Here is a 110309-nt window from a genome sequence, read left to right as displayed (position 1 = left end):
GCTGAGCAACGGCACATCGACCATGCCACCAAGGCGCTCCAACTGTTGGCGCACGAACGCAGCGCCCATCAAACCGTTGTACAGCGCCGGAATCCGCGCCATGTACGGAATGCTGTACTCCAGCGAAGCAATCAGATAATCCCGCGCCGGGCGCAGATAACGGCTGTGATACAGCTCCAGAAACCGCGAACGGAATTCCGGCACATTGACCTTGACCGGGCACTGCCCCGCGCAGGATTTGCACGCCAGGCAGCCGGCCATGGCGTCATACACTTCATGGGAAAAGTCTGCACTCTGCCCACGGCTGTTGCGCCAACGGGTCCACAGGTTGCGGAAAAATGCCGGACGACGGATCGCCTCCGACAGCACATCCACCCCTGCCTCGCCCTGCAAACGCAGCCATTCGCGGATCAGCGATGCGCGGCCCTTGGGCGATTGCGCACGCTCGCGGGTGGCTTTCCACGATGGGCACATGGCGTCGTCGGGATCGAAGTTGTAGCAGGCGCCATTGCCGTTGCAATGCAGGGCCGCGCCGTAGCTTTGCCAGACCTTTTCGTCGATCTGCCGGTCGAGTTCGCCGCGCAGGGTCACTTCGTCGATCTTCAACAGCTGCGCGTGCGTGTTGGCCGGCGTGGCGATCTTGCCCGGGTTGAACTGATTGAACGGGTCGAACGCGGCTTTGAGTGCCTGCAACGCCGGGTACAGCTCACCGAAAAATGCCGGCGCGTATTCCGAGCGCAGACCTTTGCCGTGTTCACCCCACAACAGGCCGCCGTAGCGCTGGGTCAGCGCCGCGACACCGTCGGACACCGGACGCACCAACGCCGCTTGCTGCGGATCCTTCATGTCGAGAATCGGCCGCACATGCAGCACGCCGGCATCGACATGGCCGAACATGCCGTACTGCAAACCGTGGCTGTCGAGCAGTTCGCGCAGTTCAGCGATGTATTCGGCCAAGTGCTGCGGTGGCACTGCGGTGTCTTCGACAAACGGCTGCGGCCGCGCTTCGCCGGCAACGTTGCCGAGCAGGCCGACGGCACGCTTGCGCATGCCATAGACCTTGTTCAACGCCGCCTGGCCGACCGCCAGGGTATGGCCGAGGCGTTCGACGGTGGTGTCGCTGCTCAAGTGTTCGAGGAAGGCTTCGACCCGGCGTTGCAGATCTTCAGGATCGTCGCCGCAGAACTCCACCAGGTTGATCCCGAGTGTCGGCCGCTCGGCGCTTTCCGGGAAATATTCGGCGACGCCGTGCCAGACGATGTCCTGCATCGCCAGCAGCAATACCTTGGAATCCACGGTTTCAATCGACAGCGGCTTGAGCGCCATCAGCGCCCGAGCATCGCGCAACGCATCCATGAAGCCGGCGTAGCGAATGTTCACCAGCATCGTGTGTTTGGGGATCGGCAGAACGTTGAGCTTCGCCTCGACCACAAACCCCAGCGAGCCTTCGGCGCCGCACAGCACGCTGTTGAGGTTGAAACGATTGTCGGCCTCACGCAGGTGCGCCAAGTCGTAGCCGGTCAGGCAGCGGTTGAGATCAGGGAAGCGTTGCTTGATCAGCTCGCCCTGCTCATCAATGATCTGCCGCGCACAGCGATAGACTTCACCGACCCGGTCTTCACGGGCACACAACGCTGTCAGGTCGTCCTCCGCCAGCGCTGCACCGTGCAGGCGTTCACCGCCGCGCAGAATCATGTCGAGTTCCAGCACGTGGTCGCGGGTCTTGCCGTAGGTGCAACTGCCCTGGCCGCTAGCGTCGGTGTTGATCATGCCGCCGACGGTGGCGCGGTTGGAGGTCGACAGCTCCGGGGCGAAAAACAGCCCGGCGGATTTCAGTGCGGCGTTGAGCTGATCCTTGACCACCCCGGCCTGCACCCGTACCCAGCGCTGCTCGACGTTGATTTCCAAGATGCGGTTCATGTGCCGCGACAGGTCGACGACGATGCCATCGGTCAGCGACTGACCGTTGGTGCCCGTGCCACCGCCGCGCGGAGTGATCACCACTTGCTGATAAGCCGGTTCGGCGATCAGCCGAGCGACCCGCATCACATCCTCGGCATCCATCGGAAACACCGCCGCTTGCGGCAGGCGCTGATAGATCGAATTGTCGGTGGCGAGCACTACTCGGCTGGCGTAATCGGCACTGATCTCACCACGAAAGCCACTGGCTTTCAGGGCTTTGAGGAACTGTTGGTAATCAGTGGTCAATGCGGTGGCGGGCGACAGCTGGGCAATCATGGGTCGGGAAATCTCGGTCAATATCGGGCCGTGTGGCGGTGAACAGTTGTGCGCAATGAATGATTGCGTCACGCTCCCGCCATCTCATGGTGCTTATGTTCATTGCTTGGTGCTATCGGGACAAACGTAAAATCGACCCGCAATCCATGACTAAAACGAATGAATCCGCGAACCCTCACCCCTTCCATGTCGTTATTGCTGGCCTTCGAGGCCGCTGCACGCCATGAAAGCTACACCCGCGCCGCCCACGAACTGTCGCTGACGCAAAGCGCGGTCAGCCGTCAGGTGCAGATTCTGGAAAAGATGCTCGGCATGCGCCTGTTCAGCCGCGAAGGCCGACAAGTGGTTTTGACCGATGTCGGGCGCATGTATCAGCGCGAACTGGCCGAAGCCCTCGGGCAGATCCGCAGCGCGACGTTGCAGGCCATGGCGTTCGGTTCGGGCATTCACAGTTTGCGTCTGGCGACGCTGCCGACCTTCGGCTCGAAATGGCTGCTGCCACGGCTCAAGGACTTCTACACCGCGCACCCGGGCATGACCGTGCACTTGCATTCGCGCATTGAAGCAATCGACTTCGACACCAGCGAAATCGACGCCGCGATCTGTGTCGGCGGCGGTGAATGGCCCGGCCTCAGCGCCCTGCCACTGCACACTGAGGAACTGGTGGTGATCGCCAGCGCGCAGTTGTCGACGGCCGAACGCGACGACGCCGAACAGCACATCGCCGGGCAGTTGCTGCTCAATGTCAGCAGCAATGCCCAGGCGTGGGCGGAATGGTTCACCCATCATGGTTTGCCACACCGCAGCATGCGCATCGGCCCGAGCTTTGAAATGACCTCGCACCTGATTCAGGCGGTGCGGGCGAATATTGGCGTCGGGCTGGTGCCGCGGATTCTGGTGGAGGATGAATTGCTCAACGGCGAACTGCTGCAATTGGGGGAGCCGATCACCAGCCGGCGCAGCTATTACCTGGTGTATCCGCCGCGCAATGAGGCGTTACCGTCATTGAAAGCGTTCAGGGACTGGTTGGTGGATACGCTGTGAACAGCAGCAGTGCTTTTTTAAAGGTGGAGGCGCACTCGGCCCCTTCAACAGTGGACTATCCAACGGTTTTCCGTCTGGCCCAAAGAACAGGTGTTCATATTTCTTTGGCATTGGTTGTGGTGCTCGGGCGCTCATAATCAATCCTCTGATGCCGGGCTGAATTCAACCCATTTAACCTTCGCGGAATCTATCAACAAATATTCGGCGCCAAAAGGCGCCACATTGCCATCTTCATGCAGCCAACGCGGCTTATGGATCACGAACTGACCGTTGGCTGATTCCGGCGGCCACTCGGCCGGCCAACCAAGTACGCGCCTTTCGTCATGCAAATGCAGGGTAATGAGTCGATCAAGTTGGGCGAATGCGCAGAACCATTCGCTTGGGTAAGAAGATTGTTTCGTTACGTTTCTGCTACGCAACCAACCATGTAGCTTGTCATTGGTCGCCAGACAACAGGACAGCAATCCAAGTACCAGCGAACAAAAGAATGCCCAAGACGTCTGCGCCTTGCCATCCCATATTCCTACGGAAACCCCCTTCATCCCCACCCACAAAAGGATCTCGCCAATACTTGTTACCACCCCATGAATCACAAACGTAAAAATCAACGCCTGCACAATCTGCCCAAACGTATCAGGTCGCTTGAATGAAGTGAGCGTGTAGAAAATCCAGGTCGAGACAAATCCGGGAATCAGATACTGCAACAACGGAATAACTTCTTTGACCAGATCATCCATGATCCGTGGCTCCTTTAAAGGCATGCCCCACTGGTTACCGGGCAGCACTCAAAAGCCTAGCGCACACTGGAAAACGCCTCGTGCCGATCTGTCACAACGCATTTCGCAAATTCACAAAGCAAAAAAGCAGAAACCATTGCTCCGGTTTCTGCTTTTCTGGCGGCGGGTTCTGCAGCTGAGGCTGTGCTTTACAGGCAGTCACGCACCGATTTGCGCAACGACCCGGACTTGGCCCATGGCGGTCCCTGATACAGGGAAACCCGGCTGCCGTCCTTGTACTTGATGATGTCAAGAATCTCGTCGGCGGTAACAATGCTCGGTGCCGTGATCCGGTAACCATTGGAAATCGCGGTCTGCGTGGTCTTCGGAATGTCCTGCTGCCACAACGGCAACAAGCACGCGGCATAGTCTTTAGGCGCCTTGGTGGTGGTCTTGCTGAGATTCGGCTCGCCCGGAACCAGCGATGCTGGCAATGAGCAACCCGCCAGCAATGCCAACGCCAAACTCCCGATCCATATCCGCATGGTGTTTCCCTGTTTTGAAAAAAAGCGAATGTAACGTGTAACCGGATGTACATCCAGCGCGACGCCTCTCCCACAAGGGGGATTGGACAAATATTTACATGCATCCAGCCCGGTGGCAGACGAGCTGCGCATCATCGCTGAAAAATGCGGCTACTCTGTTTTACCGAGAATGTTCCGGAGGTGATCATGCGGCTCAATGAATACGAACACGAACTTCAACGCGACCTGCAAGCCGTTGCATCGGATCTGAGATGGTCGGCGGTCGACCTCAAGCGCATTGCCGAACAGCTGCGCAAGAGCGGCAATGAAGCCGATGCCCAAGCGGTTCTGAGGTCTTGTGAGGTGCTGCAAAGTGATGAAGAACGCTTGCAGTCCTATGCCAAGGAAGTGAAGACGCGCTCCATCAGCCGGATCAAGGTTCACTGATCCCCCTGCCCTCGACAAAAGCCCCGGTCATCACCGGGGCTCTTTCGTTACATCTGCTTCAATTTGCAGTGTGACTTCGCGCTCGCGCCGAGCGTTGTCTGTAACCCGGCAACGCAGCGGCGTAGGCCAGCGCTTCCTCTCTGCTACCAAACGATGCCAGCCGGTCGCCTTGGGTACAAACCCGCCAAGGGCCGTTATTCACGCTGAGTACGTCGTAGCCGTTCATGTGCATTTTGTTCAGAACAAGAATGCTCATGGGTACCTCCTTTTTGCTGACGGTGGTTTCAGCTGAGCTTTTTTACCTTACACCCTGTTGTCGCAGATGTGCCGACCGGGTGTCGCGACAGTCATGTGCCAAAGGTCTGGCACTTTCCGCCTCGCCACCCGCTCAAACCTTGACGGAACCTTTGAATCCGGGCCCGGCTCGAATATTGCAGTTTTATTTCATTTATGTGACACGCAACAAACAGGTAACAGATGAAAGTACGCGCAACCGTCATCTGCGAGCAGGATCGACACGTTCTCCTGGTCCGCAAACCCCGCTGTCGCTGGACATTGCCCGGCGGCAAGGTCGAGCCTGGGGAAACCAGAGCCGGGGCGGCGACGCGCGAGCTGCAGGAGGAAACCGCACTGGATGCCGAGCAAATGTTGTATCTGATGGAACTGCACAGCGGCAGCACCCAGCATCATGTCTACGAGGCTTCGGTGCTCGACCTTGAGCAGTTGCGCCCGCAAAACGAGATCATCGAATGCATCTGGCATCCGCTGGACGCGGTGCAGAATCTGCCCACCAGCGACGCGACCTTGCGCATCGTGCAGGCATTTCAACGACGCTTGTGAGGTTTCAACCGGCAAACGCCCGGCGCCCGGCGCTGATTTCCGTGCGCAATTCGCCGATGAAGTTGGAAAGATCGCGGATCGTCACCAGATGCTCCGGCGAAACCCCATTGAGCAACAACTCGACTCGCCCGGAGTCAGGCTCATAAACCTTGATCCGCAGCAGTCCCTGCTCCACTTGTGTGCATTCGCATTCAAGCGACGGAAAGCCGGACTCGACAATCCGGCAGATGTCGGCAATGGCTAACATGGGTACACGCCTCGCAGGCGTTGAGTCGGTCGACCCGTTGAGCATAGATGAGCCATCAGCAACCTGCCGCCCTGGCAATTGCCAACCCGCTCACATATTTGACCCCGTCTCAGTGCGCGTCGTGATCCCAGATCCAGTTCCAGATGCCCGGCAACTGCACCGGCTGCGAACTCTGCTGAACGGTGCGCGCCAGCGCCGCTTTCTGTAGCGCCGCGTGATCATCGTAGAACGGTTTGTCCGCCAGTTTCACGCCCGTGGCGGCGGCGCTGTCGAGCAGGATTTGCAGGTATTCACCGGTATGCCGCGCGGTGTAGCGGTTGAGGTCATGAAAGGTCACCACCACCGGAATGACGCCGTCCACGGTTGGTAATTCACCGCGGGCAATGCGCGCGCGGACTTCCGATAGCTGGCGCAGCATATTCGCCCGACGTCGGGGGCTGGCGTTGAAGCCCCAGATCTTGCCGTCATTGGCGCTCAAATCGGTCAGCAACACATGCAGACCGTGTTGCTGATAGGCGGCGAAGGTGCGCTTGTCGTAATTCCAGAAGGGCGGACGCAGCAGGATCGGTGCTGCTCCGGTGATCGCGGCGATATCCGCCGTGCCGTTGCTCAACGACTGCTCCAGTTCTTGCGGATCGAGCGAGCGATGATTGGTGTGCCAATGGGTCGCGGTATGGAATCCGAGGATGTGCCCTTCGGCGTGCTCGCGCCGCATGATGCCGCGACCAATGTCACTGTTACCGGCGCGAGGTGCGCGGGTCTGGACGAAGAACACCGCTTTGATGTCCGGTTGCACCGGGTTGACCTTGAGGCTATCGAGCACGGTCGCCGACGGGTTCCACAAGCTCGAAGCGCTGGGGCCGTCATCGAACGTCAGCAGAAACCGTACCGGCGCCTGGGCCTTGAGCCGGGTTTCGGTCTGCGCGGTCATTTCGATCGGCGCGGCAATGCAGCCGGCCAGCCCGAACGCGATGGCCGCTGCACAGAGAAGATTGAACGCGTATTTCATGTTTTGCCTTGCGCCTGACCGTTGCGGTCCTGTTGTCGTCCGGCAAAACTCCCTCGCCCTGATCCATCCCTGCGCCCGGCTATTCGAGCCAGCGTTGGATAGGGTACACAGGCTTTGGTTCCAGCGCTCGCTCAGTCCGCCAATGCCTGTTGAAACGAGGTGTCGATGATCCCGGCAGTGGCCAGCGGCGCCGGCAAGGCCTTGACCTTGAACAGGAAGTCGGCGGTGCCTTGCAGGTCGACCGCCGCCTGCTGATCCACCGGCCCGACAGTCATGTGCGCCTGACGCAACCAGTGCCGCGACACCTGCTGATCGAGATTGGCCTTCTTCGCCCACAGATCCGCATATTCATCGGTGTGGCTGTCGACCCACGCCCGCGCCCGTTTCAAACGCCCAAGAAAATCGGCAATCGCCGCACGCTTGCTGTCGATCGACGGCGCCGACGCGGCAATCGCGCTGAGGCCCGGCATCAGGTTTTTCGCCGTGAGAATCGGCCGCGCACCGGAGAACACGATTTGCTGGGAGATGTACGGTTCCCACACCGGGAAAGCGTCGATGCTGCCCTGTGGCAATGCCGCCGCGGCGTCAATCGGCATCAGCTTGACGAAGTCGACGTAGTTTTCCGGCAGACCGCCCTGCTCCAGGGCGCGCAAGGTCAGCTGCTGGCTCCACGCGCCAGGCCAGTAGGCGACTTTTTTACCCTTCAGATCAGCAATGGTTTTCACCGGAGAATCCTTCGGCACCAGCAAGGCGATGGTGTCCGGGTTCTGCCGCGATACCCCGATCAGCTTCACCGGCGCCTGTTTGGCGGCGAGAAACAGAAAACCCGAATCACCGAGAAAGCCCAAATCCAGCGAGCCGGCCTGCAACGCCTCGGCCAGTGGTGCAGCGGCCTGGAAATGTTTCCAGTCGACGCTGTAAGGCGCGTCTTTCAACACGCCGGAGGCTTCGACCGAGGCACGGATGTTGTAGTAGTTCTGATCACCGACGTGCAGGACCAACGACTCTGCGGCGTAGGAAAGCGGTGCGCTGAACAGTCCAGCAATCAGTGTGATTCGCAAGAATTTGGAGAGCTTCATGGCGGGTCCTGCAATGGGATTTGCATAGACGATAACGCTCTTGATTGGCGCTTTTTAAATTCGATTAATGCATAAGCTCAGCACACCGAATGCTCACTGTTCGCTGCGCAACAATGCGATACCAGCGTGTTGCCCCAACAACAGTTGAAAGCCGTCAAACCCGGCGAAAACCCCGTAAACATTGGCTGATACACACATGGCACAGAGCCTGCAATATTCCATTCATGCAGGAAGCAGCCATTTAAAAGATATTTTTGGACATAAAAAACAGTGCCTTTGCCGGAGCGCCGCCATGACATCCCTCTCACCTTTTTTCCGCCTCAAAACGCTGCTGGTTGCCAGCGCCATGGCGCTAAGCCTGCAACCGCTGGCTCACGCCACCGAAACGGCACCCGCCGAAGTTCATCTGGACTACGCCTACTACTCACCGGTCAGCCTGGTGCTCAAGCATTTCGGCTTCCTCGAAAAAGCCCTGCCGCAGACCAAAGTCAGTTGGGTGATCAGCCAGGGCAGTAACCGTTCGCTGGAATATCTGAACAGCGGCGGCGTCGATTTCGCCTCCAGCGCCAGCCTTGCTGCAGTGCTGAGCCGCGCCAACGGCAGCCCGATCAAATCGGTCTATGTTTACAGCCGCGCCGAATGGACTGCGCTGGTGGTGCGCAAGGATTCGCCGTACCAGAGCGTCGCCGACCTCAAAGGCAAGAAAATCGCCGCCACCAAAGGCACCGATCCCTACCTGTTCACCCTGCGCAGCCTGCAACAGGCCGGGCTGAAGAAAGACGACGTGGAACTGGTGCACCTGCAACACCCGGACGGCCGCACCGCGCTGGAAAAAGGTGATGTGGACGCCTGGGCCGGACTCGATCCGCACATGGCCGCCAGTCAGGTGCAGGCCGGTTCGCGTCTGCTGTACCGCAACCCGGCGTTCAACAGTTACGGCGTGGTCAGCGTCACCGAGCAGTACGCCAAGGAGCATCCGCATACCATCGACACGGTGATCAAAGCCTACGAGCAGGCGCGACAATGGGCGCTGCAAAATCCCGACGAGTTCGCCGCCCTGCTCGCCAAGGAATCCGGCCTGCCGCTGTACGTGGCCAAACTGCAGTTGTCGCGCACCGACTTGAGCAGCCCGCAACTGACCGCCAACGACGTGCAGGCGTCCAAGGCGGCGGCACCGATTCTGGTGTCCGAGGAATTGGTGCGGCGCGGGGTCAACGTCGATCAAGTCATCGATCAGTTGCTCGACAGTGGTGTGCAGCAAGCCGTCGCCCGCCAATAACCGACCAGACTCACAGCCCATCCGCGTCCGCTGCGGATTCGCTGTGAGCGGAGCTCATGTATGACCACTCGCAGTAACGAACTGCCCGCCCCTCCTCGGCGCTTGTCGAGGCCGCGAGCGTCATCCCTCAACCCGACATGGCGACGGCACTTCAAAGGTCTGGCCCTGCCGCTGCTGATCGTAGTCGTCCTGGAGTTCATCGTGCGTCTCGGCTGGCTGCCGTCCTACCAAATGCCGGCCCCCAGCGAGATCGCCCTGACCCTCACCGACCTCGCCGAAGGCGCGCTGTGGAAACACATCGGCGCCAGCCTGATCCGCGTGTTGCTCGGGTTTGCAATTGGCGCCAGCCTGGCGCTGGTGTTCGCCGCCTGGGTCGGCCTCAGTCGTGAGGCCGAGGCGTATCTGGAACCGATGTTCGCCGCGCTGCGTTCGATTCCGAGTCTGGCCTGGGTGCCGCTGTTGCTGCTGTGGCTGGGCATCGATGAAACCTCGAAAATCGTATTGATCGCCATCGGCGCGTTCTTTCCGGTGTACGTCAACGTGGTCGCGGCGATTCGCAACATCGATCGGAAACTGGTCGAGGTCGGGCGCATTTATGGCTTCAGCCGCCTGCAACTGGTACGGCGGATTCTGTTGCCGGCCGCCCTGCCCGGCCTGTTCACCGGGCTGCGCAGCGGCATGAGTCTGGCGTGGATGTTTCTAGTGGCCGCCGAGCTGATCGCCGCGACCAAAGGCCTGGGCTATCTGCTCAGCGACGGCCGCGAAACCTCGCGACCGGACATCGTGCTGGCAGCGATCATCGTGCTCGCCGTGCTCGGCAAACTCAGCGATGGCGTGCTCGCGCTGCTGGAGCGCCGCTGGCTGGTCTGGCGCGACACGTTCACCGGTCAGGCGGCACAGGACTGATTGGCCAGAGCCAACTAAGCTGAAAGCGTGCAACCGGAGATTCAGCGCATGTGCGGAAGACTCTCGCAGTACCGTGGCATTCACGACTTTGTCGCGGTGCTGAGCATTCCCGATGCGCTGATCAATCACGTCGGCGACGCCGCGCTGGAACACTACAACGCGGCGCCGACCACGTCACTCGCCATTCTTCATCAATATGATCAACGCCTGTATGCCGACAACCTGCGCTGGGGCTGGCGTCCGCACTGGGCCAAAGACCGCGCGGCGCCGATCAACGCCCGTGTGGAAAAAGTCGCCCATGGCCCCTTCTTCCGGGCGATCTGGCGTCATCGGTTGATCGTGCCGGTCGACAATTGGTTCGAATGGGTCGACGGCCCGGATAACACCCGACAGCCGTGGCTGATCCGGCGTGCCGATCACGGGCCGGTGTTCTGTGCGGCCATCGGCCAGTTTCCGACACCCGGCAACGACGCCCGGGACGACGATGGTTTCGTGATCATCACCGCCGACAGCGTCGGCGGCCTGCTCGATATCCATGATCGCCGCCCGGTGGTGTTCCGCCCGGAGCTGGCTGCCGAGTGGCTGGACCCGGCAACACCGACCGAACGTGCCGAACAGATGTTGCTGTTCGAAGGTGAAGCCAGCGAGGCATTTGCCTGGCACAAGGTTGGCAAAGCCGTCGGCAATTCGCGCAATCAGGGCGCCAACCTCATTGAAGAAGTGGCTTAAAGATCCGTGATCTCACGCGTTTAACCTGTAGGAGCTGCCGCAGGCTGCGATCTTTTGATTTTTAATTTTTTAAAAGCAAGATCAAAAGATCGGAGCCTGCGGCAGCTCCTACAGGTGATTACAGGTGATACTCGATCTTTACAGCTGGTGTTTCATCGCTGAAACAGCCTCAAAAAAACAGTCGTTTGAGCGATTTAACCGCTTGTCTGACATTTCAACCGTCATACATACATTTAGATGCACTACGGATAGCATGCGCGCCGCATTTCCAATTGGCATACCAGTTGACCAAAGAGTCAACAAACCAGGAATCCCCTACAACTTTTACCAAGCCTTGCAGAGAACTAAGTTGCGCGACGATTTTGCAATCAAACAGGCCAACGGCCTGGAGTGTATTTATCTGTCCATGACAGAACGCTTTCAACTCGACTGTTTTATCGGCCACTACATCAAGACCCGAAACCTGCGTTCAGTGCCGGACATCGAACGTATTCTGCGCACCACGCTCGAGGGCTATCCCGGCCACCCACCGGTGATGGTCAATGAGCTCAATGCGTGGATCGACAAGACGCTGGGCTATCGGGCGTCACATCCGGACTTCCCGCACCTGGAAGACCTGTGAAACAACAAAAAGCCCCGCTGCTGCGGGGCTTTTTGCATGGGGCTGTCAGAATTTCACGTCGGGCCCGGTGAGTTCCTTGTCATCGTCGTGCTTCCACGTCTGTTCCTTGCGTTTCTCGCGCTCGATTTCCTCTTCGCTCGGTTCGTCCACTTCGTCGTCTACTGCCTGGTTTTCATCCGGACGCTTCTGCTCGGTCGTCATGTGAACTTCGCCTCGTCGACAATAATCATCCAATAAGCGTAGAACAGTTTTTCCCCGTCAAGTTACAACCACCAGCGCAACAAAAAGAAAAACGCCATGCTTAAAAGCATGCTGAGTAACGTATTGCGGGTGTACAGCACCAAGCCGATCGCAACCAGCGAACTCAGCAAATACGGATTATCCCACTGCACATTCAACTGTTTGTCCGGCATGAACACGATTGGCCCGCAGATCGCCGTCAACATTCCCGGTACGGCAAACCCGAGAAACTGCCGCGCGTTGCTGCTCAAACGCAGCGGCAGGCGCGGTTCGAGAAACACGTAGCGGTTGAGGAACACCAGAATCCCCATGCCGAAAATCACTGCCCAGACCATCATGTGCGCCCCCGATACAGCTTGTTGCAGACAAATCCTGCGGTCATCCCCGCCAGGCCCGACAACACCAGTGCCGAGCCCCACTGCCAATAACTGAACAGCACCGAGCAGAACAGCGACACCGCCACGCAAACCACGGTCGGCACGTTACGCACCACCGGGGTGATCAATGCGATGAAAGTGGCGGCAATCGAGAAGTCCAGGCCCAGATGCTCAAGCCCCGGAATACTGCTGCCCAGGACGATGCCGGCCAGGGTGAACAGGTTCCACGCGATGTAGAACGTCAGACCGACGCCCAAGGCATACCAGCGATTGAACTGCTGACGGTCATGCTGGCTGGTCAGGGCAAACAGTTCATCGGTGAGCAAAAAGCCCAGACCGATGCGCCAGCGCCCGGGCAGCGGCGAGATCACCGAGCGCATGCTCATTCCGTACAACAGGTGCTGCGAGGTCAGCAGCAGTGTGGTCAGCAGAATCGAGAAAATCCCGGCACCGCCCTTGAGCATGCCGATCGCCACCAGTTGCGCGGCGCCCGCGAACACAATGCTCGACAGGCCCTGCCCCTGCAGCGGTGTGAGATTGGCTTCGATCGCCATGGAGCCGGCCAGCAGCCCCCACGGCGCCGTCGCCAACGATAACGGCATGATCGCCGCAGCGCCGCGAAGAAACGCACGGCGCGGCATAAGTGAGTCAGACATAACGCTCTTCAACCGAGGAAACGGTCGCAGACTCTGCCAGCAAATGCCCCTTCGTGGCTTGAACAATCTTGCGCACTTACGCTGAATCGTCGCGCCCCGGCGTCGCTGTCGGCGTACCATGGAGCCCTTCACAACCGTGTCAGGGAGACGACATGCTGTACCGAATCGCAGCCGACGGGCTGGTGCTGTTCCATCTGTCATTCATTCTGTTCGTGCTGTTCGGCGGGCTGCTGGTGCTCAAGTGGCCACGCCTGATGTGGCTGCATCTGCCGGCGGCTGCATGGGGCGTGGCGGTCGAGGTGTTGCACCTGACTTGTCCGCTGACCTACTGGGAAAACCTGATGCGCCACGCCGCCGGGCAGACCGAATACGCCGGCGGCTTCATCGAGCACTACATCTGGCCGATCATCTACCCCGCAGGTCTGACGCCACAGATCCAGTTGGCACTGGGCAGCGTGGTGCTGGTGGTCAATTTGCTGGTCTACGGGCGTCTGGCCCGTGCGTGGAAACTGCGCCGCGCCAGCCGTATTCCGTTTTAACGAGCGGCGGGTTTCAAGGCTTGCAGCCAGGCCGGATCCAGGCGCTTCTGGTCGATCTCCAGACCCAGCGCCTGCATCCGCTCCTGGTGCGCTGCGACCTCCCGCTGCAACTGCGCGTGATCGCTGGAGTTACCGTCCAGTTCGTGCATCTGGGTCAAACCCAGATGATAGAAACGCAGCACCTTCATTGCCGTCGGATCGTTTTGTTCAACGGCCGCTGTCACCTGATGCATCACGTTGGTCACACTCATCAGGCTGCGCTTGAGCCGCCAGCTATACACCGCTGGGGCCATCCACGGCTGCTGCCAGAACTGCCCGCGCATCAGCGCCGCCGTCAGCAGAAACGCGACGAACACTCCGCCGACATTGAAACGCAGATTATCGCCGCCGGGTTCACCGAACAGTGCCACCGCCGCCGTCGAAAGCGCCATCGCCAACACCAGGAACAGCACGGCAATGATCAGCGTGCTGCGACGGGTCTGCTGGCGAAACGTTGCTGGGTCCATCGGCTGGATCTCGAACATCAGGCATGACTTCCTTGAACGATAAAAAGGGCAACGGAAAAAACTCGTTGCGCATTATCGCCTCTGTGCACGATTTAGCTATGCTGGGGGCCCTTTTCATCTTTTCAGCGTCCAACGGGGACATGGCGGTACAGCGCAGATCGTGCCATCTTCATTCATGGATACACACTATTCGGATGCCATTTGCCTGCCATTGGAATGACATCGTTTTAAGGATCATTGCATGACCCAACGACACGTAATCAACGCCTCGGTCAGCCCGAAAGGCAGCCTGGAAACCCTTTCTCAACGTGAAGTGCAGCAACTGAGCGAAGCCGGATCCGGCAGCACCTACACCCTCTTCCGCCAGTGCGCCCTGGCCATCCTCAACACCGGCGCGCATGTCGACAACGCCAAGACTATCCTCGAAGCCTACAAGGACTTCGAAATCCGCATTCACCAGCAGGATCGCGGCGTGCGCCTCGAACTGCTGAACGCCCCGGCAGACGCGTTCGTCGACGGCGAAATGATTGCCAGCACCCGCGAGATGCTGTTCAGCGCCCTGCGTGACATCGTCTACACCGAAAACGAACTCGACAGCCAACGCATCGACCTCAGCACCTCGCAAGGCATCAGCGACTACGTGTTCCACCTGCTGCGCAACGCGCGCACCTTGCGCCCGGGTGTCGAGCCGAAAATCGTCGTGTGCTGGGGCGGTCACTCGATCAACACCGAAGAATACAAATACACCAAGAAAGTCGGCCACGAACTGGGCCTGCGCAGCCTCGACATCTGCACCGGTTGCGGCCCCGGTGTAATGAAAGGCCCGATGAAGGGCGCGACCATCGCCCACGCCAAGCAGCGCATTCACGGTGGGCGCTACCTCGGCCTGACCGAACCGGGGATCATCGCCGCTGAAGCGCCGAACCCGATCGTCAATGAGCTGGTGATCCTGCCGGACATCGAAAAACGTCTGGAAGCGTTCGTGCGTGTCGGCCACGGCATCATCATCTTCCCGGGCGGCGCCGGCACCGCCGAAGAGTTCCTGTACCTGCTGGGTATCCTGATGCATCCGGACAATCAGGGCCTGCCGTTCCCGGTGATTCTGACCGGGCCGAAACATGCCGCGCCGTATCTGGAGCAACTCGATGCGTTCGTCACCGCCACCCTCGGCGATGCGGCGAAGCAGCACTACGAGATCATCATCGACGACCCGGCCGAAGTCGCGCGGCAGATGACTGCCGGCCTCAAAGCGGTGAAGCAGTTCCGCCGCGAGCGCAACGACGCGTTCCACTTCAACTGGCTGCTGAAGATCGACGAAAGCTTCCAGCGTCCGTTCGATCCGACCCACGAGAACATGGCCAACCTCAAGCTGCACCGCGACCAGCCGCCCCACGAACTGGCCGCCAACCTGCGCCGCGCGTTCTCCGGGATCGTCGCCGGCAACGTCAAGGACAAGGGCATCCGCTTGATCGAGGAACACGGGCCGTACCAGATCCGTGGTGACGCAGCGATCATGCAACCGCTTGATGCGCTGCTCAAAGCCTTCGTCGCCCAGCACCGGATGAAACTGCCGGGCGGCGCGGCGTATGTGCCGTGCTATCGCGTGGTGGCGTAACTCTTCCGGCCGCCCAATGTGGGAGCGGGCTTGCCCGCGAAAGCGGTGTGTCAGGCAACATTGATGTTGACTGGCACGGCCTCTTCGCGAGCAAGCTCGCTCCCACAGGATCTGTTGCGTGGCGCACAGGTTATTTACAAGCAGAGTCACTTGTGGGAGCGAGCTTGCTCGCGAAAGACCAGCATCACGTTATCCCGCCAATCGCGCCGCCAACGCCCTGGCCTGCAACGCCACATCCGTCACTGCCGTACTTTCCCACCACATTCCGCGTAGAGGTGGGCCCATGGCGAACAAACGGCTGGCGACTTGCCCTTCAGCGTCCAGCACCGCGCCGTCCACCGCTGCGGTAATCCCCAACGCCAACGGTCCCGGACGCACCAGCCCACGCGCCAGCAACTGCTGCGGCAACGGTCGCGCCACCCGCCGCCAGTCATACTCGATGCCACTGGAATTGATCAGCGCTGCGCCGTGTACCACGCGAGTCTCAGACTCACCGCGTGGCCGAATGCGAATGCTGACACCATTCTGCGTACTCGGCTCAAGCCCCTTGAACGACGCTGCCTGAATCCGCAACCGTCCCTCGTTGTGTAAGCGCTCAACCAACGCCGCACTCAACGGTGGCGAACGGTGATGATGACTCTCCCACCATGGCCGCACATGGCGTACGAATTGTCTTCGCTGCACGTCAGTCGCCTGACTCCACAGCCGGCCGATATTCGCTCGCACGGTGTCCAGCGGCGCCTGCCAGTCGATGCCTTGGGCAATGGCGTCACGGCAATGCCTGCGCAGTTCGTGCAGCAACTGTCGCGGCGTGCGAATGCCCGGATCTTGCGCAAGGAAATCCACCCACGCCGGCGGTTGTCGACGTACATGGGGCAACAGTCCATGGCGGGAAAACACTTCGATCGGCCCGCGATGCCCGGCCTGCTCCAGCGAAACCACGGCATCGACCATGGTCAGCCCGGAGCCGATGATCAGCACGGTTGACTGCGGATCGAGCTGGCGCATGGCCGCGACGTCCCACGGATCAAGCGCAGCGGCATTCAGGCCGCTGGAATCCTTCTGTGGCGTGCGCGCGGCGGGGAACATGCCCGTGGCGAGCACGGCACAGGCGCCGTTCAGGTGCTGCCCATCGTTCAAGGTCAGTTGCACCGAATCAGCATCGGTTTGCAGATCGACGACTTCGGCGCGAACGTGCTCGACGGTCGAACCGTGTCGCGCACCAACGACTCGCGCCTCGGCCAGGCGCTGCTGCACATACACGCCAAACAGCCCGCGCGGCGGGAACAGTTCACTGATCGGCACGTTCTGCTCGGCAGACTCCGGCCAGCCGCCAGCGGCAATGTGCGCAGTCAGCCATTGGGTCAAGTCATCAGGGTTGTCCGGGTCGACACTCATGCGCGCCGCATTGCCGTTGAGCGTGTGGCCCAGTTCGACGGCGCTGTAGGCTTCGCCACGGCCGAGTTCGGCGCGCGGTTCGATGATCAGGATCCGCCGCTGGCCGGGCAGTCGCAGCAATTGCACGGCCAACATCGTGCCGCTGAGGCCACCGCCGATGATCAGGATGTCTGCGCTCCGGGCCATTCAAATCACCACATTGCGCACAAAGCGCACCGCCACCGGCCCGTCATTGCGATAGCCGTGCGGCTGGTTGCTGGCAAACATGAAAAACTCGCCAGTCGCAATGGTATTGGTTACTTCACCCACCGTTAACGTCAGGCAACCTTCGAACACATAGATCTGCTCACTCCAGCCATCGGCGTCGGGTTGCGACGGGTAGACCTCGCCCGGTTGCAGGCACCATTCCCACTGTTCGACTTCACGGGTGGCGGTGGCCTTGGACAGCAGCACCGCTTTGCTCCCGGGAATCACCCCGGCCCACGCCACTTCGTTGATGCGACTGGTATCGCGCGCGTCGGGGGCCTGGATCAGGTCGCTGAAGGCTACATCGAGCGCTTCGGCGACGCGGTCGAGGGTGGTCAGGCTGACATTCTTTTCCCCGGCCTCGATCGCCACCAGCATGCGCCGACTGACGCCGGACTTTTCGGCCAGCGCGGTCTGGCTCATGTCAGCAGCGTGGCGCAGGCGCCGAACATTGTGGCTGACGTGTTGCAGGACGGACGCCCGTTGGCTGGAATCTTTGTGCACTATATTGCTCACTCGGTGGGGTTGGGCAGTATACTGCGCAACGTTGGGCGCATTGTGCGTCCTGCCTTTTATAGTGCGCAAGGTCATGACGTCAGTGAACAGCTCCCCCACCCCTCTTCGCTTCTCCCGCTTCAGCAAGGCCGAGTGCGTGCTGGTGCTGATCACCATGGTCTGGGGCGGTACGTTCCTGCTGGTGCAACACGCCATGACCGTCAGCGGCCCGATGTTCTTCGTCGGCCTGCGCTTTGCCGCTGCGGCCGCCATTGTCGCGCTGTTTTCCTGGCGCCACTTGCGCAACCTGACCCTGTTCGAACTCAAAGCCGGCACCTTCATCGGCGTGGCGATCATGCTCGGTTACGGCCTGCAAACCGTTGGCCTGCAAACGATCCCGAGCAGCCAGTCGGCATTCATCACCGCGTTGTACGTGCCCTTCGTGCCGTTGCTGCAATGGCTGGTGCTGGGCCGTCGGCCGGGGCTGATGCCGAGCATTGGCATCATGCTGGCATTTACCGGGTTGATGTTGTTGTCCGGGCCGTCCGGGGCTGCGCTGAATTTCAGCCCCGGCGAAATCGCCACGCTGATCAGCGCCATCGCGATTGCCGCCGAGATCATTCTGATCAGCACCTATGCCGGCCAGGTCGATGTACGCCGGGTGACCGTGGTGCAACTGGCAGCGACCTCGGTGCTGTCATTCCTGCTGGTGGTGCCGACCGGTGAGGCACTTCCGGATTTTTCCTGGACGCTGCTGGTGACCGCACTAGGACTCGGCGCGGCGAGTGCGGCGATTCAGGTGGCGATGAACTGGGCGCAGAAAAGCGTTTCGCCGACCCGGGCAACGTTGATCTATGCCGGTGAGCCGGTGTGGGCCGGGATCGTCGGGCGGATCGCCGGGGAGCGCTTGCCGGCGATTGCCTTGGTGGGTGCAGGGTTGATTGTCGCGGCGGTGATTGTCAGTGAGTTGAAGACCAAGGGTAAGGTTGACGAAGCAGTTGAAGGTGCCTTGGAGAACGACAGCGGTAATTGAAAGCGAAGATCAAAAGATCGCAGCCTGCGGCAGCTCCTACACGGAATGCATATCCCTGTAGGAGCTGCCGCAGGCTGCGATCTTTTTCCCCTTGAAACACAGCCAAAGCCCATTTTTCAGACTACTTTGTAGGATTCTGAGACATCCTCGGGTTTGGTAATCAGGGAGCTGGCACGTATGATGCTTCACAAACTTCCGCAGATTAGAAGCCTATGTCCCTGATAGTTCTACTGCTTCTGCCATTCATTGGCAGCTGTCTGGCAGCGGTGCTGCCACACAATGCGCGTAATACCGAATCCCTGTTGGCAGGTCTGGTCGCTCTGATCGGCACCGTGCAGGTCGCGCTGTTGTACCCGCAAATCGCCCACGGCGGCGTGATCCGCGAAGAATTCATGTGGCTGCCCAGCCTCGGTTTGAACTTCGTCCTGCGCATGGACGGTTTCGCCTGGCTGTTCTCGCTGCTGGTGCTGGGCATCGGCGCCCTCGTCTCTTTATATGCGCGTTATTACATGTCGCCGGACGACCCGGTGCCACGTTTCTTCGCCTTCTTCCTGGCGTTCATGGGCGCCATGCTCGGCCTGGTGATCTCCGGCAACCTGATCCAGATCGTGTTCTTCTGGGAGCTGACCAGCCTCTTCTCGTTCCTGCTGATCGGCTACTGGCACCACCGCTCCGATGCCCGGCGTGGCGCCTATATGGCGCTGATGGTCACCGGCGCCGGGGGACTATGCCTGCTGGCGGGGGTCATGATTCTCGGCCATGTCGTCGGCAGCTATGACCTGGACAAGGTCCTGGCCGCCGGCGATCAGATTCGCGCACATGCCCTCTACCCCATCCTGCTTCCCCTCATCCTCATCGGCGCCCTCAGCAAAAGCGCTCAGTTCCCTTTCCACTTCTGGCTGCCGCACGCCATGGCGGCGCCCACCCCGGTTTCGGCTTATCTGCACTCGGCGACCATGGTCAAGGCCGGGGTGTTCCTGCTCGCACGCCTGTGGCCGTCGCTGTCCGGCAGTGAAGAATGGTTCTACATCGTCAGCGGCGCCGGCGCGTGTACGCTGTTGCTCGGCGCCTACTGCGCGATGTTCCAGAACGACCTCAAGGGTCTGCTGGCCTATTCGACCATCAGCCATCTGGGCCTGATCACCTTGCTGCTGGGCCTGAACAGCCCGCTGGCGGCAGTCGCGGCGGTGTTCCACATTCTCAACCACGCGACCTTCAAGGCCTCGCTGTTCATGGCCGCCGGGATCATCGACCACGAGAGCGGCACCCGAGACATCCGCAAGCTCAGCGGCCTGATCAAACTGATTCCGTTCACCGCGACCCTGGCGATGGTTGCCAGCGCGTCGATGGCCGGCGTACCGCTGCTCAACGGCTTCCTGTCGAAAGAAATGTTCTTCGCCGAAACCGTGTTCATCAACGCCACCGCATGGGTTGAAGCGACACTGCCGATTGTCGCAACCATCGCCGGCACCTTCAGCGTCGCCTACTCGCTGCGCTTTACCGTCGACGTGTTCTTCGGCCCGACCGCCACCGACCTGCCGCACACCCCGCACGAACCGCCGCGCTGGATGCGTGCACCGGTCGAGTTGCTGGTGTTCACCTGCCTGATCGTCGGGATTTTCCCGGCGCAAGTGGTCGGTCCGCTGCTCGCGGCCGCCGCTCTGCCGGTAGTGGGTGGAACGCTGCCCGAGTACAGCCTGGCCATCTGGCACGGTCTGAATGCGCCGATGATCATGAGTCTGATCGCCATGTCCGGCGGCATCGTGGTTTATCTGTTGCTGCGCAATCAGCTCAAGCGTGGCCGCTTCAAATACCCGCCGCTGGTAGGTCGCTTCAACGGCAAGCGGCTGTTCGAGCGCAGTCTGGTGCTGATGATGCGCATGGCCCGCCGGGTAGAACGTCGACTCGGCACCCGCCGCCTGCAGATGCAACTGTTCCTGATGGTATTGGCGGCAGTGCTCGCCGGCCTGATCCCGATGCTGCACAGCCAGCTGAGCTGGGGCGACCGGCCGAAGATTCCGGGCTCCATCGTGTTCGTGACTCTGTGGCTGCTGGCAATCGCCTGCGCCCTCGGCGCCGCATGGCAAGCCAAGTATCACCGTCTCGCCGCCCTGACCATGGTCAGCGTCTGCGGGTTGATGACCTGTGTGACCTTCGTCTGGTTCTCGGCGCCGGATCTGGCCCTGACACAACTGGCGGTGGAAGTGGTGACCACGGTGCTGATCCTGCTCGGCCTGCGCTGGTTGCCGCGACGCATCGAAGAAGTCTCGCCACTGCCGTCGAGCCTGCGCAAGGCCCGGGTGCGGCGCCTGCGCGACTTGCTGTTGTCGATTGCGGTCGGCGCCGGCATGGCGTTGCTGTCCTACGCGATGCTGACGCGGCAGACGCCCAACGACATTTCCTCGTTCTACCTCAGCCGGGCCATGCCCGAGGGCGGTGGCAGCAACGTGGTCAACGTGATGCTGGTGGACTTCCGTGGCTTCGATACCCTGGGTGAAATCACCGTGCTGGTGGCCGTGGCGCTGACCGTGTTCGCCCTGCTCCGGCGTTTCCGCCCGCCGAAAGAAAGCCTGCAACTGCCGGCCCAGCAACGCCTGCTCGCGCCCGACGTGGTCACCGATCTGGTCAACCCGCGCAGCGCCAGCGATACCGCGCTCGGCTTCATGATGGTGCCGGCGGTGCTGGTGCGCCTGTTGCTGCCGATTGCGCTGGTGGTGTCGTGCTATCTGTTCATGCGCGGTCACAACCAGCCGGGCGGCGGTTTCGTCGCCGGACTGGTGATGTCGGTGGCGTTCATCCTGCAATACATGGTCGCCGGGACGCAGTGGGTCGAGGCGCAAATGAGCCTGCGACCGCTGCGCTGGATGGGCACCGGGCTGCTGTTCGCCACCGCCACCGGTCTCGGGGCGATGGCGGTCGGTTACCCGTTCCTGACCACCCACACCTGGCATTTCGCCTTGCCGCTGCTGGGCGACATCCATATCGCCAGCGCGCTGTTCTTTGACATCGGCGTGTACGCCGTGGTCGTGGGCTCGACGCTGCTGATCCTCACCGCTCTCGCCCACCAATCGGTGCGTGGTCACAAGACCGCGTCGCTGCCCAAGTCCGTCGCCAGCAAAGGAGCCGTCTGATGGAAGAAGTCATCGCAATCGCCATCGGCGTCCTCGCCGCCTCCGGCGTGTGGCTGGTGCTACGGCCACGGACGTTCCAGGTGGTCATGGGCCTGTGCCTGTTGTCCTACGCGGTCAACCTGTTCATCTTCAGCATGGGCAGCCTGTTCATCGGTAAAGAGCCGGTGATCAAGGACGGCGTGACCCAGGACCTGCTGCACTACACCGATCCGCTGCCACAGGCACTGGTGCTGACCGCAATCGTCATCAGCTTTGCCATGACCGCCCTGTTCCTGGTAGTGCTGCTGGCGTCGCGGGGCCTGACCGGCACCGACCACGTCGACGGCCGGGAGCCCAAGGAATGATGGCGATGGCTCACCTGATCGCCGCACCGATCCTGCTGCCGCTGCTGACCGCCGCCATCATGTTGATGCTCGGCGAGAAGCATCGGCCGCTGAAGGCGAAAATCAATCTGTTCTCCAGCCTCGTCGGCCTGTTCATTTCGGTGATGCTGCTGCAATGGACGCAAACCACCGGCGTGCCCGGTTCCATCGGCGTGTACCTGCCGGGCAACTGGCAGGCGCCGTTCGGCATCGTGCTGGTGGTCGATCGCCTGTCGGCATTGATGCTGGTGCTGACCGGGATCATCGGCGTCAGCGCCCTGCTGTTCGCCATGGCGCGCTGGGATGGCGCGGGCTCGAGCTTCCACGCGTTGTTCCAGATTCAGCTGATGGGCCTGTACGGCGCGTTCCTCACCGCCGACCTGTTCAACCTGTTCGTGTTCTTCGAAGTGCTGCTCGCGGCCTCTTATGGCCTGTTGCTGCACGGCTCGGGCCGGGCGCGGGTATCGTCGGGCCTGCATTACATCTCGATCAACCTGCTGGCCTCGTCGCTGTTCCTGATTGGCGCGGCGCTGATCTACGGCGTCACCGGCACCCTGAACATGGCCGATCTGGCGCTGAAGATCCCGCTGGTGCCGGAAGCCGACCGTGGCTTGCTGCATGCTGGCGCGGGGATTCTTGCGGTGGCGTTTCTGGCCAAGGCCGGCATGTGGCCGCTGAACTTCTGGCTGGTGCCGGCCTACTCCTCGGCCAGCGCACCGGTCGCGGCGATGTTCGCGATCATGACCAAGGTCGGCGTCTACACCCTGCTGCGCCTGTGGACGCTGCTGTTCTCCGGCCAGGCCGGGGCATCGGCGTTCTTCGGTGGTGACTGGCTGATCTATGGTGGCATGGCGACCATCGCCTGCGCCGCGCTGGCGATTCTGGCTGCGCAACGCCTGGAGCGCATGGCCAGCCTGAGCATTCTGGTGTCGGCGGGGATTCTGCTGTCGGCGGTGGGTTTCGCCCAGCCGAACCTGATCGGCGCGGCGCTGTTCTATCTGGTCAGCTCGACGCTGGCCCTGAGTGCGCTGTTCCTGCTGGCGGAGTTGATCGAGCGGTCGCGTTCGGCCAACGAAATCCCGCTGGAGGATGAAAGCGAACTGCTGCCGCGTCCGCAGGAATCCCTGCAACCGCCCAAGGGCATCAACCTCGATGACGAGCAGAAAGCCGTGGTCGGCCAGGTCATTCCGTGGACCATGGCGTTTCTCGGCCTGAGCTTCATTGCCTGCGCACTACTGATCATCGGCATGCCGCCGCTGTCCGGGTTCATCGGCAAACTCAGTCTGATCGGTGCGCTGCTCAATCCACTGGGGCTGGGCGATGAAGCGCCGATTTCCAACGCGTCCTGGGCGTTGCTGGCGCTGCTGATCCTCTCCGGGCTGGCCTCTCTGATGGCGTTCGCGCGCATGGGTGTCCAGCGTTTCTGGACGCCGGAAGAGCGCCCTTCACCGCTGCTGCGCAAACTCGAATGTGCGCCGGTTTTCCTGTTGCTGGGGCTGAGCATCGCCCTGACCTTCAAGGCCGAACCGCTGCTGCGCTATACCCAGGCCACCGCCGAAGCGCTGAACAACCCGCAGCAATACGTGATGGCCGTGCTCGGCACCCGCGCCGTACCAAGTCCGGAAGCCAAAGCCGCGATGCTGGAGGTGCAGCCATGAAGCGCGTGTTCCCGGCTCCGCTGCTGTCACTGGCTTTATGGGTTTTGTGGCTGACACTCAACCTCTCCGTCAGCCCGGGCAACCTGCTGCTCGGCGCGATACTCGGGTTCGCCGCACCGTTGATGATGCGCAAGCTACGCCCGAAACAGGTGCGTATTCGCCGCCCGCTGACAATTCTGCGCCTGTTCGTGATGGTCGGCCGTGACGTGATCCTCTCCAACCTGATCGTCGCCTGGGGCGTGCTCAACGCCGGTCGCCGACCGCCACGCTCGCGCTTCGTCAAAGTGCCGCTGGACCTGCGCGACGCCAACGGTCTGGCCGCGCTGGCGATGATCTGCACCGTGGTGCCCGGCACCGTGTGGTCGGAGCTGGCGCTGGATCGCAGCATTCTGCTGCTGCACGTCTGGGATCTGGATGACGAATCGCACTTCATCCACCACTTCAAGACTGCCTACGAGCAGCCGTTGATGGAGATTTTCGAATGAGCCCGTTGCTGTCGAACGCGATTCTGCTGACGCTGTTCCTGTTCTCGCTGGCGATGGTCCTGACCCTGATCCGCCTGTTCAAGGGGCCGTCGGCGCAGGATCGAGTCCTGGCACTGGATTATCTGTACATCGTCGCCATGCTGATGATGCTGACGCTGGGCATTCGTTATTCCAGTGACACTTACTTCGAGGCAGCACTGCTGATCGCGCTGTTCGGCTTCGTCGGTTCATTTGCCCTGGCGAAATTCCTGCTGCGTGGCGAGGTGATCGAATGACTGCGCAATTGTCGTTGTGGGTCGAGATTCCGGTGGCCATTCTACTGGTGCTCAGCGGAGTGTTTGCGCTGCTTGGCGCGGCCGGCTTACTGCGTATGAAGGATTACTTCCAGCGCATGCATCCACCGGCGCTGGCCTCTACGCTGGGCGCATGGTGCGTGGCGCTGGCGTCGATCATCTGCTTTTCGGCACTCAAGTCCGGGCCGGTGATGCATGCCTGGCTGATCCCGATTCTGCTGGCGATTACTGTGCCGGTGACCACGTTGCTGCTGGCGCGGGCGGCGTTGTTCCGCAAGCGCATGGCCGGGGATGATGTGCCGGCTGAGGTGAGCAGCCGCAGGACCGAGAGTGGGAGTTAATTCGGCGGTGTCTGGACAGGCCTCTTCGCGGGCAAGCCCGCTCCCACAGGGTTTTGGATGGAGTCCGTTACTTGTGAACACCCACAATCACTGTGGGAGCGGGCTTGCCCGCGAAGAGGCCGGTACTGCCAACACATGAACCGGGTCAGACCCAAGCCACCGCCAGCAACCCCGCCCCCAACAACAGGCACAGCGGCGAATACACCCAGGTATCCAGCCGCGCAAACCGCGACCCCTTCACTTCCTTGAAAAATCCCACCAGATGCGAATCGCCTATCGCCCGGGCAAACATCAGTAACGCAATCGCACTGATCACCCACTGCAGCGCCTTGTGATGCACCGGTGGCATGCCCCAGCCGACCCGCATGCACACCAGCGCGGCGATCACCAATAACGCTGCCGCCACCAATAGCGTGATCCAGCCAGACGGTTTGAATGCCGGTCGCACCGTCGCCACCAGTCCTTGCACCGGCACTTGCGGTACCGCCGCCACCGCCGCCCATTGCCCACCCAGCGCCCAGTACACGTGTACCAGGGCGATTGCCGCAAATATCGTCACCAGCCATTGAGCCAACACAAAGGTCATGGTCGAGAATCCTTTCTGGGGATTTGAACAAAACATCCTAGTCGGCATTTTTTGAAGTGCACGACCGATCGGCGGTACGGTAAAGTGCCGCCCCATGAAATTCACCCGTTCCGATCGCTCACTGCTGGCCTGGATGCTCTATTGCTGCGTCCTGTTCAACGTGTTCGCCTGCAGCATCGGTCACGGACAAATGGTCGGGATGCAGCTCAACGGCATCGGCGGGCAGTTCTGTACGGTCGACCCGGCCTCGCAAGCGCCGCTGACCAGTAATCCCAGCGAAGAACAACTGCCGACCCTGTCGAAGGCGTTCGGCTGCCCGCTGTGCTCGGTCGGCGGCGGCATGGGCCCGGCGTTCAACTCCAGCCTGACCCTCGCGGTGCTGCCCGAGCACCACAGCCCGCCGCTGGCGCCCATCGTCAGCGCCGACCTCCCTGCCCGCTTCACCTGGCCTTCGGCCAACCCTCGCGCCCCACCGCTCGCCTGAGTGTCCTTGCCTTTTTGATTTTTCAGCTCACTGCGCCAACGCGCGGCGTTTGCCTGTGCGCTGACTCCTAGACAAGCATTCAGGATTCAACGATGAAACATATTCCTCTACTGGCCAGCCTGTGCGGCTGCCTGTCCCTTAACGCCTGGGCGCAACCCACCGTGGATCTGGCGCCGATCACCATCGACGGCGAATCCACCAGCGAACCGGGCCTGAGCCTCGATCAATCCAGCGGCATGGCTTCGCGTCTCGGCTTGAGCGTGCGCGACACACCTGCGTCAGTGGCCGTCGCCAACCGCAACGACATCGAGCGCCACGGCGCACAGAACTTCCAGGACGCCGCCAACACCCTGCCCGGAGTCAATGCCAGCGCGCCGCCTGGCTTTGGCGGATTCGTCTCCTACCGTGGTTTCACCAGCAGCCAGATCACCCAGATGTTCAATGGCATCAACGTCTCCGGCGGTCTCGCCCGACCGGTGGATTCATGGATCTATGACCGAGTCGAACTGGTGGGCGGTCCTTCATCGCTGATCAACGGCGCAGGCTCGGTCGGCGGTTCGCTGAACTACGTCACCAAACTGGCAACCCGCGAAGAACAAGCCGCTGAAGGGCGTGTCAGCTACGGCAGCTACGACACCACCGAAACCGCGTTCGGCCTCAACCATGCGCTGACCGAACCGAACGCCGACGTGCAGCACTACGCGCGCCTCGATGTCAGCCACAACACCAGCAACGGCTACATTGACCGCCAGGAACGCGATGCCTGGAGCGTGGCGTTTTCGTTGCTCAGCGACCTTACGCCGGACCTGTCGCACACGCTGGCCCTGGAATATCAAGACGAACACGAAGACAGCCCGTACTGGGGCACGCCGGTGCTCAACCCCAAGGCTGGCGAATTGAAGATCGACAAACACAACCGCTTCAACAACTACAACGTCGAGGACGGGCGCTACGAACAGCGCACGATCTGGGTGCGCTCGATCATCGATTACCGGATCAACGACAGCACCACCCTGCGCAACACGCTGTATCACCTCGACAGCCAGCGCGACTACCGCAACCTCGAGACCTATCAGTACAACGCTGACAACACGGCGGTGAACCGCTCCACCGCGTATCAAGTGCGGCATCAGGGTGAGCAGAACGGCAACCAGTTCGAACTGCGCCACGACAACAGGTTTTTCGGTCTCGACACGACGTGGTCCGGTGGTTTCGAGTACAAGGTCAACCAGACCACCAACTCGCCGCTGAATATCAAAGGCGCGAGCACCGTCGATCCGAACAACTACCGCCCGGGGCATTTCTACGATATTCCCGGCACCAACCCGGCGCTGATCAGCGACAAGACCAACGAAGTCACGACCAAAGCGCTATTCGCGGAAAACCGTCTGGCCCTGACCGACAAACTGGCGCTGCTCACCGGCCTGCGCTACGACGACATCGACCTCGACGTGACCAACCATCGCACGGTGACGGCCACCAACCCCAAGCACCTCAAACGCAGCTGGGAGCCGGTCACCGGGCGCGTCGGCCTGACCTACCAGTTCATCCCGTCGGCCAACGTCTACGTGCAATACAGCACCGCCGCCGAACAACCGAACGGCACGCAGGACTTCGATGTTTCAACCGGTAAACAGTGGGAAATCGGCAGCAAGTTCGACTACCTCAATGGCCGTGGCTCGGCGACAGTTGCCGCCTACACCATCGAGCGCAAGGACTTCGCCGTGACTGACCCGCTGGACCCGACCAGCAGCATCCCGGTCGGTCAGCAAACCTCGAAGGGCATCGAGATCGCCAGCTCCCTGCGGATCACCGACAAGCTGTTGGCCGAAGGCAACTTCGCCTGGGTCGATGCGCAGTACGACGACTTCACGGAAAAGAATGCCGCCGGCGTGGTGGTGTCGCGCAAGGGCAACACACCGACCAACGTCCCGGACCGGGTCGGCAATCTGTGGCTGACTTATGATTTTTCGCCGCAATGGCAAGGAGGGGTCGATGCGCGGTATGTGGCGTCAGTGTATGCGGACACGGCGAACACCATGACCGTGCCGTCGTACACACTGTTCGGCGGCTTCCTCAGCTACAAGGTCGACTCGCACACCACCGTTACCGGTCGGGTGCGCAACCTGACCAACGAGGTGTACGCCGAGTTTGCGCATGTATCACCGGCTTACTATCTGGGTACGCCGCGCACCTTTGAATTGGCGGTGCAGACTCGATTCTGAGTCGACACATAACCTGTGGCGAGGGAGCTTGCTCCCGCTGGGCTGCGAAGCAGCCCTGAAATCGGCTGACGCGGTTAATCATTAAAACCGCATTTCACGAGATAGCGACTGCTCCGCAGCCGAGCGGGAGCAAGCTCCCTCGCCACAGATGCCCGGCTTATTTCAGTTCGGCCGCGACCTTGTCCGCCACATCCTTCGGCAGCCACGCCTGCCACACCTCTGGATGCGCCTTCATGAATGCCTCAGCGGCCTCCCGTGGCGCGGTGTGTTTTTCGCTCATTTCGGCCAGCGCCTTGTTCAGCGGCGCGATCGGGAAATCCACTTTGCTGAAGAACTCGGTAATCTGCGGATACTGCTTCTGGAACGGCGTAGACACGCCAATCGACAGTTTCGAAGCCAGCGAACGAGTCGGTTTCGGATTGGGGTTATCGGCATCGGTCAGGGTCTTCCACGCTTCGGCATCAAACGGTGGCTCTTCCAGTTGCACCAGTTTGAATTTGCCCAGCAACGGTGTCGGCGACCAGTAATAGAACAGCACCGGTTTGCCCCGGCGGATCGAAGAACTGATCTCGGCATCCAGCGCCGCACCCGACCCGCTGCGGAAGTTGGTGTAGTCATCCTGCAGGCCATAAGCGGTCAGCTTCTGCTTGTTCACCACTTCCGAGGTCCAGCCAATCGGGCTGTTGAGAAAACGGCCCTTGCTCGGGTTTTCCGGGTCCTTGAACACGTCCTTGTATTGCTTCAGGTCACTGACGCTGCGCAGATTTGGCGCCAGCGGCTTGATACCCTTGGCCGGGTCACCCTTAATCACGTACTCCGGCACCCACCAGCCTTCCGTAGCGCCCTTGACCGTATCACCGAGACTGGCGACCTTGCCCTCCGCCTCGGCCTTGACCCACACCGGACTGCGCCCGGCCCACTCCTCGCCAATGACCTGAATGTCATTGTTGGCCAGCGCCGTTTCCAGGGTGATGGTGGTGCCCGGCAGCGTATCCGTCGGCAAGCCGTAACCTTTCTCGACGATGATCCGCAGGACATCGGTGATCAGGCTGCCGCTTTCCCAGTTCAGGTCGGCAAAATGGATGGGCGTTTGCGCCGCCGTCACCGGTTGTGCCGATGTCAGCACACCAAACGTGACCATGCTGGCGGCCAGTAGCCGTCGAAATCCTTTCATGCTTTTGCACCTCGTGCTGTTCACAGCAATAGCAGGATGGCCTGGCAGAAGACCGCAAGCCTCTGAATACTCAGTCAACTGACTGTAGCCGAGGTTCCTGCTTTTTCCGGGACCCTATCCCGACGAGGTTACGTTTCAGACTTTTCCTGCAAGCTTTGCAGCTCGCGTCTGACCATGCTGGCGTATTCCGCAGGCCGCAAGGTGTAGATCTGCGCTGCCACCCAGCTCAGCCACGCGCCCTGCAATTCGGCTTTGGCGTTGAACAGGCGCAATGCCTCTTCACGTGCGCGGTCGAGGTGCCGGGAATGGAAGTCAGCGCGACTCAAATCGCCAGTCACTCACTGGCCTTGAACGTGACCAGCTCGCCCTTGCGCCACTTCGCGGCTTTGCCGGTGACCGCTTTCAGGGTTTTGGTCAGGCCTTCCTGCAATTGCTGATGCGCGGCAAACACCGTCACCACGCTGTGGCCTTCCTTGAACAGGATCGCGTGACCCTCCGCTGCCTCGACAAAGGCATAATCGCCCAGGCCGTACACCGTCAGTTTGATTTCGCGAAAGCGGATGTCCATCTTGCCGCCTTCACGGCTGGGCAGCACCGCCGCGCTGAAATGATCGCCGACCTTGAGCTTGAGCCCCGGTTTGTCATCGACCACCAATGCACTTTCGGTGTCGATCTCGGCCACGTAAATACCTTCGGCGTTCTGTTCGGTGATGTAAACAAAACGCGATTGAAACAGCTTGACCAGCTTTGCACGCAAATCACCCAACACGAACAAAGCATGCATATCGAGATTACTGACTGCCAAAGAAACATCCCCACATCTGAAAAGTACCCTGCGCCAAAACGCGCACGGCAAAAAAACGGCCAGGCCGATGCTGTTACCGATTGACTTCAGTACACCTGAAACAAGCGGAGCGCCCATACATCACAAGTTCGCAAGACTACTGGAAAGTCAGGCGAGAAACTTGCCTCGACGTTCGCCAGGCTTTGAAGGAAAAATCTTCATTGAAGCGCAACGAAGACGGACTACAAACTTTAGGGAAAAAGCTGACGAAAAAAAGCCCTTTTCCGACATATCGCCGGTAAAAAATTGCTTTAGATAGGCACCTGTCGCCAACAGACACTGGCGATTCTAGAGCAGCAATGCTCCTTCCGACTACCCGAACCGACCTGTAACCGTCGGCTATCTCATGAAAAGGACTTCATATGTGCACTCTGACTCACTTTGCCCAGCCTTCCAACCTTGGCATTGACTCGCCATTCGTACTGCAAGGCACCGATTTGGCTGAACTGGCGGAGCACGGACCAGGCAATCACAGACCTCGATTTCAGGTAGTTCCGGCGGGCAATGCGTTCTTTCATATCAAAGAATCATCCACCGGTCGTGTAAGAGGTTTCCGCGAAGATCATAACGAAGCATGCGCCCTTGCCCGCTCGCTTGAATCACGAATCGAACTCTTGTCCAACGGCCGCCTCAGATAAAGAGCGAGCGACAGCGCCATTCCGGCCAACGCAAAAGGAGTAAACGATGGAACTGCCAGCCTATGATCTGAAAACCCTGTTCGACCAACTGGGCCTGCCTTCGGAAAACGAGGCAATCGACGATTTCATCGAAGCTCATCCGCTGGACGCCAACACCAAGTTGATTGATGCCGAGTTCTGGACGCCGCAACAGGCGCAACTTCTGAAAGAGTGGTTGCGCGCCGACGGCGAAGAAGCGGTGATGGTCGATGAATTGAACGTACGCCTGCACGACGGACGTTAATAAATGTCAGTGCAGGCTGTCGCCAGGCTCGGCCATCAGTTGCGCGAGCCAGGCAGCCTTGCACTCCTCCGCCTCGTCGCGACTGGCGAACGCAGTGCCGCGCCGCTCACCGTTGAGCAGCACCACCCAGCAGACACTCTGGCCCATCGCGCGCAATCCGGCGGGCACACCACTGCCAATCATCACCGCGACATCGACTCTGCACATATTGACCTCTCGACTTCATTAGCTACCTAACTAATAGCCATGTTAATGACTTCGTCGCAGAGGAAACAGCAACGCCCGTGCACAGATTCATTGCGCGAGCGGTAACAATCGATCAGCGCGGACTCTCCGGTTTATAGCCCAGGCGCAGACCGCCCCAATGCCGGCCCTTGACCATGATCGGCACCGACAGGTCATGCATCAGCTCGCCGGTATCGCGGGTGTACGTCTGCAGTAGCACCGCTTGCTGATGACTGCCGCAGCGAATCCCGGTGCGGTCAGCGAACTTGCGCTTGGTGCGGTTGCCCACCGCGTCGACCTGCGCGTCACCGGTCAACGGCTGACTGAACGCCAGGTTGTGCGTCGGCACATAGCCCTGTTGCGTGCAGGCGATGGCGAACACCAACCCCTCATGACGCGGCAGCAACGGCTCCTGAATCGCCGGCAATACCTGATCGGTGTAGCGGTCGAAACGGGTCTGAAACTTCGGCGGTTGGGTTCCGGGAATCGGCTGATATTGACGGTCGAACAAATCCTCAAGGCTGATCCGCCCCTGCTCGACATCCGCCTCGAACCGCGCCGCAATCTGACTCGCGCCCTCACGCGCCAGGTTATAGACGCGCTGGTGATAGTCATCCAGACCGACTTCGGCCAGGCGCTCGCTGATGGTTTCCGCCTGGCCTTCCATCTGCACGGCGGCCTCGGCCAGGCGCCGGGTCTGTTGATCGCTGATCGCCAGATCGCTGCGCATCTGTTCGATGGCCTTGAACAGGCTGTCGAGCTGCTCGCGATTGGTTTCCGCACCCCGGGCGATTTCGCCGACCTGCCCTTCCACCCCGGCGGCCAACCGGGCGATGTTTTCCAGATGCTGACCGGTGTTCTCGACCTGCTCGACGCCGGTCTGCAGATCACTGGACAGCTCGCGGATCTGCTCCACCACTTGCGCCGTGCGCTGCTGAATATCGGCGACCATCTCGCCGACTTCGCCCGTCGCCGACGCCGTGCGCGCCGCCAGACCGCGCACCTCATCCGCCACCACCGCAAAACCCCGGCCATGCTCGCCGGCCCGTGCCGCTTCAATCGCCGCGTTCAAGGCCAGCAGATTGGTCTGGCTGGCGATGGACTGAATCACCAGCGTCACCCGTTGAATGTCGTCGCTGCGCAGGCTCAGGGCTTCGATCAACTCACGGCTGGCGTTGGCGCGTTGACTGAGTTGATGCATGCGCGCAATCGAATCCACCAGTTCGGTGCGCCCCGCCGCGCTGCTGTGATGCGCTTCGCTGGCGGCGTCCAGCGCTTCACGGCTGAGCTGCGAAGTGGCGTGTTCGGTGGCGATCATCACTTCGGCGTTGCTGACAATCTGCGCCGCCGCGTCGAGTTGCGATTCCAGTTTGCTCGCCAGTTGCTTGACGGAAAACGCCACACCGGCGGCTGACAGCGCGTTATGACTGGTGGTGTAGGAAAGGTCGCGAGTGAGTTCGGAAATCGCGCTGCCGGCATCGACAGGCGCAACATCGGGGATGGCACGCGAGCGCAGGCGCGGCAGCCAGACAATCAGCACCGCCAGCGGCAGGCCGATGTACAGCGACCATTCACCCAGCGTCATGCCGGCGAGCAACAGCATCAGGGCGATGCTTTGCAGGGTCGGAGCGATCCAGCGGTTTTTCGGCAACAGCACTGGTGCGGGCAAAGCCCCAACCAGAGATCCATCTCTCGTCATTTCAACACCCCACGCTTGTTCTCATTGTTGTGACTGCATTAAACGCCACTAGAACGCCATTATCCATGGTCCGTTAGTCGTGGAGTCTGCAGCAGGTCAATGGAACGGTGCGCAACATATCGCAGACGAGCAAAAGCAAAGATCGCAGCCTTCGGCAGCTCGTGTAGGAGCTGCCGAAGGCTGCGATCTTTTGCAGGCGCCCCCCATTCAGGGGGCAACCATGGAATCAGGCCTGACGCTGGTGCTTGTCGATCTGCTCGTGACGCTCTTGAGCTTCGATGCAGTACTTGGTGGTCGGGCTGATCAGCAGGCGTTTCAGGCCGATGGCCTCGCCGCTGTCGTCGCACCAGCCAAAACTGTCTTCCTTGATGCGCTCAAGGGCTTGTTCCAGTTGCGGCAGCATGCGCTGGTCGCGATCGATCGCGTTCACCAGCCAGGTGCGCTCTTCTTCAACCGAAGCCGCGTCCGCCGGGTCGGCCGGAGTGTCCAGGCTTTCGATGGCGATACGGTTTTGCTCAATGCGCTCATGGGTTTCGACTTTCATGTTCTGCAACAGCTCAGTGAAGAAAGCGTGTTGCTCGGCATTCATGTAGTCATCTGCCGGCATGGCCAGCAACTTGTCCTTTGTCATTGATATCTCTATAAAAAAACGTGCATTAAGGCGAAATAGGGAGCGTTCCGGCGAACCGTGTCCGGTCGACGAAAAGGCATCGTTCATTGCAAACGCCACCCGGCACTCAATTTACGAAGGGGCGGCAGTCTAAGGCCCGTTTGAGGCCTCAGCAACTGTAAATACCGGGAATTTGTCCGACAAGCCCTGTAAACAGCTCTGACACAGGCGTCATGGCGGTCATCGGAGTGCGTTTATAGCAAGAAATTCAGTCCAACGGCTGTATATAGAAGACAAACGGCTAACCGAGCGGCAGTTGGTCGCATTTTTTTCAGCCATGCCGCCCGCGCAGTGCATCGTTTCAGCTGCGCAGACGCCGGAAATCTCCCCTGCCAACTCCCCGCACCCCGCCTATCATCAGGCACACCGTAAATAACTGTGGCGAGGGAGCTTGCTCCCGCTGGGTCGCGAAGCGGCCCCCAACTTTGGGCCTGCTGCGCAGTCCAGCGGGAGCTAGCTCCCTCACCACTGAGTGATTTGATCAGCCTGAAGGAAGACTTATGCCCCGCCCCGATCTGCCGGCCAACGACGAGCGCCCCCTCGCCAGCCCCCCGATCAATGCCGAGCGTCTGCTGCAACTGATCACCGACGAATACGACACCCTGCCACGCCAACTCAAACGCATCGCCAGCTACATGAGCCAGCAAAGCGAGCGGATCATGGTCGATCGCATCAGCGACATCGCCCGCGAATGCGAGGTGCATCCGTCCGCCATCGTGCGCTTCTCGCAGCGCTTCGGTTTCAGCGGCTTCAGCGAAATGCAGGCGCTGTTCCGCACCGCCTACACCCACAAAACCTCGCCAGTGCACAACTACCAGCAACGCATCCGCAGCATGATCGCCAACCAGTCGCAGCAGGCCAGCGACGGCGACCTCGCCCGCGAATGCATCGACGCCACCCGCTCCGGCATCGAACGCCTGGGCCGCGAACTCGACGACGTCGCGTTTGAAAAAGCCGTCGACCTGATCGTCAACGCCGACAACATCTATGTGGTCGGCGTGCGCCGCTCCTTCGCCGTCGCCGACTACCTCGTTTACAACTTGCAACACACTCACAAGCGCATTCACCTGGTTTCCGGGCTGGGCGGCAGCTATCGCGAGCAGATGCGCAGCGTGCGTAGCGGTGATTTGGTCATCGCCATCAGCTTCACCCCGTACGCCAAGGAAACCCAACACTGCCTGCGCTACGCCCGCCAGCAACAGGCCAACACCCTGATCCTCACCGACAGCCACCTCTCGCCTTTGGCCAAAAACGCCAACAGCCTGCTGCTGGTGAATGAGGGCAGCGCATTGGCGTTTCGTTCGTTGAGTGCGACGTTGTGTTTGTGTCAGGCGTTGTTCGTGGCGGTGGCGTATCGGCTGGAATTGAATGTGGATGAGATTCACGAACAAGCCGGTTTTGACGACTGACATTTGCCTCAGGCTCGGCTAGGTTATGCCTTCCCACCGGTTCGACTTGAAGGAACGCGTCATGAAACTGATCGGCATGCTGGACTCCCCTTACGTGCGCCGCGTGGCGATCTCCGCCAAACGCCTCGGCATCGACCTCGAACACGAATCGGTCTCGGTGTTCCGCCACTTCGAGCAATTCCAGCAGATCAACCCGGTGGTCAAGGCGCCCACACTGATCCTCGATGACGGCGTGGTCCTGATGGACTCCACCCTGATCCTCGACTACCTCGAAGCCGCCAGCGGCAAAAGCCTGCTGCCGAGCGACCTCAAACAACGCGCCCACGCCCTGCGCCTGATCGGCCTCAGCCTCGCCGCCTGCGAAAAAGCCGTGCAGCTCTACTACGAACGCAACCTGCGCCCGGCCGACATTCAATACCAACCGTGGGTCGAGCGCGTCGAAGGCCAACTCGCCGCCGCGTTCACCGCCCTCGAACAGGAACTGGAAAAAACCGGCCTGCCCACCGACGGCACCCTCACCCAGGCCGGCATCAGCCTCGCCGTCGCCTGGAGCTTCACCGACCTCGTCGTTCCCGACCAGATCGACACCCGCCGCTACCCGCACATCGCCCAATACACCGCGCACGCCGAAACCCTCGAAGCGTTCGTCAGCACCCCGATGACCTGACCATGAGCACCACCGACACCGCCGCCCCGGCGTTAAAGGAAATCTTCAACGCCGAACGGTTGCAACACATCGCCAGCGAAATGAGCGCCGTGTACCCGGCGTTCAAGGCCAAGGCGTTTCTCAAGCGCGCCAACCAAGGGTTGGCGGAATTGTCGGTGATGCAACGCATGGCCCGCGTCAGCGAAAGCCTGCACGCCGTGCTGCCACTGGACTACGAAGATTCCCTCGAAGTCCTGCGCGAACTCGCCCCCCGCCTCAACAGCGGATTCGTCAGCATGTGCCTGCCGCACTACGTCGCCAGCTACGGCGGCCACGCCTTCGATACCTCCATGCAAGCACTGAAATACTTCACCACCTTCGGCTCCTCCGAATTCGCCATCCGCCACTTCCTGCGCAGCGACCTCGAACGCTCGCTGGAGCTCATGCACGACTGGACCCAAGACCAAAACCACCACGTCCGCCGCCTCGCCAGCGAAGGCACCCGCCCTCGCCTGCCCTGGTCATTCCGCCTGGAAGCCGTGCAAGCCAACCCGCAACTGGCCGCGGGAATCCTCGAACGGTTGAAAGCCGACGAGAGCCTGTACGTGCGCAAATCCGTGGCGAACCATCTGAATGACGTGACCAAGGAACATCCGGAATGGGTGCTGGACACGATTGAAGGCTGGCCACTGGAGAACAAACACACGGCGTGGATTGCCAAGCATGCGTTGCGCACTTTGATCAAACAGGGCGACCTGCGCGCGCTGACGGTGATTGGCGCGGGGGGCAAGGCTGAGGTTGAGTTGCTGGATGTGCGGGTTGAGCCGGCAGTGGTTCGGTTGGGTGAAGCGATTACGTTGTCGTTTACGGTGAAGTCGACGGTGGCGCATGAACAGCGGTTGGTGATTGATTATGCGATTGACTATGTGAAGGCGAATGGCGGGGTTTCGGGGAAGGTTTTCAAGTTGAAGACGGTGGTGTTGGCGGGGTTTGAGGAGGTGCTTGTGGGGAGGCGGCAGGTGATTCGGGATTTTACGACGCGGAAGCATTTTTTGGGGCGGCATGGGGTTAGGGTTTTGGTTAATGGGGAGGTTTTGGGGAGTGGTGCGTTTGAGATCGTTGCTGATTAATTCCGTTGATCTGGTGGGACTCGGACTGATAGGGAGTTACGGATGAGGGCTGCTTTCGGCCAGAAAGCGGACGCACGTGAGTAACGGTATTCAACCCATAGCGGTCGTTCAAGAGGGGCAGCTTACGGCCACAAGTGGTTTAGCGAGAGTGTCAGGTTTAGCAACTGCACTTCACACCTTACTAACCAAAGGGATTGCCCAACCATAAAGTGTTGAAGAAATGGATGGCTGAGTACGGGACCAATTCAATAGAGTCCTGGTTAGCGCAGTAGTGCAGGTCGGTTGAGACTTGAGCCTAACCCCCAGGGTCGAAAGCACCCCATGCTCCCGTCCCTAGTTATTTATCTTGTTTCTCAGCTTGCCTCTACAAGTTCAATTAGTCGCAAATAGCGCGTATCCGATTGAAGGCTAGGAGCGCTCTCAACTACCAGCGCAAGTATGCTTGGTAATTCGTAAGGAGCTCTGGTGAGTACCTGTGGAGTAACTGCATGCATAAGATCGAGCGTAACCTCAGGATAAAGAACGGCAATCGGTTTTTTTTCACCGACATCCAGGGTAAACCGATAAAACGGATGGTCACTTATCTCCACCGGCACCAAGAATTTCTTCACCGCCTCATACACCTTTGGAAAATATTCGCCCGTATCATCAAGTAGGCCGATCCATGCTTTTATCGAAGCAGATGTCCTATATCGGCGCTCCCTTGGCCAATCCATATTAATAAACGGGATCACGTGCTCTATCCAACCGTTTTCATTCTGCCGCCCAACTAGCCCCAACCAGAAAATGAACTGATTTCGCTCATCGTCGGACATGTCCCGAAGCACCGAGCGCATTTCGCTTCGTGTAAGCCCGCTTGGGCTATCCGGATGAAAAATCCTCATCAGCCCCAACCATTGAGAGGCTACCCGAGATAGATCGCGCTCCCAAGTCAGACCGTTAATCCACGGAATTAAATTAAGCAATAGTGGCTTAATGACCTCTACTAATTCAGTTGCGGGCATATCTACATGAAGAAATCCATTCCAAGCAGGCTCTGAGACTGGATGATCGAACGACAACATTGGGATAAGTTTATGCTTAGTCCAAATTGGATCGACAAGCATAAGCCAGTTCAATTCACGAAATACGATAGAAACAGCGTGATCCGCGCCCTCTCCCTGGGCAGAAAAAAGCCGCTCAACACGAGACTTTATGTTAGCTGGTATTAACGAATTCGCGCCCTGCTGATTACTTGAAAGTGCATGAAGAAGAGCTTCGGCGCACATACCAATGGGACCATTGATTGCATAGTTGTAAGTGCGACGTGATCGCTCGACAGCCTTCCCACCACGGTGAACCTCACCCACCCCGCTCTCAGTAGCATCAGCATCACCACTAAAAATTCCGTCGACAACATTGTCATAGACAGCCCAAGCGAGGGCGCTATCAAGATCCAAGACAGACCTAATATTTTGCTCCAGCCATCTTGTCAATACGTATCGCAGCTCTACTACAACTACGTTCGGAAGGCGCGCCAGTCTATTTATAAATACTCGTTTCAGTCTGGGGGAAATATCCGCTGGAAGATCGTTGATCATGGAGTTCCAGAACGCACTTGGGTATTCGCCTCTCTTACCTTCAAGTGTTAGCGCAGAAAGCGCCTTCCTAGGATTGGCCTTCACCAATCCTGCAAAAGGTCGCTTATCAGTGAAGCTGCCGAAGTCGCGCTGATGGTCTTCTTTAGCCTTGGGAATCACTTCGTTAACGGGAACATTCATAAGTTTGTCGGGAGCTTCGTCAGTACCCACCCAACCTACCCTCGAACCATGTATGGTTACTGTAGAGGTTGCCCACCCGTCGCTCCACTCAGAAATCCCGCTAATAATTTCCTTAAGCCGCTGACTGAGGTCGTCAGCCAAATTGCAGCCCTGAATTTCGAGATATCGAGCATATTTGGCCGCAATCCTATCTCTGACTTCATGAAACTCTTCATCAGACCAGTGAGATTGCTGATCGGGACCGGCGATGATCCGCTCCGCAATTCTTCTTTGGTATTCAGTTGAAAACTCCGCCCACCGATCACTAAGCAAAAAAAGCAGCTCACGAACCACGTCAGTGTCCCACAATGCATCTTGGCTCAAGCCCAAAACCGCCTGCGCTACATGATCCGCATCAAAGATATCAACCTTACTAAACGCGTATAACTTTAACTTCCTAAAGAAAAATTGCTCATCCATAGACCAGATAGTTGCATGCGCTCTTGCGATCTCTGGCCAGGTGGAAGCCATTCTGTCAAAAAGCTGAACGAACCAAATCATAGGCTCAGCTGTACTTGTGACCCGCTCCCGCCCACCTATATCACGCTCTGGATAACAGGTAGGTGTATCGAAGAATTTAACGTCGACATCTTCCAGCAAGCTGGAAACAACAGTCAACTGGTGTTCCAAAATCCCAAAAACCTGACTTAACTGACTATCTGGAACCTGTAATTCTTCATTGTTCCGATCAAGGAACGCGACCTCAAACCGCCCTAAGTCGTCAAAATCTATTTCCTCCCAAGATGCTGATGGAGGCATTGACTTCCCTAAGCCGGACGGGAGGCTAATCTGCAGTTTTGGCGTCGCGAATCTCCGAAACTCTCGTAGAGCATTAGGGGTCCAACCTTCTGCATCAATCATTTTTTTAAAGTCAAACCACTCACCATTCCATCGACGATTGCGAGGGTCTTGATGATGCTCAATAAGTAGCCGCCATAAATGGCGAGCACGTTCGGAGAGGAGTTTGGAATGCCTCAAATGCCACTGAATTTGGTGAAGCAACCTAGGATGCAGTCCATTCTGGCGAACTGCCCACCAGGCCAAAACAGGACTATTGATAGACTTGCAAATCCAAGATATAAGGTGGCCAAGCCTTTTTGGCGTACTCTCTAAGCCCTCCACCTGTCGTCCACCCAAACGATGAGAGTCGTGCGGATTATCATCTTCCTCACGCCACACAAGAAGATTGTCATTAGTGACCCCTTGCCTGCGCTCATTTTCAGAGATATCTATCAGATCATCATCAAGCCCATAATGGGAAACAGGATCGAATGTTTCTCTTTCACTCCCATAACCGCTACTCTTCTCGCCTGATCGGACATTAGCATCCATCACGCATATCCACTCTGGATGTGGTACAGGCTCAGCCTCTGAAAACGCTCTCGCACCCCGCACAGTGCGAAGCACATGGGCAACTTGACCTCGCTCATGGGGCATTAATTCCTTTGGATCCCTCTGACTCTTAGCAATCGTGGATAAACGCCACTTGCGCGGATCATCGGACCGCTCAGCCCAAGCCTCCATGCTTTTCCACAAGTCTGAGTAATCGGAATAAGCAATACCAGTAACACCTCGATCACGCCATTTGACTTCGACATCTTCAACTGTCCCCCGGTCAAAGGCGTAGAGCTTAGATCGATCATATTGGCCATCATGATTGAGCCCCTGAAGCAGATACTTTACCGGCGGATCTTCGGCCTGATAACCAACCAGAACAACCGTATAGCGCTCAAGGAGATGCCTAATGAAATTTGTCGCCCAGCCCTCGGAAAGATAGGCTCGCCCGAAATCGGCGCTACTTAAGACATAAGGATGACTTTCTGCGGTTGTATCTACTAGTCTTCCGTGCAGATAGGTAATACCTTCTATATTCAAGCCAAAATTAAGATTTGGGAAAGCAGGAGGAACATGCAACTTCAGTTGACCAGCGTCACCTGGCAACTCAAACAACCTATCAAAGTTTGTCGTTACGATCTGTGGCATTCCACCCTGACTAGAAGAAATGCGTTTTATGAGGTTGTGTTGCCGCCCAAAATCATGACCTTCCAAAGAAACACTTAACCTTTCTGTGACCAGGGCATTAACTTCATCCTTGCCATACTCTAAATGAAGAAGGTTAAAAATCTGGTCCAGCGGCACGTTCGAATCCGACTCACGAATCAACCACGGCAGAAACGAGGTCATAATTTCCGAATCGTCAGGCGGGCCGAAGAACTCGATGACGTATTGAGTCAACCCGATAAATGTGGGCATTCCAGACGGAATTGAGACTCCTGCACCACATAGAAACACCACGCGACCGGCATCGCAACGCTCTAGTAAAACATCTGGTATCGAGGGACCACTGGCGTAAAATTTCATAAGTTCAACTCACCACTAGAATGGATAGCGCGCCTTAGCGAAGGGCTACTAAGGTCGAAAGTCGCCACTTGGGAACGACCGCTTTTGGCCGATAGCGGTCGCTTTTTAGGGTCCAATGACGACAGCGGTCGCTTGCCGATGTTTGAAGCGGTCGTCTACATTGGACAGCTCTAGGCCACCAGTAGGCTTACGCTGACAATTGCTTCGACTCTTTGGGCTCGAAAGAGCGCCGCACGGGTCATTATGGGTGAAAAAGTATTTGAGCCGTTCGACTTACTCCGTAGGCATCAAAATTCGCGCTTCCACTCCAATTTCTTGAAGGAGAAAGAGTAGTCCTCCGCCTTCGATGAGCTCGATCGGTTTGTCTTTAGCAAATTCAAAAGCATCTGGACCATAACCGCTAGTTGTAACCAAAATTCCCTTATTGGCACCTTCATTCATCATCGTTCCGTAGAGGTCACGAACTGCTGAGACGCCGACGGTGTGTTTATACCGCTTTGCTTGGATAACCACCTTTCCACCTAAAATAGGACGAGGGTCGTACGCAATACAATCGACTCCTCCATCGCGGGAGGATCTAGTAAGTTTTGACTCCAATCCCATTTTTTCAAACAAATTCGCTACGAGCGCTTCAAACTCATAGGGGTTCAAATCCATAAGATTTGTGGCTGAACTGAGTTGAGACGCAAGATCTTGTTGATCAACAAAACGCTTGTCGACCATGTTGAATTCAATTATTGGTCTGATCGGTTGTGCCTCGCTAGGTGACCGCGAAACATGCGCACCGAGATTTTTAAGGCAAACGGAACGATCAACGCGTGCAAGATCGATTTTCGTAAAAGTTTCACGGGTAGCTCGTACTGATACGAGATGTGGCTGCACACCAAGTCCGGTCGCAGGATCGATAGTATTTACGTAGCCGTTAAAACAACATACCTCTATAAACTCTCCCTGGTCTGCCTCATAAAGCTCATGGATACACCTGAGTGCAATACTTGCGACTAGATCGGCATATAAAGATTTGATTTCTGCGGGTTTGCGTTGCTTAGTAGTGACCTCGTCCTTGGACTTTACGTAGCGGTACTCTGCAACTTCAGGAATGATCTCCGATGTAGGCAGCTCATATTCGACTACAAGTTGTTTTGATTCAGGCACGAAGGCCAAAGAAAAATTCTGCGGAAAGCCTTCTGGATAATCAGATTTTTCAAGAACCATGCTGCAATAAGCAATAATCGACTCCGGGTCTCCTTCATAGTAGGAGTAACGGAACGCATCGACTTCGGAGTCGCGGAGTGCCTTTTTTTCAAGAAGCGCGGACACACCGTCGTCATAGATATTCCGCGCGTGTTCCAGCGCTTCCAGACGCTGGATATTCTGAGCTTTACATTCTTCTTCACTTGCGTTGAATTGTTCTAATGCGACCCTCAGCTTATCAGCATGTTGGGCTTTGAATTTTGGTATAAACGAAAGATACCAAGGCAACGGAGCAACCTTCGAGGTGAAGAACTCCTGTGAAGGCCCCTCGACAGTGGTAGTCAACGCTTTCGCTGGAGTAAAGGGGGGCGGGTTGTCAGTGATTCGAAGGGAGTCGAATGTAACAGTATCATCCACCATCAATGCTGCCGACAAAATGGATTGCAATCCTTCTATCCAAAATAGAATGGTTGTATTTCCGTCGCGGACTTCCTGCTCGCGAAACTCCAAGTAATTTTGTTTTGCAGCTCGCTCAGATTCCCGATCATATCGAACCCGTTCACGCTCGCGAATCGCATGCGCTCTGAGCTGCTGGCGTTCAGCACGATCAGCTGCACGGACAACTGCACGGCGCTCTGACTCATTCAGCCTTTGCTGTTTCGCTGTCTCCCGGGCAATTGCTCGGATTACTTTCTCGAATCCACTTCGCCTTGCCATAAATGCCGCCTCCTTACTAGCGGCATGATGGTATCAAAAGATAATCCTCGCTGAATACGGAGTTGGACGTTTCGGGTTGCGTACCAAAAATCAATTTTTCAGTTTGAGGTGACCGCTTTTGGCCCACAGCGATCGCTAGCAGATGTACGCTTCTGGCCGAAATCGGACCTTCGTTGAACGAAGCATTGACGCGGTAGCTGTCAAAGGTGATTCACTTCAGACAACGCCACTGAGAAACAAGCAAGAGATGTTTCTCCTACCAACTTCCATATGGAATGCCGTACTTGTCGATATACCGCTTAGCCTTTTCACTCACAGGATAGGCGTACCGCCCTTCGCTCTTACCTTGGCTCGGCCCCAGTGGCTCAATTTCCGCCTGTGCTCGCGCGACCTTGACTGGGTGATGACATGAGTCTCTTACCCAAACCTGCACGACACCGCCGGGAGCCAGGCCGAGATAAACCGATGCCATGAATCTTGCTTGCCGATCGGGAGTTCGCGGGCAGCGCTGATTGACGGACGTCACCATCAACTGCCTGGCCTCTTCCGGAATATCTACCCATGCTTGCCAGGTTTTCTGTTCGACGATTGATTGCCAACGGACCCAGATTCGAACAGGCAGGTCTGCTCCTATCACCCTCCTCCCGCTGCCGCCCACTCCGCCTGTCCACCCCCGGGCTGACTCTGTGCCATCTTCAGGTTCTCCCCCAGCAGCGGTGCCGCCGCCGGTTTTGTAGAAAATCCTGCCGTTAATGTCTTGAACAGAGCTGTTTTCAACCCAAACCTTCATGTAGTCCGGCTCAATAAACGCTAGCTCCCACCATTCGGACTTCGGGTCATTTTTGGCTGAGAGTGGATCAGTTTCTTGGCACCCTGAGATCAGCAAAACGCAAAGTATCGTTATGAGTTGTTTCATTGGCTTAAGGATTACCAACTCCCGTACGGTATGCCGAATTTATCGATATACCGTTTGGACTTTTCGCTGACGGGATACGCGTAGCGCCCTTGGTTCTTACCTTGACTAGGCCCTAGCGGTTCAACCTCTGCCTGCGCTCTGGCGACTTTGACAGGGCGATGGCACTCGTCCCGAACAAAAACTTGTACAACGCCCCCGGGCGCCAATCCCAGATAAATAGATGCGCTGTAGCTGGCCTGTTCCTCTGGTGTTTCCGGGCAGCGCTGACTGACAGATTGCACCATCAGTTGCCTCGCCTCTTCAGGCACATCTACCCAAACCTTATAGGTCTGCGGCTCGACAATGGATTGCCAGCGCACGTAAATGCGTTTGGGCAAGTCAGCACCAATCACTGGTTTCGCAGCCGCGCCTACCGCATGCCAACCGCGCGCGGACTCTTTGCCATTCTCTGGTTCACCACCAGCGGCTGTGCCTCCTCCCGTGCGCTTGAATAGCTTGCCGTTTATGTCTTCGACGGCACTGTCCTCAACCCAAACCTTCATGTAATAGGGCTCGGTGAACGCAAGCTCCCACCATGGAGATTTAGGGTCGTTCTTCGCTGAAAGTGGATCGTTTGACTGGCACCCGCTGATCAACAGAACACAAAGCATCGTTGTAAGTAGTTTCATCAGGTTACGGCTACCAACTCCCAAACGGAATACCGTACTTGTCGATGTAGCGCTTGGCCTTCTCACTCACCGGATAGGCATAGCGCCCGCCGTGCTTCCCCTGCTCCGGGCCTAGCGGTTCAAGTTCGCCTTGGGCATGAGCGACTTGGATCGGTCGGTGACATGAGTCTCTGACCCATGCTTGAAGTACCCCACCAGGAGCCAGACCTACGTAAAGCGAAGCCATGTATCGAGCGGTTCTTTCAGGAGTTTCCGGGCAACGCTGGTGCGTTGAATCCACCATCAATTGCCTCGCTGACTCTGGAATTTCAATGAAACCCTTGTAGGTTTTCTGCTCTGATATGGATTGCCAACGAACAAAGATGAGTTTGGGAAGATCGGCACCGGTTACCGGAATACCGGAACCACTGACCGTGCCCCAACCACGGGCTGACTCTGTGCCATCTTCTGGTTCACCTCCGGCGGCGGTGCTTCCGCCCGCCTTGAAAAACGTTCTGTTTTTGATGTCCAGGACTGAGCTGTCTTCTACCCAAACCTTCATGTAATCAGGTTCAGTGAAAGCCAACACCCACCAATCGGATCTCGGATCATTCTCGGCTGAAAGTGGGTCCGTGGTCTGGCATCCAGCTACCAGTAGAACGCTCAAAATTAATATGAATTGCTTCATTCGCGGGCGGGTTACCAACTCCCGTACGGAATGCCGAATTTATGGATATACCGCTTGGACTTTTCGCTGACGGGATACGCATAGCGCCCTTGGTTCTTACCTTGACTAGGCCCCAGCGGTTCGACCTCTGCCTGTGCTCTGGCGACTTTGACAGGATGGTGGCATGAGTCTCGAACCCAGACTTGCACGACACCACCGGGCGCCAGACCCAAGTAGAGAGACGCGTTATAGCGCCCCTCTTGTTCGGGTGTTTTTGCGCAGCGCTGATTGACGGACTCGAGCATGAGTTGTCTGGCTTCCTCTGGGATATCTACCCAGGCCTTGTACGTTTGGGGTTCAACAATTGATTGCCAACGGACATAGATCCGTTTGGGAAGATCCGCACCAACAACACTTTTTCCGGTGCTTCCCACGCCGTGCCAACCACGAGCAGAGTCGGTGCCGTCTTCCGGTTGGCCGCCTGATGCGGATCCTCCGCCAGTGTGTAAGAACGTCTCGCCCTTGATGTCTTCTACGGCGGTGTCCTCTACCCAAACTTTCATGTAATGAGGCTCGGTGAACGCAAGTTCCCACCATGGAGACTTCGGATCATTTTTTGTTGAAAGCGGATCGGCATGACAACCGGTCATGAGGACTGCACAGAGCAGGCTTGTTAGAAGTCTCATCAAAAAAGCGTCCAGTCGGGTACGTGGGGATGTTGTACGCGTATGCCGTCGGGGGTGGGGGCGTTGATGTACACCGCTCTCACACCGCTTCCATCTCTTCGGCCTAGTGGATGGTTCCAGTTTGCGGACGTGTGAATGTACTTGAGTTTGAGCATTCGCTCTTCTTCTGGCGTAGTTCTGTAGTCACCAGAGACAAATCGATCACACATAGCTTGAAGTTCTGACGGTAGCGCCAGATCAGGCGTATCTGAAATGTCGTTGAACCGAACGCCTTTGTCCTTCGCCATTTTATGCATCACGCGCAGATAGACTCGAGACAGCAAGCCACTGACCGGACGCTTGAGCTGTACGGCGGCATACACGTGTTTGACACGTGGGCTCATACGGTCTTGCGGACTGTTCGGCATCAGCAGCGCAGGTGGCGTGACGATTTCCAGCATCTCGGACGGCCAGCCATCCGCGATCCACTGATTTTTTACTGTCACCGCATCGCGGTAAATCGAAGTGGTGAGAACATCGGTTTGGAGAGGGACTTCTAGTGCTTGCATAGGGCTGACAAGCACACATTCCTGCGCTTCGTCGAGGTAACTACCTCCGATATCGGAGTGAACACCGGGCAAAGTGATCTCCAGATGAGCAGGCTTTACACGGCTGAGGGCAAAGTTGCCTCGGCATTCATCACGCGCAACCAAATGGACGACGTCGGTGAAAAAACGACGATCCAGGTAAAGCTTGATGCCTGTTGCAATGGGGCTTTTCACGTTGCCGAAATTGGACCAGCCAGCTATAGACGGAACTGTATCGAACAGCCCGATAAAGCCCATTCTGATATCGGCATTGTATTGATCAATAAAGGTCTTGCTGAACGCTTCAGGATTGCTACGTAGCACTTCACCTAAGGGACCTTGCTTGCCACGCACGACTTCATTGCAAAAGTGCCGGGCAGCAGCTGCACCACGGCTGAATCCAAATGTGTCGAAGGTCAGCGAAGTCACTTCGCTACCCGGGTTATCGTTCAAGAGTTCTTTGATACGTAATTTGATCGATGCAAACGAAGACTGAACCCTACTTGCAACTCCGGTCTCACCTCGCCCGGTGCCACCCCCAAAGGTGCTATCTTGCTTACCCGCTTGGGTACCAATGCCCTCTACATAAATCATGCGGAAAGCTTGCTTTCGAAGCCCCTCACCTTCGGCTCCCTCTGGGGCGTCGTAAAGCTCACTCAGTTTTTTAATATTGGTAGGGCCAGCACCATAGCTGCTGTCCGGATCCCCCATATAGGGCTGACAGCTAGCAGGAATATCCTGCGGCGCAATCGGATGCTGCGCACCACACAGCAACCCTGCCGCCGTATTGTTCGCATTGTTGCCAGTACCATCAAAGAACACCCCAATCCTCAACGCAATGCCGATTTTCTCAGGCTCGCGCGCAGGTTCTTTCCCGTGTTTCTCGTACTCAGCCCAACGCTGGGCATGAATATCGACGGGTTTGGCTTCTTCGTAGCGGTAGTTTTTCGGGGGGTTGGGAACGTAGCCACTCAATCCTTGATTCCTTGTTCTGATCCTTGAAGAACGGGCCGAAGGGTGACAGCCGAGGCTTGGGGGCGCAAGGCGTGGCTCTGTGCCAGCGCGGTTGGGATTGCTGGGTGCGACGAGGGTTTGGGCTCGTCGCACGGGGTGTTTAGTGGGCGATTTCTACGTTGTCGAGGGCCTGGTTTACGGCGAGTTCGCCGAGCATGACGACTTGGGCGATGCCCAGTGCGGTTTTGCGGTGGGAGGTGTCGAGTGTGGCGGCGAAGTTGTTGAGCATTTCGCTGGCGGAGCCGAGGGTTTCGCTGGCGTTGGCGAGCAGGGATTCGGTGTCGCACTTCGGGTTGGCGAGGTACATGGGTTCGGGTTTGTGCGGGCTGGCCATGATTTGGGTGGCCGGGGTGAGGTAGTGATCGAGGGCGCGTTCGGCGGCTTCGTGGAGCTTTTTGGAATCGAGGGATTCGTAGGGCGATGCGAGGTCGGTTTCTGGCGGGTTGGGTGTTGGTTTGATCATGGTGAAGCTCCTACGTCAAAAAAGGGAGCCATCACTCTCGCTACCAAACGAGGGTGGCGGCCATGCGCAGGTTGGTAGACCGGGACGTAGAAAACCGGCGCGCCCGAAGACGCCCTGTGCATGACCACCATAAAGCCGTGTCGAACAGACACTGCAAATCATGATGCTTATGCAATCTACGAGAACTCAGGGCTACCAAACCCGATCACTGTTTTTCAGTGACCGACAGACGATAGAACCCGCGCTCTAGACGCACAAGCCGGCGGATTCTGGCGTACTCGTAGGCGATGGCGCAAGGCGTTGTAGGGCTTCGGTGGTAACGGCAGGCTTCACATAAACATCCCGATTGTTTCCTGTTTATCCGCCGGTTGATCGGGCTACCGATCCAGCATCAACCCCGCAATGATCGGAATGCACTGTTCCGTCCAAAAAAGTCATTTCCGCACCTACCTCGCCATCGCCCGGCTCGCTAGAGTGCAGCGCTCTTTTCAACGGGCTGACGTACTGATGAATCTGTGGTTTCGATTGCTCTGCATGCTTTTTCGCCGACCGTGGCGCAAGCCGGTCAATGCGCTGGAATCCACCGTGATCCGCATGCGCGTGTGGCCGCTGGATCTCGATTTGAATCGGCACGTCACCAATGGTCGCTACTTCACCCTGGCTGACGTCGGGCGCATGGATTTTGTGTTGCGCAGTGGCGCGTTTCGGGTGGCGTTGCGCGCTAAGGCGTTGCCGATTGTTGGCGATACCTGGGGTAAATTTCGGCGTGAGCTGAAGCTGTTTGAAGCGTTTGAAATTCACAGTCGGATGCTTGGCTGGGACGATAAATGGAGCTTTATGGAGCATCGTTTTGTGAGCAAGGGCCGGGTGATCGGCGTGGTGGTCATGCGTGGGCTGTTTCGGTCGGCGAAAGGCACGATTGCGCCGGGTGAGTTTGTCAGGGCGTTGGGGTTGCCTGAGCAGTCGCCGGAGATGCCGGCGTGGTTGACGTCGTGGTCGGCGAGTTGCGATCTGATGAGTCTTCAGCTCAGGGGTGAGGAGGTTTGAGTGCTTGGGTGGCTGGGCTGGCGTCTTCGCGAGCAAGCTCGCTCCCACAGGTTTCGCGCACGGCTTGGGGTGGGAATAAGGCGCCAGTGACGGTATCGCAAAAGAGTCTGACGGACTGTCAGTTCTTACAGGTCTCTTCCAGTTTTCGCAGGGCTAAGCTGGCCCGACTAAAGGAAAACTGAGGAACTGATCATGGGCCGCATTCGATACTTGTTGCCAATGAGTGCTCTGCTGCTGGCCTTGCAGCCAATGATTGGCTATGCCGGTGTCACCTGGACGTATATTTCGCTCGAGGTGAATTTCCGCTGTGATAACGGCGTCACGACACAAGGCTATAGCGTATACGCGGTAGGTGATCGGCCGGAGTTAGGGAATTGGGTCCCGGCCAAAGCGGTTCGACTCACGCCTTCCGACTACCCCTCTTGGTCCGGCAAGATAAAATTCAACAACGTAAAAGGCGGTGATGTCGTGGAGTGGAAATGTATCGTCCGCAATGACAGCAACCCCAGCGACACGACCTGGCAAACAGCCCCCAACAATCAAGTAACCATGGCTTTCAGTCCCACACCTCTGGCGACGGGAAGCTTCTGAATCGACCGTATGGCACCGCGGCTACAAGCTCGAACTCTGAACTCGGCCGCGGGTCACGTTGATCAGCGCCACACGCCTGCGCTCGACGTTGGCATGCCATAGCGTGGACGCGAAGTGTTATTCGGGCAACTGCTGCGCTATTCAAGACGCCACAAAAACCTGTGGGAGCGAGCTTGCTCGCGAAGGCGGTGTGTCAGTCAGCGATGATGCCGGCTGACACGACGCCTTCGCGAGCAAGCTCGCTCCCACAGGGATTGGGGTTGAAGGAGGTCGGGGTTATTCCGTGCGACCCGGCAACATCCGAACCAGCGTGTTATCCCGCACCCAGTAGTGGTGAAACAGCCCCGCCGCCGCGTGCAGGCCGATCAGCCAGTAGCCGGCGCTGCCCAGCGTTTCATGCCAGTACTTGAGCTGTTTGGCGAAGTCCGGGTCGATGGCGACTGGTGCCGGGACGTGGAAGCCGAAGTACGGGAACGGTTTGTCGGCGGCGGCGAGCATCAGCCAGGCGAAGATCGGCGTGGCGATCATCAGCACGTACAGCGCCAGGTGCATCAGGTGCGAGAGGCCGGTCTGCCAGGCTGGCGGCTTGGGGGTGATCGGCGGGCGTGGCGTCAGGCGGCCGAGCAGGCGCACCCAGACGAGGATGAAGATGCTCGTGCCGAACAGGCCGTGGAAGCCCATCAGCAGGCCGCGCGCTTCGCTGCCCTTGGGCATGAAGCCTTTGATTTCGACGCAGGCATAGACGCCGACGAACAGCGCCAGCATCAGCCAGTGCAACGTAATTGACAGTTTTCCATAACGGGTTACGGCGGTGTCGCGGGTCATAAGAAGCGCCTCGTGATTGTCGTGAGCGACGGTCGATTCGTTCGACAGTCTCGATCCGGTTGCAGGGCGAACCGACGGTGCCACCCTGCCCTTGCAGTCTTAAGACAATCTGAAGATTGCCCGTTGATTAACCTTTTTTCACCTTCAGACTTCGTTAAGAAATGCCTCCGATACTGCGCTCAAACCATTGAGGGAGGCGCTTTGCCCATGCCCGATTACCACTGGAACATTCCCCTTCCTCTACGTTTCGGCCAGGCCGAAACGCCGCAGATGACGTTGACCGGCGCCCTGCCCGACGACGCGCTGCGAGAGACTTTCGAAGCCTTCATCCAGCAGCGTTTTCGCAAGGCCCACGGCGCCGACATTCGACACTTTATGCCCGAGCTGTTCGGCATGCACAACGGCGACAGTGAACTGTGCGCGGTGGCCGGGGTGCGTCGTGCCCATCAAGAGCCGCTGTTTCTCGAGCGCTATCTGGATGAACCGATCGAACCCTTGATCAGTGCGGCGGCGGATCGTCCGGTTGAGCGTAGCGCTATCGTCGAAGTCGGCAACCTCGCTGCCAGCGACACCGGCAGCGCACGTTTGAGCATCATCGCCATCACCTATCTGTTGGCCATGGGCGGCCTGGAATGGGTGACCTTCACCGGCAACATCGGGCTGGTCAACAGCTTCCATCGGCTCGGTCTGAAGCCAGTGACATTATGCGCCGCCGACCCGGAACGCCTGGGTGACGAGCGTCAACACTGGGGCAGTTATTACGAAAGCAAGCCGTGGGTGCATGTCGGCAACATCCGCGCCGGCTTCGTCCATTTGCGCAATATCGGCCTGTTCACTCGATTGGGCCTGCCGACTTCGATTGAAGGAGCCTGCCATGTCGCTTGAACTGCAACGCTTCCAGGAAACCCTGCGCGACCATGCCCGGCGCAATGACAACGCCACCGCGCTGTGGGGCGATACGCTGAAACTCGATTACGCCACTGTTTACGCCGAGGTGCTGTATCGCCAGGAACGCCTGCGCGATGAACAGGCGCAAGTCGTCGCCCTGGCGCTGGATAACGGCGTCGATGCGATGCTGTGGGATCTGGCCGTGCTGTTCGAGGGCTTGACCTGCGTGACGTTGCCGCCGTTTTTCAGCCCTGCGCAACGGGCGCATTGCCTGGAACAGAGCCAGGCCGAACGGGTGATTGCCGAACCGGAGCTCGGGGCCGAGCTGCTCGCCGCCGGCTATGAACAGCGCGGCGAGTTCTGGTGCCGCACCTTCAGCGGCCCGAGCCGGATGCCGGCCGGCACCGCCAAACTGACCTTCACCTCCGGCACCACCGGCACACCGAAAGGCGTGTGCCTGAGCGCGGACAGCTTGCTGCGTGTGGCGCGGGAGCTGGATCACGCGAGCAAACCCACCGATCCGCAGCATCATCTGGCGTTGTTGCCGCTGGCGATTCTGCTGGAAAACCTCGGCTGCTACGCCGCGCTGTACGCCGGTGCGACGCTGAGTCTGCCAAGCCAGAAAACCCTGCGCATTCAGGGCGCCAGCGGCGTCGATGTACCGCACCTGTTGGGCTACCTGGCCGGTCGTGCGCCGGAGAGTCTGATTCTGGTGCCGCAACTGTTGCTGATGTTGGTCAGCGCTGCCGAGCAGAAAGCCTTCGACCCACAAAAACTGCGCTTCGCCGCCGTCGGCGGTGCGCGGGTCTCGGAGGATCTGCTGCACCGCGCGCAGCGTGTCGGCCTGCCGGTGTTCGAGGGCTACGGCTTGTCCGAATGCGCCTCGGTGGTGTGCCTCAATCGCCCCGGCGCGCGGCGTCCGGGCAGCGTCGGTCAGCCGCTGCCGCACGTTGAAGTGCGCCTGGCCGAGGACGGCGAAGTGCTGATCAAGGGCTCGACCCTGCTCGGTTATCTGGGGGACGCGCCGTACGCCGATGAGTGGTGGCCCAGTGGCGATCTGGGCGAGTTCGACCCCGAAGGTTTTCTCTACCTCAAGGGTCGCAAGAAGCACCAGTTCGTCACCAGTTTCGGGCGCAACGTCAACCCGGAATGGGTCGAGTCGGAACTGACCCAGCGCCGCCACATCGCCCAGGCCTTCGTCTATGGCGAGGCCTTGCCGCGCAACCACGCCCTGCTCTGGCCGCACCGTGCCGATTGCAGCGACGCGGAGCTGGCCGCCGCGGTCGCCGAAGCCAATGAAGCCTTGCCCGATTACGCCCAGGTGCATGGCTGGACGCGCTTGGCGCAACCGTTCACCGCCGCCAATGGCTTGCTCACGGCCAACGGTCGGCCACGCCGCGAGGCGATTGCCGCGCTGTACCACGCCCAATTGACTGAATCCGCTGTTTCCGAGGAGTCCGCATCATGAGTTTTTTCGACACCCTGCAAGAAGCCACGCATCAGGAACGCCACGAGCTGTTCAATCTGCCGATCATTCTTGACGCCCTGCAAGGCAAGGTCAGCCTGCAAAGCTATCGGGCGTTTCTCGCGCAGGCGTACTACCACGTGCGTCACACCGTGCCGTTGATGATGGCCTGCGGCGCGCGTCTGCCGACACGCCTGGAATGGCTGCGCAAAGCGGTGGCCGAGTACATCGAAGACGAATACGGCCATGAACACTGGGTCCTCAACGACATCGCCGCGTGTGGCGGTGACCGCGATGCGGTCCGCGACGGCCAGCCCTCGCTGCCGATCGAGCTGATGGTGAGTTTTCTCTACGACTTGATCGCCCGAGGCAATCCGGTGGGTCTGTTCGGCATGGTCAATGTGCTCGAAGGCACCAGCATTGCGCTGGCTACCCATGCGGCGGGGAGCATTCGCGAGCGTCTGGCGCTGCCGGACACCGCGTTCAGCTACCTCAGCTCGCACGGTTCGCTGGACATCGAGCACATGCAGACCTATCGCCGCTTGATGAATCAACTGGAAGATCCTGAAGACCAAGCGGCCGTGATTCACGCCTCGAAAGTCGTCTATCGCCTGTACACCGACATGTTCCGTGGCCTGCCGCGTGACGCGGAGACTCAACATGCAGCTGCGTGACGCGCGGGTGGTGTTGACCGGTGCCAGTGGCGGCATCGGCCTGGCGATTACCGAGGCCTTGTGCGCCGCCGGCGCTCAGGTGTTGGCGGTGGCGCGGCATGAGCAGGCGCTGACGCCGTTGCTTGAGCGCTATCCAAATTCGCTGTGCTGGGTCGCCGCCGACCTGACCTTCCTCAGCGACCGGCGCAAAGTGCTGTCCGCTGCCGAAGCCATCGGCGGCATCAACCTGCTGATCAACGCGGCCGGGGTCAATCACTTCGCCATGCTCGAACAGCTCGACGACAGCGACATCAACGCGATGCTCGCGGTAAACATCAGCGCGCCGATGTGCCTGACCAAATTGCTGCTGCCGCTGCTCAAACAGGCCGACAGCGCGATGGTGGTCAACGTCGGTTCCACTTACGGCTCGATCGGCTACCCGGGCTACGCCAGTTATTGCGCGACCAAGTTCGCCCTGCGTGGATTTTCCGAAGCGCTGCGCCGCGAACTGGCCGACACTCGGGTCAACGTGCTGTATGTCGCGCCACGCGCCACGCGCACGTCGATGAACAGTGCGGCGGCGCAAGCCTTGAACGATGCGCTCAAGGCCAACGTCGATGACCCGCAAACCGTCGCCTCGGCGGTGATCCACGCGATTGCCGGCGACCGCCGCGACTTGTATCTGGGCTGGCCGGAGCGCTTTTTCGTGCGCCTGAACAACCTGCTGCCGCACCTGGTGGATCGCGGTTTGCGCAAGCAGTTGCCGCTGATCCGCCGCCTTAGTGAAAAAACCGACAACGAGTCCCTGAAGCCATGAAAAAACTTAGCGCATGCCTGTTGTTCGCCGTCCTCAGCCAAAGCGTCTGGGCACTGGAACCGGCCGATCAGCAGCGTCTGAACGGCATCCAGCAGAGCTGGGCGCACATCCAATATGAAGTGGCAGAAAAACAGCGCGCCGCCGCGTTCGAGCAGTTGTCGTCCGAAGCCACTGCCTTTACCACCCAGCGTCCGGCAGTGGCCGAAGCGTGGATCTGGAAAGGCATCGTCACCAGCAGTTGGGCCGGCGCTCAGGGCGGCCTCGGTGCATTGGGCAAGGCCAAGGACGCCAAGGCCGATCTGGAAAAAGCCCTGACGCTCGACCCCAAAGCCCTGCAAGGCTCGGCCTACACCAGCCTCGCCGCGCTGTATGATCGCGTCCCGGGCTGGCCGATCGGTTTCGGCGACAGCGACAAGGCCGAGCAACTGCTCAAGCAAGCGCTGCAACTGAATCCGGAGGGCATCGACAGTCTGTACTTCTGGGGCGATCACCTCTACCGTCAGAAGCGCTACGCTGAAGCCAGGGTCGCGCTGCTCAAGGCTCAGCATGCTGCACCACGCCCGGGCCGGGAAACCGCTGACGCCGGGCGCCGCAAAGAGATCGCCGCCCTGCTGGTGGACGTGAACAAGAAACTCGACTGACAGGAGTCCGCGTGCGTTTATTACTGATTGAGGATGACGTGGCCCTCGGTGAAGGCATTCATCAGGCATTGGGCCGTGAGGGCTACACCGTCGACTGGTTGAAGGATGGCAGCAGCGCGTTGCATGCGCTGCTCAGTGAAACCTTTGATGTGGCGGTGCTCGATCTGGGCCTGCCGCGCATGGATGGCCTCGAAGTGCTGCAGCGCCTGCGCGACAGCGGCTCGAACCTGCCGGTGCTGATACTCACCGCCCGCGATGCCACCGAAGACCGTATCGCCGGGCTGGATGCCGGCGCTGACGACTATCTGGTCAAACCGTTCGACCTCGCCGAACTCAAGGCACGCCTGCGCGCTCTGTTGCGGCGCAGTGCGGGCCGCGCTCAGGCGCTGATCGAGCACGCCGGGATCAGCCTCAACCCCGGCACCCAGCAGGTCAGCTATCAGGGCCAACCTGTGGCGCTGACGCCCAAGGAATATCAGTTGCTGCATGAATTGCTCTCGCCGCCCGGCCGGGTGATGACCCGCGATCAACTGATCCAGCTGCTTTACGGCTGGAACGAGGAAGCGGAAAGCAACACCCTCGAAGTGCACATCCATCACCTGCGCAAAAAATTCTCCACCGACCTGATCCGCACCATTCGCGGTGTGGGGTATCTGGTGGAGGAGCGTCGATGACCTCTATTCGTCGCCGCACGCTGACGCTGATCATCGGGCTGTTGCTCGCGGGTCTTGCGGTGCTCAGCGTGTTCAACCTGCACGACAGCAACCACGAAATCGCCGAAGTCTACGACGCACAACTGGCGCAAAACGCTCGGCTGCTGCAGGGCGTGATGCGCATGCCGCTGGCGAGCCAGGAACACTCGCAGCTGTATCAGGCGTTCAATCAGGCGCTCGGCGAAGCCAAGCCGCGCGTCGACGGTCACCCTTACGAAAGCAAGATCGCCTTCCAGGTCTGGAACCCGAAAAACGAGGTGCTGGTGCACACCGCCAGTGCGCCGTCGTTCACCGCGCCGCCGACGCAACCGGGCTTCAGCGATGTGGTGGACTTGAACGGTCGCCACTGGCGCGCCTTCATGCTCGAAGACCCGCAAAACGGGCTGCGCATCTGGGTTGGCGAGCGCGACGATGTGCGGGCCGATCTGGTCGACCGCATCGTGCGCCATACGCTGTGGCCGAACGTGCTGGGCAGTCTGATCCTCGCGGCGATGGTCTGGCTGGCCATTGGCTGGGGCCTCAAGCCGCTGGCGAACATGGCCGCGACCCTGCGCGCCCGCCACAGCGGCTCGCTGGAACCGTTGCAACTGACGCCCCTGCCCAGTGAACTGGAACCGATGCAGGCGGCGCTCAACCGCATGCTCGCGCAGATCCAGGAAGTGCTTGGCCGTGAACGGCGCTTCATCGCCGATGCCGCTCACGAGATGCGTACGCCGCTGGCGGTGCTGCGGGTGCATGCGCAAAACCTGCTGGAGGCCGGCACCGAACAGGAGCGCCGCGAGTCGTTGCAGTTCCTGATTTCCGGGGTTGATCGCGCCAGTCGCCTGGTCAATCAATTGCTGACCATGGCGCGCCTGGAACCGAAATCCAACCCGCCGCCGCTGCAACGCATCGACCTCAGCGAAACCGTGCGCAACAGCCTGGTGCAACTCACGCCGTGGCTGCTGAGCAAGCATCTCGAACTGGCCTTCGAAGACAGCGCACAAGCGCTGCACGTCATGGCCAGCACCGCCGCCATCGACATCGCCCTGAGCAACCTGATCACCAACGCCGCCAACTTCTCCCCGGAGAACGGGGTGATCACCGTCAAGCTAAGCGAGGCCGATGGCTGGTGCCTTTTGAGCGTCGAAGATCAGGGCCCGGGCATCGACGAGGCCGATCGGGCGCGGTTGTTCGAACGCTTTTACAGTCGTGGCAACGCCAACGGAGCAGGCCTGGGGCTGACCATCGTCAACACCATCGCGTTGCGTCTGGGCGGACGGATTACGTTAGTCAACCGGGCCGAGGGCGGCTTGTGCGCAACGTTGTCAGTGCCGATCAGCTCAGGTGTGCAGCAACGCCGCGGCGGATGAGACGACCAGCAGCACCGCGAGGATCCGGTTCAGCCACTGCAACTGCGCCGGATTGCTCAGCCAGCGCGCTGCACCGCGACCGAGCAACGCCCACAGCGCCAGACACGGCAACGACACCAGAAAGAACGCCAGGCACAACGCGTTCAAGCCCTGCCCTTGTGCGGTAAACACGCTGATCACCGCAATCGCCATCATCCACGACTTGGGGTTGACCCATTGCAACAGCGCGGCGCCAACCAGCCCCAGTTCGGGTTTCTCTTCGCCGGCGGCGGGGTCGATGGCGGTGGCCGGCGCGCTGAAGATCTGCCACGCCAACCAGAGCATCCAGCCCATTCCCAGCGCACTGATCACCGGGCGCACGCCGGGCAGCATCAAGGTGCTGGCACCCGCACCGGCCACCCACACCAGCGACGCAGCACCCGCTCCCGCGCCGAGGATGATCGGCAGGCACGGCCGCCAGCCACGTCGGGCACTGGTGCTGAGCACGATCAGATTGGTCGGCCCCGGAGTAACCGAGGCCACGAAAGCAAAGAGGATGAACGCAAGCATGGCACGGCCCTGTAGAAAGTCAGGGCCTACTCTGACGGCTGCGCAGGGCTGCGGTCTTGAACGTTTGTTCAGCGTCGAGAGGCGCCGATGGCGCGTTGCTGATAGGCGCCCGGCGTGATGCCATAAGCGCGTACGAACCAGCGGCCCAGATGGCTTTGGTCGGCGAATCCGAGGCGACTGGCGACATCCACAGGCTGTATGCCGGCAGCGAGCATCTGCCGGCCCCGGCTGAGGCGCAACTGGATCAGCCACGCGTGCGGCGCGAGCCCATAGGCTGCCTTGAAGGCGCGGGTCAGGCGAAAGCGGTCGGTGCCGCAGACCTCGGCCAGGGTTTGCAGGCTGATGTCCTGTTCGTGAAAGGCCACCAGATAATCGCGCGCCTGACGAGCGATCAAGGGCGCGCGGTTGGCAGCGATCGGTTGCGGTCGGCGATACAGATGAATCGCCAGTCGTTCGAGCAACGCGTCCAACGCCACCTCGCGCACCATGCGCACGTCCTGCTGATGCAGCGCATTGAACGCAAACAAGGTGGCGCGGGCCAGTTCGGGATCATCGTTGAGCACACTGCCGATGCCGGGCAGGCCGCTGCCGTAACTGCCCAGATGCAAGCCGTCCAGCGCTTGCTCCAGCCATGCCGGTTGCAGGTACAGCATGCGATAAGTGAAGCCGTCCGGGCTCGGCGCGTCGCCATCATGGATGTCGCCGGGTTCGAGCATGAAGACTTTGCCCGGGGTACTGTCGTGCCGCGCCCGACGACTGTTGAAGCGCTGCACGCCTTGCTCGGTGAAACCGATCAGGTAGGTCTCATGCCAGTGCGGATCGTAGGCATGCGCATGCCCGGCGAAATGCGCGTGCAGGGTTTCGATGCCGGTTTCCCGGTCGTGGGCAAGGTCGATCCAGTTACTCATGGCTTGAATACGCTAATGGGCTGGCGCCAGTAATCCACAAATGCCCCGGAACGGCTAGAACGTTTGTGCACTGCCCGACCGATGAAGGCGTGTCGCGGCGCTTCAGATCGAGCGCTGATTGACCCGGGCCATCAGTTGCTCGGCGCTTTCCTTGCGTTCGGAATAGCGATCCACCAGAAAATCCTGGCGCTCGCGCAGCAGCACGGTGAACTTCACCAGTTCCTCCATCACATCGACCACGCGATCATAGAACGGCGAAGGTTTCATCCGCCCCGCCTCGTCGAATTCGGTAAAAGCCTTGGGCACCGAAGACTGATTGGGGATGGTGAACATGCGCATCCAGCGCCCCAGCACACGCAGTTGATTGACCACGTTGAACGACTGCGAACCGCCGCAGACCTGCATCACCGCGAGGGTTTTGCCCTGGGTCGGACGCACCGCGCCAAGCTCCAGCGGGATCCAGTCGATCTGCGCCTTGAACACCGCCGACATCGCGCCGTGGCGTTCCGGCGAACACCACACCTGGCCTTCCGACCACAGCACCAGTTCGCGCAGTTCCTGCACTTTGGGATGATCGACCGGAGCATCGTCCGGCAACGGCAAACCGGACGGATTGAAGACACGCGTTTCGGCGCCGAAATGCTCCAGCAAACGTGCGGCCTCCTCCACCAGCAGACGGCTGAAGGAGCGCTCGCGGGTCGAGCCGTAGAGCAGCAGGATGCGCGGTTTGTGTTCGTGCAAAGGTGGCGTGTTGCGGCCTTCGAACAGGCTGTGATCAAGATTGGGCAGGTGCTTTGACATATGTCCTCCGGCTCAAAGGGAGCCGATGCGATCCAGTTCACGCTGAAGCTCAACGCGGCTGAGTGTTTGGAAAGGAAGACCAAGGAAGGTTGCGCAGCGGCGCTCGATGATCGCCAGCGTGGCACGGAACGCCGTGTCCACGGCCACCTCATCACCGGTCACCTCGGAGGGATCCTCCAGCCCCCAATGGCATTTGATTGCCGGGCCGAAGTACACCGGGCAGGTTTCGCCCGCCGCCTTGTCGCAAACGGTGATAACGATGTCCGGCGGGTTGCCTTCAAAGACGTCGTTGCCCTTGCTGTACAAACCGTCGATAGCGATACCGGCCTGTTGCAGCGTCGTCAGGCTGCGCGGCAGCACCTGGCCCTTGGGAAAACTGCCGGCACTCACCGCCTCGAAGCCCTCCCGCGCGAGATGATTGAACATGGCTTCGGAAAGGATGCTGCGGCAACTGTTGGCCGTGCACATGAACAGGACACGCATGGGTAGCTCCCGGGGATAGTTGAAGTTCAGCAGCACGCGGTTTCGCGGGCAGGACGGCCATCCATGTTGTGCAGGCGACAGGCGTTGTCCTTGAGCCAATCGGTGTTGGCCTTGGCCGTGACGTGGAGGACCTGCCGGACCCAGTCCGGCAGGTCCGGGTTGAGCCGGTAATAGACCCATTGGCCCTGACGCCGATCAAGCAACACCCCATTGCTGCGCAATTGCGCGAGGTGGCGGCTGATTTTCGGCTGGCTGTCGTCGAGGGCGCACATCAGCTCGCAAACGCACAGCTCACCCTGCTCGGCAATCAGCAAGGTGGCGCGCACGCGGGTTTCGTCGGCCAGGCTTTTGAACAGTTCGGTGGGAGTGAGCATGGGGCGGACTCGAACATATGGAAAACCGAATATACGGATATCCATATATTATTCAACCGCGAATTTCAGCAACAACGATGAGTCCTGCGAGAGCGTGCGTGGACGCAGAAAGCAAAAAGCCGCTTTCACCGTGAAGTGAAAGCGGCTGAGGCAAAGGCCTCAATAGAGCAACAGGATCAGTGCACGAACAGGGCGATCAGGATAATGATCGGGATTGGCACACCGAGGAAAAACAGTAGTAGAGAGCGCATGGTGATTCTCCTTGTTAACGGACTGGAGGCAGCGTGGTGGTGGCGGTGTAAGTCTCGACTTCAACGTACTCGACTGCATCCCGACGACGGCCGCCGAAGGTGGCTGCCAGGCTTGCGAAGAACGCACCGGCCAACAGCGCAATGAACATCCACAGCGACGTCCAGGCAGCAACTTTGGCAGCGGTGTCAGCCGCCTGTTGGGCTTTGACCTTGGCATCGGCAATGGCTTTTTGAGTACGCGCATAAACCTCGTCGACACGTTTCTCGGCGTCGGCCTGACTCAGGTTGGTCCGCTGTGCGACCAGTTGCGCGAGGTAGGTGCGGTCTTCAGGGCTGAGTTGGCCGTTGGCCAGGCTCTGGGCGAAGATCCGGGTCACCGCACCATGCGCGGCGTCATCGCTGACGGACGCAGGACGGTCATCGCGAAACAGGCTGTCGACGAAGTAACCGTATTGATCGCTGCTGGTGTTTGCTGAAGCGGTACCGGCCGCCTGAGTCGCGGCAGCAGCTGCGCCACCGGCGACACTGGCACCGGCCTGCACACCGCCGCTGATAACACTGCTCACCGAGCCGACGACCAGCACAGCGGTAACCAGCGTCGCCACACACCAGGCGAGGAAGCCATGGGCGGTATCACGGAAATACACTTCATCTCCGTGCATGTTGGCCCACTTAACCCGCAGGCGGCCGGCGATATAGCCACCCAGACCGGAGGCAATAATCTGCGTCGCCGCCAGCCAGACAATCGTGGAAATCCCCAGGCTCTTGGCGCTGACGCCCTCCCCGGCCCAAGGTGAAACGGCAGAGAATCCCAGACCGAAGCCAAGCAGCACCAGAATCATCGACAGTGCTGCAGCCGCCGCCGCGCCCGCGAAGATCGCGCCCCAGGACACGCCTGACACGTTGCTCGACTCTCCTTCGAAGGCCGGATAAAACCCATCAGAGGATCTATTCATTGTTGTAGTGCTCCAGGCATGAAAAATGGTGTTACAACTCGTCAGCAGATGAATTGCAGCGACCGTGCCAGTCGACAACTTTAAATAAATCTATATTTTTCAACGACTTAAAAAGACTGAACTTCTCTATTCATTGCAATTTGCAACAATGCACGCAAAGCAGCGGGTTTTCTGCATTGACGGCAAAACAGCCGGACACCCGAATCTGCGTTTGTGACAGGCTATACATGAAAGTTAATTTAAAGCGCGACGGAAAATACTTGGCAAAATGCTGCCATCCCGTTTGAACCGATCAAGGCCTGCTCTATGACTCGTATTTTGACCATCGAAGACGACGCCGTGACTGCCCGTGAAATCGTTGCCGAACTCAGCAGCCACGGCCTGGAAGTGGATTGGGTCGACAATGGCCGCGAAGGTCTGGACCGTGCCGTCAGCGGTAACTACGACCTGATTACCCTCGACCGCATGTTGCCGGAACTCGATGGCCTGGCCATCGTCACCACCCTGCGTACCATGGGCGTGGCCACGCCGATTCTGATGATCAGCGCGCTCTCCGATGTCGACGAGCGTGTGCGCGGCTTGCGGGCTGGCGGCGATGATTACCTGACCAAGCCGTTCGCCACCGACGAAATGGCCGCGCGCGTGGAAGTGCTGCTGCGCCGCCAGAACAGCGTCGCCACCCAGGCCACCACATTGCAGGTGGCCGACCTCGAACTGGATCTGATCAGCCACGAAGCACGCCGCGCCGAGCAGGTGCTGACGCTGCTGCCGACCGAATACAAGTTGCTGGAATTCCTCATGCGCAACAGCGGCCAGATCCTGTCGCGGATGATGATTTTCGAAGAAGTCTGGGGTTATCACTTCGACCCGGGCACCAACCTGATCGACGTGCACATCGGTCGTCTGCGCAAGAAGATCGACGCGGCGGGCAATGTCCCGCTGATTCGCACGGTACGGGGCTCGGGTTATGTCATTGCCGAACCCGTCTGACGGCTGGCGCTCCTCCAGCAGTCGTCTGCTGGCGCTGTACAGTTCGCTGTTCGTGGCCTGGAGCGCGATCCTCATGGGGGTCATGTACTTCGAAGTCTCCAGCTACCTCGATAACCTTGCCAAGCATTCGCTGATGCAACGTCAGCATCTGTTTTCGCACTTTCGCGGTGAACAACTGGAAGAAGCGCTTGCCGCCAGCATGACCTTCGACATCCGCGGCATCGACGCCTACGGCCTGTTCGACGCCCAGGGCGTATACCTCGGTGGCGCCTTGCAGCAACTGCCCGAAGGCCTGCCGCTGGATGGCAAGATCCACACCCTGGATGACTGCGCCGATTCCGACGACCCGACCCTGCCCGCCGACAGCTGCGACGCGGTGGCGACTCAGACCCGCGATGGCCGCTGGCTGGTGTTGTTGCGCGATAACGGTTCGTTGTTCGCCGTGACGCGGATCATTCTGCATGCCTTGTTCTGGGGTGTGTCACTGACGATCCTGCCGGGGATTGCCGGCTGGCATTTGTTGCGCCGTCGGCCGCTGCGGCGCATCCGCGCGATTCAGGACAGCGCCCAGGCCATTGTCGCCGGCGACCTGACTCACCGTTTGCCGCTGTCCAACCGCCGCGACGAACTGGACATGCTCGCCGCCATCGTCAACGCCATGCTCGATCGCATCGAACGGCTGATGCACGAAGTCAAAGGCGTGTGCGACAACATCGCCCATGACTTGCGCACGCCACTGACGCGCCTGCGCGCGCAGTTGTATCGCATGCAGCAACAGGCCGGCGAAGGTTCGCCAGCAGCGGCGCAACTGGATCTGGTGCTGGCCGAGGCCGATACGCTGATGGCGCGGTTTCGCGGCTTGCTGCGGATTTCCGAACTGGAAGATCGTCAACGGCGCTCAGGATTTGTCGAGCTCGATCCAGTGCAATTGCTGGAAGAATTGCATGAGTTTTACCTGCCATTGGCCGAAGAAGGCGAACTGCTGTTCGTGCTGAACATGCCGGAAACCCTGCCGCCCCTCAATGGCGACCGCGCGTTGTTGTTCGAGGCGCTGGCCAATCTGTTGAGCAACTCGATCAAGTTCACCCCGGCGGGTGGCACGGTGATTTTGCGCGGCGTGAATGACGGCGGGCATACGCGGATCGAAGTCCACGATTCCGGGCCGGGGATTCCCGAAGCCGAGCGTGAGGCGGTGTTCCAGCGTTTCTATCGGGCCGAAGGCGGGCAACCGCAGAGCGGCTTCGGCCTGGGCCTGTCGATTGTCGCGGCGATTGTCAGCCTGCATGGCTTCAATCTTGAGGTGGGCAGCAGTGAGCTGGGCGGTGCGAAGTTGGTGCTGGATTGCCGGCAGAGCTTGATTTCGCAGTCCTGAATTCGCCCGATCTTTCAAACTGATACATCCCCTGTGGGAGCTGACTTGCCAGCGATGGCGGCGGTCCAGTCAATATCTATTCGACTGAAACACCGTCATCGCTGGCAAGCCAGCTCCCACCGTTTTTTATGTTGGATGATCAGGCCGGGGAATTGGCCCGCAGCGCCTCAAGGTCACCCTGATAGAGGCCGTTGAACTCAGGTCGCCATACTGTCGACTACACCGCCATCCACGCGCAAGGCCGCGCCCGTGGTGGCGGAGGAAAACGGCGAGGCGATGTACGTGACCAGATGCGCCACCTCGGCAACGTCGGCCACCCGCTGGATGATCGAGGTCGGCCGCGCCCGGCGGACGAAAGCGTCGGCTTCGTCGCGCAGGTTGCGACCGGACTCGGCCGCGGCGTCCTTGAGCATGTGCTCCACGCCGCCGGTAAAGGTCGGCCCCGGCAGGATCGCATTGACCGTCACGCCAGTGCCGGCCAGACGCTTGGCCAAGCCATGGGATACCGCGAGGTTGGCGCTTTTGGTCACGCCATAGTTGAGCATGTCGGCCGGGGTGGCCACGCCGGATTCCGAAGACAGGAAAATGATCCGCCCCCAACCCTGCTCGACCATCGCCGGCGCGTAATGGCGCGACAGGCGCACGCCGGAAATCACGTTGACCTCATAGAAGCGCGTCCACTCGCTGTCCGGGGTGTCGAAGAAATCCACGGCGTCGAAGATCCCCAGGTTGTTCACCAGAATGTCTGTACGCGGTTCAGCGGCGAAGAGTTTTTCCGCGCCTTCGGCGGTGCCCAGATCCGCCGTCAGACCCCGCAATTGCGCACCCGGCACCTGCTGCCGAATGCTCGCCAGCGCTTGCTCGACCTTGGCCGCTTCACGCCCGATGACCACCACCGTGGCGCCGGCTTCGGCCAGCGACTGGCTGATGCCCAGACCAATGCCACCCGTGCTGCCGCTGACGATGGCCAGTTTTCCACTCAAGTCGATTTTCATGGGTTCACCTCTTCGATAGGCAATACACGGACGAATAGAAGGAATGGATCAGCGTAGACGCGATGTCGGCCGTATGAAGACGTGGCCGACCAAAGACCGGTCGCGAACGATCCGACGCCTTCGCGGGTTGAGCGGCGTTCTACACTGAAAGGGTCAGCTGCTTTTTAGAGAACACCATGAAAATGTCTGCGCAAATGACCGTGGTCGCGGTGCTGGCCACCCTTGCCTATCTGGGGCTGGCGGTGTGGGGCATCGGCGGGCCGGCGGTGTTCTTCTCCCATGGGGCGCTGGTGCTGGTGGCGCTGGCCACGGTATTGATGGTGCTGGCGTCGCTGTTCACCGATGTGAACATGAGCTCGGGCGAGCGCGAGGACCGGGCCAACCGCTGGGTGATTCCGGCGTTCGGCGTCATCGGTCTGCTCAGCGGTTTTCTGCCGGCGTACTGCGATCGCATCGACTTCTGGACCTTCGGCGCTGAAGGCGTGCGCTGGCTCGGCGCGCTGCTGTTTATCGTCGGTGGCGCGCTGCGTCTGTGGCCGGTGTTTGTGCTGGGCCGACGGTTCAGCGGGTTGGTGGCGATTCAGCCGGGGCATCGGTTGGTCACCGACGGCATTTACACGCGCCTGCGCAACCCGAGCTACCTGGGCTTGGTGGTCAATGCCGTGGGCTGGGCGCTGGCGTTTCGTTCCAGTGTCGGGTTGATTCTGGCGGCGCTGACATTGATTCCGTTGATCGCGCGTATCCACTCGGAAGAAGCGTTGCTGCGCGGGCAGTTTGGTGCGGAGTACGAGGCTTATTGCGCACGTAGCTGGCGCTTGTTACCGGGCGTCTACTGACCCTGTAGGAGCTGCCGAAGGCTGCGATCTTTTGACCTTGCTTTTGAAAATCAAAGGCAAAAGATCGCAGCCTGCGGCAGCTCCTACAGGGAATGGGTGATATCAGGTCTTTTGCAGGTGCAGTTGGCCTTGGCTGTTGGCGGTGACGCTCAGCGACTCATAACTGTCGATCGTCGCGTGGCGGGTGTCGAGCGGATGCTGGTGGGTTGTGGTGATGATCATCAGCGCCGCTCCGGCCGCTTCAGCAGCCTGGATGCCGACGGTGGCGTCTTCGAAAATCAGGCAATCGGCGGGATCAAGGCCCAGACGCTGCGCGGCCAGACGATACCCGGCCGGATCAGGCTTGCCGGCCGTTACATCCTCAGCCGTAATCATCACCGCTGGCTCGGCAATCCCCGCCGCCGCCATGCGGCGCAACGCCAGATCCCGAGGCGCCGACGTCACCATGGCCCAACGCTGCGCAGGCAGGCTGTCGAGAAACGCCGCGGCCCCGGGAATCTGCACAATCCCTTCGACATCATCGATTTCCGCCTGCGCGATGAACGCCGCTTGCGCTTCGGCATCAACCCCCGGCAGGTTCAGCCGGCGGATGGTGTCGATGGCGCGGGCGCCATGGATGGTCGGCAGAAACGTTTCGACATCCACGCCGTGGCGCTCGGCCCACGCCGCCCAGACGCGCTCGGCAGCAGCAATGGAATTGAGGACGGTGCCGTCCATGTCGAACAGGAACGCGCCGAACGCGCGATCGAAGACGTTATCGTGAGCAGACAAAAGGTCGCATCCTTTGACAGAACTGGGCGGATTGGCCGGGCAATGTAGCATTTTTGCCCGGCGGTTCGACCCGAAGACTCAGTGCAGACGCGCGGCCTTGGATTTGAACGCGCTGTCGACACAATCGAGCAACTGGCCGATGGCCCAGGGCTTTTTGATGAACGCCACCGGGTGCTTGACCCCGGAAGTCTCCGGCGTTTCATAACCGGACATGACCATCACCGGTTTGTCCGGCCAGCGCTCGCCGACCAGATTGGCCAGCCCCGCGCCGTTGATTTCACCGGGCATGGTGATGTCGGTCAGCAGCAGCGCGACTTCCGGCGCGTGTGCCTCCAGATACAGCTTGGCGGCATCCGCACTGGTTTGCGGCTCGACCTTGAAACCTTCCTCCTGAAGAATTTCGCAGAGAAATTCCAGAATCAACGGGTCGTCCTCAACCACCAGAATCAACCCGCCAGGAAGGTGCGCGCTCGGCGTCGGTGTTGGACTCATGAACTGGCACTCCCTGAATTGCATTAACGACTTAGCGGCTCAAATCCGCTGCTTATCAGGTATGAGCAGCGCGCCCTGCATAAATTCATTTTTGATACAGGTCTTTTCTTAACAGTCGTCAGTGGCCTTGGCTGTCGGGCGTTCGTCAGGCGGTTTTTGTGGTTAAAATGCCGGCCCTTTTGCTTGCCGACCGTGACTGATGAACCCTGAAGCCCTCGCCACCCTCCGCGCCCACTTGTTGCCAGCACTGGCGGCCGCACCGAGCGAAACCCGTCGCCTGTTCCATGGCCGCGGGCGTTGCTGGCCGGGGCTGGAGCAACTGACGGTGGACTGGCTGCAAGGCGTGGTGCTGGTCTCGCTGTTCAAGGAACCGGCACCGGAACAGCTCGAAGCGCTCAAGCACGTGCTGCTCGACCTCAGCACCTCGGCCGAGTGGCAGCAGTCCGGCGCCCACACCCTGCTGCTGCAACATCGCTATTTGCCGCAAAGCACCGCCGAATGGTTGCTGGGGGATGCAATCGACGAGATGAGCATCGTCGAGGGCGGCTTGCAATACCGCGTCGATCTGGGCCGCAAGCAGAACGCCGGGCTGTTTCTCGACATGCGCTACGGGCGCAACTGGGTGCGTGAGCAGGCCGAGGGCAAGCGCGTGCTGAACCTGTTCGCCTACACCTGCGGGTTTTCCGTGGCGGCCATCGAAGGCGGCGCCCGCCACGTGGTCAACCTCGACATGTCCCGCGCGGCCCTGAGCCGTGGTCGCGACAATCACCGCTTGAACGGGCATGACCTGAGCAAGGTGAGTTTTCTTGGTCACGACCTGTTCAAGTCCTGGGGCAAGGTGATCAACAGCGGCCCGTACGACCTGGTGATCATCGACCCGCCATCATTCCAGAAAGGCAGTTTCCTGCTGACCAAGGATTACCAGCGGGTGCTGCGTCGCTTGCCGGAGTTGCTCACGGCAGACGGCACGGTGCTGGCGTGCATGAATGATCCGTCGTTGGGTTCGGACTTTTTGATTGATGGCGTGACTCAAGAGGCGCCGAGTCTGCGCTTTGAGCAGCGGCTGGAGAATCCGCCGGAGTTTCCGGATGTCGATCCCGAGAGCGGCCTGAAGGCGCTGGTGTTCAAACGTTTCGACTGACCTGACACCCCGCCAACACCGCTGATCCCTGTGGGAGCTGGCTTGCCAGCGATGGCGGTGTTTCTGGTAACGAGGATGTCAGCTGTGCCGCCCTCATCGCTGGCAAGCCAGCTCCCACAGGGGTTTGGTGGGTCAGGAAGTGGGTGGACGCAACACCAGCGCAAACAGTTCACCATGCCCGTTCACGTTGAGCTTGTGATAGAGATTGCGCCGATGAACCTTCACCGTCTCCGGCGAAATCCCCATCTGCTGGGCGATGGCCTTGCTGGAAAACCCTTGCAGAATCAGCCGCGCGGTGTCGACTTCGCGCAGGGTCAGACGCGCGTCGAAGCGATCGAGCAGCGTCGCCAGATCCCCCGCCACCGGCTCGGTGCCGGTCCCTTGCGGCGGCAATAGCTGCACGTGACGGCGCATCGCCGCCAGCACCCAGTCGCGCACGCACAACAGACGGCCCTGCTCGACCAGATCGAAAGCCGTCGAGCGCCCCAGCGACAGGCCCAGTACACCGCCGTCGATGTTGATCATGAACTGCAACTCGTCCTCACCGACCACCGAGCGAAAGTAGCTCTGGTAATACTCGCTGTGCAGAAACTGGTCGGGCGCCACCGAGGCCAGGCTGTGCAGGCCGTCGGCGATGCCGGTCGAGGCGGTTTGGTAGAACGGATCGAGCAGGTACATGCCAGCGGTGTAGCTGGCCAGTTCTTCCTGCTCGTCGGCGCGGCCCTTGCTGTCGAAGTCGATCAGCAATTGCGGTGCCTGCCCCGCCTTCATCAGCGCCACCAGCGCGTTGTCCAGCGGCACCAGCAGCCGCAGCGTGTCGACCAGCACGCGCCAGAAAGCGTCCTGGCCGACGGCGGCAAACACCCGCGCCAGACTTTGGTGCACCGGCAACTCCTGCAACAACGCGTCCACGCTCTACCCCTTTTGAGTAACCCATGATGGGAATGGGTCAGGCGTGCCCGCCCCGATAGGCTGAGCACTCCTGTCAATCACCGGCCTGCCGCAGGCCAGGAGTGCCGCATCATGCGTTGTCGTCGTGGCTATATCAACCGGGGCATCAACCTTGGCCTGCTCGCCTGTTTTGGCGTCGCATCCGTCGCCAGTGCCGCCGATGCACCGAGCGTGCACGTCTACAACTGGTACGACTACATCGGCCCCACGACCTTGGCTGACTTCAAGCGCGACAGCGGCATTCAGCCGGTTTACGACACCTTCGACAGCGCCGAAGTGCTCGAAGGCAAACTGCTGACCAGCCGCAGCGGTTACGACGTGGTGGTGGCGAGCAACTTCAGCCTGCCGACGCTGATCAAGGCCGGCGCCCTCGCCCCGCTGCCGCGCGATCAACTGCCGGGCTGGAAGAATCTGGACAGCGATCTGCTGAGCAAACTGGCCAACAACGACCCCGGCAATCAATACGCCGTGCCTTATCTGTGGGGCACCAACGGCATCGGCTACAACGTCGACAAGGTGCGCGCCGCCCTCGGCGACAAGGCGCCGCTGGATTCCTGGGACCTGGTGTTCAAGGAAGAAAACCTCGCCAAGCTCGGCCAGTGCGGGGTGGCGATGCTCGATTCGCCGTCGGAAATGCTCCCGGTGGCCCTGCACTACCTCGGGTTGCCGCCCAACAGCACCAATCCCGAGGACTATCAGAAAGCCGAAGCGCTGCTGCTCAAATTGCGCCCGCACATCGCCTACTTCAACTCGTCGAAATTCATCAGTGACCTGTCCAACGGCAACATCTGCGTGGCCGTCGGTTGGTCCGGGGCGATGCTCGAAGCCAAGACCAACGCCGAGCAGGCCAACAACGGTGTGAAGATCGCCTACAGCCTGCCCAAGGAAGGCGCGCCGGTGTGGTTCGACACGCTGGTGCTGCTCAAGGACGCGCCGAACCGCGCTCAGGGCTTGGCGTTCATCGACTACCTGCTGCGCCCGGAAGTGATCGCGCCGGTCAGTGATCACCTGTCGTACCCCAACGGCAACCGCGCCGCGACCTCGCTGGTGGCCGCAGCCACGCGGGATAACCCGGCGGTGTATCCGTCGGCGGCGGCGATGGCCACGTTGTACACCCTGGAGCCGCTGCCCAAAGCCACCGAACGCGTGCGCACGCGGGTGTGGAGCAAGGTCAAGAACGGTCAGTAACCCCACCTGCAAACCACACAAAACCTGTGGGAGCGTGGCTTGCCCGCGATAACGGTGTGTCAGGCGACACATGCATTGGCTGGACGGACGCCTTCGCGGGCAAGCCACGCTCCCACAGGGTTTTGTGTTCAGCCCCACTCATTCATTTCTGCCTTGTTATAGAGAGACAACCCATGAAACCCCGTGCCCGTGACCTCAACATCCGCATCGGCCAACTGCAACCCGGCCCGCTCAACGCCATCACCGATGTACCCGGCGTGCGCGTCGGCCACAGTAATGTGCGTGGCCGCAGCGACAGCGGACGCGACATCTGCACCGGCGTCACCGTGATCGAACCGCGCCGTGGCTCAAGCAACCAGCAACCGTGTTTTGCCGGGGTGCATGTACTCAATGGCAACGGCGATGCCACCGGTCTTGAGTGGATTCGCGAGGCCGGGCTGCTGACCAGTCCCATCGCCTTCACCAACACCCATAGCCTTGGCGTGGTGCGCGATGCGTTGATTGCGCTGGATCGTCAGCAGCAACCGGACGACGGGCGCCTCTACTGGAACATGCCGGTGGTACTGGAAACCTTTGATGGCTTGCTCAACGACATCAACGGTTTTCACGTCAAGCCCGAGCATGTCGCCGAGGCGCTGAGCTCAGCGCATGACGGCGCAGTAGAAGAAGGCGCCGTTGGTGGCGGCAGCGGCATGATCTGCCATGAATTCAAGGGTGGGATCGGCAGCGCCTCACGGCGTTTGAGCAGCGTTCAGGGCGGCTGGACGGTGGGTGCGATCGTGCAGGCCAACCACGGCATTCGCAGCGAGCTGCGGGTCGACGGTTATCCGGTGGGCCGCTACATGGAGCAGGTGGATTCGCCGTTCCTGCGGGCTTCGCTGCCGCATCCGGGCATGGGTTCGATCGTGGTCTGCCTGGCGACCGACGCACCGCTGCTGCCGCATCAATGCACGCGTCTCGCGCAACGCGCCAGCTTGGGCCTGGCCCGCAGCGGCGGTGGCAACGAAGACCACAGTGGCGACATCTTCATCGCCTTCGCCACCGGCAACGAACAGGTGCCGCCTGCTGCCTACGAGGGCAAAGGCGCGCCGACCTGCGACGGCTTGCGCATGGTCAACAACGACCACATCAGCGAGCTGTTCCTCGCCGCCACCGAAGCGGTCGAAGAAGCGATCATCAACGCCCTGCTCGCCAGCGAGAGTACTGAGGGCAACGGGCATGCGGTGCCGGGGCTGGACGAGGAAACACTGCTTGCCGCACTGGCAAAGGCCGGCTGGCCCGGCGCCCGCTGACCTGTTGGAGCTGCGGCACGCTGCGATCTTTTGACCTTGCTTTCATAAATCAAAAGATCGCAGCGTGCCGCAGCTCCTACAGAGGGAGTCAGCGGTGCTCAACGACCACGTCATCATCCGCTCGGCGCTCTATCAGGATTTCGACACGCGGTACTTGAGTCAGCCCCCGCGCGTTCCCATGATGAAGGTACGCAGGCGCTTCACTCCTGAGCGTCTGTGTAGGGATCGGGTGTTCTGAACCCCAAATCAAGCCCGTTCCCTGTTTCATGCGCAGCTTGAGCCTCATGGGCTCTACTTCTCCCCATCAAAGAGCCTTGAGGCTCTTTTTTTGTCCGCTTTTTGCCGCTGACTCAGTGCAGCGTCAGCCGCTGGCGCACGAATTCTTCAGTGTGCCGCGTGACCTGATCGAGATGCCGGTCACGCTGCTTCTCGGCATCAAGCATCGCGCGCTTGCCGTTCTTCTGCAGCAGGTAGGTGTGGATCTGCTGCACTTCCAGCGAGCGGTAGATCGGTGTGGTGTCGATAAAACCGCGCAGGCCGTTGCTGCGGTAATGCCGGGTGCTCATCAGCACCTGGGTTTCGCGAGCGCCGATCACCTCGAACCCCAGCGCTTCGAAATACGGCACCTTGCCAACACTGCAGGTCAGTTCGGCATGCGGGTAACGGCTGACCATCTCGCCGATCATCGCCCGCGCCACGCCCTGACGCCGATAGCCTTCGCGCACGGCCATGTAGGCAACGCTGCACGCTTCCCAATCGCCCTGCACCGGCAAGTACAAAAGGAAACCGGTGACCTGCTCCGGATCGTCCTCGGCGGTCGCCACCAGCAATTCCACCTCGGTTCCCTTCTCGCCGTTCAGCGCTTCCAGATACAGATGCACCTCATAGCCGACCGCGTACTGATAGACGTTGTACAGCAGATTGCTCGGGCCAAGACCGACCGCGCTGATGTCGGTGAGGTAATCGACCACCAGTTGCAGAATCTGGCTGTTGACGCTTTCGGGGCATGGGGATTTGTAGTGGGTGATACGTGACATGACGGGTGAACTCCGGCGAAAAACCGCGCCATCATACCCTGTCCCGACGCTTGCTCTGTGTAGGAGCTGCCGAAGGCTGCGATCTTTTGGCTTTATAGAAGCAAGATCAAAAGATCGCAGCCTGCGGCAGCTCCTACAGGGAAGCTCGCGGTTGACCTGAAGAAAATTTCATCCTCCGTGAAGCGGATCTTTCGCCGATTTGGCGTCCAATTCTTCAGCTGCGTTCACTTTTTCACGCAGGCCTTGAGGAGTTTTCATGAGCGTGTTGCGTTCACTGTTCAAATGGCGAAAAACCCTGCTGCTGGTGCCGATGACGCTGGCGGCGCTGGCCAGTGCGCCAGCGTTTGCCCAGCAGGTGGTGATCGTCCAGCAAGCCCCACCGCCGATGCGCATGGAAGTGATGCCCGGCGCGCGTCCCGGGTATGTCTGGGATCAGGGCCACTGGCGCTGGGAAGGACGCGGTTACGTGTGGATGCCCGGCCATTGGCAACCGGTGCGTCATGGTGCGCACTGGCGACCGGGGCACTGGCAGGCACGCGGGCCGAACTGGTTCTGGGTTGAAGGGCGCTGGGTGCGCTGATTGGCCGTCGACCTGCACTCTTCTTGTATAAGGAACAATTCATGTCCAGAAGCGCTAAAGCCTTGCTCGTCGCCGCACTGATGGCGATCACCCTGTCCGGTTGCGTCGTCGAACCGGTCCGTCCGCACCGGCCACCGCCGCCAGTGGAAGTGGTGCCGGTGATGCCTGCGCCGGGCTATCACTGGGTCGCCGGTCATTACCGCTGGGGTGGCCATGAATGGCGCTGGGTGCCGGGACACTGGCGCGCCTACTGACCGCAACGGCTGGCGTCACTGCTGTGGCGCCACCACCTTGAAGGAAATGGCAATGTCGTTGGACACGACGGTATCCGCCCACTCCCCCGCTCCGAGCCCGAATTCGCTGCGCTTGAGCACCAGCTCGCCGTCGAAAATGCCGATCGCGCTGTCCGGCTTCAGCTCGACCGGCACCTGCACCTCGCGGGTAATGCCTTTGACGGTAAGCAGACCGGCGACCAGATAGCGGTTGTTCGCCACGCGGGTAAAACGGCTGGATACGAACACCGCCTCGGGAAAGCGCTGGGTATCGAACCACGCCGGTTTCACCAGCTCGGTATTGGCGTCGTCGCTGCCGGCATCGATGCTGGCCAGGTCGATGTGCAACGTAGTGTGGGCGTTGGCGAGGTTGTCGCTGTCGAACTGCAGCGTCGCGTCGAACTTGCCGAAGGTGCCATAGACCTGGTCGCCGAATTGCTTGTAAATGAAGCTGATCTTGCTGGCGGTAGTGTTGACGCGATTGTATTCAGCGGCCTGCGCGCAGGCCATGACGCACAGGCCGGTAAACAGTGCCGCAGCGGTGAATCGGACACGCATGGGATTCTCCGGACAGGGCAAACCTTCGAGGCCTCGATTGACTTAAGCAAACAACCGGCAGTTGTGCCATGTCATCTGTCCGCCGGTGTGGCTCAGGCTCAGACCAGCCGCTCGATCTTCTGATGCTGCCAGACCAGTTTGTAATACAGCGTCTGCAACACCAGCATGCCCAGATACGCCACCGGAAACGCCATCCAAACGCCTTGCAAACCGTACTGCCCGTCCAGCCAGTAAGCCGCCGGCAGCTGCACGCCGACCACGCAGACAATGGCGATTGCCACCGGCACCAGCACCGTGCCACTGGCGCGCATGATGCCGCCGATGATCGCCTGGAAACCAAACACCAGCAGGCTCCACAACATGATGTGCAGCAAGTGCTCAGCCATCGCCCGGGTCGATTCTTCGGTCAGGAACAGTCCCAGCAACCAGTGCGATAACAGGTAACCGAGCACGATCAAGCCACCGGTCAGGCACACGTTGATCAACAGCCCGGTGCGCAGGATCGCGGCCAGGCGCTGCAGTTGCCCGGCACCGATGGCCTGGGCGCCAAGGATCGAGGCAGTGATGGCAATCGACAGCGCCGGAAACTGCACGTAGTTGACGATCTGCGTCACCGCGCCGTAGGCCGCCGTCGCCTGCGAGCCGTGCTGGTTGACCAGCGACAGAATCACCAGCTCCGACAGCGACAACACGATCATCTGCACCCCGGTCGGCAGGCCGATGCGCAGCACTTTGCCCAGAATCGCCCTGTCCAGCCGCAGTGCCGCGAAAAACTCACGGTCCGGCGCCAGCGGATGGTTGTTGCGAATCAACCGCCAGGCCAGCCACGCCATGGCCGACAGGTTGCCAGCCAGACCGGCGAAGGCCGCGCTCTGGATTCCCAACTGGGGCAAACCGAACCAGCCACGAATCAGCGCCGGGGTCAGCGCCAGCCCGACCGAGGTCGATACCATCAGCGCCAACAATGGCGATACGGTGTCGCTGACCCCGCGCAGCAATTGCGTGAACAGCACAAACACCAGCATCGACGGCAGAATCCACATCATCACGTGCGCATACGCCACCGCGTCGTCCAGCACATCCGCCGGCGTCCCCAGCCCCTGCAACGCCTGCCGCGCAAAGACACTGCCCAGCACCGCGGCGAGCAAGCCGATCATCACCCCCAAGAGCAGCGTCGCCCCGGTGATTGCCTTGACCATGTGCGCCTCGCGCGCACCCCACGCCTGACCGATCAACACCCCGGCACCCGCGCCCAGACCGATCACCAGCGCAATGAAAAAAAAGATCACCGGAAACATCCCCGACACCGCTGCCAACGCCTGAGTCCCGAGCATTTGCCCGATGTAAATGCTGTTGACCGTGCCCGACATCGATTGCAGAAAATTGGACAGCACCATCGGCGCGAGGAACAACAGGTAGGTTTGCCAGAGCGGTTTGCGGGTGCCAGGGGTTTGCATTGAGGATCGTCTCGGGGTGGGAGATGCGTTGGATACTACGCTAGATGGCGGATTAAAGCCGGTCGACAGCGCCTCTGCTCAAGGCTTAAATGTCGGCACTATTTTCCGTGGAACGCATCTGCTCATGACCCCGTTGCGAAATGCCCTGACCTGTTCCCTGCTGGTTGTTTTCAGCCACATGGCTGGCGCCGCCGAAGCCACCGCCCCCATCGAATCGTTGCGCCCCTTGCTGGCAACCTTGAATGAACGCCTGAACATCGGCGATCTGGTGGCGCTGACCAAATGGGACAGCGGCAAGCCGATTCAGGACAGCCCGCGCGAAGCCCAGGTCATCGCCAATGCCCGCACTTTGGCGACCGAACACCAGCTCGACCCCGAAGACGTGGCTCAGTTGATCGCCGCGCAGATGGAGGCGAACAAACTGGTGCAGTACGGATTGCTCGCACAATGGCAAGCGGCCGGGGCGGCGCCGGACACCCCGCGACCGGATCTGGCGAAGCAGATTCGTCCGCGTCTGGACGAGTTGCAAACCCGCCTGCTGCGCCAGTACGCCGACTTCGCGCCGCACCGCCGCGAGCCGAATTGCCAGGCGTTGCTGGCCAAGGCTCGGCAGGGTCTGACCCACGACGCACTGCATGATCTGGCCCTGACCCGTGCCACCGGAGAGCTGTGCATTCGGGCGCCGAAGCTTTAAATCAGGGGTTCCGGCATACATCGCTGGCGTCGATAGTCACCATCACGTCAATGAAGTTCTCATAAAAAATCCGCGGCGTAACATCAGCTCCATACCAACCCAATACACCCCGGAGCACACGATCATGAAACGCCAAACCATCCTCGGCATCGCTTTCTCGGTTCTTGCAGTTAACGCTTTTGCAGCAACACCCGCTCACACCCTGGTCGCTGAAGGCGGCTCGGACAAGTTGATTGAAAGCCGTTTGGCTGAAGGTGGTTCTGATCGTTTGCTGGAACGCCGCGTGGCTGAAGGTGGCTCGGATCGTCTGCTGGAGCGCCGTGTGGCTGAAGGTGGCTCGGATCGTCTGCAGGAACGCCGTGTGGCTGAAGGTGGTTCGGATCGTCTGCAGGAACGCCGCGTGGCTGAAGGTGGCTCGGATCGTCTGCAGGAACGCCGTGTGGTTGAAGGTGGTTCGGATCGTCTGATCGAAAGCCGTAACGCCTGAAACATCAGTTCTAAAGCAGTCAAGGAAAGCCCGGCCTGATCAGCCGGGCTTTTTCATTTTGTCGTATGCAGGCGTGGTTCTTTTCAACAATCAGCGTCAGAACGGATCTTGCCCTGTAGAACATGGGCGAAACTTCCGACGGCGCTTATCCGAAGCGACCGACTGGCAGCCCGACGCTTAATGCGCATACCATGCGGCCACAACGTCCAAACAGAATTTGCCTGCCCATGCTCAAAGCCAGTCTGCGAAGCCACCTGACCCTCTGGTTCGCCGGTTTGTCCCTGCTGACCCTGGTGAGCGTCGGCTTCTATGTCGGCCATATCGCCACCGAACAGATGAAACAGGCCAGCGGCAGTGCCCTGCTCAATACCGCGCGTTCGGCGGCGACGCTGCTCGGTGACCAGTTGCGCGAACGCCAGCTGGAGGTTTACCTGCTCAGCCGTGCGCCGCATCTGGAACGTGGCGACCTCGACAACCCGGCGATTCTCAAGTCAATGCAACTGCGCACCCAGGCCCGTGCCGAGTATGCGTGGATGGGCGTGACCGATGCCGAGGGCCATGTGCATCAAGCGGTCAATAATTTGCTGGTCGGGCAATCGGTGCAGCAACGCCCATGGTTTCAGGCGGGTCTGCGGGGCGAGTACACCGGTGACCCGCACGAAGCGGTGTTGCTGGCCAAACTGCTACCGGGAACACCCAACGGCGAACCGCTGCGCTTCATCGATTTCGCCGCCCCGATCCGCAACGCCGACGGCCAGGTGATTGGCGTACTGGGGGCGCACGCGCACTGGAGCTGGGTGACGCGCATCGTCGAGTCGGCAGCGTTCTCGCATAAAAATGCCTCGCCGGATATCGAAGCGCTGATCATTGATCACGATGGCAAGGTGCTGTACCCGGAAGCGCTGATGGGCCAGCAACTGGCGGTGAATGATTCGAAGTCGCCGGGCTGGTCGGTCGGCAACGGTTACCTGACCAGCATGGTCACCGTACCGACGCCTTCGAGTACCGCGCTGTCATGGTCGATTGCCGTGCGCCAGCCACTGGACACCGCGCTGGAACCGGCACGCCTGCTGCTCTATAAATTGCTGCTGCTGGGGGTGGCCGCCGCCGTCGCGTTCGGGCTGGTGGCGTATTACCTGGCGCAGTACCTGAGCCGGCCCATCGAGCAACTCGCGCATTCGGCCAAACAGGTGCAGAACCAGCAGCCAGGCGCACACTTCCCGCTGCAACACCCGGTGCGGGAAATCGCCCAGTTAGGGCAGTCGATTGACGCCATGACCCAGTCGCTGCTGGCCAAGGAACGCGAACTGCAGGAAGCCAACGCCTCCCTGGAAGCCACCGTCGCCCAGCGCACCGCCGCACTCATGCAGGCCAATGCCGAACTGTTGAACCTGGCGACCCACGATGCCCTGACCGGCGTCTACAACCGCCGTCGCTTCGACGAAAAACTCAGCGAGTACAGCCTGCTGTTCCGCCGCACCGGGCGACCGTTTGCCCTGCTGCTGATTGATGCCGACCACTTCAAGCGCATCAACGACACCTACGGCCATGCGATTGGCGACGACGTGCTGCAGCAATTGGCGCAACTCATTCAGGTCAGCGTGCGCGCCACCGATTTCGTCGCCCGTTACGGCGGCGAGGAGTTCGCCGTACTGCTGCCGGAAGTTGCCCAGCCTGATACGCCAGAGGTGGTAGCCGAAAAGATCCGTGTTGCCGTGGCACAGGCGCACTTTCCCAACATCGGACAGGTCACGGTAAGCATTGGCGTCGCGCTGGCCGATCCGGCGGACAACAGTCACACGATGCTGATCAAACGTGCCGATCAGCAGCTGTATCAGGCGAAAGCGGCGGGCCGTAATCAGGTGGCTTGATCAGCGAGGTGTAAGGAGTCGAGTTGTCCTCGCCGAAAAATCAAGGTTTCAAGTCATCGACAAGCTTTTTCATCACCAGATCGGAAACATGGGTGAACGCCGTGCGCAATGCCTCGGGGTCAGTCGCATATTGCTCCGGTGTATAGGCGATGGTGTTGGCGTCGTTGAACACTGAAATGGTTTCGAAGTTACGCCATACCGCAGAGCCATTGCGCTTGATGGACGCATTGGCGCCGATAACCGGGTACAGCACGGTGCTGTAGTTCTTCAGGGAAAGTCCCCACTGCATCACGAGGATTTCCACTTCGGCGTCAGCCTGCTCGCCCTCACCCACGACAGTGAAGACTCGTTCCTGCTGGATGCGTTTGACGAAACTCTGGCGGATCAACTGACTCAGGTCGATACCGTTGGCTTTCATATTGTTCTGGATCGCTCGGGAAATATCGCCAGTCAGCACATCGCCCGTTTTAGTCCCGGCCACGGAGCCTGCCCCGGTCAGTGCTGCTGTACCGGCAGAGGATGCACCGGCCACCATGCCGGTTGCTGCGCCGGCACCCGCGCCCAGGCCTGCGCCCCATGCCTGAGTCATGCTGGTGTACTGGAAATTGTCGACCGCAACAAACACCGGCAACACCTTCAGGGTCTTGATCTGCTGGCGGTCTTCAGTGCTGAGGTTTTTGGTCACGCAACCAGAGAGCAATGCCAGCGCACAAACAATACCGAGAATCTTCTTCATATCAGGCAGGATCCAGAACATGGGTGACAGTCGTATCGCCCGCCACCTGCATTTCTTGAATCCGTATGAGCTGGAGAGTCAGGCTTGCGTGTCTGACCCGGATCAAACGAGCGAACTCAGGTATTGGTTGTCAACTTGGTCCACAACCGCGCAATCGCCGCCGGCCGCTCCTCCACGGTGAACACAACCTCGATGAGCTGGCATTGGGCGTGTTGGTGGTGCCGTTCGGATCACTGCTGAAGACGGGCGGAATTTACGCGTTATGCCTGCAACCGGCGGCGGCTTCGCATGCGACGTGCGCGGTGGTCATGCAGTGGTTTGCCGCGCAGGTCGAGAAAACTCTTCAGTTGGCGAACTGCTGCAGATACGCCAGCAAATTATCGATCTTCTCCTCGTCACTCAGCCCCCAGAAAATCATTCGCGTGCCCGGCACCACACCTTTTGGATCTTTCAGATACGCGGTCAGCGTGTCGCGATCCCAGGTCTTGCCGGAGTTTTTCATCGCCTCGGAATACACGTAATTGGCCGACGTCCCGGCCGGTCGGCCAATGATACCGTTGAGTTGCGGGCCGAAGCCGGGGCGCGCGTCCGGGCCAACTTGATGACAGCCGCCGCACAGACGTGGAAAGATCTTCTCGCCGGCTGCCGGATCGCCTGCGGCGCGGGCGGTTGAGCTGAACAGCACGGCGGTTGCGGCCAGGGCGAGAAGAAATGAAGCGGTGTTTTTCATCAGTCGATCCAGAACGGTGTGATGCAGTCGAGGCAAGGCTAACATTTTGTGGCGAGGGCGCTTGCTCCCGCTGAGTTGCGTAGCGACCCCAATATGGGCCTGCGCTGCAGGCCAGCGGGAGCAAGCGCCCTCGCCACAGGTGTATTTCACAGTCAGTATTTTTACAGATAAGCGCCGATGACCTTTCTGACGGTGATCAATGCCTGGCGCAAGACGTCCATCGGCACCGACCCCAACGCCAGCCGAATCGCATGCGGCACATGCGCCGACACCGCGAACGGCTCGGCAGTCGTCACCGAAATCTGCTCGCGCATCAACTCCACGACAATCTGATCGGCGCGCACATCTTCTGGCAACGGCAGCCACAAGAAGTATGAAGCTGGATGACCGATGCACGTCAGCCCTTGCAGCAACTCGGCGGCGAGCATTTGCCGGGCCTTGGCGTCGTCGCGTTTTTGTTGTTCGAGCAGGGTGACGGTGCCGTCATCGAGCCAGCTGCAAGCCATCGCGGTCATCACCCCGGGAGTGTTCCAGGTGGTGGCGCGAATGATCCGCTCCAGCGCCGGCACCGTGTGCAGCGGCGCGGCAATGAAGCCGACGCGCAGGCCGGTGGCGATATTCTTCGACAGCCCCGACACGTACACCGTGCGTTCCGGTGCCAGATCGACCAGGGTGCGCGGTGGGTTTTCCACCAGAAAAGCGTAGGCCGCGTCTTCGATGATCGTCAGATCATGGCGGCGGGCGAGCGCGACCAACTGCTCGCGCTGTTCGATCGGCGTCACCCAACCCAAGGGATTGTGCAAGGTCGGCATGCTGTAGATCGCCCGCACTGAACGGCTGCGACAGAGCTTGTCGAGCGCCGCCAGATCCGGCCCGTGATCACCGGGCAGAATCGCCACCACTTCCAGATGCAGCGCTTCGGCCAGTACCTTGAAGCCGGAATAGGTCAGCGCATCCGCCGCAATCACATCGCCGGGTTTGAGCAAGGCCATCAGTGTCACGGCCAACCCTTGCTGGGCGCCGTTGACGATCAGCACTTGCCCGGCCTCGACCTGCACCCCGCGAGCCTGCAAATGCTGCGCAATGGAAGCGCGCTCATGCTGGCGTCCAGCGTGGGGTTGATAACGCAGCAAGGCTTCCAGATCACCGGACAGCGCCAGTTGGCGTAACGCCGTGCGCAACAGATCGGCCTGGCCGGGCAGCGACGGATAGTTGAAATTCAAGTCGATCATGCCGACTGCCACGTCTTTCTGGTCGATGCCCTGCCCCGGCGACAACGTGGTTTCGCGGACAAATGTCCCGCGTCCGGTTTCGCCGCTGACCAGTCCCATCGCCTCAAGTTCGGCGTACACCCGCGACGCGGTGACCAGCGCCAACCCCGCACTCGCTGCCAGTTCCCGGTGGGTGGGCAGTCGGGTTCCGGGCGCCAGACGCCCCGCGCGAATGTCTGCGGCGTAGGCGTCAACGAGCGTCTTGTAGCGCGAACGCGGCATGCTGGATGTATCCATGACAATTATTTGATTGTGCTGATTCTCAGCCTCAGCATGGCTCGAAAGCAACCCACCTTTTGAGCGTGACCTGAATGGAACGGACTTCGAACCTGGTTAATCCCGCCCTGGAAAAAACCAGCGGCTGGATCAATGGCTTTATCGGCGTGGTGATCTTCAGCGGATCGCTACCTGCGACGCGTCTGGCGGTGCTGGAATTCGATCCAGTGTTCCTCACCGTCGCGCGCGCAGCCATTGCCGGCGCGTTGGCGCTCATTCTGTTGAGGCTGTTTCACGAACGACGCCCGACACGCGATCAGGGGTGGTCGTTATTGATTGTGGCCTTGGGCGTGGTGCTGGGTTTTCCACTGCTGACGGCATTGGCGCTGCAACATGTGACGTCGGCGCATTCGATCGTGTTTGTAGGATTGCTGCCACTGGCGACGGCGATTTTTGCCGTGCTGCGTGGCGGCGAACGTCCGCGACCGGTGTTCTGGGTATTCTCGATTCTCGGTAGCGCGTTGGTCGTGGGCTTCGCCCTGTCACAGGGGCTGACCGCTTCGCCCACCGGTGATCTGCTGATGCTCGCCGCGATTCTGGCCTGTGGCCTGGGTTATGCCGAAGGCGCGAAGCTGTCCCGCGTCCTCGGCGGCTGGCAGGTTATCTGCTGGGCGCTGGTGTTGTCGCTGCCAGTGATGACGGTGCTCAGCCTGTGGCTGGCGCCCGCCTCGTTCAGCCACATCAGCCTGTCGGCCTGGCTGTGCCTGGCCTATGTGGCGCTGTTCAGCATGCTGATCGGCTTTGTGTTCTGGTATCGCGGCCTGGCCCAGGGCGGAATCGCGGCAGTGGGTCAGTTGCAATTGCTGCAGCCGTTTTTCGGTCTGGCGCTGGCGGCGACGTTACTGCATGAGCAGGTCAGCGTCGGTATGCTGGCGGTGACGCTGGGCGTCATCCTCTGCGTAGCCGGCGCAAAGAAATTCGCCAGATAACCCGACCGCCTCTGTAGGAGCTGCCGCAGGCTGCGATCTTTTGATGTTGATCTTTTAAAAGACAAGATCAAAAGATCGCAGCCTGCGGCAGCTCCTACAGGGGGGATCAGTGCTGTTCGACGCCCGCGCGTTTCAGCAGTTTCTTGCAGCGCTCGGACAGATGAAACACCTGCAACTCCTTCCCGGCCTTGGCGTAACGCTCGCGCAAGGTCTTCAGTGCGGCAATCGCCGAATAGTCAACGAAGCTCAAATGCCGGCAATCCAGCGTCACCCGGGCCGGGTCATTGGCCGGGTCGAACTGGTTGAGGAACGGCGTGGTCGAGGCGAAAAACAGTGTGCCGTGCAGGCGATAAAGTTTGCTGCCGTCGGCTTCCAGATGTTCATCGGCGTACAGCTCGCGGGCCTGCTGCCAGGCGAAATTCAGCGCGGCGATGATGATCCCGCAGAGCACGGCAGTGGCCAGATCGGTGAACACGGTGATGCTGGTCACGGTGATGATCACCAGCACATCGTTGAGCGGCACTTTGTTCAACACCCGCAACGAGGCCCAGGCGAAAGTCTGCTGTGACACCACGAACATCACGCCCACCAGTGCCGCCAGCGGAATACGCTCGATCAGCGGCGACAGAAACAGGATGAACAGCAGAATCAACACCCCCGCGACCACCCCGGACAAACGCCCACGGCCGCCGGAGCTGAGGTTGATCACGGTCTGGCCGATCATCGCGCAACCGCCCATGCCACCGAACGCGCCCGAGACCATATTCGCCGCCCCCAGCGCGACACATTCGCGATCCGGGTAGCCTCGGCTTTCGGTGATTTCGTCAGTGAGGTTGAGGGTCAGCAGGGTTTCCAGCAGACCGACCAGTGCCATCAGAATCGCGTACGGAGCGATGATGCGCAGGGTCTCCAGGCTCCATGGGATATCCGGCAAGGCGAAAGTCGGCAGACCGCCGGCGATGTGCGCCATGTCGCCGAGGGTGCGCGTCGGCAGGCCGAACAGGTAGACCAGCAAGCCCACGCCGAGGATCGCCACCAATGCCGGCGGCACCGCGCGGGTCAGGCGCGGCAGTATGTAGACGATGGCCATGGTCAGCAGCACCAGCCCGGTCATCAGGTACAGCGGCGTGCCGCTGAGCCAGTGTTCACCGTTCTTGAAATGCTCCAGTTGCGCCAGGGCAATGATGATCGCCAAGCCATTGACGAAACCGAGCATCACCGGATGCGGCACCATGCGCACCAGTTTGCCCAGGCGCAACAAGCCGAACGCCATCATGATCAGGCCACCGAGCAGCACGGTCGCCAACAGGTATTGCACGCCGTGCTGCACCACCAGCGCGACGATCACCACCGCCATCGAACCCGCCGCTCCGGAGACCATTCCCGGCCGGCCGCCGAACAATGCGGTCAACGTGCAAATGATAAAGGCGCCGTACAAGCCCATCAGTGGATTGAGATGCGCCACCAGCGCGAACGCAATGCATTCGGGCAACAAGGCAAACGAGGTGGTGAGTCCGGCCAGGACATCGGCGCGCAGACGTTGTGGTTTCATGGCTTACCTGACTGGCGGCCGACGAGCGCGGCCGCTGATGTTCACGAAAATGAGGGGTGCGGATGTTACGGAATAGTTCGGAATCGGGCCAGCGATCGCTGACACCGTTAGCCGTGCGATTTATCCTGACGCGCTTGTGCCTCCTCCGAGTATGACCATGACTGCATGGCTGACCGCCCGCGACGTTTGCCAGCGCTTGCGCGAGGCTGCGCTGGGTGTGCTGATGTTCAACAGATCCGAGAGACCCGGTGATGCCGGACTGGTTGCGGTCGATATCGAAGGCTGGCAGTTGCTGCTGGACTCTGAGGGCGGACGCTTGCACCACTGTGAACAGGCCCGCGCCCCGGATGGCCGCGAGGGGACATTGGCAACGTGGCAGCGTTACGGCACCAATCCAGTCGACCTGCTGAGTACCTGGGAGCTGGCGCAGATCGAGCGGTTGCTGGCGCGGCAGTGTTGAACTCGATCAACCCTGACGCAGATCGAGCGTATAAGTGTAATAACCGGTATCACGCACATAACCCAGCGACTCGTACAAACCCTGCGCCATCAAGTTGTCGGTGGCGGTTTCCAGCACCAGACCCTTGGCGCCAGTCTGCAAGGCAAAGTCGCGGGCCGTGTTCATCAGCAATCGCCCGACACCGTGACCACGGGCTGCGGGCGTGGTGAACAAATCACTGAGCAGCCAGGTGCGGTGAGCGTCGATCGAGGAAAACGTCGGGTATAACTGCACAAAGCCGAGCGCATCGCCCTGTTCATCCTGCGCGAGGAAAATCGCCGATTCTTCGCCAGCCATGCGCTCAGCGATGAAGGCGCGCGATTGCGTCAGGTTCGAAGGTTGCTGATAAAAGCCACGATAGGCGTCGAACAGTTTTGCTACAGCCTCCAAGTGCGTCACCGTAGCGCGCAGTGTGTTGATGGCCATGTTCCCTCCCCCGACTTTTTGATGATCGAATCAGCATAGCGCTCTCGAACGAGTGAGCTGGCCTCATCGCTATATAGTTTTGTATATTGCGAAACCAAATTTGCCAGTATTCGACCATGCCATTCATACACACCGCATTCCCATGAGCGCCATCCGCGTACGCAACGAGCAACTGATCCTCGCCGCCGCCAGCGAAGAATTTGCCGCCAACGGCTTCGACGCCACTCAGACCCGCGACATCGCCGCCCGTGCCGGCGTGCCCAAGGCCAATCTGTATTACTACTTCCAGACCAAAGAAAACCTTTACTCCAAGGTTCTGCTGGGGTTCGTCGAACCGCTGCTGGAAGCCTCGGCGGCGTTACGTGAAAGCGACGATCCAATGATCGGCCTGAGCGCCTACGTCGCCGCGCGCATCCGCATCGCCCGTGAACACCCGGCGATTGCCAGGGTTTTCAGCGGCGAGCTGCTGCTGGGTGGTCGCCAGCTACCGACCGAATGCCGCGACCTGCTGCACGCCGAAGCCCGGCGCAACGTCGACTGCTTGCGCAGCTGGATCGACCGCGGCCTGCTGGCCCGGGTAGACCCGGAACACCTGATGCTGTTCATCTGGTCGGCGACCCGCACCTACACCAACCTGGGTTGGCAAATGGGCTGCATCACCGGGCGCGCAGTGCCGCAGGATGAGGATTATCGGACGGTGGCGGAGACGATTACGCGGATGGTGCTGGAGGGGGTGGTGTCGGAACCGGACGCGAGTGCGCGTGGCTGGTTGTTTGCGACTTGAATGCAGCGGGGCTGTTGGTCAGCCCCGTCGACATTTCGCCAAAACCTCGCCGCAGAGAATCAGGGCATGAAATCCAGCGGCAACGTCTCACCGTTCTCTATTCGCTTGTGCCAGGCAAGCAATGCTTCGGGCACACGTTTTTTCCATTGCGGCGCGTTGGTGTAATAGCGGGCACGCAAATTACGCTGCTCATCGAACACCAATAAAACCAGCCATACCCGAGCGTCCGGCGCGCGCATCAGAATGCCTGCATTGGTGTTGGCCAGCCCACGCAACCAGAACTCATTGACCTGAGCATCCGGCACATCGCGGGAAGCATCAGCCGTCACCATCGTTCCACTGTTTTGCAACAACGTCTGATAATCGCCTTTGAGCAGAGTATGTAATAGCTCGTTTTCCTGCTCAGTCCGCGCCACCCCCAGACTCAGCAAGTCGTAATCAATCGCCACTGGCTGTTCCGATGCCACGTAGCGACCGCCGTAGTAAACCCCCATTCCACCGCCGCAGGTAGGGTCTGCACCATCCTGGTCAATGTCCAACAGACCGTTGAATGCGCTGAACTTCAACGAACAGTCATCTTGGGCATAGTGTGCTTCGCTGCCCACAATGTTGGCGACGCCATCCATATCGCCGGAGTTGGCGCCAGCCACGCCTGAAATATCAAAGGCGATATGAGTGGCATCGATACGCTTGGTTTTAACCTCGACCGACGATGATACGCCCCATGGAATGAGTTGCCAGGTCGCATCCCAATTGAAGGGTTTGGCCATGAGTTCCAGCGCTTTGAGGCGCATCAGGTATTCCCGTCGCAAACAAGCCACATCCGCAGCACATTGATTGCGTTGCTTTAGCCAGCCTCGCTGATCGGCCTTCAAGGCTTTCGAATCCGCAACTTTCGGCAACGTGACACGCCACAGAGAGCTCAGTTTTTCATCAAGGTTGGAGAGGTAGGGATCAGAACAAATGGTTTTTTCAGCCGGGCTGGTGGCGCCGGTGCAATCGAAACTGGTGGCATGCGCGGTAGTGGAAAATACCAGGGATGTCAGCAGCAAGGCGTGGCGGGGTTTGAAAGACAACATCGACAGATTCCATTCTTCGGGGCGCGGGATTATGCCAGTGAAGTGTGGTCAGTACTGCCGTCTTCGCGAGCACGCCCGCTCCCACAGGGATTTTTTGCTGTACATGGAATCTGTGAACACCATCAATCATTGTAGGAGCCAGCCTGCTGGCGATTGGGTGGGTACAGCTTGCATCTTCATTAACAGATCCACCGCCATCGCTGGCAAGCCAGCTCCCGCAATGATCTGTGTTGTTCAAAAACTTTGTGATCCATGCCAAACCCTGTGGGAGCTGGCTTGCCAGCGATGAGGCCAGTAAGAACAACAGAGGTATTTTCGGGCTTCAGAAAATGACCTCGATTGCGGGTTTGACGTCAATGCGTCCGGTAGCCCCCGTCAGGTGCGCCAGATCCTTGTTGTGTTCGGCGATGATGTCTTCGGCGCTCATGTTGCCGTTGTCGAGAGTGGAATGAGCGTCTGCCACGAGGACGACGTCGTAACCCAACTGATGGGCCTGGCGCACGGTGGCGTTGACGCAATAGTCGGTTTGCAGGCCGCAGATGATCAGGCGCTCGAAGTCTTCGCCGGGTAGCAGTTTGCCCAGCTCGGTCTGGTAGAACGAATCCGGGGTGGTTTTGCGTATGCGCAGGTCTTGATCTGCCGTCAGCAGGCCATCGGCGAGTTGCCAGCCTTCGGCTCCATGGGCCAGCGGGCTGTCCTTTTCTTCATGCTGCACCAACACCACCGGCACGCTAGCCTTGCGCGCGCGCGTGCTGAGCTGGTTGATGATGTCGATGACGCGGCGAATGTCGAAGCACTGATATTGGCCCGAGCAGAGAGCCTGTTGGACGTCGATGATCAGCAATGCGCTAGACATGATGGGCCTTCCTTGATCGAACGTTGAAACCGGGGCGGAGCAGCGCCCGCCCCCTTTTTACCCCTGTCAGTAGCCTAGTGACAATCCGGTATTGCGTCGTGGATCGTTGGCACCGTAGAAGCGGTTTTTGCCCACTGGCTTACCGCCCAGCGACGGCGCGCCGACCAGGATCGCGGCGATGTGGTTGGCGTCCTGCGGCCCGGCGAACTTGTGGCCCCAGCTCTCGAGGAGCTTCTTCGTATCCGGGCTGGCCGCGAAGTCTTCGAGGTTGGTTTCCTCAGGCATCCATTGCTGGTGGAAACGCGGCGCGTCAACCGCTTCCTGCAGGCCCATGCCATAGTCGATGACGTTGAGCATGGTCAGCAAGGTCGCAGTGATGATGCGGCTGCCACCCGGCGTACCGACCACCATCACCACTTTGCCGTCCTTGGTGACGATGGTCGGGCTCATCGACGACAGCGGAGTTTTGCCCGGAGCGATGGCATTGGCCTCGCCCTGCACCAGACCGTACATGTTCGGCACGCCGACCTTGGAGGTGAAGTCGTCCATTTCGTCGTTAAGGATCACCCCGGTCTTGCTCGCCATCACCCCGGCGCCGAACCAGTCGTTGAGGGTGTAGGTCACTGACACTGCGTTGCCCCACTTGTCTACGATCGAATAGTGCGTGGTGTTGTTGCCTTCATGGGGCGCGACGCCGGGTTTCAGTTCGGCGGAGATCCCGGCCTTCTGCGGCTGGATAGCGTTGCGTAGCTTGGTCGCGTAGTTCTTGTCCAGCAGATGCTCGATTGGATTCTTCACAAAATCCGGGTCGCCCAGATAGCTGTTGCGATCAACATAGGCATGGCGCATCGCTTCGATCTGGTAGTGCATGCCCTGGGCCGAATGGAAGCCCAGGTCCTTCATCGGATAGCCTTCGAGAATGTTCATGATCTCGCAGATCACCACCCCGCCGGAGCTTGGCGGTGGCGCCGAAACCACGTGGTAGCCGCGGTAATCGCACTCCACCGGGGCCAGTTCGCGGGTCTTGTATTTGTCGAGGTCGGCCTGGGTGATGATGCCCTTGTTGGCCTGACTGGAGGTGACAATGGCGTCGGCCACCCAGCCCTTATAGAAACCGTCAGCGCCTTTTTCCGAAATGGTGCGCAGGGTTTTCGCCAGATCCTTCTGCACCAGTTTCTGCCCGACCTGCATCGGTTCGCCGTTGTGCAGGAAGATCGAGCCGGAATCACGCATGTCCTTCTTGAATACATCGGTGGCGTAGTCCAGCAAATCGACGTCGCCCTGCTCCAGTTCGAAACCGTCTTCCGCCAGTTTGATCGCCGGGGCGATCATGTCCTTGCGCGGCTTGGTCCCGTACTTGCTCAGCGCCAGCTCCATGCCCGACACGGTGCCGGGCACCGCCACGGCGAGGTGACCGCGGGTGCTCAGGTCCGGGACGACGTTGCCGTCCTTGTCCAGGTACATGTTGGCGGTCGCCGCCAGCGGGGCTTTTTCGCGGAAGTCGAGGAAGGTCTTGCGCCCGTCCGCCAGTTGAATGGTCATGAAACCGCCACCGCCGAGGTTGCCTGCCGCGGGATACACCACCGCCAGCGCATAGCCCACAGCGACTGCCGCATCCACCGCGTTACCGCCGCTTTTCAACACCTCGACGCCGACATGGGAGGCCAGATGTTGAGCGGTGACCACCATGCCGTTCTCGGCGGCAACCGGGGCCACGGAAGCGGCGTGGGCCATCAGGCAGCTCAGTGCCAGTGAAGTCGCGATCAGCGTTTTGGCCAAAGGTTCGTACTTCATGAGTCGATCTCTTTTTTGTTTTTGGGTTCTGTGCAGAGCAGAAGGGAACGCTGCAAAAGCACCAAGCAGTATGGTCGCTATTGCGATTTGCGCCTCCCCGATCAGCCAGTATGCTGGACGCCTTCGCCACGCTGATCCGGAGTTCTGCCCATGCCCTACACGTTCATCACCCTGCCCTCACCGGTCGGCGAACTGAAGCTGGTTGCGAACGACGCACGACTGGCGGCCATCCTCTGGGAAAACGACAAACCGGGCCGGGTGCGTCTTGGTCCGATGAGCGCAGCACCGGACAATCCGCTGCTGCAACGAACCGCACAGCAGCTTGAAGAATACTTTGCCGGCAAGCGTGATCGCTTCGACCTGGCGCTGGATTTTGTCGGCACCGATTTTCAGAAAAAGGTCTGGGCAGCGTTGCTGACCATTCCGTTTGGCGAAACCCGAACCTACAGCCAGATCGCCGAGCAGATCGGTCACCCGACAGCCGTGCGTGCGGTCGGAGCGGCGAATGGGCGCAATCCGATTTCGATTGTGGCGCCGTGCCATCGGGTGATTGGCGCGTCGGGGAAGTTGACCGGATTTGCGGGTGGGCTTGAGGCCAAAGAGCGATTGCTGGTGCTGGAGGGTGGTAACTGGTCTGACGTCGGTAGAACAGGCGACCTGTTTTAACCCTGTAAATACCCATCTGTGGCGAGGGAGCTTGCTCCCGCTCCAGTGCGCAGCACTGGCAAAAATCGGTGGCTGCTGCGCAGCCCGGCGGGAGCAAGCTCCCTCGCCACAATGGATTTGCGCTGAGTTCAGAGGTTGAACAGGTTATTCATCGCCGCATACTGCAACAGCATGATGGTTTTGGCGTCGCAGATCTCACCACGGTGGAACGCCGCCAAGGCCTCATCGAAGCGCCACTCCAGCACGTCCAGTTCTTCGGTTTCTTCTTCCAGGCCGCCGCCCTCACTGACCTTCGATTTCGCGTCGTACTCGGCAATGAAAAAGTGCAGTTTCTCGGTCACCGAACCGGGGCTCATGTAAGCCTCGAACACCTTCTTCACGTCGTGCACGCGGTAGCCGGTTTCCTCTTCGGCCTCGTCGCGGATCCGCTGCTCCGGTGCCGCACCTTCCAGCAGACCTGCCGCCACTTCGATCAACAAGCCGTCGTGGCCGTTGACGAATACCGGCAAACGGAATTGGCGTGTCAGCACCACGGTGCGCTGTTCGCGGTTGAACAACAGGATCGCCGCACCATTGCCCCGGTCGTAGACCTCGCGCGTCTGCCGCTGCCAGTCGCCGTTGTTGCGCAGGTAGTCAAAGGTAATCTTCTTCAACAGGTACCAGTCGTGGGACAACACCTGAGTGTCGACGATGTTGACCCGCTCGGCTGTCTTGATCATGACGCCTGATCCTTTGTCATCGGAAAACGCCCATAGTCGATTAATCGCGCCCGCAAAAAAAGCCCGGCAGCGCTACCGGGCTTCTTTACTTGCGATTAACGGGCGATGCGCGACAACGCATCATCCGTTTCCTGCGCCGCTGTTCGAGCGCTGTGAATCAGCGGTCCATAACGCCGGCTGAACTCCCAGTTGTACGGCAGGCGATCCTTGCTGACGCCGTTGTCCCAGTTCACCGACCAGGTCATCAGGCCCTTGATCGGCAGCCCCTTGATCGCCAGACGCTTGAGCGCATTGCCCACGACGGTGCTGTCGATCACATAACCGGTGGCAGCGGCATCGACGTTGGCCGGCAGGCCGATGACGAATTTGTCCGCCGGGATTCTGGTGAAGCCCCGGGTACCGGTCACCAGACTTTCGGTAAGGTAATAGAGGAAGTCCTCTTTCAGCGCATCGTTGTTCTGCGCGATCCACGCGCCATTGCCATTATTGGCTTCCGGCACCCAGACCCCGTCGCCGCCCTGGTTGTAGAACTGCGGTGCGATGAAGTCGTAGTAGCCTTCCAGCGCCTGCAGGTAACCGACGTATTTGCCGTTGGTGGTCAGGTACGGAAACTCCGGGGCCATGCTGATGATGAAATGCTTGCCCTGGCCTGCGTAGTGATCCTTGACCAGCTTCAGCGCGGCCGGTAACACGGTCTTGTTGGCAGCGAAATCAATCGCGCTCTGTTCAAGATCGATGTCCAGCCCGTCAAAGCCATAGGTTTCCACCAGACGGATGATTTCATTGGCTAGGGGCTGTTCCTGACCGGCACGCAATTCGATGTGCGCATCGGCGCCGCCCAGGGAGATCAGTACCGCCCGCCCCTGGCTGTTGAGCACGCCGACCTGGCGCCGGAACTCGGCATCGGAGACGTTGTACGGTTTGAAGGTCGGAATCCCGCTGCCCTTCATGAACGCCACCGCAACCACGTTGTACTCCTTGGGCACCGCCTCCAGAGCGATCTCGGCAAAGCGGCCCTGGCGGTAGCCGTCACTCGGACCGGCTGGCCAGTTGTGCCAGAAACCCATGAGAATTTTCTTGCCGGCGATGCTTGGCATCAGCGAGGCAGCGTCGGCGGCCTGACTGTGCATTAACGAAAAGTCGATATTTGACATGTTCTAATCCTTCAGAACCTGTGGGTTGAGCGTTACGCCGTTATTTGAAGTCGACGTCGAACGCCTGATAGAACGCGTTACCGGTGTTGGCGACGATCCACATCAACACGATGACGTGACGGCCCTTTTTGTTGGCCGGCAATTTCACCGAATGATTGACCTTGGCCTTCAATTCCCCCGGATAGCTGTAATACGGCACCTGAGTGTAGAAGTCTTCGGCGAAAGGCTGCGCTTCGAGTTGTGCACGGGAAATACGCTGTTTCGGATCCCAGCCATCCTTGGTGATCAGCCAGCGATAACCACGGGTGGTGTGTGGCGCGGTGTATTCCCACTTCACTTCCAGCGTCTGGCCCGGGGTGACGCTGAGCAGCGGCCAGTTGAACGGACGGTTGAGCTTTTTGCTCATTTCCTCGTCGGTGAAGTTCACACAGTCACGGGCATCGGTCTTGCCACCGCTGAGAATGTAACCGTCGGCGGGTGGTGTGACGCTATCGCTGTCACTGCCATAGGGCGCAGGAAAAGGTCCTGCCGTCAGCGCCGGGAAGTTCTTGCCGCCTTCCATTTCGTTGACCTGCCAGGCACCGAGCAATCCTTGCTCGATGGCGACCGCACCGCGGCTGGCTGGAGAGGTGACGCGACCGTGTCGCAGTTGGGTTTGAGCTTGTGGTTGATTCATGTTTTTCACTCCGTTGATTTAAGAACTCTCCTGTCCGAGGAGAGGCCTTCAAGCTAACGGAGGTGGTTTTTTTGTCCATCGGCGGTTTTGTCGCAGGCAATCGGCATCTCTAGTGGAAAACGCCGCAAATACTGGATGCATATACAGCCAATTGCGACAACGCCCACCTGACGCATGGCTAAAGGCCTACACGCCGACACAGCAAAAACCCGCATTCATCAATCACTCCAGTTGTGCCTGATATTCCTTTTCGTATTGCCCGGCGAGCTGTTCCTTTTGCTTGTCGTCGAGCAGCTTGCCGGCCATCTGGAAGAATTTCTGCTCTTCCTCCTTGAGATGGTGATGAACCTTGTCGGAAAGTTTTTTAGCGGTGGCCAGCCACGCCGGGCTGGACATCTCGGTCTCATCCAGTTCTTCCATCATCTCGTCCATTTCATGATGTTCCGAGATCGCGTGACGACTGAGATCGACGCCGTTGTCGAACTCCATCAGCGGAATGTAGAAGTGGCGCTCTTCGGCGGTCTCATGAGCCTGCAGTTCGGCCTTGAGCTGTTTGTAGGCTTCGACCCGCTCCGGGGTGTCGCCGCTGGTTTCGACCAGAGCTTTGGCGTAATTGCGCTGACGGTCGTGGCTTTCGCGAAGGGCTTCGAAAATATTCATGGGGGGTCCTCATCAACCGCGTTCGAAATGACGCTGTAGAAGCTAGACCCCGACGCAACAGCGGCGGTTCCAAAGGGATGAGCAAGGACTTGGAAAGCGCCCGCCGGGCAGGATAGGCTGCGTGTTCACCTCACAAGGAAGTTGCGTATGACGTTGCGAATCGAGCTGTCACAGAACCCCACGGAAGAACAGCGCAAGGCAATCCTCGAGCCGTTGATTGCCTACAACGACGCCCAGACCGGGGGCTCCACGTCGGAACCGTTCGCCCTGCTGGTGCGCGATGAACACGACGCGATACTCGGCGGCTTGTATGGCCGGGTGATTTTCCAGTGGATGTACATCGAGTTGCTTTCGGTGCCGGAACAGGGGCGCGGCCAAGGTATTGGCTCGAAACTGATGACCATGGCCGAAGAGCTGGCCAACGAGAAGCGCTGCCTGGGCATCTGGCTGGATACCTTCGATTTTCAGGCGCCGGAGTTTTACAAGAAGTTGGGATTCAGCCAGTTTGGCGAGATCGTCGACTATCCGCCGGGGCATAGCAGGCACTATTTCCAGAAGCGCCTGAAGGGTTGAATTTCAAGAGCCCTTCGCGAGCAGGCTCGCTCCCACAATGGAATGCATTTCAAACAGTGGGAGCAAGCCTGCAGCCGCTCAGCGCAATATCAAAGACAGGTCGCCAACCCCGCCAAACGCCGCTTGGCGACAAAATCATCCTTCTGCACGTAGTAATTGAGCACCGTCCCCGACGCATCGCTGGTCACGTCGACAAACGACTCTGCCGAACGGGTATACACCGTCGAGCCGCCCTTCTTGCCCGGTTGCAGATACGCGCCGGCGTCCACGCCAAACACCGCCTCGTCCTGCCAGGCGAATTGCACGCACTGGGCCACGACTTTCTCTGGCTTGTCCGAGGTCAGAACCTTGTAAGGGGCTTTGGTGCGAGAATCATCCATCACCGAACCCGCGCAGCCCGCCAGCACGGTCGCGGCCAGCGCTACCATCAGAATTCGCATTGCATTCGCTCATTCAGAAAAAAGCGGACTGTATCATCGCAACAGGCAAAATCGTTCTGCTTTACTGCATTTATAGCGCGACACACGCCGGCCGCTCCGGCACCCTAGGGTCATCAGCCTGACAAGGAATACACATGGCGCCCACCGACCAGCGACATGAGCAAGCCCTGAAACTGTTTCTCGACGCACGCCCCGAATTGCGCGAAACCCTCGATCACCTCAACCCGCTGCTGGCCCAGGCCAAGGGCGAAACCCCGGCGCAGTATCGTGAGGAGCGCCTGCACGAAGCCTTCGAGGCTGAGGCGGAGAATCAAGGCCTGTTCGCTTGGGAACTGACCTTGCAGCTCACGGCGCAAACGCCCGAGGAGTACCAGGCTCAGCGCATGGAGGTGCACCGCGAAGTGGCGGAAATGGCCCACATGAGCTGGACCGATTACTGCGATCTGTACGGGTTGGAACCTTAACCGCCGCTCAAGGATATCGTCACCGATGCTGCCCTCCACTTCGACTCACCGCGCCACGTCCGGGCATTTGCATCGGCAGAAATGGCGTGGCCGTATCGGCCTGGCACTGGTGGCCAGTCTGTCCGTGCTGGCAGGCATGACCGATGCTATCGGCTTCATGGCCAGTGGCGATTTCGTGTCCTTTATGAGCGGCAACACCACGCGGCTGGCGGTGGCGATCAGTGACGGCGACCTCGGACTGACGCTGCGCCTGGTCATCCTCGTCGTCACGTTCGTGATCGGTAATGCCTTGGGCATCGTGATCGGTCGCCTCAGTGGTCGGCGCACACTGCCCTTGCTGCTGTGCATCGCCACCCTGCTGTGCTTCGCGGCCGCGTGGCCGTATGACACGCAACTGCCGGCGCTGCTGGCGGCGATCATCGCGATGGGCATGCTTAACGCGGCGGTCGAGGAAGTGAATGGTCTGCCGGTCGGTCTGACTTACGTGACCGGCGCGCTATCGCGCTTCGGCCGTGGACTCGGCCGCTGGATGCTCGGCGAACGCCGTAACGGCTGGCGGGTGCAACTGGTGCCATGGAGCGGGATGTTCATCGGCGCAATTCTCGGCGCGGTACTGGAACATCATTTCGGGCTTCGGGCGCTGTTCGCCAGCGGCTTGCTGGCGGCGGCGCTCGGTGTGCTGTCGCTGAGCATTCCGCGGCGTTGGCAACTGGGCTATATGCCCCGCTGATCGAAACCACATCGGCTCCCACACAAAACACCACGCTTCACTTGGGTTTCGCGGCTGCCTTCATAAAGCTTTATCATGGCCACAGTTTTGCTGATCGAGTCCGTCATGAAGTTCGCCATTGCGCTGTTTTCCGCCGCCCATGCGCCCTCCTCGCGCCGCGCCCTGCTGTTTGCTCAGGCGGCGCTGGCTGGTGGGCATGAGATTGTCCGGTTGTTTTTCTATCAGGACGGCGTCTACAACGCCTCCGACGCGGTGGTCACCCCGCAGGACGAACTGGACCTGCCCAAACAGTGGCGTGCGTTCATCACCGAGCAACAACTGGACGGCGTGGTATGCATCGCCGCCGCCCTGCGTCGTGGCGTACTGAATGACGAAGAGGCCAGGCGTTATCAGCGTGATGCCGTTGCGGTCAGCGCACCGTGGGAGTTGTCCGGCCTCGGCCAGTTGCACGATGCGGTGCAGGACGCTGATCGACTGATCTGTTTCGGAGGTGCGTGAGATGGCCAAATCCCTGTTGATCATCAGCCGCCAGTCGCCATGGTCCGGCCCCGGCGCCCGCGAGGCGCTGGACATCGTGCTGGCCGGCGGCGCGTTCGATCTGCCGATCGGCCTGCTGTTTCTCGATGACGGCGTACTGCAATTGGCCGCCGGACAGAACGCCAAGGCCCTGCAACAGAAAGACCTGAGCGCCAACCTGCAGGCGCTGCCGATGTTCGGCGTTGAAGAACTGTTCTACTGCACCGACAGCGCCAGCGCCCGTGGCCTGAGCACGCTGTCGCTGGACGAAGCGCAGCCGCTCGGCGCCAGCGAAATCAGCGCCCTTATTGACCGTTACGACCAGGTGATCACCCTCTGATGTCGACTTTGCATGTGTTGTCTCATTCCCCGTTCGGCGACGAGCGCCTGAACAGTTGCCTGCGCGTGATCGGCGCTGCCGACGCCCTGCTGTTATCCGGTGACGCGGTGTATGCCCTGCAACCCGGCACCGCGCCATTCACCACGCTGAACGAGCGCCGGGTCAAGCTGTTCGCCCTCGCTGAAGACCTGCAGGCCCGCGCCATCGTTGCTCCCGACTGGGCAGAGGCCATCGATTACCCGGCATTCGTCGAACTGTCGATCCGCCACGACAAGGTCAACAGCTGGCTATGAACTCGATGACTGTCGGCGCCCGCGCCATCGAACTGGACAAGGACGGTTTTCTGGTCGACCTCGACGACTGGTCCCATGACGTCGCCAGCGCCCTTGCCGCTGCCGAGGACATCGAACTGACTGCCGAACACTGGGAAGTCCTCGAACTGCTGCGCAGCTTCTACGCGGAATTTCAGCTGTCGCCGGCCACCCGTCCATTGATCAAATACACCGCACTCAAACTCGGCCCGGACAAAGGCAACAGCCTGCACCTGAACCGACTGTTCAAAGGCACCCCTGCCAAACTCGCCGCGAAACTGGCGGGCCTGCCCAAACCGACGAATTGCCTATGACCGACTTTCCAGCGCTGACCCTCGAAACGCCCGCCGAGCACCCGTTCGCGCAGTTCGTACGGATCCTCGGCAAGGGCAAACGCGGCGCACGCGACCTGACCCGTGAAGAAGCCCGGGAAGCCATGGGCATGGTGCTCGACGACAAAGTCGAAGACACCCAGCTCGGGGCCTTTCTGATGCTGCTACGGCACAAGGAAGAAAGCGCGGAGGAAATGGCCGGTTTCACCGAAGCCTTGCGCGAGCGCCTGTCAGCGCCAACGCTGAATGTCGATCTGGACTGGCCGACCTATGCCGGCAAGAAACGCCATCTGCCGTGGTACCTGCTGGCGGCCAAGTGTCTGGCGCAAAACGGCGTGCGGATTTTCATGCACGGCGGCGGCGCGCATACCGCCGGGCGTCTGTACACCGAACAACTGCTTGGCGAGCTGAACATCCCGCTGTGCCGCACGTGGCAGCAGGTCGGCAACGCGCTGGACAACGGCGGCCTGGCATTCATGCCGCTAATGGACTGGGCGCCGCAGTTGCAGAAGATGATCGACCTGCGCAACACCATGGGCCTGCGCTCGCCGATCCATTCACTGGCACGGATTCTCAACCCGCTGCGCGCCCGTTGTGGCCTGCAAAGTATTTTTCATCCGGGCTATCAAGCGGTGCATCGCGAGGCCAGCGGTCTGCTCGGCGACACGGCGATCGTGGTCAAGGGCGACGGCGGCGAGATCGAGATCAACCCGGATGCCGACAGCCATCTATACGGCACCAAGGGCGGCGAGAGCTGGGATGAAGAATGGCCGCAACTGTCGAGCCAGCGCCACGTCAAACCGGCCTCGCTGGACGTTGAACATCTCAAAGCGGTATGGCGTGGCGACGTGGTCGACAGCTATCCGCAAATGGCCCTGATCTCGACCATGGCCCTGGCCCTGCGTGGCCTCGGTCAAAGCCGCGAGCAAGCCTTTGAAACCGCCGAGCAATACTGGGCCGCGCGCAACAAATCGATTTAACCGATCATAGACGCCCGATCTTTGCGCTTTTTGTTCGAACTCATCGGAATAGACTCGGCTCCAACGCTTATTGGATTCAGGAGTCTTGATCATGGGTTTACTCGTCGATGGCCACTGGCAGGACAAGTGGTATGAAAGCAGCAAGGACGGCGCGTTCCAGCGCGAACAAGCGCAACGTCGCCACTGGGTCACCGCTGACGGCCAGCCCGGGCCGAGCGGTGAAGGCGGTTTCGCCGCCGAAGCCGGGCGCTATCACCTCTATGTATCGCTCGCCTGCCCGTGGGCGCACCGCACGTTGATCCTGCGCAAGCTCAAAGGTCTGGAAAGCCTGATCGACGTGTCCGTGGTCAGCTGGCTGATGCTGGAAAACGGCTGGACCTTCGACAAGGCCTTGGGCTCGACCGGCGACAAACTTGATAATTTCGCTTTCATGCACCAGCGCTACACCGCCGACACCCCGGACTACACCGGGCGCGTCACGGTGCCGGTGCTGTGGGACAAGAAACTCAAGCGCATTGTCAGCAATGAGTCGGCGGAAATCATCCGCATGTTCAACAGCGCCTTCGATGGCCTGACCGGTAACGAAATGGACTTCTACCCGGCACCGCTACGTGGCGAGATCGATGCACTGAACGAGCGGATTTATCCGGCGGTGAACAACGGCGTGTATCGCGCCGGCTTCGCCACCTCGCAACAGGCTTATGAAGAGGCGTTCGACGAGGTGTTTGCCGAGCTGGATCATCTGGAGCGAATACTGGGCGCCAATCGTTACCTGACCGGTGAATACCTGACCGAAGCCGACGTGCGTCTGTTCACCACGATGATTCGCTTCGATGCGGTGTATCACGGGCACTTCAAGTGCAATCTGCGGCGGATTGCCGATTACCCGAACCTGTCGAACTGGCTGCGTGAACTGTATCAGTGGCCGGGGATTGGCGAGACCGTGGATTTTCAGCACATCAAGAATCACTACTACGGCAGCCACAAGACGATTAATCCGACCGGGATTGTGCCGAAGGGACCGGCCCAGGACTTCAGCGTGGCGCATGATCGGGCGCGTTTGGCTGGCAAAGGAGTCTGGCGCAAGGGCTGAGATTTTTATTGTTTTTGAGGGCCCCATCGCTGGCAAGCCAGCTCCCACAGGGATTTTGGTGATGCTGAAGATTGCAGTTTCAACACAAAACCTGTGGGAGCTGGCTTGCCAGCGATGGGGTCACTCGATTTTTAGACCTGCGCCTGAGCCCCTTCGAACCACGCCAGTTTCTCGCGCAACTGCACCACTTCACCCACAATCACCAGCGTCGGCGCATGCACTTCATGCTCTGCCACCAGACGTGGCAGGTCCGCCAGCGTGCCGGTAAAGACCCGCTGATTGACCGTCGTGCCCTGCTGGATCAACGCTGCCGGGGTGTCCGCGCGGCGACCGTGCTTGATCAACTGCTCGCAGATCACCGGCAAGCCCACCAGGCCCATGTAGAACACCAGCGTCTGCGCCGGGGCGACGAGGTCGGCCCACGGCAGATCGGTGGAACCGTCCTTCAGGTGACCGGTGACGAAACGCACCGATTGCGCGTAATCGCGATGGGTCAACGGAATCCCGGCATACGCCGCGCAACCGCTGGCCGCCGTGATCCCCGGCACCACCTGGAACGGAATCCCGTGGGCCGCCAGCTCTTCGATCTCTTCACCGCCGCGACCGAAGATGAACGGGTCACCGCCCTTCAAGCGCACCACCCGCTTTCCAGCCTTGGCCAGGTCCACCAGTTGCTGGTTGATCTGGTCCTGCGGTACCGCATGGTCGGAGCGCCGCTTGCCGACGTAGACACGCTCGGCATCGCGACGGCACAGCTCAAGAATCGCCGGCGCGACCAAGCGGTCGTACAGCACCACGTCAGCTTGCTGCATCAAACGCAAGGCGCGGAAGGTCAGCAGATCCGGATCACCCGGACCGGCGCCCACCAGATACACCTCACCGGTGGTGATGTCCGCCTCGCCATCAATCTTGGCCTGCAACAGACGCTCGGCCTCGGCGCCCTGCCCGGCCAGTTGCCGGTCGGCAATCGGGCCTTGAAACACGTCTTCCCAGAACCCGCGACGCTGCTGCACATCGGGAAACAGGTTTTTCACCTGATTGCGAAAACGTGCGGCAAGACCGGCCAACTGGCCGTAAGTCGAAGGAATCCAGGTTTCGATCTTGGCGCGAATCAGCCGCGCCAGCACTGGCGCATCGCCGCCGCTGGACACCGCGATGATCAGCGGCGAGCGATCGACGATCGCCGGGAAGATCACGCTGCACAACTGCGGCGCGTCAACCACATTGACCGGCACGCAACGCCGATGGGCATCGCTGGAGACTTGGGCGTTGAGCGTTTCATCGTCGGTGGCGGCGATGATCAGGCCGCAGCCGTCCAGATCCGCTTCCACATAACCACGCAACAGGCATTCACCACCGCTGGCAGTGACCAGTTCGCGCAGTTGCGCTTCGATTTCAGGTGCGACCACCCGCAGCAGCGCACCGGCATCGGCCAGCAGGCGGGATTTGCGCAAGGCAATTTCCCCCCCACCGACCACCAACACACGACTGCCGCGCAGGTTGTGAAACAGCGGCAGATATTTCATTTAGCCGATGACCTCAAGGCCACCCATGTACGGTTTCAGTACATCCGGCACGCGGATCGAACCGTCGGCCTGCTGGTAGTTTTCCAGCACGGCAACCAGAGTACGACCGACCGCCAGGCCGGAACCGTTCAGGGTGTGTACCAGTTCAGGCTTGCCGGTTTCCGGGTTACGGAAACGCGCTTGCATACGGCGGGCCTGGAAGTCGCCGCAGTTGGAGCACGACGAAATTTCGCGGTACTTGTCCTGGCTTGGAATCCACACTTCCAGGTCGTAGGTCTTCACGGCGCTGAAGCCCATGTCGCCGGTGCACAGCGCCAGGGTGCGATAAGGCAGACCCAGCAGTTGCAGGACTTTTTCGGCGTTGGCGGTCAGGCCTTCCAGCGCTTCCATCGAGGTCGACGGCTCGACGATCTGGACCATCTCGACTTTGTCGAACTGGTGCTGACGGATCATCCCGCGAGTGTCACGACCCGATGCGCCGGCTTCGCTGCGGAAGCACGGGGTGTGCGCGACGAACTTGATCGGCAGCAGTTTCGAATCGACGATTTCACCGGCCACGATGTTGGTCAGCGACACTTCAGCAGTCGGGATCAGGTACAGATCGGCTTCGCCTTCGCGAGCGATCTTGAACAGGTCTTCTTCGAACTTCGGCAGTTGACCGGTGCCTTGCAGCGCCGGGGCCTGAACCAGATAAGGCGTGTAGGCCTCTTCGTAGCCATGCTCGTTGACGTGCAGGTTGATCATGAACTGTGCCAGGGCGCGATGCAGGCGAGCAATCGGGCCACGCAGCAAGGCGAAACGGGCGCCAGAGAGCTTGGCGGCGGTTTCAAAGTCCAGCCAGCCGAACTTCTCGCCCAGCGCGACGTGGTCCTTGACCTCGAAATCGAACTGGGTCGGCGTGCCCCAGCGACGCACTTCGACGTTGTCGTCTTCATCTTTACCGACCGGTACCGATTCGTGCGGCAGGTTGGGGATACCCAGCAGGATCGAGTCCAGTTCGGTCTGGATCGCGTCCAGCTCGACTTTACCGGCACTCAGCTCGCCCGCCATGCGCTCGACGTCCGCCATCAGCGGCGCGATGTCTTCGCCGCGCTGCTTGGCCTGACCGATGGATTTGGAACGCGCGTTACGCTCAGCCTGCAGTGCTTCGGTGCGGGTCTGGACGGTCTTGCGCTGTTCTTCCAGCGCTTCGATGCGCGCGGTATCCAGGGCAAAGCCACGGGAAGCCAGGCGGTCCGCTACGTCCTGAAGGTTGCTACGTAACAGTTTGGAATCGAGCATGTCGGTTTCTCGTTATCAAAGTTTGGTCAGGGACAGGCCGGCCCACGTCGCGAGCAGCCCGCCGAATACGCTGATCGCCGCATAGCCCAGGGCCAGCGGCACTTGCCCGCTTTCCAGCAGGCGCACCGTATCCAGTGAAAAGGATGAAAAAGTCGTCAGCCCCCCGAGGAAGCCGACCATCAACCCGGCACGCACCTCGATCGGCACCTCCGGGCGTATCAAAAACAGGCCGTACAACACGCCAATCAGCAGACAGCCCACGATATTAACGGCCAGCGTCGCGGTATAGAAGTGCCGCGGCCAATTGGCGTTGACCCAATTAGCGGTGGCGAAGCGCAACAGCGTGCCGGCGATTCCGCCGACGGAGACCGCAACAATCAATGGAAGCACTATTTTCTCCGCTGTCTTGGGCTTAAACGGTCGAGTTGCGCGAGATGGTTGAGCTTCTCGCCGATCTTCAATTCCAGGCCACGGGGCACCGGTTGATAGAACGGAATGGGCTCGAGCTCTTCCGGGAAATAATCTTCGCCGGCAGCATAGGCGTCCGGTTCGTCGTGGGCGTAGCGGTATTCGTCGCCATAGCCCAATTGCTTCATCAGTTTGGTCGGCGCATTGCGCAAGTGCAGCGGCACTTCCAGCGAACCGTATTCGGCAGCGGCGCGCAGTGCAGTCTTGAAACCCATGTACACCGCGTTGCTTTTCGGCGCGCAGGCCAGATAGGTGATGGCCTGAGCCACCGCCAACTCGCCTTCCGGACTGCCGAGGCGCTCCTGCACCTCCCACGCTGCCAGGCACAGACTTAAAGCGCGCGGGTCGGCGTTACCGATGTCTTCGCTGGCCATGCGCACCACGCGTCGCGCCAGGTACAACGGATCGCAACCGCCATCGATCATCCGCGCGAACCAGTACAGCGCGCCATCAGGGTTGGAACCGCGTACCGATTTGTGCAGCGCGGAAATCTGGTCGTAAAACGCTTCGCCGCCCTTGTCGAAGCGCCGTCGGGTGTCGCCGAGCAAGCTTTGCAGCAGCTCGGTGCCCATTTCGCTGTTGTCTTCGGCCAGGTCCGAGGCGTTCTCCAGCAGATTGAGCAGGCGCCGGCCATCGCCATCGGCCGCCGACAACAGCATCTGGAAGCCTTCATCGCTGAGGGTCAGGTTGCGCTTGCCCAGGCCACGCTCTTCAGTGAGCGCGCGGTGCACCAGTTTGCGCAGTGCCGTCTCGTCGAGGCTTTTCAGCACATAGACGCGGGCCCGCGACAACAGCGCGTTGTTCAATTCAAACGAAGGGTTTTCAGTGGTAGCGCCGATAAAAATCAGCGTGCCGTCTTCAACGTAGGGCAGGAAGGCATCCTGCTGCGATTTGTTGAAGCGGTGCACTTCATCGACGAACAGGATCGTGCGCTTGCCGTATTGGCCGGCCTGCTGTTTGGCGATTTCAACGGCCTGACGGATCTCCTTGACCCCGGCAAGCACCGCCGAGACCGTTTCGAAATGCGCGTCCGAGACTTCCGCGAGCAAGCGCGCCAGGGTGGTCTTGCCCACGCCCGGCGGCCCCCAGAAGATCATCGAATGCAGGGCACCCTGCTCCAGCGCCTCACGCAGAGGCTTGCCGCGAGCGAGCACGTGCTCCTGACCGACGTACTCATCCAGATTGGTCGCGCGCAAACGCGCGGCCAGCGGCTGGGCAATCGGTGCACTGCGAAACAGATCCATCACGTAGCGTTGAAACCTCTGATTGTCTTAAGCGTGTTGGAATACCTGTGGCGAGGGAGCTTGCTCCCGCTGGACTGCGTAGCAGTCCCCGCTTTTGATTCAAGAGCGGGGCAGCTTCGCGCCCCAGCGGGAGCAAGCTCCCTCGCCACAAAGGCTCCAAGCCACAAGAACCCGACCCGAGGTCCGGGGGTTTATTCCTGGATAACGTCAGCACCCTTCGGGATGTCGAACTTGAACTTCGACGCCGGCACCGCTTCGTTGGCCTTGACCCCGGTGAACAGGATGTTGGTGCGCTGACCAACGCTGTCGATCAGTTGCATGTCATTGACCAGGCCGTTGCGGAACGACAGACGCAGACTGTCGAACAGGGTGTCCTTGGTCTTCGGCTTGAGGGTGAAGTCGATCACGCCACCCGCCTCTTTGGCACTGATCTCAAAGCTCTGGCTGATCTTCGACACGTCACCGGAGAGCAGCAGCGCCGGGGTCTGGGTCAGGCGCTCGTCGAGCTTCTTGATGGTCGCCTGTTCCAGGTCCGGGTCCCACAGGGTGACCTTCTTGCCGTCGGAAACCATGGTCTGCTCGTTTGGCGCTTCGGTGTGCCAGTAGAACAGGCCCGGACGCTGCAGGACCATATCACCGCGAGTTTCCTGCAACTGGGTGCCGCTACCATCGAGGGTCAGCTGCGAGAAGTTCGCGGTCAGGGTTTTCGATGTTTCCAGCAATTGGGTCAGACGCGCCACATCCTTGTCGTCGGCGTGGGCCGTGAGCGTGGTCAGCGCCAGTACTGGCAACAGCATGCGGATAAGACGCATGGGAGTCCTCTTGAATACTCGTTGGGAGAGCGGCGGCACATCATTGTCCCGCCTCTTGCTTGGCAATCAGTCGCGAACCGGGCCGGGGGCCAGAACTTCACGCGAACCGTTGGTGTTCATTGAGGTCACGACCCCCGCCATTTCCATGGCTTCGATCATTCGCGCAGCGCGGTTGTAACCGATCTTAAGCTTGCGCTGTACCGCAGAAATCGATGCCCGGCGGCTTTCCAGCACGAACTGCACGGCTTCGTCGTACAGCGCGTCGGTCTCGGCATCATCACCGTCGCCACCACCGCTGCTGCCTTCAAAGCCGCTGCCCGCCTCTTCGACACCGTTGAGGATGTCATCGTTGTATTCCGGTGCGCCACGCAGTTTCCACGCTTCCACCACGCGGTGTACTTCATCGTCGGAAACGAACGCGCCGTGTACCCGGATCGGCAGGCTGGTGCCCGGCGGCATGTAGAGCATGTCACCGTGACCGAGCAGTTGCTCGGCGCCGCCCTGATCGATGATGGTCCGCGAGTCGATCTTGCTCGACACCTGGAACGCCATACGCGTCGGAATGTTGGCTTTGATCAGACCGGTGATCACGTCCACAGAAGGACGCTGGGTCGCGAGGATCAAGTGGATACCGGCGGCACGTGCCTTCTGCGCGATACGGGCGATCAGTTCTTCGACCTTCTTGCCGACGATCATCATCATGTCGGCGAATTCGTCGACCACCACAACGATGGTCGGCAGCTTCTGCAGCAATGGCGCTTCGTCGTGAATGCTTTCGCGCTTGTACAGCGGATCGCTCAGCGGCTCACCGGCGTCCTGGGCTTCCTTGACCTTGGCATTGAAGCCGGACAGGTTTCGCACGCCCATCTTCGCCATCAGCTTGTAACGGCGCTCCATCTCGGCAACGCTCCAGCGCAGGGCGTTGGCGGCGTCCTTCATGTCGGTCACTACCGGGCACAGCAGGTGCGGAATGCCTTCGTAGATCGACAGCTCGAGCATTTTCGGGTCGATCATGATCAGTTTGGCGTCATCCGGGCCGGACTTGAACAGGATCGACAGGATCATCGCGTTCACGCCCACCGACTTACCGGAACCGGTGGTACCGGCCACCAGCAGGTGCGGCATTTTCGCCAGGTCGGTGATGACCGGTTTGCCGCCAATGTCGTGGCCCAGGGCCAAGGTGACCGGCGACTTGAAGTTGTCGTACTCGGGGGTCGACAGCACTTCGGAGAAACGCACGATCTGCCGGTCTTCGTTGGGAATTTCGATACCGACCGTGGTCTTGCCCGGAATCACCTCGACCACACGCACGCTCGTCACCGCCAGCGAACGTGCGAGGTCTTTGGCCAGGTTGGCGATACGGCTGACCTTGACGCCAGCGGCAGGCTGAATTTCGTAACGGGTAATCACCGGGCCCGGATGGATCGAATCCACGGTGACTTCGACGCCGAACTCCTTGAGCTTGATCTCCAGCAAGTGGCCGACGGCAGCCAGGGATTCCGGCGAATAATTGAGTTGTTTCTTTTCCGCCGGATCGAGAATCGAGATCGGTGGCAAAGTACCTTCCACGGCGCTGTCGACGAACAACGGCACCTGTTTCTCTTTCTGCACGCGCTTGCTTGGTTCCGGTGCTTTGACCGGGGCCGGGGCGATGACCGGCGGTACCTGCTTCTCGCGGTCAGACATGTGCTTGCTCAAGGCCTGCTCGCGCTCGATCAGACGCTCCTTGACCTTGGCCTGTTCACGCTTGTCGGTAACGGTCGGCGCCACGACGTCGTGGACGCGGTCATCGACCTCACGCAACTGCGCGACCAATTGCTTGCGCTCGGTACGGGCCGACCACCAGCGGTTGATCGCGCCCTGAAACAGTTCGAACAGGTCGAGGGTGATCTTGCCGGTGACGTCCATCACCTTGAACCACGACAGGTCGGTGAACACCGTCAAGCCGAACAGGAACAGCGCGATGAACAGCAGCGTACTGCCCTGGATATTCAGGGCGTTGCGCGCCAGGTCACCGAGACTTTCGCCCAGCGCCCCGCCCGCACCGGCCGGCAGACCGGTGGCGGCATGGAAATGGATATGCGCCAGCGCCGCGCCGGACAGCACCAGAAACACCAGACCGATCAGGCGCCAGGAGAACAGCCAGCCACTCCACTGCCAGGGTTCGTGGCGTTGACGGAAAATTTGATACGCCTTGATCGCCAGCAGCAACGGGAAAATGTACGCGAAATAACCCAGCACCATGAACAGGATGTCAGCGCTGTAGGAACCGGCGGGGCCGCCGAAATTCTGCACGTCGTCGATCTTGCTGTTGTGGCTCCAGCCCGGATCGTCCTTGCCGTAGGTCAGCAAGGCCATCATCAGGAACAGGCACAAGGCACCGATGGCGATCAATGCACCTTCCTTGAGCCGGTAGTGCAATTGCTGGCGCCAGAGCGGAACGACTGTTTTTGGTGCTGCGGTGGATTTCTTCAAAACGCTTCTTTTCCTGCGCCCAAGGCGCGTCCATCTATTGAATGACGATAAAAAACTGCCCAATCCTGGCAGGTAAAAAAGTGAACCGGCGCATCTGAGACTACTTTTAACACTGTGCCGCAGCTTTTATAAACACAGCTATAAACACAGCGCTCTACAAATATTCTGTAACAGCCCGGCATTGTACGGGTTTGCGCGGCTGATGCCATGCTTCAAACCCCTTAGCTGAGCATAGCCAACCGCACAAATCCTGCGGTTCAATTTGAGCATGCATTGTCTTTTGTGACAAAGGCTTATGAGGTGTATTTGATGAACGCAGCGAAGCATTCACGCCTGATCATTCTTGGCTCCGGTCCTGCCGGCTACAGCGCCGCCGTATACGCTGCCCGCGCCAACCTCAAACCGGTGGTCATTACCGGGTTGCAGGCCGGTGGCCAGCTCACCACCACCGTCGAAGTCGACAATTGGCCCGGCGACGTCGAAGGCCTCACCGGCCCGGTACTGATGGAGCGCATGCAGAGACACGCCGAACGCTTTGCCACCGAGATCGTTTACGACCACATCCACACTGCCAAGTTGCAGCAGCGCCCTTTTGAGCTCATCGGCGACAGCGGCACTTATACCTGCGACGCCCTGATCATCGCCACCGGCGCTTCGGCGCAGTATCTGGGACTGCCCTCGGAAGAAGCCTTCGCCGGCAAAGGCGTCTCGGCCTGCGCGACCTGCGATGGCTTTTTCTATCGCAATCAGGTGGTCGCCGTGGTGGGCGGCGGCAACACTGCCGTCGAGGAAGCCCTGTACCTGTCGAACATTGCCAGAGAGGTGCACTTGATCCATCGCCGCGACAAGTTGCGCTCGGAGAAAATTCTCCAGGACAAACTGTTCGAAAAAGCCGCCAACGGTAACGTTCACCTGCACTGGAACCAGAATCTGGACGAAGTGCTGGGCGATGCCTGCGGTGTGACCGGCGCGCGCCTGCGTGACAGCCACACCGGGCAGACCCGCGAACTGGCCCTGGCCGGCGTGTTCATCGCCATCGGCCATAAACCCAACACCGACCTGTTTCAGGGCCAGTTGCCAATGCGCGACGGCTATCTGCTGGTCAAGGGCGGCAGCGACGGCGACGCCACCTCCACCGAGATCCCCGGCGTCTTCGCCGCTGGCGATGTGGCCGACCATGTCTACCGCCAAGCGGTGACCTCGGCCGGTGCCGGTTGCATGGCGGCACTGGACGCGGAGAAGTATCTGGACGACATTCCTGTCATTTAACGGCACACTTTATCGCGGGCCTCGCGCCCGCACCGCCCTCCCCTTCTGCAAGCCTGGACGCCATGCTGACTTGGTTACAACGCAATTCCCTGACTTTCCCGCCCCTGGAAAAGGCCATGCGCGATCCCAATGGATTGCTGGCTGCCGGTGGCGACCTGTCCGCCGATCGCCTGGTGCAGGCCTACCGGCACGGCTGTTTTCCATGGTTTTCCGAGGGCCAGCCAATCCTCTGGTGGTCGCCGGATCCGCGCACCGTTCTGTTTCCCGACGAACTGCATGTCTCGCGCAGCCTCGGCAAGCTGCTGCGCAAGCAACGCTACCAGGTGACCTTCGATCGGGATTTCGCAGCCGTGATTCGCGCCTGCGCCGCGCCTCGGGACTACGCCGATGGCACCTGGATTACCGAAGCGATGCAGAACGCCTACCTCGAACTGCACCGCCGCGGCTTCGCCCACTCGGTCGAGGTCTGGGATCAGGGCCAACTGGTCGGCGGCCTGTATGGCCTGGCGATGGGTCAGCTGTTTTTTGGTGAATCGATGTTCAGCCGCGCCGACAACGCCTCCAAATATGGCTTTGCCACGCTGGTGCAGCATCTGAAAGAAGCGGGATTCGTTCTGATTGATTGCCAGATGCCGACCGATCATCTGCACAGCCTCGGCGCCCGGGCGATCCCCCGCCACGAATTCGCCAACTACCTGGCCCGCCACCTGGATCAATCCAGTCGCGCCACCTGGGTTTGCTGAGCGACTTTTGCGCGCGTGGCTTACACTTAATTCACCAGCTTATCCCGAGGGTTGATCATGACCGAGTTGGCGCGCTTGAAGTTCTATGCCACTCAGCCTCATTCCTGCAGTTATCTGCCCGAGGAGCAGGCGACGACGCTGTTTCTCGACCCGAGTCAGCCCATGGATGTGCACGTCTACGCAGACCTGTCGGAAATGGGCTTTCGCCGCAGCGGCGACCATCTGTATCGGCCCCATTGCCAGAATTGCAATGCGTGCGTGCCTGCACGCATCCCGGTGGCGCAGTTCAACCCCAACCGCCAGCAGAAACGCATTTTCAAACGCAATGCCGATCTGCAGGTGCGCCCGGTGAAACCGCATTTCAGCGAAGAATATTTCGACCTGTACCAGCGGTATATCGAACAGCGACACGCCGACGGCGACATGTACCCGCCAAGCCGCGACCAGTTCTCGACCTTTCTGGTGCGCGACCTGCCCTTCTCGCGCTTCTATGAATTTCGTCTCGACGGACGGCTACTCGCCGTCGCGGTGACCGATCTGCTGCCCAACGGCTTGTCGGCGGTCTATACCTTTTACGAACCTGACGAGGAGCGCCGCAGCCTGGGACGCTTCGCGATCCTGTGGCAAATCGCCGAAAGCCAGCGTCTGGGGCTGGAAGCGGTGTATCTCGGATACTGGATCAAGAACTGCAAAAAGATGAACTACAAGACCCAATATCGCCCCATCGAATTGCTGATCAATCAGCGCTGGGTAATCCTGAACTAATCGCGAACCCTAAACCCCTTGGCTTGCCCCCCCTTTTTCGGGCACAATGCACGCCGCTTTTGCCTGGCGCAGTTGCACCGGGCCATTCATTGGACACCGAGGGCTTTACTGCATGTCGAAAGAAGACAGCTTCGAAATGGAAGGCACTGTCGTCGACACCCTGCCCAACACCATGTTTCGTGTGGAGTTGGAAAATGGGCACGTCGTAACCGCGCATATCTCCGGCAAGATGCGCAAGAACTACATTCGTATTCTTACCGGTGACAAAGTGCGCGTCGAGCTGACGCCCTATGACTTGAGCAAAGGGCGCATTACTTACCGCGCTCGCTAATCAAGTCAATACAAGACGCCCGGTTTATACCGGGCGTTTTTGTTTGTCTGGGATTTGTTGGTTTTGTGTGTATATCCGTTGCTGCGGTAACGGCCTCCTGCGGTTTCGCTCTTACAGCGAGTCACCTTTTCCAAACGCCGAAAAGGTAACCCAAAAGGCTTTGCCCCGGCGTACGGCACTTCGCTTAGGCTCAGTGTTCCCTCGCTACGGTGCCCATCCGGGGGCATCGCCTACGGTTTGCTTCGCTGCACCTCCTCTCGATGTATGCGGCTTCGCCGCATGGCGCTGCGCGCCTCCCCCCGGATGAACACCTCCGCTCGGCCTGCCGAAGGGGCTGAAGATCAAAAGCCACATCAAGAGCAAGAGCCAGATCAAAAGATCGCAGCCTTCGGCAGCTCCTACATGGGATTGGG

General features: G+C 59.9%; 121 protein-coding genes and 2 pseudogenes (1 of these 123 running past the window's edge). 62 read left to right on the top strand and 61 right to left on the bottom strand.

All coding sequences use genetic code 11. From position 1 onward, the window contains the following. A protein-coding gene (locus B1722_RS00605) for an FAD-binding and (Fe-S)-binding domain-containing protein (RefSeq protein ID WP_086790888.1) crosses the window boundary here: on the bottom strand, positions 1-2238 show its 5' portion. It extends 789 nt beyond the left edge of the window; the window shows 2238 of its 3027 coding nt (coding positions 1-2238); its start codon is at positions 2236-2238; its stop codon lies off the left edge, out of view. Positions 2239-2397: 159 nt separating this feature from the next. Here B1722_RS00605 and B1722_RS00600 point away from each other — a divergent pair, with 159 nt between their 5' ends. Continuing rightward, the gene (locus tag B1722_RS00600; RefSeq protein WP_041062806.1) at positions 2398-3282 is read left to right on the top strand and encodes a LysR substrate-binding domain-containing protein; all 885 of its coding nucleotides are present in this window, start codon (positions 2398-2400) and stop codon (positions 3280-3282) included. 137 nt (positions 3283-3419) lie between these two features. On the opposite strand, the gene B1722_RS00595 is transcribed toward B1722_RS00600, so the two are convergent. Then, positions 3420-4019 carry a DUF6338 family protein gene (locus tag B1722_RS00595; protein WP_086790887.1) on the bottom strand — a complete coding sequence of 200 codons (600 nt, stop codon included), beginning with the start codon at positions 4017-4019 and terminating at the stop codon, positions 3420-3422. A 188-nt stretch (positions 4020-4207) separates the two neighbouring features. Next, entirely contained in the window at positions 4208-4543 is a 336-nt protein-coding gene (locus B1722_RS00590) for a hypothetical protein (RefSeq protein ID WP_041062809.1), read from the bottom strand. Positions 4544-4729: 186 nt separating this feature from the next. Between B1722_RS00590 and B1722_RS00585 the strand changes: the two genes are divergently transcribed. Continuing rightward, complete coding sequence (locus B1722_RS00585; protein ID WP_041062819.1) at positions 4730-4969, top strand: hypothetical protein; 240 nt, start codon at positions 4730-4732, stop codon at positions 4967-4969. A gap of 58 nt (positions 4970-5027) precedes the next feature. Here the strand turns inward: B1722_RS00585 and B1722_RS00580 are convergent, their stop codons facing one another. Next, positions 5028-5225 carry a DUF2188 domain-containing protein gene (locus tag B1722_RS00580; protein ID WP_086790886.1) on the bottom strand — a complete coding sequence of 66 codons (198 nt, stop codon included), beginning with the start codon at positions 5223-5225 and terminating at the stop codon, positions 5028-5030. A gap of 221 nt (positions 5226-5446) precedes the next feature. Between B1722_RS00580 and B1722_RS00575 the strand changes: the two genes are divergently transcribed. Continuing rightward, positions 5447-5809 carry an NUDIX hydrolase gene (locus B1722_RS00575; protein ID WP_041062825.1) on the top strand — a complete coding sequence of 121 codons (363 nt, stop codon included), beginning with the start codon at positions 5447-5449 and terminating at the stop codon, positions 5807-5809. 4 nt (positions 5810-5813) lie between these two features. Here B1722_RS00575 and B1722_RS00570 read toward each other — a convergent pair whose 3' ends face one another. From B1722_RS00570 to B1722_RS00560, 3 genes are all read right to left on the bottom strand, one after another. Then, positions 5814-6056: a DUF1652 domain-containing protein gene (locus tag B1722_RS00570; RefSeq protein WP_041062828.1), complete on the bottom strand. Its 243-nt coding sequence runs from the start codon at positions 6054-6056 to the stop codon at positions 5814-5816. A 109-nt stretch (positions 6057-6165) separates the two neighbouring features. Beyond that, on the bottom strand, positions 6166-7065 hold the full coding sequence (locus B1722_RS00565; protein ID WP_086790885.1) for a polysaccharide deacetylase family protein: 900 nt from the start codon (positions 7063-7065) through the stop codon (positions 6166-6168). Between the two features lie 131 nt (positions 7066-7196). Continuing rightward, positions 7197-8144 (bottom strand): ABC transporter substrate-binding protein, encoded by a 948-nt coding sequence (locus tag B1722_RS00560; protein WP_086790884.1) that lies wholly within the window; start codon positions 8142-8144, stop codon positions 7197-7199. 292 nt (positions 8145-8436) lie between these two features. Between B1722_RS00560 and B1722_RS00555 the strand changes: the two genes are divergently transcribed. From B1722_RS00555 to B1722_RS00540, 4 genes are all read left to right on the top strand, one after another. Next, the gene (locus B1722_RS00555; RefSeq protein WP_086790883.1) at positions 8437-9423 is read left to right on the top strand and encodes an aliphatic sulfonate ABC transporter substrate-binding protein; all 987 of its coding nucleotides are present in this window, start codon (positions 8437-8439) and stop codon (positions 9421-9423) included. A gap of 60 nt (positions 9424-9483) precedes the next feature. After that, complete coding sequence (locus B1722_RS00550; RefSeq protein ID WP_086790882.1) at positions 9484-10329, top strand: ABC transporter permease; 846 nt, start codon at positions 9484-9486, stop codon at positions 10327-10329. Positions 10330-10377: 48 nt separating this feature from the next. Further along, the gene (locus B1722_RS00545; protein WP_086790881.1) at positions 10378-11058 is read left to right on the top strand and encodes an SOS response-associated peptidase; all 681 of its coding nucleotides are present in this window, start codon (positions 10378-10380) and stop codon (positions 11056-11058) included. Positions 11059-11407: 349 nt separating this feature from the next. Then, positions 11408-11680: a hypothetical protein gene (locus tag B1722_RS00540; protein ID WP_047294946.1), complete on the top strand. Its 273-nt coding sequence runs from the start codon at positions 11408-11410 to the stop codon at positions 11678-11680. Between the two features lie 45 nt (positions 11681-11725). Here the strand turns inward: B1722_RS00540 and B1722_RS29510 are convergent, their stop codons facing one another. The 3 genes from B1722_RS29510 to B1722_RS00530 form a co-directional block, all read right to left on the bottom strand. Further along, positions 11726-11881: a hypothetical protein gene (locus B1722_RS29510; RefSeq protein WP_174376867.1), complete on the bottom strand. Its 156-nt coding sequence runs from the start codon at positions 11879-11881 to the stop codon at positions 11726-11728. Between the two features lie 62 nt (positions 11882-11943). After that, positions 11944-12255 carry an AzlD domain-containing protein gene (locus tag B1722_RS00535; RefSeq protein WP_174376899.1) on the bottom strand — a complete coding sequence of 104 codons (312 nt, stop codon included), beginning with the start codon at positions 12253-12255 and terminating at the stop codon, positions 11944-11946. Further along, positions 12255-12953, bottom strand: a complete 699-nt coding sequence (locus B1722_RS00530; RefSeq protein WP_027612977.1) for an AzlC family ABC transporter permease — start codon at positions 12951-12953, stop codon at positions 12255-12257. Before B1722_RS00530 ends, B1722_RS00535 begins: the two co-directional genes overlap by 1 nt. A gap of 152 nt (positions 12954-13105) precedes the next feature. Here B1722_RS00530 and B1722_RS00525 point away from each other — a divergent pair, with 152 nt between their 5' ends. Beyond that, positions 13106-13492 carry a DUF2784 domain-containing protein gene (locus B1722_RS00525; RefSeq protein WP_086790879.1) on the top strand — a complete coding sequence of 129 codons (387 nt, stop codon included), beginning with the start codon at positions 13106-13108 and terminating at the stop codon, positions 13490-13492. Here B1722_RS00525 and B1722_RS00520 read toward each other — a convergent pair. Then, positions 13489-14016 (bottom strand): DUF3087 domain-containing protein, encoded by a 528-nt coding sequence (locus B1722_RS00520; RefSeq protein WP_086790878.1) that lies wholly within the window; start codon positions 14014-14016, stop codon positions 13489-13491. The two genes, B1722_RS00525 and B1722_RS00520, sit on opposite strands and share 4 nt — an antisense overlap. Positions 14017-14239: 223 nt before the next feature. Between B1722_RS00520 and ppnN the strand changes: the two genes are divergently transcribed. Next, positions 14240-15613 (top strand): nucleotide 5'-monophosphate nucleosidase PpnN, encoded by a 1374-nt coding sequence (ppnN, locus tag B1722_RS00515; protein WP_041062856.1) that lies wholly within the window; start codon positions 14240-14242, stop codon positions 15611-15613. Positions 15614-15802: 189 nt separating this feature from the next. On the opposite strand, the gene B1722_RS00510 is transcribed toward ppnN, so the two are convergent. Both B1722_RS00510 and B1722_RS00505 read right to left on the bottom strand, forming a co-directional pair. Then, a complete protein-coding gene (locus tag B1722_RS00510; protein WP_086790877.1) occupies positions 15803-17197 on the bottom strand; it encodes an FAD/NAD(P)-binding protein in 1395 nt (464 codons plus the stop codon). After that, entirely contained in the window at positions 17198-17761 is a 564-nt protein-coding gene (locus B1722_RS00505; protein WP_047598262.1) for a helix-turn-helix domain-containing protein, read from the bottom strand. Between the two features lie 85 nt (positions 17762-17846). Between B1722_RS00505 and B1722_RS00500 the strand changes: the two genes are divergently transcribed. The 7 genes from B1722_RS00500 to B1722_RS00470 all read left to right on the top strand — a co-directional run bounded on the left by B1722_RS00500 (position 17847) and on the right by B1722_RS00470 (position 25055). Then, positions 17847-18785 carry a DMT family transporter gene (locus B1722_RS00500; protein WP_086790876.1) on the top strand — a complete coding sequence of 313 codons (939 nt, stop codon included), beginning with the start codon at positions 17847-17849 and terminating at the stop codon, positions 18783-18785. Positions 18786-18997: 212 nt separating this feature from the next. Continuing rightward, on the top strand, positions 18998-21916 hold the full coding sequence (locus tag B1722_RS00495; RefSeq protein ID WP_041062868.1) for a monovalent cation/H+ antiporter subunit A: 2919 nt from the start codon (positions 18998-19000) through the stop codon (positions 21914-21916). Next, the gene (locus tag B1722_RS00490; RefSeq protein ID WP_003225953.1) at positions 21916-22260 is read left to right on the top strand and encodes a Na+/H+ antiporter subunit C; all 345 of its coding nucleotides are present in this window, start codon (positions 21916-21918) and stop codon (positions 22258-22260) included. Before B1722_RS00495 ends, B1722_RS00490 begins: the two co-directional genes overlap by 1 nt. Continuing rightward, a complete protein-coding gene (locus B1722_RS00485) occupies positions 22257-23936 on the top strand; it encodes a monovalent cation/H+ antiporter subunit D (protein ID WP_086790875.1) in 1680 nt (559 codons plus the stop codon). The genes B1722_RS00490 and B1722_RS00485 overlap by 4 nt, the downstream gene beginning before the upstream one ends. Then, positions 23933-24421, top strand: a complete 489-nt coding sequence (locus B1722_RS00480; protein WP_086790874.1) for a Na+/H+ antiporter subunit E — start codon at positions 23933-23935, stop codon at positions 24419-24421. The genes B1722_RS00485 and B1722_RS00480 overlap by 4 nt, the downstream gene beginning before the upstream one ends. Beyond that, a complete protein-coding gene (locus B1722_RS00475) occupies positions 24418-24696 on the top strand; it encodes a K+/H+ antiporter subunit F (protein ID WP_003225959.1) in 279 nt (92 codons plus the stop codon). The genes B1722_RS00480 and B1722_RS00475 overlap by 4 nt, the downstream gene beginning before the upstream one ends. Then, on the top strand, positions 24693-25055 hold the full coding sequence (locus B1722_RS00470) for a Na+/H+ antiporter subunit G (RefSeq protein WP_047294967.1): 363 nt from the start codon (positions 24693-24695) through the stop codon (positions 25053-25055). The genes B1722_RS00475 and B1722_RS00470 overlap by 4 nt, the downstream gene beginning before the upstream one ends. Positions 25056-25200: 145 nt before the next feature. On the opposite strand, the gene B1722_RS00465 is transcribed toward B1722_RS00470, so the two are convergent. Further along, the gene (locus B1722_RS00465) at positions 25201-25641 is read right to left on the bottom strand and encodes a DUF3995 domain-containing protein (RefSeq protein ID WP_047294968.1); all 441 of its coding nucleotides are present in this window, start codon (positions 25639-25641) and stop codon (positions 25201-25203) included. A gap of 94 nt (positions 25642-25735) precedes the next feature. Between B1722_RS00465 and B1722_RS00460 the strand changes: the two genes are divergently transcribed. Continuing rightward, positions 25736-26125: a DUF2946 domain-containing protein gene (locus tag B1722_RS00460; RefSeq protein ID WP_041062885.1), complete on the top strand. Its 390-nt coding sequence runs from the start codon at positions 25736-25738 to the stop codon at positions 26123-26125. 92 nt (positions 26126-26217) lie between these two features. After that, the gene (locus B1722_RS00455; protein ID WP_041062888.1) at positions 26218-28350 is read left to right on the top strand and encodes a TonB-dependent siderophore receptor; all 2133 of its coding nucleotides are present in this window, start codon (positions 26218-26220) and stop codon (positions 28348-28350) included. A gap of 157 nt (positions 28351-28507) precedes the next feature. Here B1722_RS00455 and B1722_RS00450 read toward each other — a convergent pair whose 3' ends face one another. The 3 genes from B1722_RS00450 to B1722_RS00440 form a co-directional block, all read right to left on the bottom strand. After that, positions 28508-29524 (bottom strand): ABC transporter substrate-binding protein, encoded by a 1017-nt coding sequence (locus B1722_RS00450; protein ID WP_041062891.1) that lies wholly within the window; start codon positions 29522-29524, stop codon positions 28508-28510. Positions 29525-29652: 128 nt separating this feature from the next. After that, positions 29653-29850: a hypothetical protein gene (locus tag B1722_RS00445; protein ID WP_086791506.1), complete on the bottom strand. Its 198-nt coding sequence runs from the start codon at positions 29848-29850 to the stop codon at positions 29653-29655. A gap of 8 nt (positions 29851-29858) precedes the next feature. Continuing rightward, positions 29859-30329 carry a hypothetical protein gene (locus tag B1722_RS00440; RefSeq protein ID WP_086790873.1) on the bottom strand — a complete coding sequence of 157 codons (471 nt, stop codon included), beginning with the start codon at positions 30327-30329 and terminating at the stop codon, positions 29859-29861. Positions 30330-30730: 401 nt separating this feature from the next. Here B1722_RS00440 and B1722_RS29695 point away from each other — a divergent pair, with 401 nt between their 5' ends. Further along, positions 30731-31006: a hypothetical protein gene (locus B1722_RS29695; protein WP_084234098.1), complete on the top strand. Its 276-nt coding sequence runs from the start codon at positions 30731-30733 to the stop codon at positions 31004-31006. 46 nt (positions 31007-31052) lie between these two features. Then, complete coding sequence (locus tag B1722_RS00430; RefSeq protein WP_041062897.1) at positions 31053-31289, top strand: DUF2789 family protein; 237 nt, start codon at positions 31053-31055, stop codon at positions 31287-31289. Between the two features lie 6 nt (positions 31290-31295). Here the strand turns inward: B1722_RS00430 and B1722_RS00425 are convergent, their stop codons facing one another. From B1722_RS00425 to B1722_RS00415, 3 genes are all read right to left on the bottom strand, one after another. Further along, a complete protein-coding gene (locus B1722_RS00425; protein ID WP_007966907.1) occupies positions 31296-31496 on the bottom strand; it encodes a hypothetical protein in 201 nt (66 codons plus the stop codon). A gap of 112 nt (positions 31497-31608) precedes the next feature. Continuing rightward, positions 31609-32832 (bottom strand): methyl-accepting chemotaxis protein, encoded by a 1224-nt coding sequence (locus B1722_RS00420; RefSeq protein ID WP_371851363.1) that lies wholly within the window; start codon positions 32830-32832, stop codon positions 31609-31611. 607 nt (positions 32833-33439) lie between these two features. Continuing rightward, positions 33440-33844 (bottom strand): TraR/DksA family transcriptional regulator, encoded by a 405-nt coding sequence (locus B1722_RS00415; protein WP_003225981.1) that lies wholly within the window; start codon positions 33842-33844, stop codon positions 33440-33442. A gap of 539 nt (positions 33845-34383) precedes the next feature. On the opposite strand from B1722_RS00415, the gene B1722_RS00410 reads away from it, so the two are divergent. From B1722_RS00410 to B1722_RS30000, 4 genes are all read left to right on the top strand, one after another. Continuing rightward, positions 34384-35292, top strand: coding sequence for a MurR/RpiR family transcriptional regulator (locus tag B1722_RS00410; protein WP_086790871.1), 909 nt, complete (start codon positions 34384-34386; stop codon positions 35290-35292). Positions 35293-35353: 61 nt separating this feature from the next. Beyond that, positions 35354-35959, top strand: a complete 606-nt coding sequence (locus tag B1722_RS00405) for a glutathione S-transferase (RefSeq protein ID WP_086790870.1) — start codon at positions 35354-35356, stop codon at positions 35957-35959. Positions 35960-35961: 2 nt separating this feature from the next. Further along, the gene (locus tag B1722_RS00400; RefSeq protein WP_086790869.1) at positions 35962-37068 is read left to right on the top strand and encodes a DNA alkylation repair protein; all 1107 of its coding nucleotides are present in this window, start codon (positions 35962-35964) and stop codon (positions 37066-37068) included. Between the two features lie 194 nt (positions 37069-37262). After that, on the top strand, positions 37263-37340 hold the full coding sequence (locus B1722_RS30000) for a hypothetical protein (protein ID WP_371851362.1): 78 nt from the start codon (positions 37263-37265) through the stop codon (positions 37338-37340). A gap of 81 nt (positions 37341-37421) precedes the next feature. On the opposite strand, the gene B1722_RS00395 is transcribed toward B1722_RS30000, so the two are convergent. From B1722_RS00395 to B1722_RS00360, 8 genes are all read right to left on the bottom strand, one after another. Then, positions 37422-41228, bottom strand: coding sequence for an SIR2 family protein (locus B1722_RS00395; RefSeq protein WP_086790868.1), 3807 nt, complete (start codon positions 41226-41228; stop codon positions 37422-37424). 273 nt (positions 41229-41501) lie between these two features. Beyond that, positions 41502-43139: a restriction endonuclease gene (locus B1722_RS00390; protein ID WP_086790867.1), complete on the bottom strand. Its 1638-nt coding sequence runs from the start codon at positions 43137-43139 to the stop codon at positions 41502-41504. A 256-nt stretch (positions 43140-43395) separates the two neighbouring features. Next, a complete protein-coding gene (locus B1722_RS00385; RefSeq protein ID WP_086790866.1) occupies positions 43396-44055 on the bottom strand; it encodes a DUF2931 family protein in 660 nt (219 codons plus the stop codon). Positions 44056-44066: 11 nt separating this feature from the next. After that, positions 44067-44723 carry a DUF2931 family protein gene (locus tag B1722_RS00380; protein WP_086790865.1) on the bottom strand — a complete coding sequence of 219 codons (657 nt, stop codon included), beginning with the start codon at positions 44721-44723 and terminating at the stop codon, positions 44067-44069. A gap of 10 nt (positions 44724-44733) precedes the next feature. Continuing rightward, complete coding sequence (locus B1722_RS00375) at positions 44734-45390, bottom strand: DUF2931 family protein (RefSeq protein ID WP_086790864.1); 657 nt, start codon at positions 45388-45390, stop codon at positions 44734-44736. A gap of 11 nt (positions 45391-45401) precedes the next feature. Then, entirely contained in the window at positions 45402-46055 is a 654-nt protein-coding gene (locus B1722_RS00370) for a DUF2931 family protein (protein WP_086790863.1), read from the bottom strand. After that, on the bottom strand, positions 46055-47596 hold the full coding sequence (locus B1722_RS00365) for a DUF2235 domain-containing protein (RefSeq protein ID WP_086790862.1): 1542 nt from the start codon (positions 47594-47596) through the stop codon (positions 46055-46057). The genes B1722_RS00370 and B1722_RS00365 overlap by 1 nt, the downstream gene beginning before the upstream one ends. 139 nt (positions 47597-47735) lie before the next feature. Continuing rightward, positions 47736-48098 (bottom strand): DUF6124 family protein, encoded by a 363-nt coding sequence (locus B1722_RS00360; protein ID WP_041062930.1) that lies wholly within the window; start codon positions 48096-48098, stop codon positions 47736-47738. Positions 48099-48605: 507 nt separating this feature from the next. On the opposite strand from B1722_RS00360, the gene B1722_RS00355 reads away from it, so the two are divergent. Next, the gene (locus B1722_RS00355) at positions 48606-49145 is read left to right on the top strand and encodes a thioesterase family protein (protein ID WP_041062933.1); all 540 of its coding nucleotides are present in this window, start codon (positions 48606-48608) and stop codon (positions 49143-49145) included. Positions 49146-49337: 192 nt separating this feature from the next. Continuing rightward, positions 49338-49736, top strand: coding sequence for a carbohydrate-binding module family 20 domain-containing protein (locus B1722_RS00350; protein WP_041062937.1), 399 nt, complete (start codon positions 49338-49340; stop codon positions 49734-49736). Positions 49737-50012: 276 nt separating this feature from the next. Here B1722_RS00350 and B1722_RS00345 read toward each other — a convergent pair whose 3' ends face one another. Further along, positions 50013-50561, bottom strand: a complete 549-nt coding sequence (locus B1722_RS00345) for a cytochrome b (RefSeq protein ID WP_041062941.1) — start codon at positions 50559-50561, stop codon at positions 50013-50015. 207 nt (positions 50562-50768) lie between these two features. Between B1722_RS00345 and B1722_RS00340 the strand changes: the two genes are divergently transcribed. The 7 genes from B1722_RS00340 to B1722_RS00310 are packed head-to-tail and all read left to right on the top strand — an operon-like array spanning position 50769 to position 57090. Then, positions 50769-51446 carry a thermostable hemolysin gene (locus B1722_RS00340; protein WP_086790861.1) on the top strand — a complete coding sequence of 226 codons (678 nt, stop codon included), beginning with the start codon at positions 50769-50771 and terminating at the stop codon, positions 51444-51446. Beyond that, the gene (locus tag B1722_RS00335) at positions 51436-52917 is read left to right on the top strand and encodes an AMP-binding protein (RefSeq protein ID WP_086790860.1); all 1482 of its coding nucleotides are present in this window, start codon (positions 51436-51438) and stop codon (positions 52915-52917) included. The genes B1722_RS00340 and B1722_RS00335 overlap by 11 nt, the downstream gene beginning before the upstream one ends. Continuing rightward, a complete protein-coding gene (locus tag B1722_RS00330; protein WP_086790859.1) occupies positions 52914-53588 on the top strand; it encodes a TenA family transcriptional regulator in 675 nt (224 codons plus the stop codon). The genes B1722_RS00335 and B1722_RS00330 overlap by 4 nt, the downstream gene beginning before the upstream one ends. After that, a complete protein-coding gene (locus B1722_RS00325) occupies positions 53575-54384 on the top strand; it encodes an SDR family oxidoreductase (RefSeq protein WP_086790858.1) in 810 nt (269 codons plus the stop codon). The genes B1722_RS00330 and B1722_RS00325 overlap by 14 nt, the downstream gene beginning before the upstream one ends. Next, the gene (locus B1722_RS00320; RefSeq protein ID WP_086790857.1) at positions 54381-55025 is read left to right on the top strand and encodes a tetratricopeptide repeat protein; all 645 of its coding nucleotides are present in this window, start codon (positions 54381-54383) and stop codon (positions 55023-55025) included. The genes B1722_RS00325 and B1722_RS00320 overlap by 4 nt, the downstream gene beginning before the upstream one ends. Before the next feature lie 11 nt (positions 55026-55036). Continuing rightward, positions 55037-55699, top strand: coding sequence for a response regulator (locus B1722_RS00315; RefSeq protein ID WP_086790856.1), 663 nt, complete (start codon positions 55037-55039; stop codon positions 55697-55699). Next, a complete protein-coding gene (locus B1722_RS00310) occupies positions 55696-57090 on the top strand; it encodes an ATP-binding protein (RefSeq protein ID WP_086790855.1) in 1395 nt (464 codons plus the stop codon). The genes B1722_RS00315 and B1722_RS00310 overlap by 4 nt, the downstream gene beginning before the upstream one ends. Here the strand turns inward: B1722_RS00310 and B1722_RS00305 are convergent. The 6 genes from B1722_RS00305 to B1722_RS00280 all read right to left on the bottom strand — a co-directional run bounded on the left by B1722_RS00305 (position 57061) and on the right by B1722_RS00280 (position 61412). Beyond that, the gene (locus B1722_RS00305; RefSeq protein WP_041062965.1) at positions 57061-57639 is read right to left on the bottom strand and encodes a LysE family translocator; all 579 of its coding nucleotides are present in this window, start codon (positions 57637-57639) and stop codon (positions 57061-57063) included. The genes B1722_RS00310 and B1722_RS00305 overlap by 30 nt on opposite strands. 68 nt (positions 57640-57707) lie before the next feature. Continuing rightward, the gene (locus B1722_RS00300) at positions 57708-58547 is read right to left on the bottom strand and encodes an AraC family transcriptional regulator (RefSeq protein WP_041062968.1); all 840 of its coding nucleotides are present in this window, start codon (positions 58545-58547) and stop codon (positions 57708-57710) included. A 102-nt stretch (positions 58548-58649) separates the two neighbouring features. After that, a complete protein-coding gene (gene arsH, locus B1722_RS00295; protein ID WP_086790854.1) occupies positions 58650-59348 on the bottom strand; it encodes an arsenical resistance protein ArsH in 699 nt (232 codons plus the stop codon). Positions 59349-59360: 12 nt separating this feature from the next. Further along, on the bottom strand, positions 59361-59831 hold the full coding sequence (locus B1722_RS00290; protein ID WP_086790853.1) for an arsenate reductase ArsC: 471 nt from the start codon (positions 59829-59831) through the stop codon (positions 59361-59363). A 26-nt stretch (positions 59832-59857) separates the two neighbouring features. Next, positions 59858-60205, bottom strand: coding sequence for a metalloregulator ArsR/SmtB family transcription factor (locus tag B1722_RS00285; protein WP_086790852.1), 348 nt, complete (start codon positions 60203-60205; stop codon positions 59858-59860). A 265-nt stretch (positions 60206-60470) separates the two neighbouring features. Continuing rightward, entirely contained in the window at positions 60471-61412 is a 942-nt protein-coding gene (locus B1722_RS00280) for a hypothetical protein (protein ID WP_086790851.1), read from the bottom strand. Positions 61413-61718: 306 nt separating this feature from the next. On the opposite strand from B1722_RS00280, the gene B1722_RS00275 reads away from it, so the two are divergent. Together B1722_RS00275 and B1722_RS00270 are read left to right on the top strand one after the other, a co-directional pair. Next, the gene (locus B1722_RS00275; protein ID WP_003223938.1) at positions 61719-62402 is read left to right on the top strand and encodes a response regulator transcription factor; all 684 of its coding nucleotides are present in this window, start codon (positions 61719-61721) and stop codon (positions 62400-62402) included. After that, positions 62380-63774, top strand: coding sequence for a HAMP domain-containing sensor histidine kinase (locus tag B1722_RS00270; RefSeq protein WP_086790850.1), 1395 nt, complete (start codon positions 62380-62382; stop codon positions 63772-63774). The genes B1722_RS00275 and B1722_RS00270 overlap by 23 nt, the downstream gene beginning before the upstream one ends. Positions 63775-63971: 197 nt before the next feature. Here the strand turns inward: B1722_RS00270 and B1722_RS00265 are convergent, their stop codons facing one another. Continuing rightward, the gene (locus B1722_RS00265) at positions 63972-64769 is read right to left on the bottom strand and encodes an SDR family NAD(P)-dependent oxidoreductase (protein ID WP_086790849.1); all 798 of its coding nucleotides are present in this window, start codon (positions 64767-64769) and stop codon (positions 63972-63974) included. Positions 64770-64945: 176 nt separating this feature from the next. Here B1722_RS00265 and B1722_RS00260 point away from each other — a divergent pair, with 176 nt between their 5' ends. Beyond that, positions 64946-65605 carry an isoprenylcysteine carboxylmethyltransferase family protein gene (locus B1722_RS00260; protein WP_041062991.1) on the top strand — a complete coding sequence of 220 codons (660 nt, stop codon included), beginning with the start codon at positions 64946-64948 and terminating at the stop codon, positions 65603-65605. Positions 65606-65707: 102 nt separating this feature from the next. Here the strand turns inward: B1722_RS00260 and B1722_RS00255 are convergent, their stop codons facing one another. After that, complete coding sequence (locus tag B1722_RS00255; RefSeq protein WP_047295035.1) at positions 65708-66376, bottom strand: HAD-IA family hydrolase; 669 nt, start codon at positions 66374-66376, stop codon at positions 65708-65710. A gap of 78 nt (positions 66377-66454) precedes the next feature. Then, positions 66455-66868, bottom strand: coding sequence for a response regulator (locus B1722_RS00250; protein WP_041062997.1), 414 nt, complete (start codon positions 66866-66868; stop codon positions 66455-66457). A 199-nt stretch (positions 66869-67067) separates the two neighbouring features. Between B1722_RS00250 and B1722_RS00245 the strand changes: the two genes are divergently transcribed. Then, positions 67068-68009 (top strand): class I SAM-dependent methyltransferase, encoded by a 942-nt coding sequence (locus tag B1722_RS00245; RefSeq protein WP_041063000.1) that lies wholly within the window; start codon positions 67068-67070, stop codon positions 68007-68009. 132 nt (positions 68010-68141) lie between these two features. On the opposite strand, the gene B1722_RS00240 is transcribed toward B1722_RS00245, so the two are convergent. After that, positions 68142-68921, bottom strand: coding sequence for a LuxR C-terminal-related transcriptional regulator (locus B1722_RS00240; protein ID WP_086790848.1), 780 nt, complete (start codon positions 68919-68921; stop codon positions 68142-68144). A gap of 111 nt (positions 68922-69032) precedes the next feature. Between B1722_RS00240 and B1722_RS00235 the strand changes: the two genes are divergently transcribed. Then, positions 69033-70148 (top strand): polyamine ABC transporter substrate-binding protein, encoded by a 1116-nt coding sequence (locus B1722_RS00235; RefSeq protein WP_086790847.1) that lies wholly within the window; start codon positions 69033-69035, stop codon positions 70146-70148. A 173-nt stretch (positions 70149-70321) separates the two neighbouring features. Beyond that, a complete protein-coding gene (locus B1722_RS00230) occupies positions 70322-71440 on the top strand; it encodes a P1 family peptidase (RefSeq protein WP_086790846.1) in 1119 nt (372 codons plus the stop codon). A 350-nt stretch (positions 71441-71790) separates the two neighbouring features. On the opposite strand, the gene B1722_RS00225 is transcribed toward B1722_RS00230, so the two are convergent. Then, a complete protein-coding gene (locus tag B1722_RS00225; protein ID WP_086790845.1) occupies positions 71791-72477 on the bottom strand; it encodes a GNAT family N-acetyltransferase in 687 nt (228 codons plus the stop codon). A 256-nt stretch (positions 72478-72733) separates the two neighbouring features. Between B1722_RS00225 and B1722_RS00220 the strand changes: the two genes are divergently transcribed. Both B1722_RS00220 and B1722_RS00215 read left to right on the top strand, forming a co-directional pair. After that, the gene (locus B1722_RS00220; protein WP_041074788.1) at positions 72734-73057 is read left to right on the top strand and encodes a YXWGXW repeat-containing protein; all 324 of its coding nucleotides are present in this window, start codon (positions 72734-72736) and stop codon (positions 73055-73057) included. A 41-nt stretch (positions 73058-73098) separates the two neighbouring features. Beyond that, a complete protein-coding gene (locus B1722_RS00215; protein WP_086790844.1) occupies positions 73099-73311 on the top strand; it encodes a YXWGXW repeat-containing protein in 213 nt (70 codons plus the stop codon). A gap of 15 nt (positions 73312-73326) precedes the next feature. Here B1722_RS00215 and B1722_RS00210 read toward each other — a convergent pair whose 3' ends face one another. Both B1722_RS00210 and B1722_RS00205 read right to left on the bottom strand, forming a co-directional pair. Next, entirely contained in the window at positions 73327-73887 is a 561-nt protein-coding gene (locus tag B1722_RS00210; protein ID WP_086790843.1) for a YceI family protein, read from the bottom strand. A 98-nt stretch (positions 73888-73985) separates the two neighbouring features. Further along, positions 73986-75344: an MATE family efflux transporter gene (locus B1722_RS00205; protein WP_086790842.1), complete on the bottom strand. Its 1359-nt coding sequence runs from the start codon at positions 75342-75344 to the stop codon at positions 73986-73988. A gap of 124 nt (positions 75345-75468) precedes the next feature. Between B1722_RS00205 and B1722_RS00200 the strand changes: the two genes are divergently transcribed. From B1722_RS00200 to B1722_RS00190, 3 genes are all read left to right on the top strand, one after another. Further along, entirely contained in the window at positions 75469-76038 is a 570-nt protein-coding gene (locus B1722_RS00200) for a chorismate mutase (RefSeq protein ID WP_086790841.1), read from the top strand. A gap of 124 nt (positions 76039-76162) precedes the next feature. Beyond that, complete coding sequence (locus B1722_RS00195) at positions 76163-76525, top strand: hypothetical protein (RefSeq protein ID WP_086790840.1); 363 nt, start codon at positions 76163-76165, stop codon at positions 76523-76525. Positions 76526-76752: 227 nt separating this feature from the next. Further along, positions 76753-78396: a diguanylate cyclase gene (locus tag B1722_RS00190; RefSeq protein ID WP_041074267.1), complete on the top strand. Its 1644-nt coding sequence runs from the start codon at positions 76753-76755 to the stop codon at positions 78394-78396. Between the two features lie 40 nt (positions 78397-78436). On the opposite strand, the gene B1722_RS29505 is transcribed toward B1722_RS00190, so the two are convergent. After that, on the bottom strand, positions 78437-79132 hold the full coding sequence (locus B1722_RS29505) for a hypothetical protein (RefSeq protein WP_041074271.1): 696 nt from the start codon (positions 79130-79132) through the stop codon (positions 78437-78439). Between the two features lie 206 nt (positions 79133-79338). Here B1722_RS29505 and B1722_RS29685 point away from each other — a divergent pair. Beyond that, a pseudogene (locus tag B1722_RS29685) lies at positions 79339-79461 on the top strand (LysR family transcriptional regulator); the annotation flags it as partial. Positions 79462-79475: 14 nt separating this feature from the next. Here B1722_RS29685 and B1722_RS00180 read toward each other — a convergent pair. Together B1722_RS00180 and B1722_RS00175 are read right to left on the bottom strand one after the other, a co-directional pair. Next, the gene (locus tag B1722_RS00180) at positions 79476-79862 is read right to left on the bottom strand and encodes a cytochrome c family protein (RefSeq protein ID WP_041074265.1); all 387 of its coding nucleotides are present in this window, start codon (positions 79860-79862) and stop codon (positions 79476-79478) included. Positions 79863-80023: 161 nt separating this feature from the next. Continuing rightward, a complete protein-coding gene (locus tag B1722_RS00175) occupies positions 80024-81355 on the bottom strand; it encodes a PLP-dependent aminotransferase family protein (protein WP_086790839.1) in 1332 nt (443 codons plus the stop codon). 89 nt (positions 81356-81444) lie between these two features. Between B1722_RS00175 and B1722_RS00170 the strand changes: the two genes are divergently transcribed. After that, positions 81445-82338 carry a DMT family transporter gene (locus tag B1722_RS00170; protein WP_086790838.1) on the top strand — a complete coding sequence of 298 codons (894 nt, stop codon included), beginning with the start codon at positions 81445-81447 and terminating at the stop codon, positions 82336-82338. A 106-nt stretch (positions 82339-82444) separates the two neighbouring features. Here B1722_RS00170 and B1722_RS00165 read toward each other — a convergent pair whose 3' ends face one another. Continuing rightward, complete coding sequence (locus B1722_RS00165) at positions 82445-83890, bottom strand: SulP family inorganic anion transporter (RefSeq protein WP_086790837.1); 1446 nt, start codon at positions 83888-83890, stop codon at positions 82445-82447. A 157-nt stretch (positions 83891-84047) separates the two neighbouring features. On the opposite strand from B1722_RS00165, the gene B1722_RS00160 reads away from it, so the two are divergent. Beyond that, entirely contained in the window at positions 84048-84350 is a 303-nt protein-coding gene (locus B1722_RS00160; protein WP_086790836.1) for a hypothetical protein, read from the top strand. 6 nt (positions 84351-84356) lie between these two features. Here B1722_RS00160 and B1722_RS00155 read toward each other — a convergent pair whose 3' ends face one another. Continuing rightward, positions 84357-84815 carry a GNAT family N-acetyltransferase gene (locus B1722_RS00155; RefSeq protein ID WP_086790835.1) on the bottom strand — a complete coding sequence of 153 codons (459 nt, stop codon included), beginning with the start codon at positions 84813-84815 and terminating at the stop codon, positions 84357-84359. Positions 84816-84957: 142 nt separating this feature from the next. Here B1722_RS00155 and B1722_RS00150 point away from each other — a divergent pair, with 142 nt between their 5' ends. Then, positions 84958-85599, top strand: coding sequence for a TetR/AcrR family transcriptional regulator (locus tag B1722_RS00150; protein WP_086790834.1), 642 nt, complete (start codon positions 84958-84960; stop codon positions 85597-85599). Between the two features lie 59 nt (positions 85600-85658). Here B1722_RS00150 and B1722_RS00145 read toward each other — a convergent pair whose 3' ends face one another. The 3 genes from B1722_RS00145 to ggt all read right to left on the bottom strand — a co-directional run bounded on the left by B1722_RS00145 (position 85659) and on the right by ggt (position 89328). Further along, positions 85659-86678, bottom strand: a complete 1020-nt coding sequence (locus B1722_RS00145) for a lysozyme inhibitor LprI family protein (protein ID WP_086790833.1) — start codon at positions 86676-86678, stop codon at positions 85659-85661. Positions 86679-87000: 322 nt separating this feature from the next. Further along, complete coding sequence (locus B1722_RS00140) at positions 87001-87534, bottom strand: cysteine hydrolase family protein (RefSeq protein ID WP_086790832.1); 534 nt, start codon at positions 87532-87534, stop codon at positions 87001-87003. A 66-nt stretch (positions 87535-87600) separates the two neighbouring features. Beyond that, complete coding sequence (ggt, locus tag B1722_RS00135; protein WP_086790831.1) at positions 87601-89328, bottom strand: gamma-glutamyltransferase; 1728 nt, start codon at positions 89326-89328, stop codon at positions 87601-87603. A 150-nt stretch (positions 89329-89478) separates the two neighbouring features. Here ggt and B1722_RS00130 point away from each other — a divergent pair, with 150 nt between their 5' ends. Then, positions 89479-89994 (top strand): methylated-DNA--[protein]-cysteine S-methyltransferase, encoded by a 516-nt coding sequence (locus tag B1722_RS00130; protein ID WP_041074247.1) that lies wholly within the window; start codon positions 89479-89481, stop codon positions 89992-89994. Positions 89995-90122: 128 nt separating this feature from the next. On the opposite strand, the gene B1722_RS00125 is transcribed toward B1722_RS00130, so the two are convergent. From B1722_RS00125 to B1722_RS00110, 4 genes and pseudogenes are all read right to left on the bottom strand, one after another. After that, complete coding sequence (locus B1722_RS00125; RefSeq protein WP_041074245.1) at positions 90123-90713, bottom strand: NUDIX domain-containing protein; 591 nt, start codon at positions 90711-90713, stop codon at positions 90123-90125. A 131-nt stretch (positions 90714-90844) separates the two neighbouring features. After that, positions 90845-91867, bottom strand: a pseudogene (locus tag B1722_RS00120) (chitinase); the annotation flags it as partial. Between the two features lie 40 nt (positions 91868-91907). Further along, a complete protein-coding gene (locus tag B1722_RS00115) occupies positions 91908-92543 on the bottom strand; it encodes a lytic polysaccharide monooxygenase auxiliary activity family 9 protein (RefSeq protein ID WP_041074242.1) in 636 nt (211 codons plus the stop codon). Between the two features lie 222 nt (positions 92544-92765). Further along, positions 92766-93203 (bottom strand): hemerythrin domain-containing protein, encoded by a 438-nt coding sequence (locus B1722_RS00110; RefSeq protein WP_041074240.1) that lies wholly within the window; start codon positions 93201-93203, stop codon positions 92766-92768. 147 nt (positions 93204-93350) lie between these two features. On the opposite strand from B1722_RS00110, the gene B1722_RS00105 reads away from it, so the two are divergent. Further along, on the top strand, positions 93351-93776 hold the full coding sequence (locus B1722_RS00105) for an N-acetyltransferase (protein WP_086790830.1): 426 nt from the start codon (positions 93351-93353) through the stop codon (positions 93774-93776). A gap of 89 nt (positions 93777-93865) precedes the next feature. On the opposite strand, the gene B1722_RS00100 is transcribed toward B1722_RS00105, so the two are convergent. Beyond that, complete coding sequence (locus B1722_RS00100; protein WP_041074236.1) at positions 93866-94216, bottom strand: hypothetical protein; 351 nt, start codon at positions 94214-94216, stop codon at positions 93866-93868. Between the two features lie 134 nt (positions 94217-94350). On the opposite strand from B1722_RS00100, the gene B1722_RS00090 reads away from it, so the two are divergent. The 8 genes from B1722_RS00090 to B1722_RS00055 all read left to right on the top strand — a co-directional run bounded on the left by B1722_RS00090 (position 94351) and on the right by B1722_RS00055 (position 98982). Then, the gene (locus tag B1722_RS00090) at positions 94351-94680 is read left to right on the top strand and encodes a DUF6388 family protein (RefSeq protein WP_086790829.1); all 330 of its coding nucleotides are present in this window, start codon (positions 94351-94353) and stop codon (positions 94678-94680) included. Between the two features lie 25 nt (positions 94681-94705). Beyond that, on the top strand, positions 94706-95410 hold the full coding sequence (locus tag B1722_RS00085; protein ID WP_041074232.1) for a YoaK family protein: 705 nt from the start codon (positions 94706-94708) through the stop codon (positions 95408-95410). A gap of 105 nt (positions 95411-95515) precedes the next feature. Continuing rightward, positions 95516-95908, top strand: coding sequence for a sulfurtransferase complex subunit TusD (gene tusD / locus B1722_RS00080; RefSeq protein WP_041074269.1), 393 nt, complete (start codon positions 95516-95518; stop codon positions 95906-95908). 1 nt (position 95909) lies between these two features. After that, positions 95910-96266, top strand: a complete 357-nt coding sequence (tusC, locus tag B1722_RS00075; protein ID WP_041074231.1) for a sulfurtransferase complex subunit TusC — start codon at positions 95910-95912, stop codon at positions 96264-96266. Beyond that, positions 96266-96559, top strand: a complete 294-nt coding sequence (gene tusB, locus B1722_RS00070; protein ID WP_041074229.1) for a sulfurtransferase complex subunit TusB — start codon at positions 96266-96268, stop codon at positions 96557-96559. Before tusC ends, tusB begins: the two co-directional genes overlap by 1 nt. Next, positions 96556-96891, top strand: a complete 336-nt coding sequence (locus B1722_RS00065; protein ID WP_003223861.1) for a TusE/DsrC/DsvC family sulfur relay protein — start codon at positions 96556-96558, stop codon at positions 96889-96891. Before tusB ends, B1722_RS00065 begins: the two co-directional genes overlap by 4 nt. Beyond that, a complete protein-coding gene (locus B1722_RS00060) occupies positions 96888-97889 on the top strand; it encodes a glycosyl transferase family protein (protein WP_041074226.1) in 1002 nt (333 codons plus the stop codon). The genes B1722_RS00065 and B1722_RS00060 overlap by 4 nt, the downstream gene beginning before the upstream one ends. A 91-nt stretch (positions 97890-97980) precedes the next feature. Further along, a complete protein-coding gene (locus B1722_RS00055) occupies positions 97981-98982 on the top strand; it encodes a glutathione S-transferase family protein (protein WP_086790828.1) in 1002 nt (333 codons plus the stop codon). Positions 98983-99113: 131 nt separating this feature from the next. Here the strand turns inward: B1722_RS00055 and cysG are convergent, their stop codons facing one another. The 6 genes from cysG to B1722_RS00025 form a co-directional block, all read right to left on the bottom strand. Continuing rightward, entirely contained in the window at positions 99114-100508 is a 1395-nt protein-coding gene (cysG, locus tag B1722_RS00050) for a siroheme synthase CysG (RefSeq protein ID WP_047295105.1), read from the bottom strand. Next, positions 100509-101789 (bottom strand): serine--tRNA ligase, encoded by a 1281-nt coding sequence (gene serS / locus B1722_RS00045; RefSeq protein ID WP_003223852.1) that lies wholly within the window; start codon positions 101787-101789, stop codon positions 100509-100511. It abuts the gene before it with no gap. A gap of 15 nt (positions 101790-101804) precedes the next feature. Beyond that, positions 101805-102179, bottom strand: a complete 375-nt coding sequence (gene crcB / locus B1722_RS00040) for a fluoride efflux transporter CrcB (RefSeq protein WP_041074221.1) — start codon at positions 102177-102179, stop codon at positions 101805-101807. Then, entirely contained in the window at positions 102179-103501 is a 1323-nt protein-coding gene (locus B1722_RS00035) for a replication-associated recombination protein A (protein ID WP_003223849.1), read from the bottom strand. Before B1722_RS00035 ends, crcB begins: the two co-directional genes overlap by 1 nt. 191 nt (positions 103502-103692) lie before the next feature. Then, the gene (gene lolA, locus B1722_RS00030; RefSeq protein WP_041074219.1) at positions 103693-104313 is read right to left on the bottom strand and encodes an outer membrane lipoprotein chaperone LolA; all 621 of its coding nucleotides are present in this window, start codon (positions 104311-104313) and stop codon (positions 103693-103695) included. A gap of 66 nt (positions 104314-104379) precedes the next feature. Beyond that, entirely contained in the window at positions 104380-106788 is a 2409-nt protein-coding gene (locus B1722_RS00025) for a DNA translocase FtsK (protein ID WP_084234290.1), read from the bottom strand. Positions 106789-107097: 309 nt separating this feature from the next. On the opposite strand from B1722_RS00025, the gene trxB reads away from it, so the two are divergent. The 4 genes from trxB (at position 107098) to infA (ending at position 109896) form a co-directional block, all read left to right on the top strand. After that, positions 107098-108057 (top strand): thioredoxin-disulfide reductase, encoded by a 960-nt coding sequence (gene trxB / locus B1722_RS00020; protein WP_041074215.1) that lies wholly within the window; start codon positions 107098-107100, stop codon positions 108055-108057. 62 nt (positions 108058-108119) lie between these two features. Next, positions 108120-108800: a leucyl/phenylalanyl-tRNA--protein transferase gene (gene aat, locus B1722_RS00015; protein WP_086790827.1), complete on the top strand. Its 681-nt coding sequence runs from the start codon at positions 108120-108122 to the stop codon at positions 108798-108800. Positions 108801-108857: 57 nt separating this feature from the next. Next, complete coding sequence (locus tag B1722_RS00010) at positions 108858-109565, top strand: arginyltransferase (RefSeq protein WP_041074211.1); 708 nt, start codon at positions 108858-108860, stop codon at positions 109563-109565. Positions 109566-109677: 112 nt separating this feature from the next. Then, complete coding sequence (gene infA, locus B1722_RS00005; RefSeq protein ID WP_002553999.1) at positions 109678-109896, top strand: translation initiation factor IF-1; 219 nt, start codon at positions 109678-109680, stop codon at positions 109894-109896. Positions 109897-110309 lie beyond the last annotated feature (413 nt).

It is taken from the genome of Pseudomonas sp. SCPG-7 (assembly GCF_002156405.1).
In the GTDB taxonomy this organism is placed as follows: Bacteria; Pseudomonadota; Gammaproteobacteria; order Pseudomonadales; family Pseudomonadaceae; genus Aquipseudomonas; species Aquipseudomonas parakoreensis.
The sequence above is the reverse complement of the archived record's forward strand: the minus strand, read 5'-3'. Positions and strand labels throughout refer to the sequence as shown.

Bases quoted from the DNA above. Each gene is read 5' to 3' on its own strand.
- B1722_RS00600 (WP_041062806.1), top strand. From the start codon at position 2,398: ATGAATCCGCGAACCCTCACCCCTTCCATGTCGTTATTGCTGGCCTTC.
- B1722_RS00595 (WP_086790887.1), bottom strand. From the start codon at position 4,019: ATGGATGATCTGGTCAAAGAAGTTATTCCGTTGTTGCAGTATCTGATT.
- B1722_RS00590 (WP_041062809.1), bottom strand. From the start codon at position 4,543: ATGCGGATATGGATCGGGAGTTTGGCGTTGGCATTGCTGGCGGGTTGC.
- B1722_RS00585 (WP_041062819.1), top strand. From the start codon at position 4,730: ATGCGGCTCAATGAATACGAACACGAACTTCAACGCGACCTGCAAGCC.
- B1722_RS00580 (WP_086790886.1), bottom strand. From the start codon at position 5,225: ATGAGCATTCTTGTTCTGAACAAAATGCACATGAACGGCTACGACGTA.
- B1722_RS00575 (WP_041062825.1), top strand. From the start codon at position 5,447: ATGAAAGTACGCGCAACCGTCATCTGCGAGCAGGATCGACACGTTCTC.
- B1722_RS00570 (WP_041062828.1), bottom strand. From the start codon at position 6,056: ATGTTAGCCATTGCCGACATCTGCCGGATTGTCGAGTCCGGCTTTCCG.
- B1722_RS00565 (WP_086790885.1), bottom strand. From the start codon at position 7,065: ATGAAATACGCGTTCAATCTTCTCTGTGCAGCGGCCATCGCGTTCGGG.
- B1722_RS00560 (WP_086790884.1), bottom strand. From the start codon at position 8,144: ATGAAGCTCTCCAAATTCTTGCGAATCACACTGATTGCTGGACTGTTC.
- B1722_RS00555 (WP_086790883.1), top strand. From the start codon at position 8,437: ATGACATCCCTCTCACCTTTTTTCCGCCTCAAAACGCTGCTGGTTGCC.
- B1722_RS00550 (WP_086790882.1), top strand. From the start codon at position 9,484: ATGACCACTCGCAGTAACGAACTGCCCGCCCCTCCTCGGCGCTTGTCG.
- B1722_RS00545 (WP_086790881.1), top strand. From the start codon at position 10,378: ATGTGCGGAAGACTCTCGCAGTACCGTGGCATTCACGACTTTGTCGCG.
- B1722_RS29510 (WP_174376867.1), bottom strand. From the start codon at position 11,881: ATGACGACCGAGCAGAAGCGTCCGGATGAAAACCAGGCAGTAGACGAC.
- B1722_RS00535 (WP_174376899.1), bottom strand. From the start codon at position 12,255: ATGGTCTGGGCAGTGATTTTCGGCATGGGGATTCTGGTGTTCCTCAAC.
- B1722_RS00530 (WP_027612977.1), bottom strand. From the start codon at position 12,953: ATGTCTGACTCACTTATGCCGCGCCGTGCGTTTCTTCGCGGCGCTGCG.
- B1722_RS00525 (WP_086790879.1), top strand. From the start codon at position 13,106: ATGCTGTACCGAATCGCAGCCGACGGGCTGGTGCTGTTCCATCTGTCA.
- B1722_RS00520 (WP_086790878.1), bottom strand. From the start codon at position 14,016: ATGTTCGAGATCCAGCCGATGGACCCAGCAACGTTTCGCCAGCAGACC.
- ppnN (WP_041062856.1), top strand. From the start codon at position 14,240: ATGACCCAACGACACGTAATCAACGCCTCGGTCAGCCCGAAAGGCAGC.
- B1722_RS00510 (WP_086790877.1), bottom strand. From the start codon at position 17,197: ATGGCCCGGAGCGCAGACATCCTGATCATCGGCGGTGGCCTCAGCGGC.
- B1722_RS00500 (WP_086790876.1), top strand. From the start codon at position 17,847: ATGACGTCAGTGAACAGCTCCCCCACCCCTCTTCGCTTCTCCCGCTTC.
- B1722_RS00495 (WP_041062868.1), top strand. From the start codon at position 18,998: ATGTCCCTGATAGTTCTACTGCTTCTGCCATTCATTGGCAGCTGTCTG.
- B1722_RS00490 (WP_003225953.1), top strand. From the start codon at position 21,916: ATGGAAGAAGTCATCGCAATCGCCATCGGCGTCCTCGCCGCCTCCGGC.
- B1722_RS00485 (WP_086790875.1), top strand. From the start codon at position 22,257: ATGATGGCGATGGCTCACCTGATCGCCGCACCGATCCTGCTGCCGCTG.
- B1722_RS00480 (WP_086790874.1), top strand. From the start codon at position 23,933: ATGAAGCGCGTGTTCCCGGCTCCGCTGCTGTCACTGGCTTTATGGGTT.
- B1722_RS00475 (WP_003225959.1), top strand. From the start codon at position 24,418: ATGAGCCCGTTGCTGTCGAACGCGATTCTGCTGACGCTGTTCCTGTTC.
- B1722_RS00470 (WP_047294967.1), top strand. From the start codon at position 24,693: ATGACTGCGCAATTGTCGTTGTGGGTCGAGATTCCGGTGGCCATTCTA.
- B1722_RS00465 (WP_047294968.1), bottom strand. From the start codon at position 25,641: ATGACCTTTGTGTTGGCTCAATGGCTGGTGACGATATTTGCGGCAATC.
- B1722_RS00460 (WP_041062885.1), top strand. From the start codon at position 25,736: ATGAAATTCACCCGTTCCGATCGCTCACTGCTGGCCTGGATGCTCTAT.
- B1722_RS00455 (WP_041062888.1), top strand. From the start codon at position 26,218: ATGAAACATATTCCTCTACTGGCCAGCCTGTGCGGCTGCCTGTCCCTT.
- B1722_RS00450 (WP_041062891.1), bottom strand. From the start codon at position 29,524: ATGAAAGGATTTCGACGGCTACTGGCCGCCAGCATGGTCACGTTTGGT.
- B1722_RS29695 (WP_084234098.1), top strand. From the start codon at position 30,731: ATGTGCACTCTGACTCACTTTGCCCAGCCTTCCAACCTTGGCATTGAC.
- B1722_RS00430 (WP_041062897.1), top strand. From the start codon at position 31,053: ATGGAACTGCCAGCCTATGATCTGAAAACCCTGTTCGACCAACTGGGC.
- B1722_RS00425 (WP_007966907.1), bottom strand. From the start codon at position 31,496: ATGTGCAGAGTCGATGTCGCGGTGATGATTGGCAGTGGTGTGCCCGCC.
- B1722_RS00420 (WP_371851363.1), bottom strand. From the start codon at position 32,832: ATGATCGCCACCGAACACGCCACTTCGCAGCTCAGCCGTGAAGCGCTG.
- B1722_RS00415 (WP_003225981.1), bottom strand. From the start codon at position 33,844: ATGACAAAGGACAAGTTGCTGGCCATGCCGGCAGATGACTACATGAAT.
- B1722_RS00410 (WP_086790871.1), top strand. From the start codon at position 34,384: ATGCCCCGCCCCGATCTGCCGGCCAACGACGAGCGCCCCCTCGCCAGC.
- B1722_RS00405 (WP_086790870.1), top strand. From the start codon at position 35,354: ATGAAACTGATCGGCATGCTGGACTCCCCTTACGTGCGCCGCGTGGCG.
- B1722_RS00400 (WP_086790869.1), top strand. From the start codon at position 35,962: ATGAGCACCACCGACACCGCCGCCCCGGCGTTAAAGGAAATCTTCAAC.
- B1722_RS00395 (WP_086790868.1), bottom strand. From the start codon at position 41,228: ATGAAATTTTACGCCAGTGGTCCCTCGATACCAGATGTTTTACTAGAG.
- B1722_RS00390 (WP_086790867.1), bottom strand. From the start codon at position 43,139: ATGGCAAGGCGAAGTGGATTCGAGAAAGTAATCCGAGCAATTGCCCGG.
- B1722_RS00385 (WP_086790866.1), bottom strand. From the start codon at position 44,055: ATGAAACAACTCATAACGATACTTTGCGTTTTGCTGATCTCAGGGTGC.
- B1722_RS00380 (WP_086790865.1), bottom strand. From the start codon at position 44,723: ATGAAACTACTTACAACGATGCTTTGTGTTCTGTTGATCAGCGGGTGC.
- B1722_RS00375 (WP_086790864.1), bottom strand. From the start codon at position 45,390: ATGAAGCAATTCATATTAATTTTGAGCGTTCTACTGGTAGCTGGATGC.
- B1722_RS00370 (WP_086790863.1), bottom strand. From the start codon at position 46,055: ATGAGACTTCTAACAAGCCTGCTCTGTGCAGTCCTCATGACCGGTTGT.
- B1722_RS00360 (WP_041062930.1), bottom strand. From the start codon at position 48,098: ATGATCAAACCAACACCCAACCCGCCAGAAACCGACCTCGCATCGCCC.
- B1722_RS00355 (WP_041062933.1), top strand. From the start codon at position 48,606: ATGAATCTGTGGTTTCGATTGCTCTGCATGCTTTTTCGCCGACCGTGG.
- B1722_RS00350 (WP_041062937.1), top strand. From the start codon at position 49,338: ATGGGCCGCATTCGATACTTGTTGCCAATGAGTGCTCTGCTGCTGGCC.
- B1722_RS00345 (WP_041062941.1), bottom strand. From the start codon at position 50,561: ATGACCCGCGACACCGCCGTAACCCGTTATGGAAAACTGTCAATTACG.
- B1722_RS00340 (WP_086790861.1), top strand. From the start codon at position 50,769: ATGCCCGATTACCACTGGAACATTCCCCTTCCTCTACGTTTCGGCCAG.
- B1722_RS00335 (WP_086790860.1), top strand. From the start codon at position 51,436: ATGTCGCTTGAACTGCAACGCTTCCAGGAAACCCTGCGCGACCATGCC.
- B1722_RS00330 (WP_086790859.1), top strand. From the start codon at position 52,914: ATGAGTTTTTTCGACACCCTGCAAGAAGCCACGCATCAGGAACGCCAC.
- B1722_RS00325 (WP_086790858.1), top strand. From the start codon at position 53,575: ATGCAGCTGCGTGACGCGCGGGTGGTGTTGACCGGTGCCAGTGGCGGC.
- B1722_RS00320 (WP_086790857.1), top strand. From the start codon at position 54,381: ATGAAAAAACTTAGCGCATGCCTGTTGTTCGCCGTCCTCAGCCAAAGC.
- B1722_RS00310 (WP_086790855.1), top strand. From the start codon at position 55,696: ATGACCTCTATTCGTCGCCGCACGCTGACGCTGATCATCGGGCTGTTG.
- B1722_RS00305 (WP_041062965.1), bottom strand. From the start codon at position 57,639: ATGCTTGCGTTCATCCTCTTTGCTTTCGTGGCCTCGGTTACTCCGGGG.
- B1722_RS00300 (WP_041062968.1), bottom strand. From the start codon at position 58,547: ATGAGTAACTGGATCGACCTTGCCCACGACCGGGAAACCGGCATCGAA.
- arsH (WP_086790854.1), bottom strand. From the start codon at position 59,348: ATGTCAAAGCACCTGCCCAATCTTGATCACAGCCTGTTCGAAGGCCGC.
- B1722_RS00290 (WP_086790853.1), bottom strand. From the start codon at position 59,831: ATGCGTGTCCTGTTCATGTGCACGGCCAACAGTTGCCGCAGCATCCTT.
- B1722_RS00285 (WP_086790852.1), bottom strand. From the start codon at position 60,205: ATGCTCACTCCCACCGAACTGTTCAAAAGCCTGGCCGACGAAACCCGC.
- B1722_RS00280 (WP_086790851.1), bottom strand. From the start codon at position 61,412: ATGAATAGATCCTCTGATGGGTTTTATCCGGCCTTCGAAGGAGAGTCG.
- B1722_RS00275 (WP_003223938.1), top strand. From the start codon at position 61,719: ATGACTCGTATTTTGACCATCGAAGACGACGCCGTGACTGCCCGTGAA.
- B1722_RS00270 (WP_086790850.1), top strand. From the start codon at position 62,380: ATGTCATTGCCGAACCCGTCTGACGGCTGGCGCTCCTCCAGCAGTCGT.
- B1722_RS00265 (WP_086790849.1), bottom strand. From the start codon at position 64,769: ATGAAAATCGACTTGAGTGGAAAACTGGCCATCGTCAGCGGCAGCACG.
- B1722_RS00260 (WP_041062991.1), top strand. From the start codon at position 64,946: ATGAAAATGTCTGCGCAAATGACCGTGGTCGCGGTGCTGGCCACCCTT.
- B1722_RS00250 (WP_041062997.1), bottom strand. From the start codon at position 66,868: ATGAGTCCAACACCGACGCCGAGCGCGCACCTTCCTGGCGGGTTGATT.
- B1722_RS00245 (WP_041063000.1), top strand. From the start codon at position 67,068: ATGAACCCTGAAGCCCTCGCCACCCTCCGCGCCCACTTGTTGCCAGCA.
- B1722_RS00235 (WP_086790847.1), top strand. From the start codon at position 69,033: ATGCGTTGTCGTCGTGGCTATATCAACCGGGGCATCAACCTTGGCCTG.
- B1722_RS00230 (WP_086790846.1), top strand. From the start codon at position 70,322: ATGAAACCCCGTGCCCGTGACCTCAACATCCGCATCGGCCAACTGCAA.
- B1722_RS00225 (WP_086790845.1), bottom strand. From the start codon at position 72,477: ATGTCACGTATCACCCACTACAAATCCCCATGCCCCGAAAGCGTCAAC.
- B1722_RS00220 (WP_041074788.1), top strand. From the start codon at position 72,734: ATGAGCGTGTTGCGTTCACTGTTCAAATGGCGAAAAACCCTGCTGCTG.
- B1722_RS00215 (WP_086790844.1), top strand. From the start codon at position 73,099: ATGTCCAGAAGCGCTAAAGCCTTGCTCGTCGCCGCACTGATGGCGATC.
- B1722_RS00210 (WP_086790843.1), bottom strand. From the start codon at position 73,887: ATGCGTGTCCGATTCACCGCTGCGGCACTGTTTACCGGCCTGTGCGTC.
- B1722_RS00205 (WP_086790842.1), bottom strand. From the start codon at position 75,344: ATGCAAACCCCTGGCACCCGCAAACCGCTCTGGCAAACCTACCTGTTG.
- B1722_RS00200 (WP_086790841.1), top strand. From the start codon at position 75,469: ATGACCCCGTTGCGAAATGCCCTGACCTGTTCCCTGCTGGTTGTTTTC.
- B1722_RS00195 (WP_086790840.1), top strand. From the start codon at position 76,163: ATGAAACGCCAAACCATCCTCGGCATCGCTTTCTCGGTTCTTGCAGTT.
- B1722_RS00190 (WP_041074267.1), top strand. From the start codon at position 76,753: ATGCTCAAAGCCAGTCTGCGAAGCCACCTGACCCTCTGGTTCGCCGGT.
- B1722_RS29505 (WP_041074271.1), bottom strand. From the start codon at position 79,132: ATGAAGAAGATTCTCGGTATTGTTTGTGCGCTGGCATTGCTCTCTGGT.
- B1722_RS00180 (WP_041074265.1), bottom strand. From the start codon at position 79,862: ATGAAAAACACCGCTTCATTTCTTCTCGCCCTGGCCGCAACCGCCGTG.
- B1722_RS00175 (WP_086790839.1), bottom strand. From the start codon at position 81,355: ATGCCGCGTTCGCGCTACAAGACGCTCGTTGACGCCTACGCCGCAGAC.
- B1722_RS00170 (WP_086790838.1), top strand. From the start codon at position 81,445: ATGGAACGGACTTCGAACCTGGTTAATCCCGCCCTGGAAAAAACCAGC.
- B1722_RS00165 (WP_086790837.1), bottom strand. From the start codon at position 83,890: ATGAAACCACAACGTCTGCGCGCCGATGTCCTGGCCGGACTCACCACC.
- B1722_RS00160 (WP_086790836.1), top strand. From the start codon at position 84,048: ATGACTGCATGGCTGACCGCCCGCGACGTTTGCCAGCGCTTGCGCGAG.
- B1722_RS00155 (WP_086790835.1), bottom strand. From the start codon at position 84,815: ATGGCCATCAACACACTGCGCGCTACGGTGACGCACTTGGAGGCTGTA.
- B1722_RS00150 (WP_086790834.1), top strand. From the start codon at position 84,958: ATGAGCGCCATCCGCGTACGCAACGAGCAACTGATCCTCGCCGCCGCC.
- B1722_RS00145 (WP_086790833.1), bottom strand. From the start codon at position 86,678: ATGTTGTCTTTCAAACCCCGCCACGCCTTGCTGCTGACATCCCTGGTA.
- B1722_RS00140 (WP_086790832.1), bottom strand. From the start codon at position 87,534: ATGTCTAGCGCATTGCTGATCATCGACGTCCAACAGGCTCTCTGCTCG.
- ggt (WP_086790831.1), bottom strand. From the start codon at position 89,328: ATGAAGTACGAACCTTTGGCCAAAACGCTGATCGCGACTTCACTGGCA.
- B1722_RS00130 (WP_041074247.1), top strand. From the start codon at position 89,479: ATGCCCTACACGTTCATCACCCTGCCCTCACCGGTCGGCGAACTGAAG.
- B1722_RS00125 (WP_041074245.1), bottom strand. From the start codon at position 90,713: ATGATCAAGACAGCCGAGCGGGTCAACATCGTCGACACTCAGGTGTTG.
- B1722_RS00115 (WP_041074242.1), bottom strand. From the start codon at position 92,543: ATGAATCAACCACAAGCTCAAACCCAACTGCGACACGGTCGCGTCACC.
- B1722_RS00110 (WP_041074240.1), bottom strand. From the start codon at position 93,203: ATGAATATTTTCGAAGCCCTTCGCGAAAGCCACGACCGTCAGCGCAAT.
- B1722_RS00105 (WP_086790830.1), top strand. From the start codon at position 93,351: ATGACGTTGCGAATCGAGCTGTCACAGAACCCCACGGAAGAACAGCGC.
- B1722_RS00100 (WP_041074236.1), bottom strand. From the start codon at position 94,216: ATGCGAATTCTGATGGTAGCGCTGGCCGCGACCGTGCTGGCGGGCTGC.
- B1722_RS00090 (WP_086790829.1), top strand. From the start codon at position 94,351: ATGGCGCCCACCGACCAGCGACATGAGCAAGCCCTGAAACTGTTTCTC.
- B1722_RS00085 (WP_041074232.1), top strand. From the start codon at position 94,706: ATGCTGCCCTCCACTTCGACTCACCGCGCCACGTCCGGGCATTTGCAT.
- tusD (WP_041074269.1), top strand. From the start codon at position 95,516: ATGAAGTTCGCCATTGCGCTGTTTTCCGCCGCCCATGCGCCCTCCTCG.
- tusC (WP_041074231.1), top strand. From the start codon at position 95,910: ATGGCCAAATCCCTGTTGATCATCAGCCGCCAGTCGCCATGGTCCGGC.
- tusB (WP_041074229.1), top strand. From the start codon at position 96,266: ATGTCGACTTTGCATGTGTTGTCTCATTCCCCGTTCGGCGACGAGCGC.
- B1722_RS00065 (WP_003223861.1), top strand. From the start codon at position 96,556: ATGAACTCGATGACTGTCGGCGCCCGCGCCATCGAACTGGACAAGGAC.
- B1722_RS00060 (WP_041074226.1), top strand. From the start codon at position 96,888: ATGACCGACTTTCCAGCGCTGACCCTCGAAACGCCCGCCGAGCACCCG.
- B1722_RS00055 (WP_086790828.1), top strand. From the start codon at position 97,981: ATGGGTTTACTCGTCGATGGCCACTGGCAGGACAAGTGGTATGAAAGC.
- cysG (WP_047295105.1), bottom strand. From the start codon at position 100,508: ATGAAATATCTGCCGCTGTTTCACAACCTGCGCGGCAGTCGTGTGTTG.
- serS (WP_003223852.1), bottom strand. From the start codon at position 101,789: ATGCTCGATTCCAAACTGTTACGTAGCAACCTTCAGGACGTAGCGGAC.
- B1722_RS00035 (WP_003223849.1), bottom strand. From the start codon at position 103,501: ATGGATCTGTTTCGCAGTGCACCGATTGCCCAGCCGCTGGCCGCGCGT.
- lolA (WP_041074219.1), bottom strand. From the start codon at position 104,313: ATGCGTCTTATCCGCATGCTGTTGCCAGTACTGGCGCTGACCACGCTC.
- trxB (WP_041074215.1), top strand. From the start codon at position 107,098: ATGAACGCAGCGAAGCATTCACGCCTGATCATTCTTGGCTCCGGTCCT.
- aat (WP_086790827.1), top strand. From the start codon at position 108,120: ATGCTGACTTGGTTACAACGCAATTCCCTGACTTTCCCGCCCCTGGAA.
- B1722_RS00010 (WP_041074211.1), top strand. From the start codon at position 108,858: ATGACCGAGTTGGCGCGCTTGAAGTTCTATGCCACTCAGCCTCATTCC.
- infA (WP_002553999.1), top strand. From the start codon at position 109,678: ATGTCGAAAGAAGACAGCTTCGAAATGGAAGGCACTGTCGTCGACACC.